Origin of the sequence: Rhizobium phaseoli, assembly GCF_010668805.1 — a bacterium.
Classification (GTDB): Bacteria; Pseudomonadota; Alphaproteobacteria; order Rhizobiales; family Rhizobiaceae; genus Rhizobium; species Rhizobium phaseoli_A.
Genome location: NZ_WUFT01000003.1, coordinates 1 through 114883, shown reverse-complemented (window position 1 = coordinate 114883; position 114883 = coordinate 1). Strand labels below are relative to the sequence as shown.

Sequence of the window (114883 nt, the reverse complement as noted above, 5' to 3'; positions counted from 1 at the left end):
CGCCGGCACCGGTGCGGTCATCGGCGGTGTTGTCACCAACAGCTGGGGTGGTGCCGCGGTCGGCGCTGTCGCCGGCGGTCTGACCGGCGCTCTTATTGGCCATTCGGTCGAACGCCGCGGCTACTGCGTCTATCGCGACCGTTACGGCCGCCGCTACGAGGCCCGTTGCTGATCCGCAAAAGCATATCGGACTCCCAACGGGCGCTTTGGCGCCCGTTTTTCTTTGTTAGCTCCGCCCGCGGGCAAGGCGTTGGCGATCGGTCGCCGAAGTCCAACCCAACTGACGCCCAGGCGCAAGCGGGGATGCGCATACCGGGCATGAAATAAGCAAGAGCGCACCCAACCGGACGCGCTCTTGCTTCAATCCACCGCTGATCCACTCGGAAAGTGACGCATGTCGTAATCGCAAACGACGATGCAGTTTTGCGAGACGGACTTTAGGCGAAGAACTGCCCACCATTGGCCGTCAGCGTCGAACCGGTGATGAAGCCGGCATCGTCGGAGGCGAGGAAGGTAACGCAACGCGCGATCTCTTCCGGCTCACCGAGGCGGCCGACGGGGATCTGCGGGATGATGCGTTCGTTCAGCACCTTTTCCGGCACGGCAAGCACCATCTCCGTTCCGATATAACCCGGGCAGATGGCATTGACGGTGATGTTCTTGGCCGCCCCTTCCTGGGCCAGCGCCTTGGTGAAGCCAAGATCGCCCGCCTTGGCTGCCGAATAGTTCACCTGACCCATCTGGCCTTTCTGGCCGTTGATCGACGAGATGTTGACGATCCGGCCGAAGCTGCGGTCGCGCATGCCGGTCCAGACCTGATGCGTCATGTTGAACAGACCGGTGAGGTTGGTATTGATCACCTCGTGCCATTGCTGCGGCGTCATCTTGTGGAACATCGCGTCACGGGTAATACCCGCATTGTTGACAAGGATTTCGACCGGCCCGATCTCGCTTTCGATCCTGGCAATCCCCTCGCCGCAAGCGAGGTAATCCGAAACATCCCATTTGAACACCGGGACGCCGGTAACGTCGTGGAAGGCTTTGGCCTTCTCGTCGTTGCCGGCATAATTGGCAGCAACTCTGTATCCGGCATTTTTCAACGCCATGGATATGGCCGCGCCGATGCCGCGCGTTCCCCCGGTGACCACAGCCACTCTGCTCATGTTCCGCTCCCTTTTTGTTTTCGCCCCGCCTTGTGGCGAGATTTTCAATCAATGACGGATCGTATGCTATTTAAAGTGCTTCGAAGCACATGGCGACACCCATGCCGCCGCCGATGCAAAGCGTGGCAAGACCCTTCTTGGCGCCGCGGCGCTTCATTTCGAACAACAGCGTATTGAGAACGCGCGCGCCGGAAGCACCGATCGGATGGCCGATGGCGATTGCCCCGCCGTTGACGTTGACGATCGCAGGATCCCATCCGAGATCCTTGGTGACGGCGCAGGCTTGCGCTGCAAAAGCCTCATTGGCCTCGACAAGATCGAGATCGCCGACCGACCAGCCGGCCTTTTCGAGCGCCTTGCGGGAAGCCGGGATCGGGCCGGTGCCCATGATCTGCGGATCGACGCCCGCCGTTGCCCAGGAAACGATGCGGGCGAGCGGCTGGATGCCGCGCCGGACCGCCTCCGCTTCGCTCATCAGCACCGCTGCGGCCGCACCGTCATTGAGGCCGGACGCATTCGCGGCCGTAACGGTGCCCTCCTTGTCGAAGGCCGGGCGCAGCTTGCCCATCGCCTCCAGCGTAGCGCCGTGGCGGATATATTCGTCGGCATCGACCGTAACGTCGCCCTTACGCGTCTGGATGATGTAGGGGATGATCTCGTCGGCAAAGCGGCCGGCCTTCTGCGCCGCCTCAGCCTTGTTCTGCGAGGCGACGGCGAACCGATCCTGCTCGTCGCGCGAAAGCTGCCACTGACGCGCGACATTTTCGGCGGTGATCCCCATGTGGTAGCCATGGAAGGCATCGGTCAGGCCGTCCTTGATCATCGTGTCGATCATCTTCGCGTCGCCCATCTTGACGCCGCCGCGCAAATGCATGGCATGCGGCGCCATCGACATCGATTCCTGGCCGCCGGCAACGATGATCTTGGCGTCGCCGTTGGCGATCTGTTGCATGCCGAGTGCAACGGCGCGCAGACCCGAACCGCAGAGCTGATTGACGCCCCAGGCCGTCGCTTCATTCGGAATGCCGGCCTTCATCGCCGCCTGGCGGGCCGGGTTCTGGCCCTCGCCGGCAGCGAGCACCTGGCCGAGGATCACCTCGTCCACTTCGCCGGCATCGACGCCGGCGCGCGCGAGCGCACCCTTGATGACGGCCGCCCCGAGCTCATGCGCAGGGACCGTTGCGAAAGCGCCGTTGAACGAGCCCACTGCTGTTCGACCTGCGCTGGCGATGACGATGGATGAATTGCTCATGGGGACGCTCCTCGTTTTCGTCTCACTTACATAAGAGGAAACTGGCAAAGCTTGGAGCGCAAGTCAAACGCGAAGACCGGCTGCGGTCATTTTTCGGCAGAGCCTGCGAAAGCCCGATTCATCTGCTCTGTTAAAGGTTTGCCGCATCGCACAAAGAGATTGTCACCGGCCTTCTTTTGCGTTTACAGTCTGAAGTGGAGGAATATCCATAATTCAGACGGGGGTCCAGGAGACTGATATGGCGAAGCATGAGGGTCAGATAGTCATCAAGAAATACGCCAATCGACGGCTATACAATACGGGCACCAGCACCTACGTCACGCTGGAAGACCTGGCGGAGATGGTGAAGAAAGGCGAAGATTTTACCGTCCAGGATGCAAAAAGCGGAGATGACATCACCCACTCGGTGCTGACCCAGATCATCTTCGAACAGGAATCGAAGACCGGCAACACGCTTCTCCCGATCTCCTTCCTGCGCCAGCTCATCACCTATTACGGCGACCAGATGCAGATGGTCGTGCCGAGCTTTCTCGAACATTCGATGCGCGCCTTCGCCGAACAGCAGTCTCAGATGCGCGAGCAGGTGAACCGTGCCTTGGGCGAAACGCCGCTCGGCAAGAACCTGCAGCTGCCGATGCAGATGGTCGAGGACCAGGTTCGCCGCAATACCGAGCTGTTTCAGCAGGCCATGCAGATGTTCTCACCCTTCATGACGCCGCCCGCCAAGGAAAGCCGCAAAGCCGAAGCCAAGGATATCGATGAATTGAAGGAACAGCTCCGCGCCCTTCAGAACAAGCTCGACAATCTATAAGCCGATAGAAACATCCCGCCCGGCGCTCCGGATCGAGACGGCAAAGCCGCCGATCACATCGATCAGAGCGATCGTCATCAAAATGAAGAATACCTGCGTCGCAGCGTCCCGGACGAGTAGAAACTCGACCAGGAAGGCGATGAAAACCAGCATCGACAGCATGTGGTTGATAAGGTTGCCGGGCCCGGTTCTGGTTGCCTTCAGGATTTCGAAGAACAGCACGACAAGCGCTATAACGATAATGAGATCGCCGAGCGCCATGCTCCATATCGCGCCCGAGATCATCGACAGCACGATGATATCATGCTGCAGGGCCGGAATGCCGCCATCGCCCATCAGGCCCAGCATCGCCAGATTGTAGAGAATAAACGGGATAATCATCAGAGGCATGGCGGCGATCATCGGCAATCTCCCAGCGCAATATGCTTTGCGAAAATCAGATTCGATTTTCGCAAAGCATATTGCGTCGATTCAAAGTGCTACAGCGTCCTTTGCGCGCCTGAGAAGATGCACGGCGCTGTAGCGGGCTGGAAGAATACTGCGCCAAACCGCTGCCACACTGCAAGTCATTGCAAATATTATATCGCCGAAAAGCAAAAGGCCGGCTTGAGGCCGGCCTTGCAACTTCGATCAGACAAGCCGGATCGGAAATTATGCGCTTTCCTTCGGCGTCAGAACCTGGCGGCCGCGATACATGCCGGTCTTCAGGTCGATATGGTGCGGGCGGCGCAGTTCGCCGGAGTTCTTGTCTTCGACGTAGGTCGGAGCCTTCAGGGCGTCTGCCGAACGGCGCATACCGCGCTTGGACGGGCTTGTTTTTCTCTTCGGTACAGCCATTTCTCTTACTCCACTTGCGGGCAAAACATTCCCACGGCCACACCGGCGGCCGAAACGGACATGTCGCGATTTCGGAATTTGGCGCGCTTATACATGCAAGGGGTGGCCTTGACCAGTCCCCATGCGTATTTTTTGCGATGCCGATGATTCCATATCAGACTTCGTCTTCCGGCACGATCCAAGTCTCGGCGCGGGCTGCCTCTTCCCATTTGCGCCAGGCCGGATGCGCCTTCATGGTTGCCATATAGGCGAGGGTATCGTCCCCGCTGACGAGGTCATAGATCTCGAACCGGTTGACGACCGGTGCAAACATCGCATCGGCGGCCCCGAATGTGCCGAAGAGAAACGGCCCGCCGGATTGCTGCAACAGATCCCGCCAGATCGTCTCGATGCGGTTGATATCGGCCTCGACCCCGTCCGGCAGTGCGATCCTGGCCTTCGGCCGGCGAATATTCATCGGGCAGGCGCCGCGCAGAGCCCGGAAGCTCGAGAGCATTTCCATCGAAACCGAACGGGCGAGCGCCCGCTGGGCGCGATCCGCGGGCAGAAGCCCGGCGTCCGGATAAAGCTCGGCGGCATATTCGATGATCGCCAGCGATTCCCAGATTTTCAATGCGCCATGCTGCAGAAGCGGCACGCGCCCGGTCGGAGAGACCGCCTTGATATTGGGATTGCCGCCCGCGTCGTCGAAAGGGATCAGCACCTCCTCGAAATCGATGCCCACGCCCGTCAGCGCCATCCAGGGCCGGAACGACCAGGAGGAATAATTCTTGTTGGCGATGTAGAGCGTCGGTCTAGCCATGGGCCTCTCCCGTCAGGCGTCGAAATCGAAAATCAGCAATTCGTTGAAATGGTTCATGTCCTCGAACACACAGAATGCCGGCGGTGCCAGTTCTAAAACAGGGGCCTTGCGGCGGATATCGTCGGCGACCTCATCGAGCATTGCCTGCCAGCGCGGCAAGGCTTCGTCCTCCAACCGTTCGATCGCATAGGCGAAGGTCACGTGGAACTTGTAGTCCTCGTGGGTCGGCTGGCGGTAGCCGAGAAGATCGGCAAACGCGTTGCGCCAGGCGCGCATGACCTTGCAGTCGTTCTCCGTCGCCCCGTCGACGAGCAGGCCCGACGGGCGAGCTTCGACGATCGCGACCTTAAATGGCTCGGCCATCGAGAAACCCTCGAGCCGCGCCGCCATCAGTTCGGTCATGTCGTCGATCGGCGTATCGAGAGGGAGATCGCCCGGCCAGCAATCCTGCCTGCGGCTGGTCTCGATGGTGCCTTCGAACAGCGTCATGTGAAGGCTGGAGATCGACGTGAAGAGGAACTGTGGAGCTTCGGGCATCGCCAGATATCTCTCACGCGCCTCGATCAAAGCCGCCTGCGTCTGCGAACCCTTCTTGAGATGGCAGACGATGGTATTGCCGGCTTCCGGCAGAAAACCGCCGACCTTGCGATAGCGGCTGCCGAGATGCGCAGGTGGGTTCGGATTGTGCGTCTTCGAGTAAGAGAGAAGCTCTTGCGAAAGCGTCGTAATGGTCATGGGCGACTCAGGGGCTCCAGTTGGACTGCGTTCGCCCATATGGCAGAACCAAGAATGTCAGATGACGTTTGGCCCTTCTCCTGCATAATTCATTAAAGCGCGATCGATTCAAGGACAAACTTATGCAGCAATTCAAGGCCTTGCAGCGTCCTTGTACGCGCTTGAAAGGACGCGCGGCGCTGTAACCATAAGTTCCGATCTCACCTATAGATGCACTTGATGTAATCGCCCGAGCCCTGCGCGCGCCTCTCGATCACGCCGGCAAGCCGGCGAAGGCCTCGTCCTGGTTTACCGGCATTGCGGTCGATCGGGTTCGGCAACGAAACGGCAAGCAGCGATGCCTGGCGTCGCGTCAGTTTCGACGCCGGCACCTTGAAATGATGCTGGGCCGCAGCCTCGATGCCGTAAATGCCAGGACCCCATTCGGCGATGTTCAGATAGATTTCCATCAGCCGCCGTTTCGACAGGACGAAATCCGTGGAGACCGCGAGCGGAAGCTCTATCGCCTTGCGCACGAAGGAGCGGCCGTTCCAGAGAAAGAGGTTCTTAGCCGTCTGCATCGGGATGGTGCTGCCGCCGCGCGTCGCCTGACCTTTCAGCGTATCCTCGACCAGCATCCGCATTTCCGCCCAGTCGACGCCGCCGTGAAAGCAATATTGCCCGTCCTCTGACATCATCACCGACTGCACCAGAACCGGGGCGATGTTATCAAGCGACACCCATTGCCTGTCGTAACCGCGCAACAGCACGAGATCGCGCAGCATCAGCGTCGAGACCGGGTGAATAAACGGCAGAAGATAGAAAAAGATCAGCGCGTAGGGAAGGATCAGCACGATCAGCACGGCAAGGACAATGCGCTTCAATAGACGCCGGTCTCCGAACCATTGCCGACGAGCCGGCATGTCGACGCTGTCCTCTCTCTCCGGCGCTATATCCAATGTTCCCCAGCCCGATTTCGCCCCTGTCGTTGTCATAGCGCCTGTACGAAGCTTATGCCAGAGTGCGTGGCAAATCTTGCTGCGCCATCGACAATTCCGTTGCAAGCCCGGGGGCGCTCATGCCAAACAGCGCCCATGGACGCGAACCGGGACACTTTCGAGACGAGGCTGAGGAACAACGCCCGCGAGATCGAGGCGCTGCTCGACGCATTGCTGTCACCGAGCCCTCTGTCCGATGAAATCGTCAGACCTGAGACGCTGCGCGACGCCATGCATTATGCCGTGTTGAACGGTGGCAAGCGACTGCGCCCACTGCTCGTCGTCGAAAGTGCCGCCCTTCTCGGCGGTGACGCCGCGGCGGCGCTTCGCGTCGGCGCCGCACTCGAATGCGTTCACTGCTATTCTCTCGTGCATGACGACCTGCCGGCCATGGACGATGATGATCTCCGCCGCGGCAAACCGACGGTCCACAAAAAATTCGACGAAGCCACCGCGATCCTCGCAGGCGACAGCCTGCTGACCTACGCCTTCGACATCATCGCCACGCCGGAAACAGCCCTTCCCGAAACGAGCAAGGCATCGCTGGTGCTGGCTCTTGCTCGCGCCGCCGGTCTCGGCGGCATGGCCGGTGGCCAGGCGCTCGATCTCGCGGCAGAAAGACAAGCGCCTGACGAGGCCGGCATCATCCGCCTGCAGGCGATGAAAACAGGCGCGCTGATCCGCTTTGCCTGCGAAGCCGGCGCCCTCATCTCGGCCAGCCCGCCGGAAGATCGCCGCCGCCTGCGCGCCTTCGGCGAAAAGATCGGACTTGCCTTCCAACTGGCCGACGACATCCTCGACCTGACCTCGGACACTGCGACCATGGGCAAGGCGACCGGCAAGGATGCAGCCCGCGGCAAGGGAACGCTTGTGGCGCTGCACGGCATCGAATGGGCCGAAGCCCAGCTCCGCCAGCATGTCCGCGATGCCGAGACGCTGCTTGCCCCCTACGGCGCCCGCGCCTCGACCCTTACTGCTGCGGCGCATTTCATCGCCGACCGGAAGAGCTGAATCGTCGGATCACGCCGACAATATTTCCTTGAGCGCCGAAACCAGGCGGGCGCATTCCTCGTCCGTGCCGATGCTGATGCGCAGAAACTCCGAAATGCGCGGCTTGGCGAAATGCCGAACGAGAACACCACGCTCCCGCAGAGCCGCTTGAAGTGCGGCACCCGATCGGCCTTTATGCCTTGCGAAAACGAAATTCGCCTGAGACGGCAGCACTTCGAAATCCAGCGCTTCGAGGTCCCGGACGAGACCGTCCCGGCTGGCAATGAGCTTCTTTCGGCATGTCTCGAACCACGCCTCGTCCTTGATTGCCGCCGTCGCGGCAACCTGCGCCAGGCGATCGAGCGGATAGGAGTTGAAGCTGTCCTTGACGCGCACCAGCGCCTCGATCAGCTCCCGCTGCCCGAGCGCAAAGCCGACGCGCAGACCCGCAAGCGAGCGGGATTTTGACAAGGTCTGAACGACAAGCAGATTGGGATATTTTGAAATGAGCGGGATAGCGCTGTCACCGCCGAAATCGATATAGGCCTCGTCTATCACGACGACCGCATCCGGATGGGCGGCGACAAGCGCCTCTATCTCGGCAAGCGGCAGGCCGATGCCGGTCGGCGCATTCGGATTGGGGATGATGATCGCGCCGCACGGCCTGTCGTAATCCGCAAGCCGGATCTGGAACTTGTCATCGACCGGCACTTCGATCGCTTCGATGTCGTATAGCAGGCTATAAGTCGGGTAGAAGCTGTAGCTCACATCGGGATAGAGAAGTGGCAGCTGATGTTTCAGCAGCGCCTGAAACGCATGGGCGAGGACCTCGTCTGAGCCGTTGCCGACGAAGACTTCATCCGCCGTCAAACCGTGACGGGCAGCGATCGTTTCGCGCAATTCCGTCGCCGCTGGATCGGGATACAGCCGCAGACGATCATCCGCCGCTTGGCCGATCGCTTCCAGCGCCGCTGGCGACGGCCCGTAGGGGTTCTCGTTGGTGTTGAGCTTGATGAGGCCGGGGATACGGGGTTGCTCCCCGGCGACATAGGGCCGAAGCTTGCTGACGATGGGCGACCAGTAGCGGCTCATGCGAATTCGCCGACCTTCATTCCGCCGCCGTCCGCTGGCCGAAACGCTTCTCGATATAGTCGACGACGAGCGCCTCAAAGTCGGCAGCGATATTAGGACCGCGCAGCGTCAGCGCCTTCTTGCCGTCGATGAAGACGGGGGCGGCCGGGGTCTCGCCGGTGCCGGGAAGCGAAATCCCGATATCGGCATGTTTGCTTTCGCCAGGCCCGTTGACGATGCAGCCCATGACGGCGACGTTGAGCGCCTCGACGCCGGGATATTTCTCGCGCCAGATCGGCATGTTCTTGCGGATATCGTTCTGGATGTTCTGGGCGAGTTCCTGGAACACCGTCGACGTCGTGCGTCCGCAGCCGGGACAGGCGGCAACGACAGGGATGAATTGGCGGAAGCCCATGACCTGCAAGATTTCCTGCGCCACCTGAACTTCGCGCGTGCGGTCCCCGTTCGGCTCCGGCGTCAGCGACACGCGGATCGTATCGCCGATGCCGTGCTGCAGCACGAAGCCCATCGCCGCCGACGAGGCGACGATGCCCTTGGTGCCCATGCCGGCTTCGGTCAGGCCGAGATGAAGCGCATGATTGGAGCGTTCGGCAAGCATGGAATTGACGGCGATCAGGTCCTGGACCTGGCTGACCTTGGCCGACAGGATGATGCGGTTGCGCGGCAGGCCGATCTCTTCGGCAAGGGCTGCCGAAAGCAGCGCCGATTGCACGATCGCCTCGCGGGTCACCTGCCGAGCCGAAAGCGGCGAACCGGCTCTAGCATTCTCGTCCATCAGCGCCGTCAAAAGATCCTGATCGAGCGAACCCCAGTTGACGCCGATGCGCACCGGCTTGTCGTGGCGGATCGCCATCTCGATGATCTCGGCGAACTGTTTATCCTTCTTGTCCTTGAAGCCGACATTGCCGGGATTGATGCGGTATTTCGCCAGCGCTGCGGCACAATCAGGATGATCGGCAAGCAGTTTGTGGCCGATATAATGGAAGTCGCCGATCAACGGCACGTCCATGCCAAGCCGCAACAGCCGCTCGCGGATCTTCGGCACGGCGGCCGCACTCTCGTCGCGGTCGACGGTGATGCGCACCAGCTCCGAGCCCGCCCGGTGGAGAGCGGCGACCTGGGCGACGGTCGAATCGATATCGGCCGTGTCAGTGTTCGTCATCGATTGCACGACAACCGGCGCCCCGCCGCCGACGATGACGCCGCCGACATCGACGGCAACGGACGCGCGGCGCGGTTTCGGATCAAAATCGGCAATTGGAGACATTAAGAGTTCCTGCACCCCTGAAAACAGTGCCTTTCAGGTGGATCATGACTGCTTTCTTGTCAACCGCTCCTGATATCACTTTTGTCGGGAGGCGGCTCAGAGCATGGTGCCGAAAACTGTGAGCGGTTTTCTCATGACATCATGCTCTGAATTTTTAAGGTGGAACAGGATTCAGATTTTAGGCCATCCCGACCTAAAATCGTCCTGTTCTAGTGGCCGCCGCCGGAGACTCCGTCGGCATAACGGGCCAGTTTCGAAAACAGCAGGACGACGAGCAGCAGTACCGGCAGCGCCATGAAGACCGCCGCAAAGCCGACATGCTCGGCGACGAAGCCGATCAAGGACGGCGCAACCAGCATGCCGGAATAGCCCATGGTGGTGACGACAGAGATGCCGATGCCCGGCTTGAGGCCGGGAATGTTGCCAGCCGCCGAGAAGGCGATCGGCACCATGTTGGAAATGCCGATGCCGCAAAAGGCAAAGCCCAGAATGGCGATCTCGGCGTTGGGCGCCAGACCTGCAAGCAGCATGCCGACGATGGCAAACACGGTGCAGATCCGCAGCGTCTTGACGCCGCCCAGGCGGTCTCGCACCAGGTCGCCGGCAAAGCGCATGATTGCCATCGTCGCCGAAAAGGCAGCAAAACCAAGACCGGAAAGCGCCACGGATGCATCCATTTCCTGCCGGAGATAGAGCGCGCCCCAGTCCAGTACCGCGCCTTCCGGCACCATGGAGAACAGAGCCATTAAACCGAGCAGCCACGGCAGCGGCACCATCGGCAGCCTTGTCTTTTCCTTCCTGGTGTCGGGATGCGGCGTATCGGCCAGGATCATCGGCCAGGCGATAGCCAGGAAGATAGCCGCCAGCACCGTCGCCAGTTCGGCATGACCGAGAATGCCGAGCTTGGAGATCGCAATACCGCCGAGGCCTGAGCCGATCAGCCCGCCAAGGCTCCAGAAAGCGTGGCAGGACGACATGATGGAGCGGCGCATGGATTTCTCGACCGACACCGCATTGGCGTTCATCGCCACATCCATGGCGCCGATAAAACCGCCGAACAGGAAGAGCGAAATTGCCGCGGTGACGACATTTGGCGCCAGCGTCAATGCCAGCAGCAGCGGCAGCACGCAGACAGCCAGGATCTGAACGACGATGCGCGAGCCGTGTTTGGCAATCTGCGCTCCGGCAATCGGCATCATCACCAGCGAGCCGACGCCGAAGACAAGGATCATCAGCCCGAGCTCGAACTTGGAGAGCACCAGGCGCTCGGCAAAATCCGGGATCTTCGGCGCCCAGCAGCCGACGACGAAGCCGTTCATCAGAAAAAGCAGGGAAACCGCCGCCCTGCTTCTGGTAACGAATCCACTCCGCGCTCCCGGCGGCGCATTCACATGACTGTCCATTTTCGGTCTTCCTCATTGCCGGACGGAACGGCGTCCGATTTCCCTAAACTCTGTGACAACCGCCTAGTTCGTTTTCTCGGCGATAACCGTTCTGCATCCGCGTTCGCGATAACCGGAGAGTATGGCCGGATCAGCATCGTGCTCGACGACCAGGCAGTCACAATGGGCAACCGGCAGAATGCTGTGCGGAGCAGCAGTGCCGAATTTCTCCGAAGTTGCAGCCACCAAGACTTTTCTGCTTCTCGACGCCGCATATCGCTTGAACTCGGCATCCTCGAAACCGAACACGGTGATGCCGGCCTCAAGATCGACGCCGCAGGCACCAAGAATACAGAGATCGGGCGAAATCTGTTCCATATCCCGCAAGGCTTTGGCGCCGAGCGAACCGCCGGTCTGCCGGTCCACCATTCCGCCGATCAGGATGACGTTGACGGCAGGCTTATCGATCAGCGCGGCGGCAATCGCCGGCGCATTCGTCGCAGCCGTCAGTGTCAGTTCGGCCGGCAATGCGTTGGCAATCGCCAGATTGGTGCTGCCGGCATCGAAAAATACAGTCGAACCGGCGGCAATCTGCAGTGCCGCAGCGCGCGCCAGTGCCTGTTTCCGGTCAGCCGCAAAACCCATCCGCTGCGTCAGACTTCCGTGCGCCGGCGAGATCGGCAATGCGCCGCCATAGACCCGCTCGCAGAGCCCTGCGGCGGCCATCTCCCGCAGATCGCGCCGCACCGTATCCTCGGAGACGCCGAATTCGAGCGCAAGTTCCGTCGCCAGCACGCGGCCATTCACCCGCAGCCTGTCGGAAATCACGCCTTGGCGCTCGCGCAATAAAAAATCCTGCATGTTTTTACCGGATCGAACTCATTGGAACCGAAAACGTGCATAAACAATTACGATCATGCGCGCAACATGCATAAACACACGTTTCCTGACGTTCTGAAACAAAGCTCCACGACCAATGCGAAATCCGGACAGCCTGAGTGGCGGATGAGCCGGTTACAGCAGGATTTACGGCTCAGACCGCCGCTTGAGAAAAATATTTGCAGTTGCTGCTTTTATTCGCAGTTTTTTACGCTTCCGGCGCCCTAATTTTCTGCGAACTATCGCTCATCCGATGATAACCTCCCAAGGATGGATAAAACAATGGACTGGTTGAAAACCGTCGCTGCCGCTGCCCTCATTCAAGCCGCTGCCCTCCTGCCTGCCCATGCCGGCGAAAACCTCGCCGCCATCAAATCGGCCGGCGTCTTCAAGATCGGCACCGAAGGCACTTACGCGCCCTTCACCTTTCATGACGAAAGCGGCAAGCTCGTCGGCTTCGACGTCGAAATCGGCGAAGCGATCGCCGCCAAACTCGGCGTCAAGGCCGAGTTCGTCGAGGGCAAGTGGGACGGCCTGATCGCCGGCCTCGACGCCAAGCGCTACGACACCGTCATCAACCAGGTGGGCATCACCGAAGCCCGCAAGCAGAAATACGATTTCTCCGAACCCTATATCGCTTCCAAGGCCGTGCTGATCATCCGCGACGGCGACGACAGCATCAAGACTTTCGCCGATCTGAAGGGCAAGAAATCCGCCCAGTCGCTGACCAGCAATTTCGGCAAGATCGCAACCGAAGCCGGCGCCGAGCTCGTCGGCACCGACGGCTTCGATCAGTCGATCCAGCTCGTGCTGACCAAGCGCGCCGATGCCACGATCAACGACAGCCTCTCCTTTCTCGATTTCAAGAAGCACAAGCCGGACGCGCCGGTGAAGATCGCCGCCGAGCAGGAAAATGCCGATTATTCCGGCATTATCATCCGCAAGAACGAGCCGGAGCTTCTTGCCGAAATCAACAAGGCGCTTGCCGACATCAAGGCTGACGGCACTTACAAGAAGATCGCCGACAAGTATTTCGGCCAGGACGTTTCGAAGTAAGCTCCAGAAAAAGTCCCCTCCCCAACCCCTCCCCACAAGGGGGAGGGGCTAACTCGCAGCATCCGCCTGCAGAAACATCCGCCTCTCTGCGGATGAAACGATAAAGTGAAAAGCGTCGGGAGCGGCATTCAAGCCCCTCCCCCTTGTGGGGAGGGGTTGGGGAGGGGTACACCTCCAACGCACCAACCGACGAGAGGGAGCACCCCTTTGCCGCACTGGCTCCAATTGATGGCGGATTCGCTGCCCTCGCTCCTCTGGGCGGGGCTGATCTTCACCATTCCGCTGACGCTGCTGTCCTTCGTCTTCGGCCTGGCCCTCGGGCTCGCCACCGCAATCGCCCGGCTCTTCGGGCCGGCGCCGCTTTCCGCCATCGCCCGTTTCTATGTCTGGGTCATCCGCGGCACGCCGCTGCTCGTTCAGCTCTTCGTGATCTTCTACGGCCTGCCGAGCCTCGGCATCCTGCTTGACGCCTTTCCGGCCGCCCTCATCGGCTTCACGCTGAACATCGGCGCCTATAGTTCCGAAATCATCCGCGCCGTTATTTCCTCGGTGCCCAAGGGCCAGTGGGAAGCCGCCTATTCGATCGGCATGAGCTGGCGCCAGGCGATGAGCCGCACCATCCTGCCGCAAGCCGCCCGCGTCGCCGTCCCGCCTCTGTCGAACACCTTCATCTCGCTGGTCAAGGACACCTCGCTTGCCGCCGCCATCACCGTGCCGGAACTCTTCCAGGCGGCGCAGCGCATCGTCGCCACCACCTATGAGCCGCTGATCCTCTATATCGAGGCGGCGCTGATCTATCTTGCCCTAAGCTCCGTCCTCTCGCAGCTGCAGGTGCGGCTCGAACGCCGCTTCGCGCGGTATGGCGGCATGCTGGAGGCCAATGCATGATCGAGCTTTCCAACATCGAAAAGCGCTTCGGCGACGCCGTCATCCTCAAGGACATCAGCATCCGCATTCCCGAAGGCAGCGTCACCGCGCTGGTCGGGCCTTCGGGCGGCGGCAAGAGCACGTTGCTGCGCTGTATCAACCTGCTCGAAATTCCGACTGCCGGTTCCATCCGCCTCGGAGAGGAAACGCTGGCCTTTGCGCCGGGCAAACGAACGAGCTGGCAGGCGATCCAGAAGATCCGCCGCCAGACCGGCATGGTCTTCCAGAACTTCCAGCTCTTCCCGCATCAGACCGCGATCGAGAATGTCATGGAAGGCCTGGTGACAGTCCTGAAATGGCCGAGACAAAGAGCGCGCGAGCGGGCGATGGAATTGCTGACCAAGGTCGGCATGACCCACAAGGCCGACGCCTGGCCCTCGACGCTCTCCGGCGGTCAGCAGCAGCGTGTGGCGATCGCTCGCGCCTTGGCGCCGTCGCCGCGCGTGCTTCTCTGTGACGAGCCGACCTCGGCGCTCGATCCGGAACTCTCGGCGGAAGTGGTCGATGTGCTGGGTCAGCTTGCCCGCGAAGGCACGACGATGGTGATGGCAACCCACGATCTCAGGCTTGCCTCGAAGATCGCAAATGACGTCGTCTTTCTGGAAGCCGGAAGCGTGGTGGAAACGGGCAGCGCCAGGGCGATCTTCACAGCGCCGGAGCGCGAACGCACCAAGCGCTTCATCTCGACGATCAACGCGGCGCATACCTACGACATTTGAAGCAATGCCGGGATGCGACCATCCCGGCATTGCTGGAACTTCAATCAGGAGGCCGTGACGACGGCGCGCGCAGCCTTCAGCGCATTGCCCCACCAGGTGATTTGATCAAGCAAATTCTTGGCAGCCTCGTTGAGATGGGCGTAATCGCCAAGGCTCTTGCCCTCCTTGAGAACGGCAAGATATTCGCTGAATGCGATGTGGACGCCTGTTTTGACGGAAGCAGCGCCCATTTCCACGAAGATCAGACGCAGCTGCTCGACCGCACGGGCGCCGCCGACGCCGCCGTAACCGACAAAACCGACCGGCTTCTGGATGAATTCGCCGAGATCGATCGCGTTTTTCAGAACGGCCGTCGGCGCATGATTGTACTCGGCGGCGGTGAAGATGAAGCCGTCGAATTCGCGCAGCTTCTTCTTCCAGCGCTCGGCGACGTCGCTTTCCGCCGTCGTGGCGCGCGCTTCGCCGAAGAAATGCATGGGATAGTCGATAAGATCGAGAACCTCGACGTCCAGATCGGAGCGCTGGCCGACCAGCTCGGCAATCCACTTGGCCGGATGCTCGGCGAAACGGCCAATACGCGTGCTGCCGACAATGACGGCAATCTTCAACTTGCTCATGGAGATGATGTCCTGGTGGGTCTTGGGGGCTGATGGCGGGAATGTAACTCTATGAGAAAGTCTCCTCGCCGGGCAAGGCGAGGAGACTGCCAACTCTTCGAAAAATCAGCTTTTCACAGCCCGATCATACACAATCGGGTGATTGGCCGCAGTCGTTGGGCCGCAGAAAGAAGCCCAAAGCTCAACCGCCATAGACGACGAGCAGGTCCTTGGCGTCGATCTGGTCGCCCGCCCGTACCAGCACCTCGGAGATCGTCCCATCCTTTTCGGCATGCAGCGCCGTTTCCATCTTCATCGCCTCGATGGAGACGAGCACGTCGCCGGCACTGACCGCCTGGCCTGGAGAGACGAAGACACGGCTGATGACGCCCGGCATCGGCGCACCGACATGGACGGCATTGCCCGGTTCCGCCTTGCGGCGGACGGCTGCACCTGTTGCCCCATGGGCCCGGTCGGGCACCTTGATGCGGCGCGGCTGGCCGTTGAGCTCGAAGAAGATGGTGACCATGCCCTGGCTGTCGGTGGCGCTCATCGCCTGGTTGACGATAACGAGCGTCTTGCCGCGTTCGATATCGGCAAACAGTTCCTCGCCATCTCCAAGCCCGTAAAAATAGGCCGGCGTCGGCAGCACCGAAACCGGGCCGTAGGTATCGGAGGCAAGCGCGAAGTCGGTGAACACTTTCGGGTACATCAGATAGGAGGCGAATTCGAAATCGCTGACTTCACGTTCCAGCTTAGTCTCGATGACCTTGCGCTCGGCATCGAGGTCGGCCTCCTTGAGCAAGGAGCCGGGACGCACGGTATAGGGCTTGTCGCCCTTCAGCGCCTTCTTCTGCAGCGCTTCTGGCCAGCCTGACGGCGGCTGCCCGAGATCGCCCTTCAGCATCGACACCACCGATTCCGGAAAGGAGACTTCCTTGTCGGGGCTGACGACATCGGCGACCGTCAGGTCCTGGCTCACCATCATCAGCGCCATGTCCCCTACCACCTTGGAGGACGGCGTCACCTTGACGATATCGCCGAACATCTGGTTGGCATCGGCATAGGCCTGCGCCACCCGATGCCAGCGGGTCTCGAGGCCGAGTGAGCGGGCCTGTTCCTTGAGGTTGGTGAACTGGCCACCCGGCATTTCATGTAGATAAACTTCCGATGCCGGTCCCTTGAGGTCGCTTTCGAAGGCGGCATACTGGTGACGCGCCGCTTCCCAATAGAAGGAGACGCGGCGGATCCACTCCGGATCGAGGCCCGGATCGCGCTCCGTACCGCGCAACGCCTCGACGATCGAGCCGAGACAGGGCTGCGAGGTGTTGCCGGAGAGCGCATCCATCGCTGCATCGACCGCATCGACGCCGGCATCGACCGCGGCAAGCACGGTCGCGGCCGCAATACCCGATGTATCATGCGTGTGGAAATGGATCGGCAGGCTGGTCGCTTCCCGCAGCGCCTTGAACAGAACCTTTGCAGCCGCAGGCTTGAGCAGGCCGGCCATATCCTTGAGCGCGATGATATGCGCGCCGGCTTTTTCCAGCTCGACCGCAAGGTCGGTATAATATTTCAGATCGTATTTCGGACGGGCCGAGTTCAGAATATCGCCGGTATAGCAGATCGCCGCCTCGCAGAGCTTGTTCTCCTCGGCAATGGCATCCATCGACACCCGCATGTTCTCGACCCAGTTCAGGCAGTCGAAGACGCGGAAGAGATCGATGCCGCCCTTGGCCGCCTGGCGGACGAAGTATTTGACGACATTGTCGGGATAGTTGGTGTAGCCGACGCCGTTGGCGCCGCGCAAAAGCATCTGCAGCAGCAGGTTCGGCGCACCCTCGCGGATCAGCGCCAGGCGTTCCCACGGATCCTCCGTCAGAAAGCGCATCGAGACGTCGAAGGTGGCGCCACCCCAGCATTCGAGCGACAAAAGGTTCGGCAGCGCATGCGCATAGGTGCCGGCGATGCGGGCGATGTCATAAGTGCGCATGCGCGTGGCGAGCAATGACTGGTGGCCGTCGCGCATCGTCGTGTCGGTCAGAAGCACGCGCTTTTCATTGCGCATCCACTCGCCGAATTTCTTCGGACCGAGCGTGTCGAGCAGTTGCTTCGTCCCGTCCTTGACCGTGTTGCCGTTGGCGTAGGGAACCACCGGCTGGGCGGCGTTATCAAGCGGCCGCGGCCTGTCCTTGGCCTCGGGATGACCGTTGACGGTGACGTCGGCCAGATAGGTCAAGAGCTTCGTCGCGCGGTCCTGGCGCTTGACCTGCTGGAAGAGCTCCGGCGTCGTGTCGATGAAGCGTGTCGTGTAGCTGTTGTCGCGGAACTTCGGATGGCCGATGATCGCTTCGAGGAAGGTCAGGTTGGTAGCCACGCCGCGAATACGGAACTCGCGCAGCGCCCGGTCCATGCGGGAAATCGCTTCGGACGGGTTCGGCGCCCAGGCCGTGACCTTGACGAGCAGCGGATCGTAATAGCGGGTGATGATGGCGCCGGAATAGGAGGTGCCGCCGTCAAGGCGGATACCGAAACCGGAGGCCGAGCGATAGGCGGTGATGCGGCCGTAATCCGGAATGAAATTGTGCTCCGGATCCTCCGTGGTGATGCGGCACTGCAGCGCATGGCCGTTGAGGCGGATGTCAGCTTGAGCGGGAACGCCCGATTCCGGCGTACCGATCGCAAAACCGTCGAGAATGTGGATCTGCGCCTTGACGATGTCGATGCCGGTGACGACTTCGGTCACCGTATGCTCGACCTGGATACGCGGATTGACCTCGATGAAGTAGAATTTGCCGGTGTCGCTATCCATCAGATATTCGACGGTGCCGGCGCCGATATAATTGGTCGCCGACGCGATCTTCAGCGAGTAGGCGGCAAGTTCCTGGCGCTGCGCTTCCGAAAGGTAGGGCGCCGGCGCGCGCTCGACGACCTTCTGGTTGCGGCGCTGGATCGAGCAGTCACGCTCGAACAGATGCACGACATTGCCGTGTGTATCGCCGAGAACCTGGCTTTCGACGTGGCGGGCGCGTTCGACGAGCTTTTCCAGATAGACCTCGTCCTTGCCGAAGGCCGCCATCGCCTCGCGCTTGGCCTCGGTCACCTCACGGGCGAGATCCTTCGGATCGCGGATGGCGCGCATGCCGCGACCGCCGCCGCCCCAGGAAGCCTTCAGCATCACGGGGTAGCCGATCTCCTCGGCCATCTCAGCCACTTCGGCCATATCCTCCGGCAACGGCCCCGTGGCCGGCACCACAGGCACGCCGACCGAGATCGCCAGGTTGCGCGCCGCGACCTTGTTGCCGAGCTGGCGCATCGTATCGGCCTTCGGGCCGATGAAGAGGATGCCGACCTTGTTGCAGGCATCGACGAATTCGGGACTTTCCGACAACAGGCCATAACCTGGATGAATAGCATCGGCGCCTGAGAGCTTGGCGACGCGGATCACTTCCTCGATCGACAGGTAACTTTCGATCGGGCCCATGTCCTTGGCAAGATGCGGGCCGCGGCCGACCTGATAGCTCTCATCCGCTTTGAAGCGGTGCAGCGCCAGCTTGTCTTCTTCAGCCCAGATCGCCACGGTTTTTATTCCAAGCTCGTTGGCCGCGCGGAACACGCGAATGGCAATTTCGGAGCGATTGGCAACGAGTATCTTGGAAATGGGCAAAACGGTCTCCTCAGACGTTCAGGCGCGGGCATGCTGCACCCGCGAAGGAAATTCTTAACTTCTTGTCACAGGAAGTTCAATTTCTCTTGCGACTGCGAAATGCAATTTCTCGCCATTCCGAATGCCGATGATGCCAGGCCGGATCGGTCTAAATCATAATTATTATCAAAATCAAATAATTAGCGTGAAAACCGCTCATCCTTTCGGCATCACGCTCTAGCTTATCAGGCGGTGACGAAAGGCAAGCGCCACCGCCTGCTGCCGGTTTTTCGCCTTCAGCTTGTTTTGCAAGCCGTTCATATACCAGTCGACGGTGTGGTTTGAGATCTTCAGCATCTTGCTGATTTCCATCGAGGTCATGCCTTCGGCGAGATAATGCAGGATCTCCATTTCGCGTCGCGTCAGTGGCGTGTCGGCCGGCAGCACGGTTTCCAGCGCCTGCGCCTCATCCTTCAGCTCGAGCAATCGCCAGAAGCTCTTGCGCGCTACGGCCTCGAAAAGGGCGATCTCCACCGGCGACAAGTCGATCGGCTTGCCGGCGAGACTGAGGTTGCCGAGAATGCCGTTACGTCCGTGGATCGGAAAGATATAACCGTCCTCCAGTCCGTGACCGAAAGCATCGACCATCATCTGCTCCATCCGACGCTTCTGCGCATCCGTGCGGAACGCTGCCAGGCTTTCCCGCCAGCGGAAAGGCCGCTGCGCATGGGCGAGGTAGCGCACCATCGGATCGATCAGCACATATTTTTTCGCGGTATAGATTTGCGGCCATTGTGGCGGCCAACGGCCGGCAAGCGCCGCAGCCCAGAGTTCGGGATTCTGCTGTTCCGGATTCTGCTGCGCCGGATTCGGCGGCAAATGGCGCCGCAGGCCGTAATATTCGAAGCCGCACTCTTGGATAACCTGCTCCAGCTCGGTAACCACGGCCTGGGGATTCGACGTTTCTTCCAGAATGATAAGCAATTGAATTAACAAATTAATATTCACAAAATGCCCCTTGTCCGGACCTGATGCCCGCATCGAGGCCGTCGGCGGCTTTTCAAATTGGTCGCGAAACGGTCTTCTTCAAAAAATGCAGTCTTGAATTTGATGCTGTGCTACACATTGATTAAAATGCAAGCGCAAATTGTTGCTGGGATATAACCGAGCCGCAAATTCAGCGCCATAGTCATCTCGTCGAATCCCACGATAATGCGATCGGGTTAGTCGTCGCCGCGATGGACCCTGAATACTCCGTTAATCGCCGGTTCAGGTAACCTTTTGTAGCATCGCATCATCCCGTTTTCGCAGATGCACAAGAGGTTCGACGTGACGCTATTCAAGGTCTATGCAAGAGCTCTGCGCTATCTCAGCGCCTACAAGCTGCGCGTATCCCTGGTCGTGGTCGCAAACATCGTTCTGGCGACAATTACCATCGCGGAGCCGATCCTGTTCGGTCGCATTATCGATGCGATTTCGGGCAAGGGTGAGGTCAAGCCCATCCTTTTCATGTGGGCGACTTTCGCCGTTTTCAACACGGTTGCCTTCGTCCTGGTCGCCCGCGAGGCCGACAGGCTGGCCCATGGCCGGCGCGCGACCCTGTTGACGGAAGCCTTCGGCCGGATCATCTCCATGCCGCTTGGCTGGCACCATCAGCGCGGCACCTCAAACGCGCTGCATACATTGCTGCGCGCCTGCGAGACGCTGTTCGGCCTCTGGCTGGAATTCATGCGCAATCACCTGTCGACGGTTATCGCGCTTGCCCTTCTGATACCGACGGCAATGGCGATGGACCTGCGCCTTTCCGCCGTGCTCATGGTGCTCGCCGTCGCCTACTGGCTGATCGGCCGCGTCGTCATGAGCCGCACCAAAGATGGCCAGGCTTCGGTCGAAAACCATTATCACACCGTCTTTTCGCATGTCAGCGACTCGATCAGCAACGTTTCCGTCCTGCACAGCTACAACCGCATCGAGGCTGAAACCAAGGCGCTGAAATCCTTTGCCGACCGCCTGCTCGAAGCCCAGTATCCGGTGCTCGACTGGTGGGCGATCGCCAGCGCGTTGAACCGCATGGCGTCGACCATTGCAATGATGGTAGTCCTGATCATCGGCACCATCCTCGTCCAGGCCGGCCAGCTCCGCGTCGGCGACGTCATCGCCTTCATCGGCTTTGCCAACCTGCTGATTGGCCGCCTCGACCTGATGCGCCAGTTCGCCACGCAGATTTTCGAAGCCCGTTCCAAGCTCGAGGAATTCTATGCGCTCGAAGACTCGGTGCGTGAACGCGAAGAACCGGCCGGCAATGGCGAGATCAAGGACGTCAAGGGTGCGATCGAATTCCGCGACGTCTCCTTCGGCTTCGGCAACAGCTCGCAGGGCCTGCACAATGTCTCCTTCTCGGTGAAGGCAGGCCAGACGGTCGCGATCGTCGGCCCGACAGGTGCCGGCAAGACGACGCTCGTCAACCTGCTGCAGCGCGTTTACGACGCCCAGGGCGGCCAGATCCTTGTCGACGGCACCGACATCACCAAGGTGACCCGCAAGTCGCTGCGTCGTCACATCGCCACCGTCTTCCAGGATGCGGGCCTGCTGAACCGTTCGATCAGCGACAATATCCGCCTCGGCCGTGAAGGCGCCAGCGAAGAGGATATGCGCCGTGCGGCCGAAGCCGCTGCTGCTGCCGACTTCATCGAGACCCGTGAGGATCGCTACGACACGCATGTCGGCGAACGCGGCAACAAGCTCTCCGGCGGCGAGCGTCAGCGCATCGCCATCGCCCGCGCTATCCTCAAGGATGCGCCGATCCTGGTGCTCGACGAGGCGACCTCGGCGCTCGACGTCGAGACCGAAAACCGCGTCAAGGCCGCGATCGACAATCTGCGCCAGAACCGCACCACCTTCATCATCGCCCACCGCCTGTCGACGGTCCGCGAAGCCGATATGGTGCTCTTCCTCGACGACGGTCGCGTGGTCGAACAGGGTAGCTTCGACGAACTCAGCCACAGCAACGGACGCTTCGCCGCCCTGCTGCGCGCTAGCGGCATCCTGACGGACGAAGAGGTCCGCAAGGCTCACGCCACCGAAGCCGCCTGATCGCTTCGGGTTTCAAGACAAAGGCCGGAAGGGTAGCTCCCTTCCGGCCTTTTTGTTGGGCTGGGTTAAGGGGCGCGGCACCGAATACTGCCAATCCAGCCATGGGCGACGTTGACGAATTCCAGCGGCGCAAGCGGTCGCAGGGAAAAAAGAAGACGCGACCCCGGCCACGCTAACATTCGCTGTTATATTGACCTGAAGTGAACTTCAACGAGCCAGGCTGCTCGATGCGTCTGGCAGACCCACTGACACAGAGCCAACTCGAACTTTTGACGGCCGACGCCGTCGCCACGGTTTTCGACCCGTCCTATAAAGCTGTCGTATCATTTGACTTCGAAGGCTGGGTCTAGTCAACAAGGTGACCTTGGAGACGGAGGCTTCCGAAGCCGCTCGAATAGCAACAAGGATGCGGTACTAGGTCCTGGCGGAAAGAGTGCGATCACTTCGGTTCCGTACGCCCGGCAAGTGATCTGCAGATAGGGAGATCCCTGCCGCGAGGATCATTAGTGCCATTCCAATAAATCGCTGAGGGTCGGCAGGTTCGTCGGCGATGATGATGCCGGCGGCGACTGCGATGGCGGGCGAAACGAAAGCGAAGCTTCCCGCCTTGGCAGGACCAATGTCACGGAGCAGCTGTATGTAGATGCTATATCCCAGCAGCGAACCAAAAATGACGAGAAAGAGCCAGCCGGCAATGGCTTGCCACTCCCAGAACGTTCCGAGCATCTCGGCCGACCGCGGCTCGATAGCGAGCGAAACCATCAGCAAAACGCCGCCGCCAATGGTTGTCGTGGCTCCCGAGAGGCGAGTACTGCCGTATTTCGATATTAAAGCTTTGGCCAGAACGGATCCCCATGCCGAGGAAATCGCAGCCCAGGCGATGGCGATCAATCCGATCATTGCCCTGCCCCCGGCAAGATCCCCTAGATCGATGGAGGGCGCAAAGAGAATGCCGAGCCCCGCCGCGCCCAACACCATGGGGAAAGCGCGAAAACCACTCCAGCGTTCTTCACCCAATGCGATGCCGAATCCGAGGAGGGCCAACGGCGTCAGCGACATCTCCAAAACAGCCGCGGTTCCCGAGGGAACAAATTGCATGCCCCAGAACAAAGGCCCGTAACATAGGGCGATCATCAGCAGGCTGACGACGACGAGACGCAGTGCGTCAGCCCTTTCCAGTTTTTCCTGTCGCTTTCCCGCCATGGCCCATCCCAGCAACACGACACCTGCCGTTATGAATCGGGTGGCCGCAAACAACATTGGCGGGACCGTCTGTACGCCAAACTTGACGGCAATCCAGGTTAATCCCCATACGAGGCACAAAACAGCAAACTTGACGAGGTTACGTGTGTTCGACATCAGCTCGGCCTTGAACTGTAACGGTTAAAATCCATCTAAGTCGTTACAATCCCGTTCCTCGGTAGTTGTTCCGCAGCTCATGGCAACCTCGACATCTGAAATGCGCTTAAGTGGCGGCCATCCGGCGCTCGACTTCGTCAATACCGTCGACAGCAGGCGCGGCCGTTGGGGACCCGACCTATTGCGGTCGTTCGACGATCTCGTCGCACTGGCCGAGCGGCTCGACCTCCTCGGTCCAAACGTGGCGTCGCGTTTGCGCAACCAGGCGGCCAGCGAGCCGGAAGAAGCCCAGGAAGCGCTGACGCACGCAAAGAGGTTGCGTGAATCCGTATACCGGCTGTTTGTGTTGGAGGATGTCGGAGGTCCCTACCCACGCGAAGACCTTAGCCTTGTGGAGGACTTCGCGCAGCGCGGTCTGGCGCACCAGGTGTTGGCGGCCGCAGGCATCGGATTCAACTGGGTTTTGCCTGTTGACGATCTTCACCAGCTTGGGCAGCTATTTGCAATCAAGGCGACCGACTTGTTGATTGAGAGAGGCCGGCGGCGAGAGGTGCGCGAATGCAAAGGCGACAACTGCGGATGGCTGTTTTTAGATCGTTCCAGGAGCGGGGGAAGAATGTGGTGTTCGGAAGCGAGCTGCGGCAGCCACAGCCGTGTAAAACGCTTTCGATCCCGGGCAAAGCCAAGATAACGGCAGAAGCTGACGACAGAGGGACACCCGAAGTCGCATTGACGGCGAAGTTGAAGGCAGCTCCGACCCGGCCTGGACGCGATCATTCGTCCACCGAAATCACGAAGTACTGCAGCCGACGGCTCCATTGGACCAATTCCGTTCGCCGTGCCAGCGCCTCAGCCGACCAGCCAACCGCGCATCTGGTCGAAGGAAATCGGTCATGATTTGGCGCTCGACAAAAGGCTGCACGGCTTGTGTGCTGGCGATCGCTTTTACTGCCATGCCGGCGACATTCGTGAACGCAGCCATTCGTATGGAACAGCTTGATAAAAACGTCGTTCTTGCAGACCGGTAAAGTTGCTGATGAGAGAATGGCAGGTTCATGTGAGCGTCGTCGAGACTAGAGATGAAAAAGCCTCCGCACTTCCTGCCGCAGCCGAACAGACGCAAGGTTTCAAGCTGCCGCCGGGTTTAGTAGCAACCAGACTGGCCACCTTGCTACGACATTCGGACCGATCGCTGTGCTATATGGCACTGAGCGACGGCGCGGCTGCCAAAATTGCCGGGGCTGTCAGTGCCCTTTTTCCCGAGATCGAGGTAATTGTTTTGCCACCTTGGGATTGCCTTCCTTATGATCGCGTGCCGGCTTCGCGGCACTGCATGGGCTTGCGCATGGACGCATTACGGATCTGGAGCACGCCTAGCGCTCCGCGACTGTTGCTGACCTCGCTTGACGCAGCGCTTCAACGTATTCCGCCAGCGAAAGTTATTGCGGACAGCCAGCTCAAACTCGTAGTGGGAAAGCCGTTCGATCGCGATGCATTCTTCGACTTCATCCACAGGACGGGCTATGTGGAAGAAGGCGTTGCGGACGATCCCGGCGAGTTGGCGGTTCGCGAAGGCGTGATTGACATCTACCCTGCTGGCGCACCTGGTCCGATGCGGATTGTCCTTTCGGATGACGACCGGGTCGAGGAGTTGAGAGGTTTTGACCGCCTGTCCCAACGAACGGAGAGTTACCTCGAAAGTGTGGTTTTCGGTCCAGCATCCGAAGCCATTCTGACTGAAGGCGTCGGTGAAGACCTTGCTTCGAGGTCGGATACCATGGAGCGCTTTTTGTTACGGCTTTATCAAGACATGCCGACCGTGTTCGATATTCTGGGCGATGCCACCGTGGTTCTCGCTCCGGGTGCGCCCGCCCGGGTCGATCGCTATCTTGAGATCATCCAAGACGCTCGCCAGTCCCGCAAGGATTTCGGCGAGACGGACACGCCCTCCGCTCGTTCACTCTACCTCAACCGCGCCGAATGGGCGCGGCACACCGCCAGCGTATCGACACGCGTACTGGATCTCCAAGAAGGTGGTGACCTGCCAACAGATAGCTCCGACGCCGACCCGCGCAATGCATTGGTCAACTTCGTGCAGGAACGCCTGCGACATGGGCTGACGGTTGTGATTTCTGGGAAAGGCAGGCGCTCCGAGGCGCTTTGTAGGCGTGTGGCAAAGGCAACCGGGATGGCGCCTCTGTCCATCGATACGTGGGAAGCTGTGCGGGAGGCCGAGCCCGGCATCCTTCTCAAATTAGCCTGCGACCTGGAGCAGGGGTTCATCGACCCCGCACAGAATGTAGCCGTGGTCGCCGCAGCCGACGGAACGAGCACGGTTGCCAACTCCAGTCCACTTCTGGCCGAGCCAGAACTTCGGATAGGCGATGTTGTCGTTCACGAAGACCATGGCGTTGCGGTTCTGAAAGATCTGGAAAACATAGCCGTCGAGGACGTGTCTCGCGACGCCGCTCGCCTGGAATATCGCGATGGGGCTTCAGTGCTGGTGCCGATGGAGGAATTCGCAAAGCTGTGGCGCTATGGCTCCGAACCCGAGGCCATCGCGCTCGATCGCCTCCACACCGACGCTTGGCAGAAAAAGCGCGAAAAGATTGCAGCAGACATCCGGTCCACCGCGCGTCATCTCTCGACCATCGCCAAGCAAAGGCAGGCGTTGCAGGCAGAGAAATTCGTTCCGCCGCGTGCCGAATATTCCGCCTTCACGCGGCGTTTTCCCTTTACCGAAACTCCTGATCAGGCCGAAGCCATCAAGGCCGTGCTCTCCGATCTTGCGTCTGGGCACGTGATGAACCGCCTTGTCTGCGGCGATGTCGGCTTCGGCAAGACCGAAATTGCATTGCGCGCCGCAGCAGCAGTAGCGCTGGCCGGCGGCCAGGTGGTCATCATCGCTCCGACCACTGTGCTGGCCCGTCAGCACTTCGCCACTTTCGAACGTCGCTTTGCGGGGACCGGCATTTCGGTCGGCATGTTGTCTCGCCTGCTCAAGCCAAGCGAGGCGAAACAGGTGAAGGCGGCGCTGGCCGAGGGCGAAATTGGCGTCATCGTCGCGACCCAGGCAATCCTTGCGAAGGACGTCCGCTTTGCGCATCTTGGACTGCTGATCGTGGACGAGGAGCACCGCTTCGGACTAAAGGAAAAGCGGGCAATGAACACCCTTGCACCGTCTCTTCACACGCTCGCCATGTCGGCGACACCGATCCCACGGACCTTGCAGTCGGCTATGGTGGGCGTTCAGGAGGTCAGCCTCTTGACCACGCCGCCCTCCAGACGCCGGCCCGTCCGCACCTCGCTTGCGGCATTCGACTACGCGTCCATGCGGACTGGCCTGATGCGCGAATACCGCCGCGGAGGACAGAGTTTCGTCGTGGTGCCGCGCATCGAGGACATAGAAGACGTCGAGACGATACTGCGAAAGATCGTTCCGGAACTTTCCGTCAAGATCGCGCATGGCAGGATGCCGGCGGCGGCCATCGATGAAGCGATTGTCGGCTTTGCGGAAGGCGACGGTGACGTCCTGCTCGCCACCAACATCATCGAAAACGGCCTCGATGTGCCACGCGCCAACACCATGTTTATATGGCGCGCTGAACGGTTCGGGCTGGCGCAGCTCCATCAGTTACGCGGACGTGTTGGGCGCGGAAGAGCACAGGGCATGGCCACTCTTCTGACGGAAGACGGCGCGGAGCTGGCCGAGGAAACGCGTTTGCGACTTTCGACCCTCGTCGAGAACGACCGCCTGGGCGCCGGCCTTGCAATCAGCCTGCGAGATCTCGACCTGCGCGGCGGCGGCGACATCGCTGGCGAGGACCAGGCCGGGCACATGAAGGTTATCGGCATTGGACTATATCAGAAGCTGCTTGCAAGGGCCGTTGCTGAATTACGCAAACAGCCTTCGGCCACCCGGGTACGCGCAATTTTGCACATCGAAGCGGCCGGCACGATACCGGCGAACTATGTGTCGGATCCGGCCGTGAGGCTCAACCTCTACGCCAAACTATTGCGAGCAGCCGAATCGAGCGAGATCGACGACTTGGAAGCGGAGTTCGAAGACCGCTTCGGCGAACCGTCGCAGGACGTGTTGCTTCTGTTGCGCACGACCAAGCTGCAGCTTGCAGCAGTTCGCCTGGGCATCGCCAAACTCGAGGCCGGGCCTAAGGCACTTGCGCTGACAATGACCGCAAACACATCCGCAAAGGTGATGTCAGCGTTTACGAAGAAGGCTGGGGCGGTCCGGCGGGGGGACCGGCTGATATTCGAGACCTCGATCCAAACTGCCCAAGAGCAGCTGGATTTCTTCGAGCGGCTCGTCTCGGCGGCGCGCCAGCCGTGAATCCACCTACGCGAAGAGCGTGCAGCAACGGCTATCCCGTGAGGAGGATCCATGGCGACAATGGGAGAGGATTGGGACTAAAGCACGTCGTGATCTTTCAGATTCGCTCCTTGCGCTTTAAGTCTTTGTTTTTACGCATGTCGTTATCGCAAAACCGCTGCACACTTTTGCGCGACATGCTTTATAGGCTCAGAGTGTCGGCCCTGGGAGCGGCCTGTGCCTTGGCCGCGTGGTCCACGGGCTGTTATTGATCGATGTCGCGCGCAGCACGCAGTGATTGCCATCCTTTAAAGCGCTGATACGTTCCCCTTTCTCAACACCGAAGGAGCCACAATGCAAATCGACCTGACAGGAAAGACGGCCATGATCACCGGATCCACGGAAGGCATCGGCTACGCGATTGCCAGCCAGTTGGCGAGAGCTGGCGCGGACGTCGCCGTAAACGGTCGCTCAGAAGACAAGACCGCGAAGGCAGCCGAACGCTTGAAAGGAGAAGGAGCGAGGGGCAGTGTCATAGCCGCTACAGCCGACCTTGCTACCGCGGAAGGTTGCAACGCGCTGATCGGCAAGGTGCCCCATGCAGACATCCTTATCAACAACGCCGGCATCTTCCAACCCATCGATTTCTTTGATGCTGACGACGAAGTCTGGGACCGCCACTGGCAAGTAAACGTCATGTCTGCCATCAGGCTGTCAAGGGCGTACCTTCCGGGGATGGCGAAGCTGAACTGGGGCCGTGTTATTTTCATCGCATCGGAATCCGGCTTCAACATTCCCGTCGAGATGATCCACTACGGAGTCAGCAAGACGGCTGATATCGCGGTCGCCCGCGGTCTTGCGAAACGGATGGCGGGCACGGGGGTCACCGTAAACTCCGTCCTGCCCGGCCCCACGCTCTCCGAAGGCGTCGAAGCGATGCTGGCAGAAGAGCGCGCGAAGACCGGAAAGCCCATCGAGGAACTTGCTGCGGCCTTCGTCAAGCAGCATCGCAGCAGCTCGATAATTCAGCGCGCGGCGAGCGTCGAGGAAATTGCGAACCTTGTGACCTATCTGGCGTCACCACAAGCGTCTGCTACCACTGGCGCATCCGTTCGCGTCGATGGCGGCGTCATCGACACGCTTTGACCTGAGAGCCATTTTGACAACGTCTACACAGGTGAATTTGCTCGCCTGCGATTGAGGCGCTACCCGACAGGCTTACTGCCCCAGCCAATTGTATTCGGCAATGGACGCCTTGCCGGATTTTTTGTCGTATAGGCAAATCAAATTGACCATCTTCTTCGACCTGCCGCTCTTCTCACGAAGAAGGATCGCAATCTTGCCTGTGGCGTCGTCGAAAATCGCAGGGGCGCTCGCTTCCGGAGAAACCATCCGCGATTGACCAATGCAGGTGCCGTTGGCCTTTGCGAAGAGCGCGTTCCAAGCGGCGTCGCTAGAAGCATTGGCGAGCTGCGTCAGGGATAGAAAGCCCGCTACGGCGGCAAAGGTGAATTTCATCAATTGTCCTCGTGTCCATTTCGAATCGCGCCGATGGCGGCCGCCCGTCATTTGCCGTAAACGAAGGCGGTATCAGGGCAGGTCGGGACAAGAGCGGCAGTCCGATTTTCAATTAGTGATAGTCTGCAAGCCACAGCAACGGCCCTCACTGCCAAGACAAGGCCCAAGACTATTCATTGCATCACATCGAATGTAGCAACAATCGCGTCCGCATTCCCGAGCCCGATTCCAAGGAAATGCGCCTCCTGCACGTCGGGAGGATGATCTCGATGTCGTGTTGCAAGGCGGTGTCGGCTGCGGGTTTTTCGATGGAGCATGGCGGCCGACGAGCCCAGGGGCGTCAGGCGCTTTATGTGCGTGATCCGCTGGGCAAGCTGGTGAACATTCTCGTCCATAAAAATTGAGCCGGCGGCAATCGGCCACCGGCTCCTTCATCTCACAGGCACGTCCGAGACTTATTTCCGGTCGGTCCGACGATAGGCGTTGGCGGTTCCGCTAATACGGATGGGTACCGGTATGGTGGCGGGCTCCGTGACCAGTTTCGCCTTGACCTTGTCCAACTGGCGCTTGCGTTCCAGATAATAGGCATAGGCGAATTGAATTGCGACACCAACGATCACGAAGAGCGGACCGACCAGCGGATCCTTATTGGTAATATAGAGCACGACCTGGCCAATCATGGCGAGGATCGTGCCGGCGACGAAAATGTTCAGCGAATGGCGGCCGAGGATCGCCAGCGGATGGTCCGCAGGACGGCGCAGAATGCGCGAGAGCGCCGGAATGCTGATGACCAGATAGGTCAGTGCCAGCACGTGCAGCAGACGCGGCAGCGACAGAAATGTCTTGTCGAAACCGGTGATGACACTCGGCAGGCCAAGGGCCGCCAGCGAATTGCCGAAGGCCCAGAGCTGACCGGTCACCCAGACAAAGGAGAGCGCGACATAACCGGCAGCGGCCGCAAGCAGCAGCGGATGCCGGGGGATGGTGCCGCCGCGCTTGATATGCAGCATCGAAACGATGCCGATCGAAAACAGGAACTGCCAGGAAAGCGGATTGAGGAACCAGTAGCTCTCGATCAGCATGTTGTGCGGCGCCATCTGGTAGATGCCCGCAAGCAGCCAGACCGTGCCGGAAACGCCGAGCGCCAGCCACGGGCTGCGGGCATTCAAAAGCAGGATGATCGGCACCATCAGCATCAACGCGCCGTACATCGGCAGGATATTGTTATAACCGATCTGGTGGCCGAGCAGCAGCAGCGCCGGAATGCCTTCCTTTAGGTTCATCAGTACCGCCAGGATGTTGATTTCAACAAGCAAACCCGGCCGGTGAAACAGCCAAGCGCCTGAGATAAACAGCGCCAGCGTCATGAAGGTGGTGATCATGTGGGCGAGATAGAGCGTGAAGGCGCGCTTCACTGCCTTGATCGCCATTTTCAGCCGGTTGCCGGGCCGGAACCCCGACCCATAGGCAAGGCCGACGGCAATGCCTGAGATCAGCACGAAGGCCTCGGCAGCATCGGAAAAACCGAAATTCTTCGTCGTCAGATATTCGAAGATCTGTCCGGGGACGTGGTTGATGAAGATCATGATCAGCGCCACGCCGCGCAAGACGTCGAGCCTTGTATCACGCATTGGCGCAGCCGCGGATAGGGAACTGCGCCCAGTGACGATGGCTTGGGTCGGCGTGCTAGCCATGGGTGTCTCCTTGTCATCCGATTTGCAAACGCGACGGCGGCCAAAAGGGTTCCCTTTTGGCCGCCGCGAATCGCCGTATTTTTCAGCGTGGAGAACGCTGTTATCCGAGCGGATATCCCTCTTCGGGATCAGTGACTTCGCAGCCGTTGATAGACAGAGTGTAGCCGCTGTCATTGGACGCTTTTGAGACCGAAATGCGGTATTTGCCGCCGCCCTGCTCCACCTCTGCCGCAAAACCGTCCCATTCCGAAGGGAGTGACGGCCGCACGTAGAGCCGGCCGCCCTTCAGCCGGATGCCGAGGATGCCTTCGACGGCGGCGCGGTAGAGCCACCCGGCGGAGCCGGTATACCAGGTCCAGCCGCCGCGCGACGTATAGGGCTCATGGCCGTAGACGTCGGCAGCCACGACATAGGGTTCGACGCGGTATTGTTCCGCCGAAGCCTTGTCGAGCGCATGGGTGATCGGGTTGAGGAGCTGGAAGCAGCGGAAGGCATCATCGCCCCGCTTCAGCTCCGCCAACGCCATCACCACCCAGGTTGCGGCGTGGGTATATTGTCCGCCGTTTTCGCGCACCCCCGGCGGATAGGCTTTGATATAGCCGGGATCCCTCGCGGAATTGACGAAAGGTGGCGTGAACAGCCGGATGATTCGGGCATCCTCGTCGACCAGCTGGTCGAGCACGGCGTCCATCGCTGTGACGGCGCGGGCCGGATCACCCTCGCCCGACAGCACGCTCCAGGACTGCGCAATCGAATCGATCCGGCATTCCGGGCTTTCCCTGGAGCCGAGCAGCGCACCGTCGTCGAACGTGCCGCGGCGATAGTAGCCGCCATCCCAGGCCGCAGTTTCGAGCGCCTTCTTCAGCTCAATCAGATGTGCCGACCAGCGCTCCGTGCGGGCCGTGTCGCCGCGCTCTTCGGCATAGGGGACAAAGGAGCGCAATGCGCCCGCCAGGAACCAGCCGAGCCAGACGCTGGTGCCGCGTCCGCCGATGCCGACGCGGTTCATCCCGTCGTTCCAGTCGCCGCCAAGGAACAGCGGCAGGCCGTTTGCACCCTTGCGGGCGATGGCGAGATCGAGCGCCAGCGCTGCATGCTCGTAGACACTCGCCTTGTCCTCGGAAATCTCCGGCCTGTAGAAGGAGTCGTGCTGGCCTTCGAGCAGAGCCGGCCCTTCCAGGAAGGCGATCTGCTCGTCGAGCACGCTCTTATCGCCGGTGACGCCGCAATAATGATGGATGGCGTAAGCGAGCCAGACGACGTCGTCCGAGATCAACGTGCGCACGCCCGCACCCGTTCCGGGCAGCCACCAATGCTGCACGTCGCCTTCGCGGAATTGGCGCGAAGCGGCATTGAGGATCTGCCCGCGGGCAAGCGAGGGTTCGTGCAGCACGAAGGCCAGCGTGTCCTGCAGCTGATCGCGGAAGCCGAAGGCGCCGCTTGCCTGGTAGAAGGCGGTGCGGGCCATGATGCGGCAGCCGAGGCTCTGATAGGGCAACCAGGTGTTGACGAGGTTATTCATTCCACGATCTGGCGTCGATATCTGCAGCCTGCCGGTAAAATCCCGCCAGAAGGTTCGGTTCGCCTCGACGGCATCGTCGAACGAGACCTTGCGGATCTCGGCGATGACGCTGCGCGCTTCTTCCTCCGTCGGCGTATCGCCGAGGAAGAAGGTGAAGTCGCGCTCCTCATCGGCGCCGAGCTCGACGTCGATCGCAAACGCTGCGGCCGGATCACCGTCAAGGTCGGCCGTGCTGGAAAGGGCAGCGGCGGAGGTAACGGCCTGCGGCGCCTGGATCGTTCCCGCCTTGCCGACAAATTCGCGCCGGCTTGCCGAGAAGCTCGAAAGCGCCTCGCTGGCCGCGAAGAAGGCCGTGCGGTTGGAATAATCGATGCTGTAGGGATTGGTGGCAAACAGCGCGCCCGTCTCCTCGTCATATTGAGACAGGATGAACGGTGCCGTGCGTGCCGCATTGCTGCCGAGGATCCATTCGACATAACCATAGAGACGCAGCTTGCGGCTGGTCGAACCGGTGTTGCGCAGGCGCAGGCGCTGCAGTTTCACCGGCCTTTCGCGGTCGATCGTCTGCGTCAGCTCGAGCGCGATATCGTTCTGAACGCTGGAAAAGACCGAATAGCCGAGCCCGTGGCGGGTTTCGAAACGGATGTCCGGCCGGCGGGAAAGCGCTGCGAACGGCGTCATGACGGCACCGCTGTCGAGATCGGTCAAATAGAACGCCTCGCCGGAACGGTTGACCACCGCATCGTTCGACCAGGAGGTCAGCTGATAATCGCGCGAATTGGCGCTCCAGGTGAAGCCGGAGCCCTCAGCCGACACGTGGAAGCCGAACCTGTCATTGGAGATGACATTGATCCACGGCTGCGGCGTCGCGTGACCGCCGGGCAGCCGAACGACGTATTCGCGTCCATCGCGGGCAAAACCGCCGATGCCATTCCAGAAGTCGAGATCGCCTTCCTCCTCGATGACGACGGCGGGCACAACGGGCGGCGGCACCGGCGCGATACGCTTGACCGGGGCCTTGTTGCGCTCGGCCCGTTCCATCTCCTGCAGCTCCTCCTTGGAGGGTGCAAACAGCGCCACGGCGCGGTTGATCTGGTCGACCACCTTGCCGTTCTTCGTATGCAGCGTGACGCGGGAAGCCGCAATCAGCGCGTGATAGGTGTTCTCCTCCATCAGATCCTTGCGAACCGCGAAGATATGCTGGCGCAATCCGTCGGCCTGGCCCATGCGGCGCACGTTTTCGCACATGGCGTCGAGCGCGTGCTGCATATCCTGCGCATAGGAAGAGGCGCGTTCGTTCATGATGACGAGATCGGCGGTGACGCCGCGCGAGCGCAGATATTCCTGCGCCAGCAGCGCCTCGCGGGCGATCTCGAGATCCATGTCGTCGTTGATGCGCAGCGTGAAGATCGGGAAATCGCCGGAGATCGCCAACGGCCAAAGCGCCGATTGCGACTGCAGGCCGGCCTCGACGGTCGCCTCGTCCTTGCGCAGCTGCATGTCGGGATAGACGAGGTAGCGTCCGAGATGCTGGAAGGCCGCTGCCTGCTGCGAGGTAACGCCGACATGGCGCATCTGCACCTGCGTGCGCGTCCAGGCCTGGACCAGCTCGTGGTTGAAGGCGTCGGGATGACGATAGCGATTGACCGCCTTGTCGACTTCGTCGCGGTTTGGCGCAGCGATCGTCCAGAAGATCACACTGACTTTCTTGCCGGCCGGCACGCGGACGGTGCGGCGCAGCGACATTACCGCATCGAGCATGAAACCGTCGCTGCCGGAAAGCGTAGCGCCGGGATCGAAGGCGGCCGCATCGGCAAGGCTGCGGCCACGGCCGATGAATTTGCGCCGGTCGGTCTCGAATTCCGTGTGGCGGGTATCGCCGGCATTGTCGACGATCAGATGGGCGATGCTGATGTTCGGTTCGTTCGGATCGCGCTTGTTGCGTTCGGCGCGGATGACGTCGCCGCGCTTGCCGATTTCGGTCTTGACGAACATCCGGGCAAATGCCGGATGCGCATTGTCGGTATCGTCGGAAGTGATCACCGGTTCGAGATAGGAGGTCACTTCGATAAAACGGTCTTCCGTGCCCATATTGAGCAGGGTGACGCGGCGGGCCTCGGCATCATGCTCGGTCGCAATGATGCACTCCACCTCGCTTGTGAGGTCGCCGACCGTCTTGGTGAACTGCGCCTTCTCGTCGGCGAATTCGACCTTGATCTTTTCGCCTTCGACGCCCTTCGGCTCCGAAGTCGTCGACCACCATTCATTCGTGGCGGTATCGCGCAGGAAGATGAAGCTGCCCCAGCGGTCTTCGGTCGGATCGGCTTTCCAGCGGGAAACGGAGAGGCCGTTCCAGCGGGAATAACCAGCGCCGGTCGCCGTCAGCATCAGCGAATAATGGCCGTTCGACAGGAACACCAGTTCGCGGTCACGCGAAGCCGGATCGCTGATCTTCCTGATCTCCGGCCGCAGCAGATCGTCCTGGATGCTGGCCGGCGTGTCGGATTCATGCTTGCCGCTCATCACCGGAATGTCGCGCGGCGCCTTTTCCTGCAGCAGAAGCTCGGCTGCCTCGATGACCGGATCGGCGTGGAAGAGTTCGCGCAGATGGCCATTGAAGGCGACGTTGGCAACGGCGGCGATCGACATGCCGTGATGGTGGGCATAATAATTGTAGACCACAGCGCATTTTTTGCCTTCCGGCACGCGCGTCGGCGTGAAGTCGACGGCATCGTGGAAGCCGAACTTGCCGAGCGCACCGACCTTGCGCAGCCTCTGCAGATTTTCGAGCGCGGCCGGCGGGTCGTACTGGCTGGCGAGCAGCGATGCATAAGGCGCAATGACGGCATTGTGGCCGAGGCCGCGCTTCAGGCCGAGCGTCGGCACGCCGAAATTCGTGTACTGATAATTGAGATTATGGTCGCGGGCATTGAAGGCCGCTTCCGAAATGCCCCACGGAATACCGAGCTTGCGGGCGTAGTTCATCTGTTCGACGACGACCAGATTGTTGGTCTGGTTGAGAATCCCCCCGCCGCGCTCCTGCATGACGAGCGGCGGCATCAGATATTCGAACATCGAGCCGGACCAGGAGACCAGCGCGCCGCGCGATCCCACAGGAACGACCTGGCGGCCGAGGCGATACCAGTGCTCCGTCGGCAGATCGCCCTTGGCGATGCCGAACAGGCTGGTCAGGCGACATTCCGAGGCGAGAAGATCGTAGCAGGCCTGGTCGAGTTCACCGCTTTCGACGCGGTAGCCGATCGACAGCAGGCGCCGCTCGGGCCGGAACAGGAAGCCGAAATCCATCGAGAACGCCAGATCGCGGGCTTTGTCGCGCAGCGCCACCAGGCGCGGCCTCAGCGCATCGACTTTGGAAAGGTCGAAGGTGCTGTCGGAAATATGCGCCTCGCAGACCTTCACAAGGGAAGCCGCCCATTGGGTGACCTCTTCGCTCTGCTTCGACTTGACCTCATGGTCGAGATTGGCGGCGAGCTTTTCGATGTCGCGGGCGAGAACAGCGAGGTTGATGATGCGAATCGAGGCGAATTCATGCTCGCGCTTGACGGCGGCAAGCGCGTTCTGGAAGCCGACGATGCGTTCCTCCAGGCGCCGGCGCAGCGGCCGCACGGTCTTACGGTCATCGGGCAGGTCGGCCAGCACTTCACCGAGAATGCCGGCTGTGTCGCCGACGCCGTCGAGATTGCCCTGCATATGGGCGGACGGCGCCTCGGCCCAGTTGCGGCAGGCCGACGAAATGGCGATCAGATGGCCGGCGAGATTGCCGCTGTCGACCGCCGAGACATAACGCGGCCCAAGCCTCTGCAGCGTATCGGTGTGGTACCAGTTGAACAGATGGCCGCGGAATTTCTCCATTCTGTCGATCGTCGAAATCGTCTGTTCCAGCCGCTCGAGCGTCTCCTCGAAGGAGAACCAGCCGAATTGCCGGCCGGAAACGACCGAGAGCAGATAGACGCCGATATTGGTCGGCGAGGTGCGCGCCGCGACAATGACATGCGGCGTTTCCTGGATATTGTCCGGCGGCAGATAATTCTGCTCGGCCGTGGTGAAGGTCTCGAAATAACGCCAGGTGCGCCGGGCGATCTTGCGTAGTTCGCTCGACACAGAATCGGCGACCTCGAGCCGGTCCTCGGTCTCTGCCGACTGGCTGACATACCAGGCGACGACAGGCGACAGGATCCACAACAGTGCGAAGGGAATGCCGACGACGAAGGCGCTGCCGCCGGGCAGGGCTGCAAACGCAAGCGCCAGCAGCGCCAGCGCCGGTGCGTGCCACATCCCTTTGTAATAGGAAATCAGCGTCCCCTGGCCGCCGGCCTGAACGCTGGCGGCGGTCCGCCACTGCAGCATCAGCTTGCGGCTGACGAAGAGGCGGTAGAGCGAGCGGCCGATCGCATCAGCCATCATCGCGGCCGAATCGGCGATGAAGACGATCCGCAGTGCAACCTGCGCATTGGCGGCGGTGATATCGGACCACACCGTGTAGAGGTGAGCGCGGGCGATGATATCGCTGGTGCGCGGAATGATGCCGTTGATGAGCGACAGCGTCGGCGCGACGAAGAGGCAGAAGATCAGCAGAATCTGCCAGATCAGTGCGCCGAGCGGGTTCATGCAATACCAGCCGAGCACGGAGGCGAAGAACCAGGCGATCGGCGTCAGCGAGCGGCGCAGATTGTCGAACATCTTCCAGCGGCCGAGTGCCGTGACGCCGTATTTCGGATTGAACATATAGGGCAGCAGCTGCCAGTCGCCACGTGCCCAGCGATGCTGACGCGAGGTCTCGACCTCGTAACGGATCGGGAAATCCTCAACCAGTTCGAGATCGGTGACGAGCGCGCAACGCGCCATCGAGCCTTCTAGAAGATCGTGGCTGAGCACGGAGTTCTCGTCGATCCGGCCCTTCAGCGACGCTTCGAAGGCATCGACATGATAAAGACCCTTGCCGGTGAAGGTGCCTTCGCCGGCCAGATCCTGATAGACGTCAGAAACGGTGAAGACGTAAGGGTCGAGGCCGCGGTTGATCGAAAAGACGCGCTGGAAGACCGACGCGTCCTTGCCCGTCGTCAGCGATGGGGTGACACGCGGCTGCAGCACGCCGTAGCCGCTTTCGACACGACCGGTTTTCGGATTGATGACCGGGCGATTGATCGGATGATAGAGCTTGCCGACGAGCTTGGTGACGGCATCGCGCATCAGGCGCGTGTCGGCATCGAGCGTCATCACATATTGCACCTTGGCCGGCACGGTGTTGGCGCCGGGCAGATAGGTCGTGTCGCGGTCGCCGCGCAGCAGCATGTTCAGCTCGTGCAGCTTGCCACGCTTGCGCTCCCAGCCCATCCAGACGCCTTCGGAGGGATTGTAGAGACGGCGGCGATGCAACAGATAGAAACGCGTCTTGCCGTCATAGGCATAACGGGCGGAAAGATTGGCGATCTCGCGCCGGGCATAGTCGAGAACCTCGAGATCGGCGGGCGTTTCCTCGGCCTCGCTGTCCGGCCAATCGCTGAGCAGCGCGAAATAGAGCTCACCGCGCGGATTGGCAAGATAATGAACCTCGAGATTGCGCACATGGTCGTCGACGCTGTCACGGTTCGAGATCAGGCAGGGCACGACGAGCAGGGTGCGCGCGTCCTCCGGAATGCCTTCCTTGAACTCGTATCCGACGAGGCGCGCCGGCGTCACGAAGAAGGACAGCACTGTGTTGAAGAGACCCGTTGCCCCCTCCGACGCCGGCACTGAGAACATGATCAGCAGCAGGGCGATTTCGATCGCCCCCATGCCGGCATTCGCCATGAACCGGCCGACGATCGCCATGGCGATGATCGTCAGCAGCATGACGGGCACGGCAATTGCCAGCCAGTTGAACCGACGCACGGCACGCACGAAATGCTGGATGACCGTCGGGCGATAATTCGAACGCGCCTCCAGCTTCGGCCGCTGCGCGCCGGACAGGAAACCGCCGACATTCGGCTCATGCGGCTGCGGCTCGTCGGAGGCCTTGGCAGCAGCCGTCATGTCGAGCGCCAGCTGGGCGATTTCCATTTCCGTCAGCGGCGAGCGTTTGGCCAGCTTTTCGATCTGTTTGCGATATTTGTTGCGCGAGCCGGAATCGAGAATGCCGTAATCGGAATGCTCCCAGAGCAGCTTGTCGACATGACTGACCTGCTCGACCCAGACCGACCATTCGGCATCGTCGATCTCGCGAAGGCTGCGAATGATGTTGCCCATCGTCACGTTGCCGGAAGAAAGGCGGCTGTGTTCGGCCGTCGTCGTCTCTTCGCTGTTGCGGCCGAGTTCTTCCAGCCGCTCGTCGAGCCAGGTGATGGCGAGACTCGACGTCTGCGAGCCGTCACGAAGGCGATAGAGGAACTGTGTCGAGAAAGTATTGTCCTCGGCAAGCGGTTCCAGCGTCTTCAGGTAGGCGGCCGCCCCGGCCGGATCGCTCAGCCGCACCAATTCGTCAGCCGCCTCGTTGGCGCGGCGGCGCATGCGGCGGCTGGCTTCGACGCGGCTGGAAATGCGGCGAAGATTTTCCACCAGCACGTAGCGCACCAGCGAAGGCAATGCCCAGAGTTCGCCGATCCTCAGCGTCTCGTTGGCCTGAAAACCGTCGACCAGGGCCGTCAGGCTTTCCTGCGAGATCGTGCTGTGGGTATGGGCGACGTAGAGCCAGGCAAGCACGAGGGTGCGCGGCACCTCGACACCGCCGACGACCATGGTCGGCAATTCGCGATAGAAGCGGCGGGGGAAGTCACGCCGCACCTCCTGGATCGCTTCTTCGACGATATAATGATTGTCCAGCAGCCATTCCGCCGCCGGCGTGATCGTCTCGCCGGCTTCGACGTCGGTCGCCGTGGTCCGGTAGACGCGCAGAATTTCCTTCTCGTTTTCCTTGTGGCGCGCGAAGAAATCGAACGGGGCGAAAGCCGGCAGCTGGTCGACGCCGCTACGGGCGACCGCATCGCCCATCGCCTTGATGTCCTCGATGGCAAGATAGGTCGAGCGGATCGAATCGTTATGATCGATCTGCTTCATCTCGGGTTCGCGCGGAAGGCTCGGAGAAAGATTAGAAATAGACATGGTTCGGTTCTGGATCCAAACGAAGTTATGGCTGTTTTGCTCAGCCTTTTGCACTGCTTATCATGACTGCTACATGAACGGAGCCCCATTCTTCAAAGATCGATGAAGCCGGGGTGAACGACACTTGGGCCAAGCGATGCTAACGGGCTGAGCGCTGGCAAAGGACGCGGCCCGACGGGTGGTCGGACCATCGGTACCTCTCCGCGAAAGCCATGTCGAAAATTTGGACACTATCGAGATAATTCAAGTCAAAAAGCACGAGCCACTCTCAGCAAGCTGATCTGGGCGGCAGGCACCAAAATGCCGGCACCAAGTGCCGGCAGCCAGGAGCTCCCCGATTCCGGTCGCACGAACAAGTCGATGCGGCCGTTTTTGATGAATGAAAGAAGGACGGAAGAATGATGATGGGATCGGCTTCGATCAACCAGAGCAAGATGCCCTCTTATGGCAACTTGCCTTTGACATTCGAGCGTCGGGAGAGCGTTGAATGAGACGTTCCGGAATTCAATAAAGGCGAAAACCGCCCGCAGCGCCGGCATCTCCGGCGCCCGTCATTTGCCGATTACCCGACGACCCCGCAAACCATGGCGACGACAAACAGGAATGCCGCGGTGAAGATCGCTCCATGAAGCAGCGTCTGAAGCCTGTGGCGCGTGGTGGGCGCCTTCTTGGCCGGGATGGAACCATACTGGTTCACGTGAGCATGCGAAATACCCAGATCTGCCATATGTCGCCTCCGTTGTTGTTTTCATGCGGCCGGTTGTGCGGCTCGCGTTGATATTCGTATTTTCTCTATCAACTAGGTAGAGATAAATTTCCGTCCAGAGCGAACGGAGAGGAAAATTCAACCAAAGCTTTTAGCAGCCCGTCTTTTTAGCAGAGTACGCGCCATGCCCAGATCAACGAGCGCTCGACGGCGTTCTCGCTCTGCGGCGGATTGGAAGAAGTCTCGATCAGACGGCGGTCCTTTTCCGCGGGAAGGGATACCGAAATCTGTTCCCGGCGATCGACTTTGACGGGAGGATCCAGATAACCCATGGTCATCCCACCGAGAAAGAACATGTCTCAACCTCCATCGATCACGAAAGCTAACAATCGTTAACAGGATCATGACAGAAGCGAGGCAGCTGTCAATAGTCTAGTTGAATGGTCGTCTTTTAGGAAAGTCTTATCCTTAACGTTGCGCCCGACCCTGTCTTTTCAACAGCTTGAAAAGATTGCCTTTCAGGCTTTGACGAACCCCTTGCTCGCGATCATCAAATTCTTCGTGTAGTCCTCCCGAACCGCGCCGCTTGCCAGTTCTTCCGAACTCAAACGTTCGACGACAGCGCCGTTGCGCATCACGGCCAACCTTTCGCACATATGGGTGATGACGCCGAGATCGTGGCTCACCATGACGAACGTCAACTTGCGGTCGCGCCGGATCTGCTCCAAGAGATTCAGCACCTCGGCCTGCACCGAGGCGTCGAGCGCCGAGGTCGGCTCGTCGAGCAACAGGATTGACGGTTCGACGATCAATGCCCGGGCAATCGCCACGCGCTGCCGCTGGCCGCCGGAGAGCTGGTGCGGGTAGCGGAAACGGAAGCCGTTGCCGAGGCCGACCTCGTCGAGCGCGCGGGCGATGCGCGTCTCGCCGTCGTCGATGCCGTGAATCGCCAGCGGCTCGAGCAGGAGCCGGTCGATCGTCTGACGCGGATGCAGCGAACCATACGGGTCCTGGAAGACCATTTGCACGCGCCGATAGAAGGTTTTACTGCGTTTCGAACCCTTCAATGCTTCGCCGTCGATGTTGATCGCGCCGCCGCTGATCGGCGCCAGCCCGGCTACGGCCCTCAGCAAAGTCGATTTTCCCGAGCCGGACTCGCCGACGAGACCAAAGGATTCCCCGCGCTCGACGGTAACGCTGACATCCTTCAGCGCGTGGAATTGATCGTAGACGACACTGAGATTATCGGCCTCAAGAACGCTCATGCGGCCCACTCCGGCCTGCGATCGAGCACCGGCAGCGGATGACGGTTCTGGCCGATCTCGGGCATGCAATTCAGCAATCCTCTCGTATAGGGATGCTGCGCATGTTTGAGATCGGCGGCCGCGAGCTCCTCGACGACCTTTCCGGCATACATGACAATGACCCGGTCGCAGAAGGACGAGACCAGCCTCAGATCGTGGGAAACGAAGATCAGCCCCATGCCGCGCTCCGACACCAGCCTGTCCATGATTCTCAGCACGTCGAGCTGCACCGTCACGTCGAGCGCCGAAGTCGGCTCGTCGGCAATCAGCAATTCAGGCCCGGCAATCAGCATCATGGCAATCATCGCCCGCTGCCCCATGCCGCCTGAAACCTCGTGCGGATGCAGGTCGAAGACACGTTTCGGATCGCGGATCTGCACCGCTTCCAGCATGGCGAGCACGCGCTCGCGCGCCTCCGCCTTGCCGACCCTCTCATGGGTCCGCAGCGTTTCGCAGATCTGCCGCCCGATCGTCATGACCGGATCGAGCGAATATTTCGGATCCTGCAGGATCATGGCGATGCGCTTGCCGCGCAGCCTGCGCCTTTCGCCGGCAGAGGCCTTGATCAGGTCGATGCCGTTGAAATCCAGCCTGTCGGCCGCAACGATAGCGTGTTTCGGCGTCAGCCCCATGATCGCCCGGCCGGTCTGCGATTTTCCGGAACCGGATTCGCCGACAATGCCGAGCCTTTCCTTGCCGAGCGTGAAGGAGACGCCGCGCACGGCCTCGATCACCCCGGTGCGTGTGGGGTAGCTGACCTTGAGCTTATCAACCGTCAGAAGTGTCGTCATTGGCCGCTCTCCTTCGGATCGAGCGCGTCGCGCAGGCCGTCACCAAGCAGATTGAAGCCGAGGCTGACGATGAGGATGGCGATGCCGGGCATCGCCGCGACCCACCATTGATCGAGGATGAAGCGCCGTCCCGAGGCGATCATCGCCCCCCATTCCGGCAGCGGCGGCTGCGCGCCGACGCCGAGAAAACCGAGACCGGCGGCGGTCAGGATGATGCCCGCCATGTCGAGCGTCACCCGCACGATCAGCGAGGAAATGCAGAGCGGCATGACATGGCGCAGGATGATGCGGAACGGCGAGGCGCCCATCAGCTTCACCGCCGAAATATAATCGGACCGCCGGACCGTCAGCGTCTCGGCGCGGGCGATGCGGGCATAAGGCGGCCAGGATGTGATGGCGATGGCGATGATCGCGTTCTGGATGCCGGGACCGAGTGCCGCGACAAAGGCAAGCGCCAGCACCAGCTTCGGAAAGGCAAGGAAAATATCGGTGATGCGCATCAGCGTCGCATCCACCCAGCCGCCGGCATAACCGGAGACCGTGCCGACGATCAGACCAATCGGCGCCGAGATGATCGCGACGAGCACGATGACGAACAGCGTCAATCGCGATCCGTAGATCAGCCGCGAATAGATATCGCGTCCCTGGTCATCGGTGCCGAGCAGGAATTCCCCCGTTCCCGGCGGCAGCAGACGGGCGTTGCGCAGATCGCCGATAACGGGATTGTGCGTGGCGAGCAAATCGGCAAAAGCGGCGATGAAAAGCAGCGCGATGATGATCAGCAGGCCGACGACGGCGAGCCTGTTGGCCGTGAACTGCCGCCAGGTAACGTAGGCGCGGCCGAGGCGCGCCTGCATGCGCGATTGCGGCCGGTCGGAAAGCAGCCATTCGCGGCGGCTCATCGGCTGGGATGGGCTGGCAGGGGCCGTCATCGGTTTCGCGTCCTCGGGTCGAGCGTCCGGTAGAGAAGATCGGACAGAAGGTTGATGCCGATGAAAACAGTGCCGATGACGATCGTCCCGCCGAGCACCGCATTCATGTCAGCGTTCTGCAGCGAATTGGTGATGTAGAGCCCGATGCCCGGCCAGGAAAAGACGGTCTCGGTCAGCACCGATCCTTCGAGCAGGCCGGCATAGGAAAGCGCGATGACGGTGACCAGCGGCACAGCGGCATTGCGCAGCGCATGGCCCCAGATCACCCGCGTTTCCGAAAGCCCCTTGGCGCGCGCGGCAACGATGTATTCCTGGGAGAGCTCGTTCAGCATGAAGCTGCGCGTCATGCGGCTGATATAGGCGAGCGAGAAATAGCCGAGCAGCGATGCAGGCAGGATGATGTGGCGGAAGACATCGTAAAACACATCCCATTGCCCCTGCCAGGCACTGTCCAGCAGATACAGGCCGGTGATCGGCGTGAAGGTGTATTCGAAGACGATGTCGATGCGGCCGGGAAAAGCCACCCAGCGCAGCCGCGCATAGAAGATGACGAGCGAGATCAGCGCCAGCCAGAAGATCGGCACCGAATAGCCGATCAAGCCGACGACGCGCACGACCTGGTCGGCGATGCTGCCGCGACGCACGGCGGCGAGAACGCCGAGCGGCACGCCGACGAAAGCGCCGATGAGCGTTCCGAGTGTCGCGAGCTCGATGGTTGCCGGCAGGACACGGCGGATATCGACCATGACCGGATTGGTCGTCAGCACCGAATTGCCGAAATCGCCGGCCAGTATGCCTTTGATATAGATGAAGAACTGCTGATAGAGCGGCAGGTTGAAGCCCATCTCCTCGCGCACGCGCTCAACGACATGGGTGGGGGCGCGATCGCCGAGAATGGCGAGCACGGGATCGATCGGCACAACGCGGCCGATGAAGAAGGTGACGGCCAGAAGGCCGAAATAGGTGGTGACGGCGGCAAACAGGAACCGCCCCAGCGCCTTTGCGAAGGCACCGGCACGGCCCTTTCGGGGCCGCGCCGCCTGTGTCGTTTCGACGGTGCTCAAGCGACTGATCCTGCCGGACTATTCCTTGGCGATCGGACCGACGAAATTGGTGTCGAAGCTTGGGCCCAGTTTGAAGTCCTTCACGCTTTTGCGGTAACCGGCCACCTCGGTCTGCTGGAAGATGAAGACGAAGGGGCTGTTTTCAAGATATTTCTTCTGGATATCCTGGTAGATGGCGGCGCGCTTGGCGGCGTCGCGTTCCAGAAGTGCTGCCTTTGCTTGCTTGTCGAGTTCCGGCGCTTCCCAGGTGTTGCGCCATGCGAGCGTCTTCACCGTGCCGGCATCGGAATTGTCGGGATTGCCGGTAAAGGTATCGGCATTGGAATTCGGGTCGAAATAGTCCGAACCCCACTGGCCGATATACATGTCATGGGTGCGGGCGCGGTATTTGGTCAGCGTCTGCTTGCCGTCACCCGGGATGATTTCCATCTTCACGCCGGCCTGCGCCAGCGTCTGCTGCATGGATTCGGCAATACCGGTCACCGGCTGGCTGTTGCGTACGTCCATGGTGATCGAGAAACCGTCGGGTAAGCCGGCCTTGGCGAGCAGTTCCTTGGCCTTGGCGACATCGAGCTTGTAGGGATTTTCGTCGAGCGCGCCGAGCTGGCCCTTCGGCAGGAAGGTCTGGTGGATTTCGCCGATACCCTTGATCAAGGTTGCGCCGATCGCATCATAGTCGACCAAGTACTTGAAGGCTTCCTGCACCTCGGGCTTCTTCAGATTCTCGTTCTTGTTGTTCAGGCTGACATAATAGATCGTGCCCTTCGGCGCACTCGTCGTTGCGAGATCGGCATTCTTCGAAACGGCGTCGATGTCGCCAGGCTCGAGGTTGCGGGCGATATCGATGTCGCCGGCTTCCAGCGCCAGCCGCTGGGCAGCGCTTTCCTTCATATAGCGGTAGATGACGCGGTTGAGCTTGGCCTTGTCGCCGTAATAATTGTCGTTGCGCTCCAAAACGACCACTTCATTGGCGCGCCATTCCCGCAGCTTGTAGGCGCCGGAGCCGGCATAGCCGGTCTTCAGCCACTCATTGCCGAAATCATTGTCGTATTTGTGCTCGGCATCTGGTGTTACCGCCTTCACATGCTCCATCACCAGCTTCTTGTCGACGACGGAAGCGACCGTTGCCGTCAGGCAGTTGAGCACGAAGCTCGGCGCATAGGCCTTGTCGACAGTGAAGACGAAGGTGCCGGCATCGGCCGCCTTGGCCTTTTCCGTGACATTGTCGCCGGTCAGGCCGAATTGCGTTAGGATGAAGGCCGGGCTTTTGTCGAGCTTGACGGCGCGCTCGAACGACCAGGCGACGTCTTCGGCGGTGATCGGGTTGCCGGAGGCAAATTTCATCCCCGATTTCAGCTTGAACGTATAGGTCAGACCGTCATCGGAAACATTCCAGCTGTCGGCCAGATCGCCCTTCACCTTCGACGTGTCGTCCATATCGAGACGGACGAGCAGGCTGTAGCTGTTGGTGGTAACTTCGGCGGTCGACAGCTCGAACGCCTCGCCCGGATCCATCGTGATGATGTCATCGATGGCAAAACCCTCGACCAGCGTATCCTTGGGCGTCTCGGCGAAAGCGGAGGGCGCCGCCATCATCAGCAGCGAAAGTGCCGCTCCCGCGGAGAGCAGTCGAAAATTGCGGCCGAGTTTGGTGATCATCATGATTTGTTCCCCTTGTTTTTTGATTGGATAGGAAAGGCTTAGGCGTAGTCCTCCCGCCAAGCCTTTGCCAGAATGCGAAGCCAGTTTTCACGGGCGAGTTTGGTCAGGTCAGTCTCAGCATAACCAACCTCCCTGAGAGCGGCAATCAGCTTCTGATTGCCGGCTGCATCGCCGATTTCCTCAGGAATGGTGGCGCCGTCGAAGTCCGATCCGAGGCCCACGCAGTCGATGCCGATGCGGTTCACCAGATAGTCGATGTGGCGGATCATGTCGGCAAGCGGCGTATCGCCGTCCGAACGCCCATCGGGGCGCAGCATGGCGGTGGCATAGTTGATACCGACGAGCCCGCGGCTTTCGCGGATCGCATCGAGCTGCCTGTCGGTCAGATTGCGCGCGACCGGCGTCAGCGCATGGGCGTTGGAATGGCTGGCGACCAGCGGCTGGTCGGTCGTCTTCGCCACGTCCCAGAACCCCTTCTCGGTGATATGGGCAAGGTCGATCAGGATACCGAGGCGATTGCATTCGCGCACCAGCGCAAAGCCGGCGTCGGTCAAGCCCGGCGCCGTGTCAGGCGACATCGGGAAGGCGAAGGGCACGCCGTAACCGAACACATTGTGCCGGCTCCAGACTGGCCCGAGCGAGCGCAGTCCCGCCGCATAAAACACTTCAAGCGCCGAAAGATCGGCGCCGATCGCCTCGCAGCCTTCCATATGCAGGACGGCGGCGAAAATATCGTCGGCCATGGCGCCGCGGATATCTTTCACCGTCCGGCAGAGCCGCCAGGCACCAGCATGGTCGAGCCGCAGCGCGATGGCCGCCATTTCATTGGCAATGGCGAGGGAAGGCAACGGATCGAGAGGAGCCGCCATCGGCGTGATGTAGCGGCCATCGGCATCCGGATCGGCAAAGACAAGATCGCCCGAGGGAATATAGATGGCGCAGAGACCACCCGAAAGTCCGCCCTTTTTGGCCCGGTGCGCATCGATATGGCCGACGGTCGTGCCGTCTGCGAATTCCGCAATCGGGTCGCTACCGTCTTTTGAATGTGTCCAAAGTCGAAGGAGAACGTCGTTGTGGCCGTCAAATACGAATTGCATCTATCTTCCTGCGCTGCCCGAGCGGGAAGACCAGAATAGAAAAGCTGACGGAATTCGCCACCTCTTTTTTATAAATTCCGTCCTCACGCGCTAAAAACGGAACGGGGGCCGAAGCCCCCGCAAAAACCATCGGATCGCACCATCTGAGATCAATGCTTGCGGCGCTTCTTCTGTCTGTAGACGTCGATGACCACAGCCGTGACGATGATCAGACCCTTGACGATCTCCTGGTAATAGGCGTCGATCCTAAGGAAGGTGAAGCCGGAGGTCATGACACCGAGGATGATGGTGCCGATGACAGTGCCGGTGATGCGCCCGACGCCGCCGGTGAGTGAGGTGCCGCCGATGACGGTGGCGGCGATCGCGTCGAGTTCATAGCCGACGCCCATGCTTGCCTGTGCGGTTTCCGCGCGTGCCGCCGTGACGATACCGGCGAGGCCGGCAAGCAATCCGGCAATCACATAGACCTTGACGAGATGCGCCTCGATATTAATGCCGGAAACGCGCGCCGCCTGCGGGTTGGCGCCGATGGCATAGGTGAACTTGCCATAACGGGTGTAGCGCAGCGCAATGTGGAAGATCAGCGCGACGACCAGGAAAACGACGACCGGCCAGGCCTTGGTTCCGATGAAGTGAAACTGCTCGGTGATGCCGGAAACCGGCTGTCCCTTCGTATACCACTTCGCCACGCCGCGAGCCGAAACGAACATGCCGAGCGTCGCGATGAACGGCGGGATTTTCGTGTAGGCGATGAGCGCGCCGTTCGCCAGACCAGCCGCCGCCCCGATCAGCAGGCCGATCATGATCGGCACGAAAGCCGGCAAGTCGGTCAGCGAGGGAAACACCGCCCGTCCCCAGGTCGACGACTGAGCAAAGCTTGTGGCGATCATCGCCGTCATGCCGACGACCGAGCCCGAGGAAAGATCGATGCCGCCGGTGATGATGACCTGGGTGACGCCGACGGCGATGATGCCGATGACCGAGACCTGCAGGATCATGATCGTCAGGCGCTGCGAGTTCATCAGGAAGCTTTGGCCGATGAAGATCCAGCCGAGCGCTTCATAGATCAGCGCGATGCCGACGAGCACCAGGAAAATGCTGAGCTCGGTCGGTAGGCGCCGCCGCCTTTGCCGGGTCGCGAGCGGAGCTGCGCCCTCTGCTGCCTTGGTACTCATGTCAAACCTCCCTTGGGCGATCGCGGGCGGCGCATCACTGCGCAGCCAACTCCATCACCTTGATCTGCGTTGCTTCATCGCGATTGAGGAACCCGGTGACGCGCCCCTCATGCATGACCATGATGCGGTCGCTCATCCCGAGAACCTCAGGCATCTCGGACGAAATCATGATGACGGCGACGCCGTTTCGCGCCATCTCGGTGACCAGCCGGTGGATTTCCGCCTTGGCGCCGACATCGATGCCGCGCGTCGGCTCGTCGAGAATGAGGATCCGCGGATTGGTGAGCAGCCAGCGCCCGATCAGCACCTTCTGCTGATTGCCGCCCGAAAGATTTTCCACACGCTCGTAAAGATTAGGCGTTTTCACCCGCAGCTTTTTTGCCATGTCTTCGCAGGTCGCCTCGATGGCGCCCTGCTGCACAAAACCGCCCTTGACGTATCTGTCCTGCAGAACGGCGATCTGCATGTTCTCGAGAATATCGAGGATCAACAGACAGCCGGTGTCCTTGCGATCCTCGGTGAGGAACGCCATCTGGTGGCGGATGGCCTCGGTCGGCGAAGAAATCGTCACCGGCTTGCCGTAGAGTTCGATCGAGCCGGAACTTGCGGGGGTCACGCCAAACAGCGTTTCGGCGACATTCGACCGCCCGGAACCGACAAGGCCGGCCACCCCGAGGATCTCGCCCGCCCTCACCTCGAAGGAGACGTTTTTAAAGACGCCGTTGAGGCAAAGATCCTTGACCGAGAGCATGACCTCGCCGATCGGCACCTCTTCTTTCGGAAACATCTGGGTGATCTCGCGCCCGACCATCATCCGGATGATGTCGTCGCGGGTCACCTCGGTCGAGGCGTGGGTGCCGATATATCGGCCGTCACGAAAAACCGAGAACTCGTCGGCGATCTCGAAAAGCTCGTTCATCTTGTGGGTGATGTAGACGATGCCGATACCCTGAGATCTGAGATCGCGGATAATGCGGAAAAGATGCTCGACCTCGCGCTCCGTCAGCGCCGAAGTCGGCTCGTCCATGATCAGCACGTCGGAATTATAGGAAACCGCCTTGGCGATCTCGACCATCTGCCGGTTGGCGACCGACAGGTACCGGACCTCGATATCGGGATCGATGTCGATATTGAGCCGGCTAAACAACTCTTCAGTCATGCGATGCATGACGCCATGATCGACGAAACCGAAGCGGTTCTTCGGTTCGCGGCGGATCCAGATATTTTCGGCAACGGTCATGAACGGCATCAGGTTCAGTTCCTGATGGATCATGGCAATGCCGTTCTCCAGCGCGTCGAGCGGCGATTTCAGCTGGATCTCGACCCCCTTCAGCCGGATATCGCCCTTGTCGGGTACATAGATGCCGGCGAGGATCTTCATCAGCGTCGACTTGCCGGCGCCGTTTTCGCCCATCAGCGCATGCACGGAAGCGCGCTTCAGCCGGAACTGCACGTCGTCGAGCGCGACGACACCTGGAAATTCCTTGCGAACGCCCTCGGCGCTCAGCAGATATTCCGCATTCGGGACTGCGCCGCTCGCACGCACGGCGGCCATGGTTGTCGGGCTGACGGCCATATCATCTCCTCCGGATACGGACAGGCGAAAAGGATGCGGGCAAAGCCCGCATCCCGTTTGGCGTTCGCCTCAGTTCTTGGTGACGAAGTCCTTGACGTTGGCAGGGGTGACGAGCTGGAAGGGAATATAAACCTTCTTCTCGACCTTTTCGCCCTTGGCAATCTTGAGGGCCGCATCGAGCGAGCCCTTGCCCTGGCCGGCCGCGTCCTGGAATACCGTGACGTCGAGATCGCCGGCCTGCATGGCGGCAAGCGCATCCTGCGTGGCGTCGACACCGCCGACGACAACCTTGGTCATATCCTTGCCGGCAGCCTTCAGCGCCTGGATGGCGCCAATCGCCATTTCGTCGTTGTTGGAAATCACGGCGTCGAATTCGATGCCGCTGGAGAGCCAGTTGGCCATCAGGTCGGCGCCCTGGGTGCGATCCCAGTTGGCCGTCTGCTCTTCGACGATTTCCAGACCCTTGCATTCATCGGTCTTGACAACGTCGTGGACATCCTGGGTGCGCATGCGCGCAGCCTGGTTGGAAAGCTCGCCCATGATCACGACGGCCTTGCCCTTGCCGCCGAGAATGCGGCAGACTTCCTTGGTTTCCAGCGTGCCGGATTCCTGCTCGTTGGATGCGACGAAGGCCTGTTTCTCAGGCAGCGTGTCGACGTTGACCGGCTGACGGTTGACGTAAACAAGCGGAATGCCGGCATCGGCGGCGAGCTTGGACATTGCCGTGGTTGCGTCGGTATCGACAGGGTTGACGATGATTGCATCGACCTTGGAGGCGATGAAATTCTGGATCTGGCTCTGCTGCTTGGAAACGTCGTTCTGTGCGTCTTCGACCTGCAGCGTCACGCCGCTCAGCGTCTTGGCATAATCGGTCATGCCGTTGCGCAGAACCGTCAGGAAATTGTCGTCGAATTTCGCCATCGAAACGCCGACGGTTTCCGCGTGGACCGCCGTCGACATGACGAGCGCCATCGCAGTGCCCAGGATAAACTTTTTCATTTCACTTCCTCCACAAAGCGGTGCCCGGCTGCACCCTCCTCACGCCGGAGCTCCAGGCATTGCCTTGAAGCCGAAATTCCCCGCGCCGCTCTCCTGCAGCGCGCCAAAAACGGAACAAACAAACCGTCAAATCCGCTCTTCGGAATATTCATTCCATTTTCTAGGAACAACGTCAAGCCTCTTTAGTGGCGAGCCTGCAGTCCCCCGCATTGTGAAAGACGAAGAGAGCATCCATCTATGGCAGGGTCGAAGACAGGCTCACGGCCGCAGGCGCCTTCGATCTCTCGCCGTGGCCAGATTATTTGAAGATTTTGGAGACAGGACCAATGTCCATTTCGATGTATCGCCTCACCGTTCCGATGTTTCAGCGCGGCCTCGCCAGCCTGAAAACCTACCTCGACAAGGCCGAAGCCTATGCCAAGGAAAAGAATATCGATCCTGCCGTCTTGATCGCCGCCCGTCTCGCGCCCGACATGCTGCCGCTTTCCGGCCAGTATCAACGCGCCAGCGACAGCGCCAAATTCACCCTCGCCCGCCTGACCGCGACCGACGCTCCGAAGTTCGAGGACAATGAAAAGACGTTCGACGAGCTGCGCGAGCGCCTGGCAAAAACCGACGCCTATCTCGCCGGCTTCTCGCAAGACGCGCTGGAAGGCACGGAAAGCCGTGAGATCACCCTGCCGGGCAAGAGCGGCATCGTGCTTCCGGGTAACGAATATGTCACCACTTTCGCCTTGCCGAACTTCTATTTCCACGTCACGACGGCCCACGCCATCCTGCGCAACCAGGGTGCGCCGATCGGCAAGCGCGATTATCTCGGCTAAACAACGAGCCGTTCCACGCAGCAGTTATCAGGGCCGGCGCGTCACCGGCCCTTTTTCCGTCAGCTCGGTATAGGCGAGCGTCTGATCGAGATGCCGTGCCCTCAGCGACAGCAGTCTTTCGGCATACTCGAGCCGGATTGCCGCATAGGCCGGATCCCCCGCAACATTGTCGAGTTCCATCGGATCGTCGCTGAGATTGAAAAGCAACGGCGGCAAGCCGGCAAAATGCACATATTTGAACCGCGCATCGCGGATCACTGCCAGATTGCATTGATTGGATTTTAGCCCGAAATGCCGCTCCGCCTCGCCCGCGGCGATATCGCGGAAATCGAATTCCCAGAATGCCGCGTCCCGCCAGCTCTCTCCCCTCCCGCCATCGACAAACGGCATCAGCGACCGGCCGTCGAGCCCGTTCTTTGCCTCGATGCCGAGCCTTTGGCAAAGGGTTGGAAAAATATCCGCGGCACTGGTGAAACGGTCGACGACCCCGCCGGCAGCGCCGCTTGCCGGATCGCGAATGACAAGCGGAATATGGTAGCTGCCGTCGAAGAAGCCGCCCTTCCCGAGCGTCCAGTGATCGCCGGCCATCTCGGCGTGGTCCGAGGTAAAAACAATAAGCGTATTGTCCCAGGCGCCGGCATCCTTCAGGGCCTGCCAGAGCCGGCCGAGCTGCGCATCGACCTCTGCTATCATGCCGTAATAGATCGCCCGGATCGCGGCGAAATCCTCGCCGCTCCAGCCGCTGAGCGGCCCCGTTGCGCCGTGGACGAAGGCGCCCTTGCCGGTGCGCGGCATGGCAAAAGCGAGATAGGGATGGCTTGCCTCTTCCGCTTGGGCGTTTGCCGCACGCGCAAAATCCGGCCCCTCGCGGGGTTTGAACATCCGGTTGAACGGCTCCGGCACGGAAAACGGCGGATGCGGACGCAAGAACGAGACATGCGCAAACCACGGCCTGTCTTGTTCGCCCATCCAGCGAATGAACTCGCCGGCCAGAAACGCCGTCTGGGTCTCGTCGCTGGAATAGGCCGGCGCCGCATCGGAAATGTCGCCGGCTCGCGCGCCGACGGGAATATGGATGTCGCGGCTGACGGCGTCCTGATGCCCACGCGACCTCAGCCAGGAGAGCCACTGCCTTTCATGCTCCGGCAGCAGCTGGCGTGAGGTAAAGCCCGGCAACACGCCTTCATAACTCGTCAGATGCGGATCGCTTGCATCCATCCCGCGCGGATCGGGCGCCGTGTCCGTATAGCCGAACAGCGTCGGGTCGTATCCCGCCCGCCGGGCGGCCAGCGCCAGATTGTCGAAGCGGGCATCGAGCGGCGAACCATTGCGGCAGACGCGATGGTTCATCTGGTAAAGGCCGGTATAGAGTGTCGCCCGCGCCGGCGAACAGGGTGCGGCCCCGGCATAGTGCCGCCGGAAGAGCGTTCCCTGGCGCGCCAGCGCATCGACATTGGGTGTTTTCACGCAAGGGTGACCGACTGAAGACAGGCAATCGCCGCGCCACTGGTCCGCGGTGATCAGCAGGATGTTCGGCCGGCGACCCTTCTCAATTCTGGGATCAATGCTGGTTGGTTTTTGCATGCCAGTTCCAGGCGGAGCGGATGATCTCGGACAGATCATATTGCGGCACCCAGCCGAGCACGTCGCGGGCCTTGTCGTTATTGGCAACCAGCGTATGCGAATCGCCTTCGCGCCGGCCGATATACTCGACCGGGAAAGGCCTGTTCGACACGTCCTCGATCGCGCCGAGCAATTCCCTGACCGTCGTACCCGTGCCGGTGCCGAGGTTGAGTGCGACGGAATCTCCGCCCTTCAGCAGATATTCGACGGCCCGCACATGCGCATCGGCGAGGTCCAGCACGTGGATATAGTCGCGCACGCAAGTACCGTCGCGCGTCTCGTAATCGCTGCCGAACACCTTGAAGCCCTGGCGGCGGCCAAGTGCGGCGTCGATCGCCAGCGGTATCGCATGCGTCTCCGGCTGGTGCCACTCGCCGATCCGGCCTTCGAAATCGGCACCGGCCGCATTGAAATAACGCAGCACCACCGAGCGCAGGCTTCTGTACTGGTCGTAATCGGCAAGCGCCTGTTCGACGATATATTTCGTCCGCCCATAGGGATTGATCGGCACCTGCCGATGGGTCTCGTCGAGCGGCACGCTCTGCGGCAGACCGTAGGTGGCGCAGGTGGAGGAAAAGACGAAGGCATTGACGCCGGCCGCCTGCGCCGCCGAAAGCAGCGTCAAGGTGCCGATCACATTGTTCTCGTAGAAAGAAACCGGATCCTTCACCGATTCGCCGACCTCGATCAGCGCCGCGAAATGCAGGATCGCCGCCGGCTTGTGTTTGGCCAGCACCTCATCCAGCCGGGCACGATCGCGAATATCGCCTTCCTCGGCAGGCCCCCATTTGACGAACTCGCGATGGCCGTTCGAAAAATTATCGAAGACGACAGGCTTATAGCCCTTGTTCGCCAGATCGAGGCACGTATGCGAACCGATATAGCCGGCGCCGCCGACGACAAGAACCGTTTCACCTGCCATGCACCACCCTTATTATTAGCGAAGATGAAAGAAACCTAGACGAGATACACGTCAATAAAAAGAAAGAATTGCGATAAGCGTGAACGAACAATACGTCAAATGCCGAAGCCGGCGCGACCGGTGCGATTTGCGCCGGACCGGGGGCATTCAGAATTATTCGCGTGATTTGCATAACCGCCCGATCTAAGGGGCTTGCACCATCCGGCGACGATCAACGGTCCGCGGCAGTCAGGCAGGGAGAGTGCGAATGAGGAAGGCATTGATCGTTTGGGGCGGCTGGCAGGGCCATGAGCCGGAGCAATGCGCTCATATCGTCGCCGACCTGCTGCGCGAGGACGATTTTGCCGTAGAAGTCACCGGCGATCTCGGCATATTAGGGTCTCCGACGCTGGCCAAGCTCGATCTGCTGGTGCCGATCATCACCGGCGAAACGCTGGAAAAACCCCACGCGACCGCCTTGGTCGAGGCGGTGCGCGGCGGGCTCGGGCTTGCCGGTCATCACGGCGCGCTCGCCACATCCTTCAAGGAAAGCGCTCCCTTCCGCTATGTCTCCGGCGTCACCTGGGTCGCCCATCCCGGCAATATCATCGACTTCCGCGTTGCCGTCACCCGCCAGGACGATCCGGTCATGGAGGGCATTCCCGATTTCGACTACCGGTCGGAGCAATATTATCTGCATTATGACCCCACGGTCGAAATCCTGGCGACCACCACCTTCACCGGCGCCTACGATCCTGCCGCCCGCAATGTCGTGATGCCCGTCGTCTTCAAACGCCATTTCGGCGCCGGCCGCATCTTCTATTCCGCGCTCGGCCATGTCGCCGCCGAATTCGACCATCGCTATATGCCGCTCATCCTGCGTCGCGGGCTCAGCTGGGCCGCCCGCCAGTAGATTTGGGAAGGGCCGCGCCTCACGGATGGTGATGGGCGATATCGACCAGGTCCACGCTTCGATTGTGGCCGATCCCTATCCGGGAACGTTTTCGATATTCCCCAACGCCGGCTTCATTAATGGCGGCTTCATTGAAGTGGCAAGACGTCTGCCGGCAAGACCGATCATTCGCCTGGAATGCCGCTGAATATTTCGATCGGGGTAATTGTTGTGCGGGCTAACGAACCGCTTTCAGCAGCCGATCATTCTCTGCGGCCGGATCCGCCTCGTCATAGACCCGCATCAGCCGCCCGGCCGCCTTCAGCTTCTCGATCAGATCGTTTCCATCCGGCGAGGCCTTGGTCAGCTCCAGCTGCTCGAACTCCCTCAACGCCTGCGCCCAATGGCTTTCCCCGCGCCCATCCGGCCTGCCTTCTGCTTCCCACAATGAATAAGCGCGCTGGCTGACCCAGGCGTCTCTATTATGACTCATAACCAACCCCAGCGGAAAATTTGGAAGCAATATTCGACAGCCAACAAGGTGCCAAAACCGGCTTTAGGAGTCGTTACGAGGCAGCGTTAGTTTTTAGATAATACCAAGGTACCAAGGGATTATCCCCTTGCACACACTCCCAGACCTTGGCCTCGCATCGCCTCCGGGATACGGTCATCGCAGAAACGACAGCGATGACCGATGGCAGCCAAGACAACACTCAATGCGAAGAATCTCGAATCCCTCGGCACGCAGCGCCTTGCCGAACTGCTGATCGAAATCAGCACAGGCAGCGCCGCCCACAAACGACGGCTTCGAATTGAACTTGCCGGCAATCACGGCAGCGTCGAGATCGCGCGGGAGGTGCGAAAGCGGCTTGCCAGCATTGCCCGCGCCCGCACCTTCATCAACTGGCACAAAGTGAAGGCACTGAAGAGCGATCTGGAAACCCAGCGCAAGACGATCATGGAGACCGTTGCCGAGGATAATCCCGAGGAGGCCTTCGAGCTGATCTGGCAGCTCCTAGCCCTGGCGGATTCGATTTTTGAGAGGTCGAACGCCGGCAGCGAGTCGCTCATCCAAAGCTTTCAGCAGGCTTGCGAGGATGCCGGCGTCATCGCGGCATCCGCAAAGATCGAGATCGATGTCCTGGCCGAAAAGGTGTTCAGAGCCGTGCAGGACGATGCCTACGGCCTATACGAAAACCTGATTGCAGCTATGACGCCAGCCCTCGGTCATGCTGGTCTCGATCGCTTGAAAAACCTTCTTGTCCAATGGTCCGAGGAGCCGGAAGACAAGCCGGCGGAGGACAAGCGCGCGGTGCTCGGCTGGGGTAGCGGAGGCCCCATTTACGAGGATGAGATCTACGTCACGAGCCGGGAATTGACGGTGCGCATTGCCTTGCAGGAAATTGCCGATGCGCAGGGCGATGTTGATGCCTACATCGCCCTGCAACCCGCGGAAACGCGCAAGGTGCCGACTGTAGCGGCCGAAATAGCCGATCGTTTGCTCAAGGCCGGGCGGGCGGAAGAAGCGTTTGACGCGTTGGGTGAGGTCGATACGAGAAGCCGGGGCGACCTGCCGCTCGAATGGCAGCTTGCTCACGTCGCGACGCTTGAGGCCCTGGGGCGCGCAGGCGAGGCGCAGGCCTATCGATGGGCGTGTTTCGAGCAGTCACTGCATCACCAGCACCTCAAGGCTTTCCTAAAGCGGCTGCCGGATTTCGACGACATCGAGGCCGAAGAGAAGGCATTCGCCCATGCCCAGGCTTTCCCTGATATCCATCGGGCACTGGCATTTTTTCTGAATTGGCCGGCACCTGTCGAGGCAGCGAAACTTGTGATCAGCCGCAAGGCGGAACTGGACGGCGATCTCTATGAGCTGATGCCGCCGGCTGCCGAAGCTCTGGCGGAGAAACATCCGCTCGCGGCAACCTTCGTCTTGCGCTCCATGATCGATTTCACCCTCGATAGCGGCCGGTCCAGCCGCTACAAATATGCAGCGAGGCACCTTGCTGACTGCGCATCCTTTGCCCCTCATATCGATGACTTCGGCAACGCCAAATCCCATGACGCCTATGTCGCGGACCTGAAGCATCGGCACGGCAAGAAGCATGGCTTCTGGAGCCTGCTGACCTAAGTCGCCCGAGATAGCTTATCTTTCAGAGAGGATATTCATGACAGACGCCCAATGGCACGCCGACCCGCTCACGTGGGGAACCGGACCGCGTAGCTTCGAAATCTTTCTGGAGCCGACCTGCCCCTATTCAGTCAGAGCCTTCAACAAGCTCGACGCTCTTCTCGATCAAGCAGGCAGAGACAAGCTCACCGTAAAAATCCGCCTGCAGTCACAGCCCTGGCACATGTATTCCGGCGTCCTCGTCCGCTGCATCATCGCGGCCTCGACGCTGGAAGGCGGCAAGGAGACAGCCAGGACGGTGATGACCGCCATCGCCGCCCATCGCGAGGAATTCGAGTTCGATCATCACGCCGGCGGCGCGAACATGGACGTGACGCCGAACCAGATCATCGAACGCCTGGAAGGCCATAGCGGTGTCAAGCTGAAGGATGCCTTCGCAATTCCAAATCTCGACCGGGAGATCAAATGGCACTGCAAATACGCCCGGCAAAACGGCATCCATGTCTCGCCGACCTTCATGATCGATGGGCTGGTACAGGCGGATATGGGCAGCGGCGATGAGGTTGCGGCTTGGGTGAAGAAGGTGCTGGGTCACTGACGCCGGCTATGCCGACGTCCTGAAATCGCAAACGCTGACGCCTCGGAAACTTATGGCGGAGAGGGTGGGATTTGAACCCACGATACCCTTGCAGGTATGCCGCATTTCGAGTGCGGTGCATTCGACCACTCTGCCACCTCTCCGCGGTCTGGTCGGCGCTTGTTCGGCGCGGGCGTTCTCATAACGGGCCTATGACAGGTTGGCAAGCCGAAAAGTCGAAGCATTCCATCCTTTTGCCTTGACACTTTTTTGTCGCTCGCGTATCTCGGCTGCGCACTAGGTTCGGAGCAATCCATGCCTTAGCCGTCCCGCGCTCGCGTGGGGCTTCACCGGCAGGACGAATTCGAGGATTAGCCTCTGAAATCCCTGCTTAACTTCGACTGATAAAAAGACGGCCGCCCTGCTGAAGCAGCGGGGAGAGCTGGAACGAACATGAAAGGATAAAAAATGTTCGCAGTCATCAAGACCGGCGGTAAACAGTACCGTGTGGCAGCCAACGACGTGCTGACCATCGAAAAGCTGGAAGCCACCGCTGGCGAATCCATTGAATTCACCGAAGTGCTCGTGATCGGCGAAGGCGCCGACGCTGCGATCGGTGCGCCCTTCGTAACCGGCGCCTCTGTCAAGGCAGAAGTCGTCGAACAGAACCGCGGCAAGAAGGTCATCGCCTTCAAGAAGCGCCGTCGTCAGAATTCGAAGCGTTCGCGCGGCCATCGTCAGCATCACACGGTCGTCCGTATCACGGACATCGTGGCTGCCAAGTAAGATCAACGGGACAGGGTTTAAAGGAGAACTCCAATGGCACACAAAAAAGCTGGCGGTTCATCGCGCAACGGTCGCGATTCTCAGTCCAAGCGCCTTGGCGTGAAGAAGTTCGGCGGCGAAGCCGTCATCGCAGGCAACATCATCGTGCGTCAGCGCGGCACTGAGTGGCATCCGGGTTCCAACGTCGGCCTCGGCAAGGATCACACGATATTTGCGCTTACCGCCGGCAATGTGAACTACCGAACGAAGGCCAACGGTCGCGTCTACGTGTCTGTCATGCCGAAAGCGGAAGCAGCGGAATAAGCCGGCAGCGCTCAAAAACAGCCGGCGTCTCATCGACCCGGCTGTCCGTATCAGGTTCAGTCTAGAAAACAGGGGAGATGGGGCGCCATCTCCCCTTTTTCTTTGTCCAAACAGGAGGACTGAACATGCAAGGCGAATTGTTAAGGGTAGACCAATCACGGTCGCCCCGGGAAGGCCAGGTGTCTTCCGAAGAACGGCTGAGGCCGGAGCGGTTAAGGACCGATTGCCCTGTCTTGTTATCGGAAAGGCTCGTCATGCGCGCGCCCCACGAAGAAGACATCGACGCCCTTGCCCATCTCGCCAACAACGCCAAAGTCGCCACCATGGTATCGCGTATGCCGCACCCTTATACCGCCGATGATGCTGCTGACTTCGTGCGTCGCACGAAAAATGGCGAAATTGGCAAGTGCGTCTATGCGATCACCAAAGCCGAAAACGGCGCCTTTGTCGGCTGCTGCGGCGTCGAGCCGCATGCCGACGGCAGAACCGTCGAGATCGGCTACTGGCTGGGCGAGCCCTATTGGAACAAGGGCTATACCACCGAGGCCTGCCATGCCCTGGTCGATATGGTGTTCAGGACCCGCCAGGACGTCGATCAGATCGACGCCCGTTGCCGGGTGATGAACGTCGCCTCGCGCCGCGTCATCCAGAAGTGCGGCTTCCAGTTCCAGGGATCGGGGCTCGCCGCCTCGCTGGCGCTCGGCAGCAATGTGCCTGTGGAATGGTACAGACTCGACCGCAAGACCTGGATGTCGCTCAGAAGCTGGGGGAACATCGCATGAGCACGACCGCGCTGCAAAGGCCGGAGTTGAAGCCGATGATGCCAGGCCCCGCGCCTGTCATCTCGACCGCCCGGCTGACGCTCCGCCCGCACAGGCTGAGCGATGCGCCATCGATTGCGGAATCGCTGTCCGATTTCGCCGTCACGCGCATGCTGTCCCGCGTCCCCGCGCCGTTCGACCGGCAGGATGCGCTGGACTGGCTGGTCCCGGTCACGTCAGGCGCCCTGCCGGACTGGCCGCTGGCGATCACCGGCAAGGACGATGTCCATATCGGTAACGTCGCCATCGAGCTACGGCACGGCCGCTGGCACCTCGGCTATTGGCTGAACCGCTACTACTGGCGGCGCGGCTATATGAGCGAGGCGGTGGCTGGAATTATCGAGCGCTTTTCGCGCCGCATGCCGGAGACGCCGATCCATTCCGGCGTCTTCGCCGACAACCCGGCCTCGCTGCGATTGCAGGAGAAGCTCGGTTTCCGCATGACCGGCTGCGGCGAAATCTATTGTTTCGCCCGCAACACCATGGTCTCGCACATCGAAACCGTGCTGCAGCCGGGCATGCTGCAGCCGCGCAAGGTGGCTTGATCAAAAAGGAGATGCCGCCGCCCACGGCGGCGTCTCCGTCAATCGCCGATCTCGACCCGTAGCGGGAAATGATCGGAGCCGACGGATTGCCTATCGATCCGGGCGGATTTCAACCGGCCCTCAAGGCCGCAACTGACGAAGCAATAATCGAGATGCATGCGTTCGCCGTGATCCTCGGGATTCATCCAGCTGTAGCTCTCCGGGCCATAGGCCTTGAGCGCCCCAAAGGCGTCGACCGGCGTGCCGATCCTGGCGATACGGCCATAATATCCGCCGCCGGCACCGACAAACGCGCAATATTCCGGCGATTCCGGCTCCATGTTGAAATCGCCCATGATGACGTAATCCTCCGGCAGCGGCGGCTCCGGCAGATCGAATTCGCCGCCCCCGGTCAGCGATCCACCCTCCTGAACGAAAGCGTTGATGCGCCCGTTCAAGAATTGAAGCTGGGCGATGCGCTCGTCGGCAGAGACGTGGTCGAGATGCACGGAATAGACGCGGATCGCCCTGCCAGGTGCCGCGATCAGCGCCTCGGTTGCGCCACGCTGCAGGTTGATCTTGCCGATCGTCCGGCTGCGCGGCAGAAGCAGCGTTCGGGTCGAAAGGATCGGCCAGCGCGACAGCACCATGTTGCCGAACTGAAATCGTGTGCCCGGCACCGGTCGAGGCCGGCCTTCATCAGCCTCGACATGCATGTCGCAGGCCGGTCCATACACCCAGAAATGGTCGGGAAACAAAGCTGCAATGTCGGCCACCATGTCGGCAAAACCGTTGCGCGAGAAGCCGCGGGTCACCTCCTGCAGCGCAATCACATCGGCGCCCTCAAGGCTCCGGGCAATGCGCGCGAGATCGTATCTGCCGTCGAGACCGAAGCCGTACTGTATGTTATAGCTCGCAAAATTCACGATAATCTTTGACCTCCGTCGGAACCGCCTATATCGAATGGGCCAAGACGGGCCGTCCAACTGCCACCGGATACTGGAAGTAAAATGAAATTTCTCGACGAAGCAAAGGTCTATATCAAGTCCGGAGACGGCGGCGGGGGCAGTGTTTCCTTCCGGCGCGAGAAATTTATCGAGTTCGGCGGCCCCGATGGCGGCGATGGCGGACGTGGTGGCGATGTCTGGGTCGAGACCGTCAACGGCCTCAACACGCTGATCGATTTCCGTTTTCAGCAGCATTTCAAGGCGACGATCGGCACCCATGGCATGGGCAGAAACCGCACCGGCGCCAACGGCAGCGACGTGACGCTCAAGGTTCCCGTGGGAACCCAGATCTTCGAGGAAGACCGGGAAACGCTGATCTGCGATCTCACCGTCGAAGGCCAGCGTTATTGCCTGGCCCATGGCGGCAATGGCGGCTTCGGCAACGCTCATTTCAAGACCTCGACCAATCAGGCGCCGGATTGGGCCAATCCCGGCCTGCCCGGCGAGGAAAAGACCCTCTGGCTGCGGCTGAAGCTGATTGCCGATGCCGGCCTCGTCGGCATGCCCAATGCCGGCAAGTCGACCTTCCTGGCATCGGTCACCCGCGCCCGGCCGAAGATCGCCAACTACCCGTTCACCACACTGCATCCCAATCTCGGCGTCGCCACCATCGACGAACGGGAATTCATCCTTGCCGACATTCCCGGCCTGATCGAAGGCGCCCATGAAGGCGTCGGCATCGGCGACCGTTTCCTCGGCCATGTCGAGCGCACCCGCGTGCTGCTGCACCTCGTCTCCGCCCAGGAAGAAAAGGTCGGCAAGGCGTATAAGACGGTGAAGCACGAGCTCGAAGCCTATGGCAACGAGCTGGCTGATAAGGCTGAGATCGTGGCGCTGTCGCAGATCGACGTGCTCGACGAAGCCGAACTGAAGAAGAAGACCAAGGAATTGGCCAAGGCTTGCGGCAAGACGCCGTTCCAGATTTCGGCCATCACCGGCAAGGGCATGACCGAGGTGCTGCGCGCGCTGCGCGACATCATCGTCGAGGAAAATGCCGAGGAAAAGCCGGCCAAGGTGCCGAAGCTGCGCCATCGCGATATTGTTGTCGCCGATGAGGCTGAGGACGTTGGCGAGGATGGAGCCGATGACCAGCCGTAAGCCGCTTGGCCGCTATCGCCGCGTCGTCATCAAAATCGGCTCGGCCCTGCTGGTCGACCGCAAGGCCGGGCTGAAGAAGGCCTGGCTCGACGCCATGTGCGCCGATATCTCAGGCCTGAAGGCCAGAGGTATCGATGTGCTCGTCGTCTCATCAGGTGCAATCGCGCTCGGCCGCTCGGTGCTCGACCTTCCCTCGGGTGCGCTGAAACTGGAGGAAAGCCAGGCCGCCGCCGCCGTCGGCCAGATCGCATTGGCGCGCGCATGGTCGGAGAGCCTGTCGCACGGCGAGATCGTCGCCGGCCAGATTCTGCTGACACTTGGCGACACCGAGGAACGCCGCCGCTATCTCAATGCGCGCGCCACCATCAATCAGCTTCTGAAAATCGGCGCCGTGCCGATCATCAACGAAAACGACACGGTCGCCACCAGCGAAATCCGCTATGGCGACAATGATCGCCTGGCTGCCCGCGTGGCGACGATGACCGGCGCCGACCTGCTCATCCTTCTTTCCGATATTGACGGCCTCTACACCGCACCGCCGCATCTCGACCCGAACGCCACCTTCCTGGAGACGATTTCCGAAATCACCCCGGAGATCGAGGCGATGGCCGGCGGTGCGGCCTCCGAGCTTTCGCGTGGCGGCATGCGCACCAAGATCGATGCCGGCAAGATAGCCACGGCATCGGGCTGCGCCATGATCATCGCCTCTGGCAAGACCGATAGCCCGCTGTCGGCGATCGAAAGCGGCGCGCGTTCCTCCTGGTTCGCCCCCTCCGGCACACCGGTGACCGCCCGCAAGACCTGGATCGCCGGACAACTGCAGCCGGCCGGCGAATTGCATGTCGATGACGGCGCCGTCACCGCGCTCGGGGCCGGCAAGAGCCTGCTTCCCGCCGGCGTGCGCAGCGTTACCGGCCTATTCAGCCGCGGCGATACGGTGGCGATCATCGGCCCCGCCGGCCGCGAGATCGCCCGCGGCCTGGTCAGCTACGATGCCGAGGACGCCCGCCGGATTGCCGGCCGCAAGTCGGCGGAGATCGAAGCTATTCTCGGTTATCCCGGCCGCGCCGCCATGGTCCATCGGGACGACATGGTAATGACCGCACAGGTCGGTTCGAAATCGGAAAGGCAGAAGAAGGACGCGAGCTATGCTTGATACCGTTGCGCCAAGCCCTGACATCGACGTGCTGATGAATGACATCGGCCGCAAGGCCAAGGCTGCCGCACGACCGCTGAGCTTTGCGTCCACCGAGATCAAGAACAGGGCGTTGAATGCCATGGCCGACGCGATCCTGGCGAACAAGGCTCAGATCCTGGCCGAGAACGCCAAGGATTTGCAGGATATCGAAGGCACCGAGACGCTTGCCTCCTTCGTCGACCGGCTGACGCTGAACGACAAACGCGTCGCCGAGATGGCCGAGGGGCTCCGCGCCATCGCCGCCCTTGCCGACCCGGTCGGGGAAGTCATCGCCGCCTGGGACCGGCCGAACGGGTTGAAGATCGAGCGCGTCCGCACGCCGCTCGGCGTCATCGGCGTCATCTTCGAAAGCCGGCCGAACGTCACGGCGGATGCCGGCGCCCTCTGCCTCAAGGCGGGCAATTCCGTCATCCTGCGCTGCGGCTCGGATTCGCGCCGTTCATCGCAGGCGATCCATGCCTGCCTTGTCGAAGGCTTGAAGGCGGCAGGACTTCCAGAGCATGCTATCCAACTCGTCCCGGTCACCGATCGCGCCGCCGTCGGCGCCATGCTGCGCGGTTTGGACGGGGCGATCGACGTCATCGTGCCGCGCGGCGGCAAGAGCCTCGTCGCCCGCGTGCAGAACGAGGCCCGGGTGCCGGTTTTTGCCCATCTCGAAGGCCTCTGCCATATCTATGTCGATGGCTCGGCCGATATCGAGATGGCGAAGAAGATCGTCGTCAATGCCAAGATGCGCCGCACCGGTATCTGCGGCGCGGCCGAAACCCTGCTCGTCGATGGCGCTGCGATCGGCACGCATCTGACGCCGCTGCTAGAGGTTCTCACCGATGCCGGCTGCGAGGTCCGCGCATCGCCGACGGTGCTGAAGGTCGCCCCCGGCCTGAAGCCCGCAAACGAGGAGGACTGGTCGACCGAATATCTCGACGCGATCATTTCGGTTGCCGTCGTCGACGGCATATCGGGCGCGATCGCCCATATCCAAAAATATTCCTCGAACCATACCGAAGCTGTCATCGCCGAGGACCCCGACGTCGTCGCGCGGTTCTTCACCGAGGTCGATTCGGCGATCCTGCTGCACAATGCCTCGACGCAGTTTGCCGATGGCGGCGAGTTCGGCATGGGTGCGGAGATCGGCATTGCCACCGGCAAGATGCATGCCCGCGGCCCCGTCGGTGTCGAACAGCTCACCTCGTTCAAATACCGGGTGCACGGCGCCGGACAGACGCGGCCCTGACGTGACGGCGGAGAGTTTGGACCGGCATTATCTCCGCATGCCGCACAGCGAGCGCGGCATGGTCGTCGGTCTGTTCGGCGGTTCGTTCAATCCGCCGCACCAGGGCCACGCGCTGGTCGCCGAGATCGCCATCAAGCGGCTCGGCCTCGACCAGCTCTGGTGGATGGTCACCCCCGGAAATCCGCTGAAGAGCCGCAACCAGCTGGCGCCGCTGGCCGAGCGCATTGCCGAAAGCGAGCGTGTCGCCGCCGATCCGCGCGTCAAGGTCACCGCCTTCGAACAGACGCTCGGCGTCAGCTACACCGCCAATACGCTCGCCCGCGTCAAGGCCCGCAATCCGCATGTGCATTTCATCTGGATCATGGGCGCCGACGGCCTGCAGACCTTCCACAAATGGCAGAAGTGGCAGGAAATCGTCCGCACCTTCCCGATCGCCGTGATCGACCGGCCGGGCGCGACGCTCTCCTACCTCTCCTCGAAGATGACGCGGACCTTCGATTTCGCCCGAGTTGACGAGGACGACGCGCGCATTCTCTGGAAGAAGCCGGCGCCGGCCTGGACCTTCATCCACGGGCCGCGCTCCGGCCTGAGCTCGACGGCAATCCGCAACGGCTCGCTGCCGGGCAGCTCCGAATAGACCAAATTCTTAGAGAAAGCCCAGAAACGAGAAAGCCCGACGGGGGAGGATCCGTCGGGCTTATAAACTCGATCGACAACTGGGAGGAGGAGTGTTGTCGACCCTATCGAGCGGCTATGGGAGGAGGAGTTCGCCGCTTCGATGCTCATGTTTTATCATATTCCGCACGAAGGTGAATATCGATTGGTGCATTGCAGCAATGCACCAATTGCAATTCTGTCCGAACATGTCGCTTCGGCGTTGCCGTTTTTATCGGCAGAATTAATGGCGCAGGCTCTGCCTCCAGAGAATTCCTGAGGTTTGCAAAGTGCCGGCTGGATATTGCTGCTCTATAGGTCTCATTTGCTTGAAGCCATGCGCCTATCGAATGCTGGAAGCACGGGGCTCTCTGCGGACAGCGGTCGGTACGTTATATTTTTCTAGATACATCCCTAGCTAAGGCGCGCCACCCGTTATATTCGTCACAATATTTCGAACACTGGGGATTCAATCATGCAGAACCGCCGCCAATGGATGAAACTGGCAACCGCCGCGATATCAGCCCTGTGGCTCGGCGCCGCAGCGCTTCCGGCACCCGCCGCCGCAGCCGAAAAGCTTACCGTCTTTGCGGCGGCGAGCCTCAAGGATGCGCTCGATGCCGCCAATGCCGCCTGGGCCAAGGAAAGCGGCAAGGAAGCCGTCGCCTCCTATGCTGCCAGTGGGGCACTCGCCAAGCAGATCGAAAACGCGGCACCGGCCGATATCTTCATTTCGGCCGACCTTGCCTGGATGGATTACCTCGCCAAGAAAAACCTCATCAAGGCCGATAGCCGCTCGAACCTGCTTGGTAATCGCATCGTGCTCGTTGCCGAAAAGGACAAGGCAAAACCGGTCGAAATCAAGCAGGGCTTCGATCTTGCCGGGCTTCTCGGCGACGGCAAGCTGGCCATGGGTGAACTGAAATCGGTTCCGGCCGGCAAATACGGCATGGCCGCGCTCGACAAACTCGGCGTCTGGAAATCTGTGGAAAGCAAGGTCGCCGGCGCCGAAAGCGTCCGTGCCGCACTCGCCCTCGTCTCCCGCGGCGAAGCGCCTTACGGCATCGTCTACCAGACCGACGCCGCAGCCGATAAGGGTGTCGCCGTCGTCGGCACCTTCCCGGCCGATTCCCATCCGCCGATCATCTATCCGATCGCCATTCTTGCCGAGAGCAAGAACCCGGACGCCGCAGCCTATCTCGACTTCCTGAAATCCGACAAGGCAGCCGCCTTCTTCACGGCACAGGGTTTTACCATTCTGAAATGATGGGTTGAATTGATTGCGGAATCGATGGTGACGGCTTAGCGTGAAGGCTCACTTAGGTTCAGACTGCTGACAAAGTCGGCCAACCCCTCTTTCGTCATGTTCGGGCTTGTCCCGAGCATCTGTCTCGGTCGATAGGGCAGCAGATCCTCGGCACAAGGCCGAGGATGACGTCGGGGAAGGAGAGAGACTTGTCGTCAAACTGAGGCTCGCCCCGGCGTGCCTTCGATCTTGGAGACAACTGCATTTGGACATCTTCGGCCTGAGCAACGAGGAATGGACGGCGATCCTGCTCAGCCTGCGCGTCTCCTTTGTCGCCATGCTGGCGAGCCTGCCCTTCGGCATTCTCGTCGCCTTGCTGCTTGCCCGCGGCCGCTTCTGGGGCAAGTCGGTGCTGAACGGCATCGTTCACCTGCCGCTGATCCTGCCGCCCGTCGTCACCGGTTTCCTGCTCCTCATCCTGTTCGGTCGCCGTGGACCGGTCGGCAGCCTGCTCGACCAGTATTTCGGCATCGCCTTGTCCTTCCGCTGGACGGGTGCGGCGCTCGCCTGCGCCGTCATGGCCTTTCCGCTGATGGTGCGCAGCATCCGCCTGTCGATCGAGGCGGTCGACCGCAAGCTGGAAGAGGCGGCCGGCACACTCGGCGCCGGTCCCGCCTGGGTGTTTTTGACGATCACCCTGCCGCTGACCCTGCCCGGCATCATCGCCGGCATGATCCTTTCCTTCGCCAAGGCGATGGGTGAATTTGGCGCGACGATCACTTTCGTTTCCAACATACCGGGCGAAACCCAGACGCTGTCGGCCGCAATCTACACCTTCACCCAGGTGCCGGGCGGCGATGCCGGCGCACTGCGCCTGACGCTCGTCGCCATCGTCATTTCCATGGCCGCGCTGCTCGCCTCCGAATACCTCGCGCGTCTCGCCGGCCAAAGGATCAACCCGGAATGACGCTGATCGTCGAAGCAAAACAGAAGCTCGGCGGCTTTTTGCTCGACGCCGCCTTCACCTCCGAGCGTGGCGTCACCGCGCTGTTCGGCCGCTCCGGCTCCGGCAAGACCTCTTTGATCCGCATCATCGCCGGCCTCGCCCGCCCGGACGAAGGCCGCGTCGTCCTCGACGGCAAGCCCCTGACCGAAATCGCATCCGGCATCTTCGTCCCGAAACACCGCCGCCGCTTCGGCTATGTCTTCCAGGAGGCCCGGCTTTTCCCGCATCTCAGCGTCCGCGCCAATCTTTCCTACGGCCGCTGGTTCACGGCGAAAACCGCACGCGGGGAAAGCTTCGATCGCGTCGTCGACCTGCTCGGCATCGAGCCGCTGCTGGAGCGCAGCCCCGCAAAACTTTCCGGCGGCGAGAAGCAGCGCGTCGCCATCGGCCGCGCGCTGCTCTCCGCGCCCCGCCTGCTTCTCATGGACGAGCCGCTCGCCGCCCTCGACGACGCGCGCAAGGCCGAGATCCTGCCCTATCTGGAGCGATTGCGCGACGAGACGGAAATCCCGATCGTCTATGTCAGCCATTCAATCTCAGAGGTGGCGCGGCTGGCAAACCAGGTCGTCGTCCTCAGCGACGGCAAGGTGGAAACGACGGGCCCCGCCATCGACATATTGAGCCGTCCCTCTGCGATGGCCGATCGGAAAGAGGCGGGCGCGCTGCTCGAAGGAACCGTCGAAAGCTTCGATCCGCGTCATCGCCTGTCGACCGTCGCCCTGAAATCTGGCCAACTGCACATTCCCGGTGCGGCTCTTACGCCGGGCAGACCGGTGCGCATCCGCATTCCGTCCCGCGACGTCATGCTGGCCACCGCCAGACCCGAGGGCTTCAGCGCGCTGAACATCCTCGAAGGCAGGATCGCGGCGATATCGTCGGATGACGACGGAACGGTGGAAATCCGGCTTGATTGCGGCGGCGATATCGTTCTTTCCCGCATCACGACACTCTCCTGCGAGCGTCTCGATCTCCAACCGGGAAGGGTCGTCTTCGCCGTCATCAAGACAGTTGCCCTGGAGGCCTGATCAGCCGCGCTCGCCCTGCTGCAGGTTGCGCTTGGCCTCGAGCCAGGCGAGATCGTCGGCAAGGTTCGTGCGCATCGTCTCTTCCATCCGCCGGAAACGCTCGAGCAATTCCTCGCCGAACGGCGTCAGCGCCGCGCCACCGCCCTTCTGCCCGCCGCGCTGCGGCTCCACCACCTGCTCGCAGAACATCCGGTTCATCTCGCTGACCAGCAGCCATGCCCGCCGATAGGACATGTCCATCGCCCGCCCCGCCGCCGAGATCGATCCGGTCTGGCGGATATGCTCCAGCAGCTCCATCTTCCCATGGCCAAGCCGATCCTCATCCGGGAAGCTGATTCGCAGGACGGGCACGAGGGTTTTTGCGGCTGGATCGGTCATCGAATCGTAAAATCGTGAAATTTGCCGCACTTTACGCCGCGGTACGGAAACTGTACACCGGCCGCACAAGCAGCCCGCGCGGCAATATTCTTCAATTCGGACGCCAGATCGGATTTTCGACCGTTCTGTATCTTAGCGTGTCTTGAAACATTAGTGGTTTGATGCCTATCTTAACCATGGTCCGGTCTCGATCGGATCTCGTGTTGTGCATGGTTTGTCATTCCAGGAAAGGGAAAGCACTGACAACAGTACACGCCAAGGGAAAAACGTTCGCCGTTATCCCGAAGAGTGCGGAACGTGGCGCCGATGCCGCCGCCCGCGCCCTAGAAACCGTCCTCGCCAGCCTCGAGGACTCCAAAGCTGAAGATATCGTCACCATCGACATTGCCGGAAAATCGGCGCTGGGAGACTACATGATCGTCGTCTCCGGCCGCTCGAGCAGGCATGTCATGGCGATCTCGGATCATCTGCTCACCGACCTTAAGGACGACGGCCTCGGTACGGCCCGTGTCGAAGGCCAGGAAGGCGGCGATTGGGTCCTGATCGACACCGGTGACATTATCGTGCACGTGTTCCGTCCCGAAATCCGCGAGTTCTACAACATCGAAAAGATGTGGGCGGCTCCGGATATGGATGAAGAAACACGGCACTGACAGGCCGGCCGGCATTCAATCCGGCGCCTGAACGTGGCATTGGCTGGCCGGACGATATGAAAACCGGCCGGCGGCGCTTTGTGCGCAGGATGTGCCGCATCAGCGGGAGCGGATGAATGCGAATTGGTCTTTTTACGGTGGGACGGCTGAAATCCGGCCCCGAAAAGGATCTTGCGGCCCGTTATTTCGACCGTTTCGCCAAGGCCGGCCCTGCCGTCGGCCTCGAACTGTCCCGCATTGCCGAAGTTGCCGAAAGCCGTGCTTCCAACGGCGAAACCCGCAAGCGCGAGGAAGCGGCGCAGCTCGTGAAATCGCTTGCCGATGGCAGCATCCTCATCCTTCTCGATGAGCGCGGCAAGGCGCTTGACAGCGAAGCCTTCGCAAACCTGCTCGGCTCCTATCGCGACCAGGGCAAACGCGAGCTGACCATCGCCATCGGCGGCGCCGACGGCCTCGATCCATCCCTCTACGACCGCGCCGACGCCACGCTTTGCCTCGGCAAGATGACCTGGCCGCATCAACTCGTGCGAACGTTGATCGCCGAACAGCTTTATCGCGCCGTGACCATCCTGTCCGGCCACCCCTATCACCGCGTCTGATTCCCCGCCGCTCGGCAATTCGCATTGTCACGCAGCCGTGTTCTGTCGGCCGGCTGTTATGCTTCAAACTTTCTGGCAAAGCTTGCCAAATCAGCTTAGTCTGCGCGCGATTTGAGAAAGTGCCCCAACACGTATGACGAGAGAAGCAACCAGGCGATACCGCATGATCTTGCCGGCTATCGCGGCCGGGGTCGGTGTGGCGGTGATTGCCGTATCGGCAAATCCCTTCATCGTCCTGGCGCAAGATGCCGCCCCCGAAGCAGCACGATCGGCACCGCGGCCGGCAGCCGAGCCGCCGCCCGATCCGGCCGCCGAACTGGCCGCCAGACGGGATCAGACCCGTACCGAACTCGAAACCCTGTCGAAAACGATCAGCCTCTCCTCGGACAAGGTGAGCGCGCTTAAGCAGAGCATCGCCGATCTGGAAAAGAGCACGCAAAGCATCCGCCAGGCACTGATCGAGTCCGCTGCCCGCCGCAAGGCGCTCGACAAGCAGATCCTCGCAAGCGAGAAAAAGCTTGCCGATCTCGGCGTCAAGGAGGATGGCATCCGCCGCTCGCTGCACGAGCGCCGCGCCCTTTTGGCCGAGGTGTTGGCAGCGCTGCAGCGTATGGGCCGCAACCCGCCGCCCGCTTTGCTCGTCACCCCCGATGACGCGCTCGCCTCGGTGCGCAGCGCCATCCTGCTCGGCGCCGTCGTGCCCGGCATCCGCAAGGAGACCGACAAGCTTGCCGGAGACCTTGCAAGCCTCGCCGCATTGCAGACCGCAAGTGCCGCCGAGAAGGCCGGCCTGACCGCGACGATGACGAACGGTATCGAGGAAGAGCGGCGCATGGACTTGCTGCTTGCCGAAAACGACAAGCTCAGCCGCAGCAATGCCGCCGAACTCACCGCCGAGAGAAAACGCTCCGAGGAGCTGGCGGGCAAGGCTACCAGCCTGGAAGGCCTTGTCGCCTCGATGGAATCCGAGATCGCTTCGGTGCGCGACGCTGCCGCCGCTGCCCGCCAGGCGGAGGAGAACCGCAAGCTGATGACGGACGAGCAGCGCGCCCAGGCCAAGGCCTTGGCCGACAGCGGTGTGCCCGATAAAAACCGCATTGCGCCCGCATATCCCTTCGGAGAATTGAAGGCGAAATTGGAGGTGCCCGTCGCGGGCGATATCCTGCGCCAGTTCGGCGATGCCGACGGCACCGGGCACGAGGCCATGGGAATGACGGTCGCCACCAATCCGGAGACGGTGGTGACGGCGCCTGCGGATGGGTTGGTGGTTTTCGCCGGCGCTTTCCGCAGTTACGGCCAGATGATCATCCTCGACACCGGCGATGGATACCACTTGGTTCTCTCGGGAATGGATACAATCAATACCCGTCAGGGAAAGTTCGTTTTCTCCGGCGAGCCGCTCGCCGTGATGGGTGCGAAAAGAGTGGCAAGCGCAACTGCATTGGCGCTGGCAACAGACCGGCCAACGCTTTACATTGAATTTCGAAAGGACGGTAAACCGGTCGATTCCCGACCATGGTGGACCGCCAAAGACACTGGAAAGGCACGCAATGATTCGTAGGGCTTCTCTTGTTCTGGTCGGCGCATTGATGGGTGCGACCGCAATGAGCGTCATTTACTCGGCGGGTGTGCCGGCAGAAGCGGCCGGATCCTCGACGTACAAGGAACTCTCGGTGTTTGGCGATGTCTTCGAGCGAGTGCGCGCCCAATACGTGACGCCGCCGGCCGAAGACAAGCTGATCGAGAACGCCATCAACGGCATGCTCTCCTCGCTGGATCCGCATTCGAGCTATATGAATGCCAAGGACGCCGAAGACATGCGCACCCAGACCAAGGGTGAGTTCGGAGGCCTCGGCATCGAAGTCACGATGGAAGACGACCTCGTCAAGGTCATCACCCCGATCGACGATACGCCTGCTGCCAAGGCCGGCGTTCTCGCCGGTGACTATATCTCCGAGATCGATGGCCAATCCGTGCGCGGCCTGAAGCTGGAAGACGCCGTCGAAAAGATGCGCGGCGCCGTCAACACACCGATCAAGCTGACGCTGATCCGCAAGGGCGCCGACAAGCCGATCGAGCTGACGATTGTGCGTGACGTCGTCGCCGTCCAGGCCGTCAAGTCGCGTGTCGAGGACGATGTCGGTTATCTCCGCATCATCTCGTTTACCGAGAAGACCTATCCTGACATGGAAAAGGCGATCAAGAAGATCAAGGATACCGTTCCGGCCGACAAGCTGAAGGGTTATGTCCTCGACCTGCGCCTCAACCCGGGCGGCCTGCTCGACCAGGCGATCAACGTCTCCGATGCCCTGCTGGAGCGTGGCGAAGTCGTGTCGACGCGCGGCCGCAATCCCGATGAAACCCGCCGCTTCAATGCCGGTCCGGGCGACCTGACGGATGGCAAGCCGGTTATCGTGCTGATCAACGGCGGTTCGGCTTCCGCATCGGAAATCGTCGCCGGCGCTCTTCAGGATCTGCGCCGCGCCACCGTTCTCGGCACGCGCTCTTTCGGCAAGGGTTCGGTCCAGACGATCATCCCTCTCGGCGAAAACGGCGCGCTGCGCCTGACCACGGCGCTCTATTACACGCCGTCGGGCCGCTCGATCCAGGGCACCGGCATCACCCCCGACATCAAGGTCGAGGAGCCGCTGCCGCAGGAACTGCAGGGCAAGATGGTCACCGAAGGCGAGTCCAGCCTGCGCGGCCATATCAAGGGCCAGAGCGAGACCGACGAAGGTTCGGGCTCGGTTGCCTATGTGCCGCCGGATCCGAAGGACGACGTGCAGTTGAACTACGCGCTCGATCTGCTGCGCGGCAAGAAGACCGATCCGGCCTTCCCGCCAAACCCTGATAAGGCCGTCGTCGCCAAGTAATGATCATCTCAAGGCCGGGCACCTCGCCCGGCCTTGGCCCTTTGTGCTGTTTCCCGATTTTGGAGCGGGTGAAAAATTGGGAACGGACCTGCATGCGCCTTTGGGCGGCAATCGCAAAACCGGCAGCCGGCGCCCGGGTGTTCTGCGCCTGGGCCGTATCGCCGCCAGTCTCTGTCTTTTCGCGATAGGCGGCTTTTCCCTCTATACGGCGTTTCGCGGCGAAGGGCTCGAACGCACCAAACCGCCGGCGGCCGAACAGGCCGCAACGCCGCCCTCCAATAGCCCTCAGCCACCGACGACGGCCGCCACAAAGACGCCAGACGGCATGCCCCGCGCCGAACCGCGCTCAGGCGCCACTGTCGAACAGATGGTCACCGGCGACGGCTCCGTCGTCACCAAATTCAGCCCCCGCCCGCGCGATGGCAGCGGGCCGGTGCTGGTGGATGCCATGCAGATCGGCCAGGATCCGCGCATGGCGGCCCAGCCGAATGAAGCACTGCTCGAAGAAACCCCGTTTGGCAGGCTTCCGATCACCGGCCCTGATGGCCGGCGCCCGATGGATCAATATGCCCGTCCTTCGTCCGGCGCGCGCGGTGTCCGCATCGCCATCGTCGTCAGCGGTCTCGGGCTCAGCCAGACCGGGACGCAGCGCGCCATCGCTGAATTGCCTGAAGAAATCACCTTCGCCTTTGCCGCGAGCGGCAACAGCCTGCAGCGCTGGATGCAGGAAGCCCGCCGCGGCGGCCACGAGATTCTTCTGCAAGTACCGCTCGAGCCGTTTGATTACCCGACGAATGATCCCGGCCCGGAAACGCTGCTGACCACCAAACCGGCCGCCCGCAATATCGAGAACCTGCACAAGGCGATGGGCGAGATCACCAATTATACCGGGGTGATGAATTATCTCGGCGGCCGTTTCCTGTCCGATTCCACCGCCATGGAACCTGTCATGCGCGATATCGGTAAGCGCGGCCTGCTGTTCCTCGACGACGGCACGTCGGCGCAGTCGAAGACGGCGGCGGTCGCCAAGGGAACCGAACTGCCCTATGCCTTCGCCGACCTGCAGCTCGATGGCCAGCTCGACATCAACGCCGTCCTGAAGAAGCTTGACGAGCTTGAGCGCATTGCCCGCAAGAACGGCCAGGCAATCGGCGTCGCCTCGGCTTTCGATGAGAGCGTTGACGCCATCGCCAAATGGAGCGAGGAGGCTGCGATGCGCGGCATCGAGATCGTCGGCGTCGCCGCCCTTTCCACCGATCCCCGCAACCCCTGAAAACAAGCCCCGAGAAAATTCTTGAACGGAGAAGAAGATGAGCCAGGCGACCGTGAAAGCCGAGGATCTGCCCTATCGCCCCTGCGTCGGCGTGATGATCCTGAACCGCGCTGGCCTTGTCTGGGCCGGGCGACGCATTCCCGACGGCAATTCGGAGTATGACGGCTCGCCGCAGCTCTGGCAGATGCCTCAGGGGGGCATCGATAAGGGCGAGGATCCATTGGACGCCGCCTATCGCGAACTCTACGAGGAGACCGGCATCAAGACGGTGACCTTGCTTGCCGAAGCGAGAGACTGGATCAACTATGATCTGCCGCCGGCACTGATCGGTATCGGGCTGAGGGGAAAATTCCGCGGCCAGACGCAGCGCTGGTTCGCCTTCCGCTTCGACGGCGACGACAGCGAGATCGCCATCAACCCACCGCCTGGCGGCCACGAGCCGGAATTCGATTCCTGGGAATGGAAGCCGATGCAGGAACTGCCGGGACTGATCGTTTCCTTCAAGCGCAGCGTCTACGACCAGGTGGTGGTCGAATTCCAACATCTGGCGGCCCTGCAATCGGAAGACTGATCGATACGGGAGGGTCGCACTGGTGGCGCACCTGACACTGTCAGGTGCGCAATACCGGCCACCCAGGCAGCCGGTATTCGTTCGAACGCTATTCGGCTTCGTTGGCGGAGTCAGCGTTGAGCTGGCCGTATTTGCTCTCGCCGATTTTCCCGAGCAGATCGAGCTGCGTTTCGAGGAAGTCGATATGACCTTCCTCATCCATCAACAGCTCTTCGAAGAGCTTCATCGAAACGTAATCGCCGGCCTCGTGACAGATATCGCGTGATTTCTTGTAGGCCGCGCGGGCGTCATATTCGCCGGCAAGATCGGCTTCCAGCACTTCCTTGACGTTCTGGCCGATGCGCAGAGGGGCAAGGGTCTGCAGGTTGGGATGGCCTTCAAGAAAAATGATGCGCGCAACAAGCCGGTCGGCATGGTGCATCTCTTCGATGGATTCGGCACGCTCCTTCTTGGCGAGCTTGGTGTAGCCCCAGTCCTCAAGCAGACGATAATGAACCCAATATTGATTGACCGCCCCGAGCTCGAGGAACAACGCCTCGTTAAGCCGCTCGATGACCTTTTTGTCGCCTTTCAATGTCCGCTCTCCTGTTTTCCTCGTGGAATTGTTTCAAGCGGGACATGAAATCAAATATCTCGGCCTCCGTCGAGTGGCGACGGGCGTGATATTCCTCGGTTGTCTGCACAATGATGTCGACGACGTTTGGAAAGCAGCCGCAGCAGCGGCCGCGTTTTTCCATGGCGTGATAGACTTTGGCCGGCACGATAAGCTGCCAACAGTCTTCGTCGAGAAGGTTGGTGATAACCTCCCGGATTTCCTTGTCGGTTATATAATTGCAGCTACAGACAAGCACGTCTTCATTCCAAACATGACACTGACTATCGTGTTTTCTGCTAAAGAAGATGGTGACTGTCAAGAAAAAATTCGAGCCCCACCTCAGAGAACAGCAATGTCCGGATGAGGCCCTGGGATTGCCGCCCGAGATTATGCAGCGGTTCCAGGGGGATGAACCCAGGAGGAATGACGGTGGGTCGCACGGATCCAGATCGTTGCGTCGCATTTTAGTGGAAGTTGCGTCCGCGCGGCATCACCTCAGCGGTTTCCGTTGCGCCGGAATCGCTTGTGGCAACCATCCGTTTTGGCAACTCCGCTCTCTCCTGCGCGAGCTTTTTCTGCCGCTGATCGACACCCGGTCTCAGCACCTCGTCTGCCCGCTCGCAGACGCCGAAACGCCGGGCCTCGCGTTGCAGGATACCGAGCGCCGGCGTCATGTCCTCGATATGCTCGACGACGGTATGGATCACCCCGCTCTGGCTTTGCAGCCTGCCGCGGATTTTCACCAGCCGGGCGCCCATCACGACCGAACGGTATGTGTCGAATATCTTGTTCCAGACGATCGCATTGGCCACCCCGGTTTCGTCCTCAAGCGTCATGAAGATCACCCCTTTGGCCGAACCCGGCCGCTGACGCACCAGCACGAGGCCCGCGATCGTCACCCTATGCCCGTTTGCGACCTTTAAAAGATCGACATTGCGCGTCACGCCAGCATGCCGCAATTCCTCGCGCAGGAAGGAGACCGGATGCGCCTTCAGCGACAGCGAGAGATAACGATAATCCTCGATGACCTGCTCGCCCGGCAGCATTTCCGGCAGCTTCGTTACCGGCTCGATCTGGAGGTCGAGATGACGGGCCTGCTCGAAAAGCGGCAGCTCCTCGGCTGCGCTTTTCACATCCAGCGCCCGCACCGCCCAGAGCGCGTCGCGTCGTGATAGTTTGAGGGATTGGAATGCATCCGCATCCGCCAGTCGTTCGATGACGGATTTCTGCAGGCCGGACCGCAGCCAGAGATCCCGAACGGAACCGTAGCCGTTGCCTCGATTGTTGACGAGCAGCTCCATCTCTTTATCCGAAACGCCCTTGATCTGCCGAAAGCCGAGCCGCACCGCGTGCCGGGCCTTGATGATCCCGCGCATCTCATGATGGCGGAAATCGACGGCATCCGGATCGAAAGCGGCCTCTTCCAGATCGCAGTCCCAGTCGGATTCGTTGATATCGACCGGCAGGATTTTGACCCCGTGCTCGCGTGCATCCCGCACCAGCTGCGCCGGCGCATAAAACCCCATGGGCTGGGAATTCAGCATCGCCGCGCAGAAGACGTCGGGATAATAAGCCTTGAGCCATGAGGAGGCATAGACGAGCAGCGCAAAGGAGGCGGCATGGCTTTCAGGGAAACCATATTCACCGAAACCTTTGATCTGGTTGAAACACTGCTGTGCAAATTCCGGAGCATAACCCTTTGAGGTCATTCCCTCGAGGAACCGCTTCTCGAAATTACCGATCGTACCGGTTCGCTTGAATGTCGCCATCGCTCTGCGAAGCTTGTCGGCTTCCGCAGGTTTGAAGCCTGCAGCGGTGATGGCGATCTGCATCGCCTGTTCCTGGAACAGCGGCACGCCGAGGGTTCTTTCCAGAACCGCTTCCAGCTCCTTGCTCGGATATTCGAGCGGGATATTCTTGGCCCGCTGCTCCCGACGCTTCAGATAGGGATGCACCATATCGCCCTGGATCGGTCCCGGCCGGACGATCGCCACCTCGATGACGAGGTCGTAGAATAGCTTCGGCTTCAGGCGCGGCAGCATGCTCATCTGCGCCCGGCTCTCGATCTGGAAGACGCCGAGCGTATCGGCCCGGCCCATCATCTCGTAAACCGGCCTGCCTTCGTCCCCATGCTCCCGGTTGCCGAGATCTGCGAGCGTCTTCTTCACGTCGTAATGCAGTGCAAGCAGCGAAAAACCCTTCCGCAGGCAAGTCAGCATGCCGAGCGCCAGCACATCCACCTTGAGGATCTTGACGTTGTCGAGATCGTCCTTGTCCCATTCAATCATGTAGCGATCGGGCATCGCCGTTTTCATGATCGGCACCACCTCGTCGAGCCGGTCCCGGGTAATGACGAAACCGCCGACATGCTGGGTGAGGTGGCGGGGGAAGCCGAGAAGCTCGGAGGCATACTTCAGCACGTTCCTGGTGACCGGATCCTTGATATCGAGACCGGCCGCCTTTGCATCCCTCTCGGAAAGATTATCCTCCGACCAGCCCCAGACGAGGCTGCTGATCGCCGACTGGACATCCTCAGACAAGCCGAAGGCCTTGGCGACCTCGCGGCCGGCCGAACGGGTGCGGTAGGTGGTCACTCCCGCCGTCAGCCCGGCATGTTCTCTCTTGTAGGTTCTGTAGATGAACTGGATCACCTCTTCGCGTCGATCATGCTCGAAATCGACATCGATATCCGGCGGTTCGTCACGATCCATCGAAATGAAGCGGTCGAAGAGCAGCGTGCTCTTCTGAGGATCGACTTCCGTAATTTCGAGGCAATAGCAGATGACCGAATTTGCCGCCGATCCGCGCCCCTGGCACAAGACTTTGAGGTCATAACGGGCGTGCTGGATGATCCTGTGAACCGTCAGGAAGTAGGAGGCATAGTTCTTATCGCCGATGAGTTTTAGCTCATAATCGATCTGCGTCGCCACCTTGGGCGGAACACCTTCGGGATAGCGCTTTGCGGCTCCCGCCCTCGTCAGCCTCTCGAGCGTCTGTTGCGGCGTTTCGCCGGGATCGTTTTCAGGCGGATAATTATGCTCCAACTCCTTCAGCGAAAAGGTCAGCTTGCCGAAGAAGGCTTGGCTATTTTCGATCGCACCAGGATAGTCCCGGAAGATCCGGACCATTTCACGTGAATCCTTGAGGTAGCGCTCGGCATTCGGCGCCAGAAGAAATCCGGCTTGCGCTATCTGGACATGCTCCCGGATTGCGATCACCACATCCGAAAGCGGCCGGCGTTCAGGATGATGATATAGCGGCTGGTTGGTCGCAATCAGCGGCACGCGATTGCGTTCCGCAAGCATGGCAAGCACCGCAAAGACCTGCCTGTCACGGCCGTCATAGGCTGGCGCCAGCGCCATGAAAAAATCCTTGCGGAACCGTTTGCGAAACCGTTCCAGATAATCTTCCAGCGCCGACTGGCCCTCCTGATGATCGACAAGGGTGCGATCGGGAACAAGTGCAAGCATCATCTCGTCCCCCCATTCCATCAGCTCCGCTTCCGTCAGGATGCAGCTCCCCTTGACCGCTTCTTCCTTCAGATTGCCGGCGCTGAGAAGACGGCAGAGATTTGCCCAGCCGCGCCGGTTGCGTGGATAGGCGAGGATATCCGGCGTGCTATCGGAAAAAACGAGACGGGCGCCCGGCTGAACCCGGATGGGATCGAGAATCGTTTCTTTTTTCCCTTGCTTCTCCGCTTCGGCCATAATCGCATCGCTGTTCCTGTATCTCTCCTCGAGCTGCGCCGCCTGCGCATGCGCCCTGACCACCCCGGCAACCGAATTCCGATCCGCAATCCCGAGCCCGCCGAGCCGGAGATGAGCGGCCTGCACGACCATTTCTTCCGGACTGGAGGCGCCTTCGAGAAACGAAAAATTCGTTCTCACGCCGATCTCGAAAAATGCGGACCCGCTTTTCATGCAAACACACCGTGCATGAACCAGCGGGGATCGAGTTCCCGGCCGTAGAAACCGCGACGGAAGATCCAGAAGCGATGTCCCGTCTCGTCCTCGATGCGGAAATAATCACGCGCCTCCGCGTCATCCCCGTCGATCCACCACTCCATGGCAATCCGCTCCGGCCCTTCGCTTCTTGCCACCTGATGCTGCATGCGCCGCCAGCGGAAAACCTGCGGCGGGCCATCGGGCACTTCGGCAAGCATGATCTCGACCGGCTCCGGTGTGGCGAAGAGCCGTAACGGGCGCTCTTGGCGGAAAGGAAGTTGAACTTCCTGCGCCTGCGCCGCCTTCCGCCTGGGAAGGCTATCCATCACAGGAACGGTAATGACGGCGCGTTCCGGCACATGGCTCTCGCGGAGCTGGAAACTTTGCAGGCAATCCGCGCCAAGCCGGGCCGAGACCCGATCGACGAAGGCCGAAAGCGAGATTTCTCCCTGTCGGTCGCCCTCGAAATCGGCCTGTGCCTCGTTGAAGGGATCATGTCGCAACACATTCAACCGCAGGATTTCGAAACCATAGCCGGCATCGAGATCGTCATAAACCGCCTGCAATCGCTCGGAAAACAGCCCGGCAATGAACTTTGGTTCGCGAAGCGGCTGCGAAGCGCCGACGGAGATACGAAAGACCCTGCCGTCGACCCGGAACAGCACCAGTTCGAACACCCGCCCGCCGGCGCCTCGCGCCTCCAGCGACGGCTGCAGCGACACGGCGACCTGCCTGGTGACGGCAAGGATCTGTTCTTCCGTCCCGATCGGCTCGATCAGGCGGCTTTCGGCCGAGAGGCTGGCAACCGGACGCCGGGGCGAGACCGGCTCCTCTTCACGTCCCAGCGCCTGATCGAGACGCAGAAGCAGCCCCGGGCCGAACCGGCGGGTCAGCGGCGCGCGCGGTGCATCGATGACGTCGCCGACATATTTCAGACCGAGCTTCTTCAGGGCATCGACGGTCTGTGCTTCCAGCCGCAAGGCCGCAACCGGCAAGGGCAGCAGCACATGCTCCGTCTCCTCGTCCTCGATCACGCCGCCTTGCCCGAAGCGCGACGCGGCCCAGGAAAGGCCTGACGACGACGAGATCGCCCCGCGCGCATCGAACCCCATATGAAAAAGCCGCGACAGCACATCCTTGAGAAGCGCCTTTTCTCCGCCGAAGAGATGGGCGCAGCCGCTAATGTCGAGAAACAGCCCGTCCTTGCCGTCGAACGCCACCAGCGGCGTATAGCGGTCGCACCAGTCGGCAATGGCCTCCAGCAACCGGCGGTCGGCCGCCGGATCCTCTTCCGCGACCTCGAGCATCGGGTACATGGCGCGCGCTTCGGCAACACCTTGCTCCTTTTTCAGGCCCAGCCTCTCGGCCAACTCGTCCAGGGCCGTCAGCCGCATGGCATTGTTGAGCTTGCCGGAACAGACGATAGGCGGCGTATCAGGACGCCCTTTCGAACGCCAGGAGAGTCCCCACCGCCTGCGAGCGATGCGGTCCGTTGGCAGATGCGGGAAACTGAGCGCCAGAATGCGCTGACTGTTCGCCTGGAGGACGAACGAGGTTTGGTTCGGCGACAGGGAGAAATTCGCGTTCATGGGGGTTCCACTCCAGAAAAAAGGAGAGCGGGGCCGGATTGCGGCTCTTCTCCAGCGTGAGACGGAAAATCGGATTGCCGACGCTGCCGGAAAGCTTCGATCCATCCGGCAATGGCCGCAGACCGGACGGGGCCGGTTCGACATGCAGACGGAAGGCCGCGCTGCTTGCCTCCTCCGCTCCGGCCTGGCGCACAATAAAGAGCGGACGGCGGGCAGCACGCGCCCGAAGACTGAGCCTGCGGCTTTCCGTCAGGCCGAAATGGGCGGGATTGCCGCGCACTTCGAAGATGACGGCTGAGAAAGCAGCGCTTTCCACCGCCGCCTCCACCAGCCAGAGCGCCTCCTCCAGCTTGCGCGGCGCCGCATGGAGAAACCGCTCCGGGCTCAGCCCGAAATCCAGAAGCCCGGGGGCATAGGGACGACCGGCCTCCAGCGTGCCGACAGCATCGCCGATCCAAAGGAACGGCGAAAGCCTGCCGGCATCCGCTTCTTGGCTCTGCAGCCGCGCGGCGACAGCCATTGCCAGCCCGCTGGCCGCACCTGCATCGCGAGACAGAACCGAGCGGAATTCGGTGATTGCATCGAGCGGCAGGCCGCCTTCCAGCGCCTCATCAAGACATTCCACCCCAAACGTTAGCGGCGGCAGAACGCGTCTCCGGGGCGTCTTGCCGCTTTCCGCCAGGGCTTCCCGCTCGGCCGCCGCAAGCGCCGGCGCCGGCTTCCCCTCCAGTCTGGCGATGGTTTCGCGGAGCGCAAAAAGCCGCTCGCGCGCCAGGGCGTGCTGCGCCATGGCGTTCTCCAATCCGTCTTGTTCCTGTTATGTTCTTATAGATCCCAGAGAGCTAATGAAGAGTCAACGGCCATTTTATATGAATTTATTCCTGCCTTTGATTCCGCACTCGAAAATCGGCGAGAAAGGTTCTATATGGCCCGCAAAGGAAGGATTATTCATGGCCCGCATAGACCAGAGCGATGATTGGCGGGACCGCCATGCGCCGACGATCAGCGCCTTCGAGTCGCTGGCCATGGAGGCCTACAGCCATCTGCCGGAAGAATTCCGCCAGCTGACCACCAACCTGACGATCGAGATCGAAGATTTCCCCGATGACGACGTGTTCGAGGACATGGCGCTGGAAACCCCTTTCGATCTGCTTGGTCTGTTCGAGGGCAGGGGCATTTCCGAACGTTTCACAGTGGAAACCGGCGAGATGCCCAACCGCATCCGCCTCTACCGGCGCCCCATTCTCGATTACTGGGCTGAGAATGACGAGACGCTCGGCGACATCATCACCCACGTCCTGATCCACGAAATCGGCCACCATTTCGGTCTGAGCGACGATGATATGGAGCGGATCGAGGAAAGCGCCGAGGAAGCCGCCGATCGCTAGCGCATCGGCCCGAAAATCGGAATTTTCGGATAGCACGATGCGTAGATTCAAACTGTTACAGCGTCCTTTCCGCGTCTGATAAGACGCGCGGCGCTGTAATGCATGTCGCCCGGAAGTGTGCAGCGGTTCCGGGATAACGACACGCATAAAACAAAGAGCTGAAACACCGCGCGTCCGGCAGGACACGTTATTGCTCGGAGAGCTTTATCTCCGGATGATAATCCTTGCCTTCGACAGTCTTGACGACGGCCTGGCCGCACTGCATCGCGCCGGTCGCGGCATTGAAGGCATAGGTCGGCGAGCCCTCCAGCGACCAGCCCTTGTTGAGGGCGGCGGTGACCTTGTGGCAGAAGGAAGCATCGTCGGGACCGGTCAGGAAGCGGTAGAGTTTCATCAGGCGGGCTTTCTTGCAGAAATCAGGCGAGCTTTATGAACCAGAGCTTCGGCTTGGACAAGATGCAGCCGCTCGATCATCCGCCCACCGGAATTGATGACGTTCAAACCAGCGGAAGCGGGGTCGGCAAAGGCCGATATGATCGCCTCCGCTTCCGCAATCGCCGCCGGATCCGGGCCGAAATGGCGGTTGGCAGGCTCGATCTGGATGGGGTGGATCAGCATCTTGCCGGCAAAGCCCATGGCCCGGCCCTGCAGGCATTCGGCATCGAACCCCTGTTCGTCCCTGAAATCGTTGAAGACGCTGTCGATCGCATCGAGCCCGTAAGCGCTGACCGCCAGGACGACCTGCATCAGCCACGGCACGAGATAAGTCCGCCCCGGCTGCGCCGGCACGCCTGTTTCCTTGCGCAAGTCGTTGAGCCCGACGACGAGGCAATCGAGCCGCGAGCCCATCGTGCGCCCGGCTTCCGCAATCGCCGCTGCATTCAGGATGCCGCGCGGCGTCTCGATCATCGCCCAGATGCGCAGATCGTCCGGCGCATCCGCTTCGAAGAGAAGGTCGCTGATATCAGTGATATCCTTCGGTTCGTCGACCTTCGGCAGCAGCACGGCATCGGGACCAAGCACCGTTACCAGCTCCATGTCGGCCGGGCCGAAATCCGATGCCAGGCTGTTGATGCGGATGATCCGCTCCTTGTTTTCGAGCGGCCGATCCGAAAAGAAGCGCCGCAGGTTTTCCCGCGCTTGCCCCTTCTTTTCCGGCGCCACGGAATCTTCGAGATCGAAGATCACCGCATCGCAATCGAGCGCATGGGTCTTTTCGAGGGCACGCAGATTGATGGCGGGAACGCTCAGCACCGAACGGCGCAGGCGGGCGGAGCGGGTCGCGGGGTTTCGGCTCATGGCCGAATTAGTGCCAAGCTTTGAAGGCCGAAGCAAGCAGCCCGCCCCGGAACGACCCGCAGAACAACAAAAAGCCATGCTTGCCTTGCAGAGAGGAAAGAGAAGGACCACATTCCTTTTCGAAGAAAGGTCTCAAACCCATGCAGAACATTCGCTCCATCTTCTTCATGCTCGCCGGCGCCACCGTTTTCGTGGCCATGCTGCTTTTCACCTTCTCGGTGACGCTTGCCGTCGGCGGCATCCTGACCGTGCTTATGGTCGGACGCGCGCTTTCGATGAAGATGAAGCCCGCCCCGGTCCGCGCCAAGGCAAATAACGGTAAGCCGGAGATGCGCATCTGGAACGACGGCCGCGGCACGATCATCGATCTCTAAGCAGCTCACGCTAAAAAAACCGACCGACACTGTCGCATCATGTTTCTATCATACGTCTTTGAAGCAGCCGGGCATTCTGCCGGCGTTTCAAAACGAATGGAGGACGAGCATGGATGCGACGACGGAAAACAATCCGGTCAAGATGCCGCCGGTCAAGAACGGCCTGCTTCCCTATCTGACGGTCGGTGGCGCGATCAAAGCCGCGGAATTCTACAAAAAAGCCTTCGGCGCCGAAGAAGCCTATATCGTGCCGGTCGACGAAAGCGGCCGGACGATGCATGTGCATCTCTACATCAACGGCAGTTCCCTCATGCTGTCGGATGCCTATCCCGAATACGGCCATCCCTTCAAAGGCCATGAAGGCTTTGCCATCCAGCTGGTTATCGACGATATCGATTTCTGGTGGGAGCGCGCGGTCGCCGCCGGTGCCGAGGTCGTCATGCCCATCGAACTGATGTTCTGGGGCGACCGCTACGGCCAGCTTCGCGACCCGTTCGGCGTCCTCTGGGGCCTGAACGCGCCGACCAAGTAACGGCACATACGCAGAGGGCCGGCCCCGCGAACGTCGCGTGGCCGCTATTTAAAAGCATGTCGCGCAAAAGTGTGCAGCGGTTTTGCCAGGCAAAGCGCTAAGCGCTTTTGCCGCAAACGACATGCGGGAAGCAAAGACCTAAAGCGTGACAAGCGATCTGAAAGATCGTGACACGCTTTAGAAAGATTCTCCTTCATTTCGGCGGAAAACTGGACTAGATGCAAAATCAGGAAGTAGATTTGCTGAAATGGAGCATGGGTCATGGATAAATTCGTGAAGCTCACGGGCGTTGCAGCGCCCTTGCCGGTCGTCAACGTCGACACCGACATGATCATCCCGAAGGATTATCTGAAGACGATCAAGCGCACCGGCCTCGGCACCGGCCTTTTCGCCGAAGCCCGTTACAACGAGGACGGCTCCGAAAACCCCGATTTCGTGCTGAACAAGCCGGCCTACCGCGATGCCAAGATCCTGGTCGCCGGCGACAATTTCGGCTGCGGCTCCTCGCGCGAGCACGCGCCCTGGGCTCTGCTCGATTTCGGCATCCGCTGCGTCATCTCGACCAGCTTCGCCGACATTTTCTACAACAACTGCTTCAAGAACGGCATCCTGCCGATCATGGTCAGCCAGGAAAATCTCGACAAGCTGATGGACGACGCCTCGCGCGGCTCCAATGCCATCCTGTCCATCGACCTTGAGAACCTGGAGATCACCGGCCCCGATGGTGGCTTGATCAAGTTCGATCTCGACGAATTCAAGCGCCACTGCCTGCTGAACGGCCTCGACGATATCGGCCTGACCCTGGAAAAGGGCAGGGCGATCGACAGCTTCGAAAAGAAGAACGCCGCTTCGCACCCTTGGGCGGCCTGAGTGCTCTCCAAAAATTATCGATCAAGCCGGGCATCGCCCGGCTTTTTCTTTGATCTCAGATCAGAGAAACTTCTCTTTCCAGAGCCTCAGCTTTTCGAGCGACACGCCGATGCCGCCGCAGACTTCGATGAGCGGATTGTTAAAGCGGGCAAGCAGCCCGGCATGCACATCGGCAACGGCAAGTGCCGCACCGCAGGCCGGCTCGACCAGAATGCGCTGCGCATCGGCAAATTTCAGGCAGGCGGCGACGGCATCGGCGTCGCTAACGACAACGCTTTCGATCGGATGCCGCTTCGGCAGATCGAAGACATGCTGCGCCACCTGCCGCGCGCCGAGCGAAGTGGCAATCGAGGTTATGGCGGCAAGAGTGATACGCTCATTCGCTTCGAGGCTGGCGTTTAGCGAGGCCGCCCCTTCGGTTTCGACGGCGATCACCGGCACATCGGAAAGCCCGTTGCGCTTCAACCCCTCGACAATGCCGGCAAGCAGCCCACCACCGCCGACGCTGGTGACGACACAATCGAATTTCGCACCCTTCGCCACCACCTCGTCGATCAGCGTCGCATGGCCATCCCACAGAAGCGGATGGTCGAAGGGGTGTACATAGGTTGCCTTGCTGCTGTGGGCGAGTTGGACCGCATGGGCATTGGTTTCGTCGAAAACCGAACCATGAACGAGCACTTTCGCGCCGGTTGCGGCAATCGTCTGCCTGATATCGGCGGCCGTCGTCTCCGGCACGACGATGGTAACCGGCACACCGAGCGCCCGGCCGGCATAGGCGGCGGCAATGCCGGCATTGCCGCCGGACGCACAGAAGATCTCGTGCGCACCATTTTCCACCTCATACTGGCAAAGCCTGCCGACGCCGCGCAGCTTGAAGCTGCCGGAAGGCTGCAGCGCATCGAGCTTCAGCCAGAGCGGTTTGCCGCTGGCGCTGTAGCCAGGTGCTGTCTGAACCAAGGGCGTATCGAGATGGAGAGGTGCTAAGGGCATAAGAACCATCCGGGGACAGAAAGGTGGGCTGACCGGTTCTAATCCTTTTGCGGGCACAGGAGCAACCGTCGCAGCTCAAAGCGAACCGTACCGATTCATCGCTTCTCTCGCTTGAAATGCCCATTTCCGGGGTCTAAGAAACCGCAACTTGTTTTTCCCAGGAGGGTTTCATGACTGTGCGCAATCTTTTCCTGCTGCCGGGTGACGGCATCGGTCCCGAGGCCATGGGCGAGGTCCGCAAGATCATCGCCTATATGAACGAGGCGATGAATGGCGGTTTCGTCACCGACGAAGGCCTTGTCGGCGGCTCTGCCTATGATGCCCACGGCGCGGCGATCTCGGAAGCCGACATGCTAAAGGCGCTTGCCGCCGATGCTGTTCTCTTCGGTGCCGTCGGCGGCCCGAAATGGGATAGCGTACCTTACGAAGTGCGCCCGGAAGCCGGCCTGTTACGACTGCGCAAGGATCTACAGCTGTTTGCGAACCTGCGCCCCGCCATCTGCTATCCGGCCCTTGCCGCAGCCTCGTCGCTGAAGCCGGAACTGGTCGAAGGCCTCGACATTCTGATCATCCGCGAGCTGACGGGCGGCGTCTATTTCGGCGAGCCGAAGGAGATCATCGATCTCGGCAACGGCCAGAAGCGCGGCATCGACACGCAGGTCTACGACACCTACGAGATCGAGCGCATCGCCGGCGTCGCCTTCGAAATGGCCCGCACCCGGCAGAACCGCGTCTGCTCGATGGAAAAACGCAACGTCATGAAGTCGGGCGTGCTCTGGAACCAAGTGGTGACCGAGACGCACAAGGCGAAATATTCCGACGTCCAGCTCGAACACATGCTGGCCGATGCCGGCGGCATGCAGCTGGTGCGCCAGCCCAAGCAGTTCGACGTCATCGTCACCGACAATCTCTTCGGCGACATGCTCTCCGACGTCGCCGCCATGTTGACCGGCTCGCTCGGCATGCTGCCGTCGGCCTCGCTGGGTGCGCCTGACGGCAAGACCGGCAAGCGCAAGGCCCTCTACGAGCCGGTGCACGGCTCGGCCCCCGACATTGCCGGCAAGGGCATCGCCAATCCGATCGCCATGATCGCCTCCTTCGCCATGTGCCTTCGTTACTCCTTCAATCTGGTGAAGGAAGCCGACGACCTGGAAAAGGCGATCGCCAACGTGCTCGACAAGGGCATCCGCACCGGCGACATCATGGCCGATGGCGCAAGACAGGTCGGCACCGTCGAGATGGGCGATGCGATTCTCGCCGAGTTCAAGACGCTTTCTGCCTGATATTTCACGTGAAACAGTTCCGGCCCTTCGCATCCCGGATGCGAAGGGCTTTTTAATCCAGGGCCGAGGGCATCGCAACCGCTCGGTCGAATTCTCCGAAACGGACTATTCTCGGCCACAATCTCGTGTATTTTTGCGCCGGATTTCAGCGAGCGCTAAACCCAAACCGGAAGCGATTTTCGCAATGGATGATGCGCCAACTCAAAGTTCGACAGGGTCCTTTGCATGTCTGAAGAGACGCGCGGCGCTGTAGGGCAAAATTCGAACGGACGACGGAATGCGGGCATTTTGGGCTTCCCTGGACAGGCGCTGGCGCCGGAGCGGCGTCGGCATGCCGCCTTTGCGTTGGCAGGCCTGCCTCTTCATCACACTCAATGCCGTGATCCTCTCCATGCTGCTCTTCGATGCGCCGATCGGCGGCAGCGAAGTGCCCGCGCCAGTGAAGCATCTCGGCGAGTTGATGACCGGTTTCGGCGATTCCGCCTGGCTGATCTATACCAGCATCCTGCTGTTCTTTCAGGGCCGGGCCGGATACAAGCTTGTGAAGACGGCGCGCTCCAAGGCGCAGGCGCTTTATGTCAGCTGGATCGGCGCCTATCTCTTTGCCACAGTCGTCTTCTCCGGGCTTCTCGCCAATCTGCTGAAGCGGGCGATCGGCAGGGCGCGTCCCGATCATTTTCACGACTACGGCATATTTTCCTTCACGCCTTTTTCAGGCCATGCCGCTTTCGAAAGTTTCCCGTCCGGCCATTCCACCACGGTCGGCGCCTTCTTCGCCGCCTTTGCCCTGCTGTTTCCGCGCTACCGCATTGTCTTCATCGCCGGCGCGATCTGGCTCGGCATGACGCGTGTCATGGTCGGCGCCCATTATCCGAGCGACGTCATCGCCGGCCTTGCCTTCGGCGGCTGGTTCTCGCTGCTGACGGCGATCATCTTTGCCCGCTGCGGCCTGCTCTTCAAGCTGGGGCCGGATGGCTGGCCGATTGCCAAACACTTCTTCCCTGACATCAAAAAGCCCGGCGCCTTGTGAGCGCCGGGCCGCTTTTCTCAAGCGCCTCAATCCCCGCTCAATCCATGGCGTGAATATCCCTGTTCTTCGTTTCCGGCAGGAAGAGCAGGCCGATCACCAGCGTGATCGACGCAAAGACGATCGGATACCAGAGACCGTAATAGATATCGCCCGCAGCCGCGCTCATCGCGAAGGCCGTCGCCGGCAGCAAGCCGCCGAACCAGCCGTTGCCGATGTGATAGGGCAGCGACATGCCGGTATAACGGATGCGGGTCGGGAACAGCTCGACCAGCAGAGCGGCGATCGGTCCGTAGACCATCGTCACATAGAGGACGAGCACGAACAATATGGCGATCGTACCGGTCCAATTGACCCGGGCAGGGTCGGCGGTCATGGCGAAGCTGCCGCCATTGGCGACATTGTAGACCGCCATGTCGGTGACGCCATTGGCCTCATCCGCCGTCAGCAGCTTGGTCTCAACCAGCTTCGCCGCCGGTACGGTTTCCTTCTCGCCGGCACGCACGGTATCGGCATTGAGCGACAGTTCCGGATTCGCCGCGATAAAGGCATCGAGCTTGGCATCCGGCACCTTGACGGCGCCGCGCTTCAGCGGATAGCCGGCATCATGGAGCGCGATGTTGACGCCCTTCTCGAAGGCGGCGGTCATGCCCTTGGCCTTGTCGCCGGCGGTGACGACGTCGAAGCTCGCAATCGTCCCGTTGCCAACCTTCACCGTTGCCGGCTGACCGGCGGGGCCAGGAACGACGTCATAAGGCACCGAGTTTTTCGTCAGGAATGCCGTCGCCACGTCGCAGGAATTGGTGAACTTCGACGTGCCGGTCGGATTGAACTGGAATTTGCAATCCGTCGGATCGGCCGTAACCGTTGCCCGGATCGAGGCCTGTGCTTCGGCAAGCGCCGGGTTCGCCGTCCAGGTCATCGCCTTGAACAGCGGATTATAGGTCACCGCCGCGATGAGAAGGCCTGCCATGATGATCGGCTTGCGGCCGATCCTGTCGGAGAGGCCGCCGAAGATGACGAAGAACGGCGTGGCGAGGATGAGCGCCACGGCGACCATGATATTGGCCGACTGCAGGTCCACCTTCAGCACGTTCTGCAGGAAGAACAGTGCGTAGAACTGACCGCCGTACCAGACGACCGCCTGGCCCATGGTGGCGCCGAGAAGCGCGATGAGCGCGATCTTGGCATTCTTCCATGTTCCGAAGGCTTCGGTCAGCGGTGCCTTGGAGCCCTTGCCTTCCGCCTTCATCTTCTGGAAGGCCGGCGATTCGTTCATCCTCAAGCGGATCCAGACCGAAACGCCGAGCAGAACGACCGAGACCAGGAACGGAATGCGCCAGCCCCAGGCGGCGAATTGAACCGCGCCCATCAGATATTGCACCAGGACGATGACGATCAGCGACAGGAACAGGCCGAGCGTCGCCGTCGTCTGGATCCATGAGGTGAAGTAACCGCGGCGCCCGTTCGGCGCATGTTCGGCGACATAGGTGGCAGCGCCGCCATATTCACCGCCAAGCGCCAGACCCTGGAGCAGGCGCAGCCCGATCAGGATGATCGGCGCCGCAATGCCGATGGTGGCAGCCCCCGGCAGGATGCCGACCAGGAAAGTCGACAGACCCATGATCATGATCGTCACCAGGAAGGTGTATTTGCGGCCGACGAGATCGCCGAGACGGCCGAACACCAGCGCACCGAAGGGACGCACCAGGAAGCCGGCGGCAAAGGCGAGCAGCGTGAAGATGTTGCGCGTCGCCTCGGGATATTGGGTGAAATAGGTCGCGCCGATATAGGTGGCGAGTGAACCGTAGAGATAGAAATCATACCATTCGAAAACGGTGCCGAGCGAAGAAGCGAAGATGACCTTCTTCTCCTCCCTCGTCATCGGACCGGCCTTCGCGCCGTCGATGCTTGCGACATTTGCCATTGTCTGTCCTCCACAGAGTGATGAAAACGCGCGCGACCTGCTCTCCTCAAAGCAGACCCCTGGCCGCGACACGCCTGACGAGAGTGTGCCAGAAACGACAGATCAAAAAGAGAGAGGCTTTGGGATTATGACTTTAGTCTAACGCTGGCGAGCTTTTTCAGCCAGCGGAGCGATCTTCCAGCCCGGGTTACGCCCTCAGCGCTTGGGCGGGCGATTGCCGGTAGGCAAGCACGGCCGGCAGCGCGGCAAGAAGTGTGGCAAAGGCGAGCAGCACCGCCGCAAGCCCGGCGTCGTCACGGACGAAGCCGACCGGCATGGTGATCCCGCTCGTTTGCGAGACCATGGCGGATAAGGTCAGCGCCGCGGCATAACCGAACACGAATCCGAGCCCGATGCCGAATGCCACCAGGAAGAAGAATTCCAGCCAGACGATGCCGAAAATCGCGCCGCGCGGAGCGCCGAAAGCCCTCAGCGCGCCGATCTGGCGGCGGCGCTGGCCGATATGGATGACCGTGACCAGCACCAGCGAGGCTGCGACGAGCGCTTGCGCGCCGGCGGCAACCGCGACGAGGATCTGCTTGGCGTCGCCGAGCGTGGCGTAAAGATTGGTCAGCACCTCGCCGGGGAAGACGGCGACGGTATTGCCGCTGCGATAGTCCTGCCGCAGCTTGTAAGCATCGGCGATCGTCTTCGGTTTTACCAGGATGGCGGGAAGGCCCGGAGCATCCGCAGCCCATTTCTCGTCAAGTACGGCATCCGGGTCGATCTCGCCGTGATGCTCATGCTGATCGTGATCGGCGCCGGCATGCTCATGACCGTGTCCGGCCGACCCGGCGCTTTCATGTTCGCCCGCCCCCAGGCCATGGATATGCCAGACGGCCTGGATCGGAACCAGAATGGCGCGATCCCAGGCGGTGCCCGTCGGCCGCAAGCGGCCGGCGATATGATAGACGAGTTCGGTATGGGTCTCGCCGCCCTCTTCCGCAGAACCGTGCATCGGCTTGATCTCAGCCCCGAGCGACAGCTTGACGGCGGAGCCGATCACCGCCTCCCCCTCGCGCGCGAAAACCTTGCCCTCGGCAAAGCCGCCGGACAGCTTGTCCGCCAGCGTCACCGTCGTCCCGACGATCGGATAGCCGGAGAAGGAATCGCCGAAGCCGATCGGGGCTGCCCAGTCGACGCGCGGATCGGCGGCGAGCCTGGCCAGCACGTCGCCCGGCATCAGTGGCAAAGGCGAGGGCTGCAGGAAGACGGAGGACAGCACCAGCTGCGTCTCGCTGCCGCCGGCGCCGATGACGAGGTCGAACTTGTCGGCGGCGCGCGCGCTGCCGAGACGTAGCGCCCGCTCCTGCAGCACGACGCAAACGCCGAGCGCCGTCGCCAGCGCCACCAGCAGCACGACCACCAGCGATCCCGCCCAGAGGCGGCGAAGATCGGCAAGGATGAAGCGGATCATGCAGCTTCTCCCGCCGTTGCAACGGAATCGTCCCTGATCCGGCCGGAGCCGAAGGTGATGCGCCGGTCGAGGCGGCTGGCCAGGCGCAGATCATGAGAAATGACGATCAGCGTGCTGCCTTCGGCCGCGGCAAGATCGAGGATGAGGTCGCCGACGGTCTCGCCGCTTTCGGCATCGAGGCTCGCCGTCGGCTCGTCGGCGATGATGACGCCGGGCTTGCGCAGCAGCGCCCGGGCAATCGCCACGCGCTGCATCTCGCCGCGCGACATGGTTTCGATCTTCTGGCCCGGGCGGGCAAGGTCGACCGTGCTCAAAAGCGCATGCGCCCGCTCGATGACGGCGGCGGTGGCGGCCCTAGCTAGCCGCGCCGGCAAAAGCACGTTTTCCAGCGCCGACAGGCCGGGGAAAAGATGAAACTCCTGCATGACCAGGCCGATATTGGCGGCGCGGAACCGGTCACGCCGGCTCTCGGAAAAACTGGCGATATCCTCGCCGTTCCAGCGGATGCGGCCCTGGCGTGTTCTCTCCAGTCCGGCAACGATATTGACGAAGGTGCTCTTGCCGGAACCGGACGCGCCTGTAATGGCGACCCTGCTGCCGGCATCGATCGACAGATGGCCGATCGCCAGCGCCGGCGAGGACAGGCCCGGGAAGGTGACATCAAGGTTTTCGATATCAAGAGCGAGCATATCGGATCAGACGGAAAAATATTCGGCCTGGCGGATGCGCAACAGGCTGACGAAGCCGGTTTCCGGATCCGTCCAGGAGCCGTATTCCAGCGTGCCGCGCACTTCGATCGTCTGGCGCGGCTGCACGAAGGTCTGCTTCTCCAAGAGGTAGACGACGACGATATTGTCCGGCCAGTCCGCATCCGAGGAGCAGAAGGGGCAGAGCGACATCGGCACTTCGGTCAGCACGAAGAACTGCGCCTCAGCCTTCAGCGGCGGCGCCATAAAACCTTTGATGCTGATTTCCTGGCCGGCAAGGCGCTTCACCTTGTCGGAAAATTCGAGGCCGAGCACGCCGAACTTGCCGTAGAGTTCGTCGAAGGAGAGCGAGGGTTCGGCAGCGCGAACGACGGAAGCGGTAAAGGGAAGCGCAACAGCGGCGCCGATCAACCGGCGGCGGCTGAGATGCAGCGAAGAAAATATATCCATGGCGACCTCCGGGAAACAAATCCCGGCCGCTGACGGCCGGGACCATGATCGATGAAAGCGGCAAGGCCGGCAAACGGCCCTGCAACATCGGCCAGAGCATGATGCCGAAAAGTGTGAGCGGTTTTCGGACGACATCATGCTCTATTTCTTTGATTTAGATGCGGATTCAGATTTTAGGCCGATCCGGCCTAAAATCATCCGCATCTAGAGATCAGTTCGTCTGCTTGGCGCCGAGAGCGAAGGTATCGGCAAGCACACGATAGACGTCGCTCTGTTCCATGTAGCCATGGAACTCTTCCGAACCCGGGCCAGCCGACTGCAGGACGACGTCGTCGACGGCATGGACGCCGCTCTCGCTGCTCTTCGGAAGATTGCCCTGAACCAAGACCGCGCCGGGAACATCCTTGTACTGCTCGTTGGCGACGTATTCCTTCTTTTCGTTCTGGACAGCCGGAACGAACGGACCGTCGAGCTTCGGACGGAAGGTCTCGTAGTGGTCGGGGCCGTTATTGGCACTCAGGAACAGGCGGCGGCTGACGTCGATCTTATCGGGGTAACCGTCGCCGTTTTCGTCCTTGTAGTTCGGGAAACCAGCCTCGGCATAGGTCCCGACCTTTTCGCGCATTTCCGTGCCGGGCTTCTCGTCATCGACGGTGCCGATGATCGATACACCATGCGTATGATCGCCGGTGACGACGATCAGCGTGTCCGGGTGGGCCTTCTGAAATTCGCGGGCGACGCCGATCGCCTGGTCGAATTCGATGGTTTCGACGACGGCGCGATCCCAATCGAGCGGATGCGACATCTTGTCGATCGAGGAACCCTCGACCATCAGGAAGAAACCATCAGGATTCTTGGACAGGCGGTCGAGCGCAACCTTGGTCATGGCGACGAGACCCGGCTGGTTCGGGAACTTGTCGACGGTGCCCTTCTTCAGGAACTCGCGGTCGAGCGTGACGTCCATATTGCCGGTGTGGAAGAGACCGAGGAGATTGCCTTCGGTCGATGCATTGGCGGCGAGTTCGTTTTTATCGGTCGCAAGCTTGTAGCCGGCATCCTGGAACAGCTTGATGTAGTCCTGATTGTCCTTGCGCTTGGAACCGGCGACCTCTTTGCCGAGGAAATAGGCCGAGCCGCCGCCGAGCAGAACTTCCGGCTTGACGTCGAGCAGCATGCCGACGACGTCGGCCTTGTCGTTGCGGTTGCGGGTATGGGAAACAACAGCAGCCGGCGTGGCGTCTTCGACTTCGGCGGTTGCGACGATGCCGATCGACTTCTTGGTCATGCGGCGAACGGCTTCCGCGAAGGTTTCGACGCGCGGGTCATCCAGCGATGCCGGCGTACGGTCTGCGTAAACGCCGATTGCGTTGACGGCCGTCTTATGGCCCGTCATGTAGGCCGACATGGTGTTGGCGGAGTCTGTGGCAACGGCATTCGTCGCAGAAGTACCGATAAAGGCCATACGATCGAGATCGTCCATGTTCAGGCGGCCATTCGCCTTACCTTCGGTCATGCCCTTCGACATGATGCGGGCGGCGGTGCGATGCGCGACGGAAAGACCGTCACCGAGCAGGAAGATGATGTTCTTGGCCTTCGGCTGACCAGCGGTTTCGTAAACGTTCCAGGTCACGGATTTCGTTTCGTCGCCGGCAGCGACCTCAACCTTGTAGGCGCCCGGAGCGGAAATCTTCAGGCCGCGCAGCAGGAGGGCGGAACCGAGAGCCTTGTCATCCTTGCCCTTTTCCAGCTCGACGAACTGCGCCTCGCCCCCGAGGACAGTCTTGTAATCCTGGCCGTTGACCGTGATCTTCACGTCTTCGCGCTTGACCTGCTTATTGAGTTCGACCTTGAAATCGAATGGCGAACCGGCAAGAATCGTCGCCCGATCGAGCGGATAAAGCGTCGTCGCCTGAGCGGCGCCGGCAAGGATAGTGGTGGCCGCAAAGGCGGCAAAAAGCGTACGCATGGAAAACCCCCGTTTTCGTTGCAGACAGTAACAACCGGGCCGGGATATCTCCCGAGGATGACAGCGGCATGACAAAACGTCGCACCATTGCGGCTGCCGTTTTCGCCGTCGGCTCTGAGCGCAAAAACCTTGACTCCTGTGGAAAACCTTCTAAGAGCAACTACGGAAAAGGAATCTCCATGGTTCGCGACGAACACGCCATTGCCGACCGCAATGACCGGGCACAGGGTGCCGGGGTGGATATTGCCGTTCCGGTTTCTGCCAAAACCAAGGCCAAAACGACGACGAAAACCGTCTGACGTCTCTGGCCTGCCGCTCTCTCCCCGGCTCGGCTGGGGACAGGAAGACGCGATCCGTCGCGCCTTTCCCCCTCACCGGAAAAGAGGAGAGAAGAGAAAGAGAGCTTGAGAAATGGGTTTCAAAGTAGCAGTTGCGGGAGCGACCGGAAACGTCGGCCGGGAGATTCTCAACATCCTCTCCGAGCGGGGCTTCCCCGCCGATGAGGTCGTGGCGCTTGCCTCCTCGCGTTCGCAGGGTACCGAAGTTTCCTACGGTGACCGGACGCTGAAGGTCTCCAATATGGAGAATTACGATTTCTCTGACACCGACATCTGCCTGATGTCGGCCGGCGGCGAGGTCTCCAAGAAGTTTTCGCCGAAGATCGGCCAGCAGGGCTGCGTCGTCATCGACAATTCCTCGGCCTGGCGTTACGACGCCGACGTGCCGCTGATCGTGCCGGAAGTGAACCCGGATGCCATCAGCCTGTTCACCAAGCGCAACATCATCGCCAATCCGAATTGCTCGACCGCCCAGTTGGTGGTGGCGCTGAAGCCGCTGCATGACTTCGCCAAGATCAAGCGTGTCGTCATCTCGACCTACCAGTCGGTCTCCGGCGCCGGCAAGGACGGCATGGACGAACTCTTCAATCAGACGCGCGCCGTTTTTGTCGCCGATCCGATCGAGAACAAGAAGTTCACCAAGCGTATCGCCTTCAACGTCATTCCGCACATCGACAGCTTCATGGAAGACGGCTACACCAAGGAAGAGTGGAAGGTGCTGGCCGAGACCAAGAAGATGCTCGACCCGAAGATCAAGGTGACCTGCACGGCGGTACGCGTGCCGGTTTTCATCGGTCATTCGGAATCGGTCAATATCGAATTCGAAAACGAGATCACCGCCGACCAGGCTCGTGACATCCTGCGCGATGCGCCGGGCTGCCTCGTCATCGACAAGCGCGAGGACGGCGGCTACATCACGCCTTATGAATCCGCCGGCGAGGACGCGACTTACATCTCGCGCATCCGCGAAGATGCGACGGTCGAAAACGGCCTCAACATCTGGGTGGTCTCCGACAATCTGCGCAAGGGTGCGGCATTGAACGCCATCCAGATCGCTGAGCTGCTCGTCAATCGTGGCCTTGTCAAACCGCGCAAGCAGGCCGCCTGATACCATTTGTAAACCATAATATGCTAAAGCCCTGCTGATGACGGCAGGGCTTTTTGCCGAACCGTAAGCGCCCTTATCCATAAGCGCTTACTCAAAGGTAATCGTGACAAGATCGCCTTCGGCTGGCATTCTGCCTGGCGTCAAGCCAAGCTATGCCGCCCGAAACCGATAGCGGTTTTGGGACAAGGGCATGACATAACGAATTTAAGGCGCGTCACATGGGTCTGATCGGCCGCGGCGCGCTTCAGCAGACCGGAGCGGGGTTTCTCATGCGCATGACAACATTCCTTCTGGCCGCATCTATGGCAGCCGGCGTCCTCCACGCTCTGCCGGCAGCGGCCCAGGGCGCCCAATGCGGCAATAATAGCAGCGGGTTCAGTGCATGGGTCGCCGACTTCAAGCAGGAAGCGGCGGCAAACGGCGTCAGCCGCTCGGTCCTCGACCGCGCCTTCGCCAACGTCAATTACAACAAACCGACGATCGCCGCCGACCGCGGCCAGAAGAGCTTCAAACTCTCCTTCGACGCGTTCATGCAGAAGCGCGGCGGTGCCGCCGTTATCTCCCGCGGCCGCAGCATGAAGGTCGCCAACCAGGCGCTTTTTGCCTCGATCGAGCGTCGTTACGGCGTTCCGGCCGGCCCGCTGATCGCGATCTGGGGCATGGAGACAGGTTTTGGCAGCTATATGGGCAACCAGCATACGCTGTCGGCTGTTTCGACCCTTGCCTATGACTGCCGTCGTTCGGAATATTTCACCGACCAGCTCTACGCCGCGCTCCAGCTCGTCTCCGAGGGTTATCTGAGCACGCAGGCCAAGGGTGCTGCGCATGGTGAAATTGGCCAGACACAGTTTCTGCCGCGCAATGTCGTGCGATTTGGCGCCGATGGCGACGGCGACGGCCGCGTCGACATGGTCGGTTCCCGCGCCGATGCCCTGGCCTCGACTGCGAATTTCCTCAAAGGCCATGGTTGGCGCGCCGGCGCCGGCTATCAGCCCGGAGAGCCGAATTTCGTCGCCATCCAGGGCTGGAACGCCGCCGGCGTCTACCAGCAGGCGATCGCCTATATCGGCCAGCAGATCGACGGCAAATAGTGCATGTCGCCCGGAAGTGTGAAGCGGTTCCGGGACAACGACATGCGCAAAACAAAAGGCTTTAAGCCTTCATCGACAACGAAACCCGAAAACGCCGCTGCGACATGCGGCGTTTTTCATGTTCGGGCATCAAAACCGCCGCCCGCCTTCTTGCGTCGCTCCTCCTGCGTCGGCGTCTGCACGATCGGTCCCGAAACGACGCAGTTGCGGCCGGAGGCCTTGGCAGCGTAGAGCGCCAGGTCAGCGCGTTTGACCAGATCCTCGAAGTTCCGGTTGGCGGCTTCGTTTGCCCGGCCGGCGCATCCGAAACTCGCCGTCACCTTGAGAATATCGCCGCTCTCCAAAGATATTTCCGCCGCCTCGATCGCCAGCCGCACGCGCTCGGCAATGATTGCAGCATCGTCAGGCGTCGAATCCGGCAGAAGCGCCAAAAACTCCTCACCGCCATGGCGCACCAGCAGATCGAAGGAGCGAAAATTTTGCCGCGCGACGCCCGCGACCTGCCGAAGCACGGCATCGCCGGCATCATGGCCGTTGATATCGTTGACCTTCTTGAAATGATCAAGGTCGAAGAGCACGACGGAGATCCAGCGCGATCCGTGTTCGGCCTGCGTCAGAAGGGCCGATGCGGCGACCTCGAATCCGCGCCTGTTGTACAGGCCAGTTAGAAGATCGGTCTGGGCAGCGTTGCGCAACTCGCTGACCAGTGTCTCGCGATCCCGCGTCAGCCGGTCGATCAGGCGCAGGCCCCTTGCCGCCAGCACCATCACCAATGTGGCGAGAAGCAACAGGCCGGCACACAGCCCCAGGATCAGCGTCAGATGTATATGCGCCCGCGTCGACAAGTTTTCGCCGGTCTCGTGAATATCTTTTGCGGCCTCGACCATTTTCTGCTGCAGGAAGATCATGCGTTCGCTCTGCGCAGTGGCCCAGACGTCGCGCACTTCGCGCGTCGGCTGCGATCCGGCAAGGATGGAATCGGTGATCGCATTCGCTTTCACCTGGTCGCGGCGACCGAGATAGGCGATGATGTCGCGCACGATCGGTGCCGTGGAATGAAAGACCATGTGGTCCATGCCCTCACCGAGCATAACCTTGCCCTGGACGAACAGCTCGACAGGAAACCGCGCGGAAACGCGGTGATCGAGGTAGCGGGTACCGACCCCGGTAATCAGTCTTTCGCCGTAATAGGTCAGCAGGATACCCATCAGCTGGTTGGATTTCTCCAGCAGCACCGGATCGCTGATCAGCGGTGAAAGCGCATCGACGACGGCAAGCTGCTTGAGAGCTGCATACCAGTAGATAGAACCGGGGTCGCTGCCGGCATAAAGACCCTGGTCGACGGCGTTGCGGGCGGCGACGATACGGCTATAGGCAAGGCTGAGAATCGATAATTCGCCGGCCAGCCCTTGGTCGAGCGCGTCGCGGGAGGGCAGTGTGGCATAGAAGGCCAGGCGCTCGCGATCGAGCGTCACCCGGCTTTGCTGCATGTCGGCGGCAGTCGCGCTGTCGGGACGTGCGAGGTAGAGGCGGGTGGCGCCAATTTCACTCAGGATCTCAGTGGCGGCGATCGACCCGCCGCGGGCGAGCACGTCGGCGAACTGCCTGTCTTTTTCGAGATCCCTGTATTGTCTGAGCGAAGACCTTATGACGACGACGCCTTCAATGAGCATGAAGACGAAGGGCAGCATGATGGCGGCCAGGATAACCCTTTTGATGGTTTCGAACTTCATCGCCAATCGCCACGGTGATCAAAACGTCGGTCGTGCGCGACCAATTGACGCCAATCTTAGCAGCAATTCTTAATAAACTGATAAAGCGGCAGATCCCTGGATTTCTGGCCCTAGATTTCTGGGCGAATGAAATCACGTGTCTCAGCATCCATCACCCAGAGTTCGCCGGTCGAAATATCGAACCACGCGCCATGGAGATGCATTTTTCCTGCTTCCTCGAGCGCCTTGATGTCGGGAAAGCTTCTGAGATTGTCGATCGAATTGCGGATCGAGACACGCTCCAGCGCCGTCTGCCGCTCGGCCGCCGTCATCACATCATTGCTCTGGATCTGCTCGGCGGCGGGCTTGACCAGCGACATCCAGCGGCCGATGAAATCGCCGGGCGACAGCGGCTCGGCATTCGGATCAAGGGCTGCGCGGATGCCGCCGCAGCGGCCGTGACCCATCACGACGATATCCGAGACCTTCAGCGCCTGCACGGCAAATTCGAGCGCGGCCGACGTCGAATGGAAGTGACCGTCCGGCTCGTAAGGCGGCACCATGTTGGCAACGTTGCGAATGACGAAGAGCTCGCCCGGGCCGGCATCGAAGATCAGCTCCGGTGCCGCGCGTGAATCCGAACAGGCAATGACCAGCGTATGGGGACTCTGACCGTTTTCGGCAAGCTGACGATACCTGTCGCGGGCGTCGGCATAACGTCCGTTCATAAAGTTGCGATAGCCGTCCAGAAGAGGATTTGGAAAACGCTGCATGCTTCTGGATTAGCGCGCGCGGAAGACAAGATCAACTGCTGCACTGCAAAATGAACGTATTGACCGATGCGTCATTTTTTCCGCCTTTGCGCCGGGTGCATGAGCCGCCGCATCTGCACCATGGCCATCGGCGTCGAAAGGCTGGACGCGTCGCTTGCCAGCATCAATTCGTTGCTGCCGCGTTTGACAGCGCGGGCAAGCACCTCGAAGACGCTGGAGGTGGCAAGCTGCAGCGCTTTTTCGTCCTCAAGGCCGGAAAGCAGGCGTGACAGGAAGACGGCGGCAAGCAGGTCGCCGAGCCCATTCGGCGGATTTTCGACGACGCGGTGCTCGGCAAGAAGCGCGTGACGGCCGGAAAGATAGAGATTGCCGGTACCGCCCGCCATCATCGGCACGGCCGAGGTGACCAGCATGCGCGCTGGTCCGAGCGCCAGCGCCGCCTCCATGATCGCGCTGTTGTCTTCAAGCGCTGCCCCCGAAAGCCATGCAAGTTCGTAACGGTTCGGCGTCGCCAGCGAGGCGAGCGGGATGAGATGGTCGCGAATAGCCTCGGCTGTCGCTTCCGGCACGTAGAGGCCGCCGAGATCGCCCATGACGGGATCGCAGACATAGAGCAGCTCCGGATTATCCTGCCGGAGCGCGGCGATCAGCCGGGCGACGGAGCGCGCCTGGGCGGCATTGCCGAAATAGCCCGAAAGCACCGCCCTGACTTCGCCGATCCAAGGCGCGCGGATCAGATCGTCGATCGCCGCATCGAAATCGGCTTCCGCAAATGTCAGCCGCGTCGAACGGCCGTGGCCGGGATGCCAAGGAAGCACGATGGTCGGCAGCGCCCAGACAGGATGACCGAGCGTCTCCAATGCAAAGACCGCCGCCCGGTTACCGACCGAACCGCGCACCACATGACTGGAGATGACAATGACTGCGCCCGCTGCATTTTCCGACATGATACCGAGGTCCGAATGATGATCGCGTTTTGATGATCTTTTTGACGGCGCGCTGTCAACCATTCTTCACGTGAGCATGGAAATGTATGCGAACCGAAAAACTGAAAAGAGCCTTTCTCATTCCTCTCGGCCACGAAAGCGGAAAAATCCCTCACCATTTCCCACTTTGAGGGTCAAAAAAGCATCAAAACAATCGTTCGGGCCTCCATTTTAGAGATTTTTTCGAAGAATCTTCTGTTAGCTTGCAGAAAATCAGTCCATTGCGGGAGGCGATCCATGGCTGCCAGAAACAATCCGAAACGGGAAAAGCAGATCGAAAGCGCACGCAAGATCGCCAAGGCGACCGGCGAGGCGCATCTCGATCCGGAAATTCTCTTCGGACGGGCCAGCAATGACGATCTCGAACTCTATACGCCGGAGATGCTGGCGCTCTCCGCCGTACATTCGGCAAAGGAACTTGCCGCCTGGAACGGCAAGACGCCTCGTGTCAGCATCGACACCATTGCCGATGTGACGCCTGACGGCATTGCGGTTTCGGTGCTATCGGTCACCGACCGGAACATGCCTTTCCTGTTTGAATCGGTGATGGGTGAAGTGACCAGCACCTATCGCGACCTGTTTATGGCCGTGCATCCCATCCTCGTCATGGAGAAGGGCAAGGCGCCTGCGATCTATTCCGCCGATCATCCGAGCGACCCGGCCAACCGCGTCAGTCATATTCAGCTCCATATTGCGCCGCTCAACTCCGCCCAGGCCGCAGATCTCGTCAAACGCGTCGAAACCGTGCTCGAGCAGGTCCGCCTGTCGGTGTCCGACTGGAAGCCGATGCTTTCCAAGATCGACGGGGTGATCGCCGAACTCTCAGCCAATAACACCACCCGGAAGAAGGCTGATCGCGATGAGGCCATCGCCTTCCTGACATGGCTGCGCGATGAGAATTTCACGTTCCTCGGGATGCGTGAATACGTCTACTCCGGCAAGGGTTCCGATGCCAGGGTCGAACGCGACAAGGGTGCTGGCCTCGGCATGCTCTCCAACCCAGATGTCCTGGTGTTGCGCACCGGCAAGGACGCCGTGACGACGACGCCTGAGATCCTGGCCTTCCTCGACGGCCCCGATTTCCTGATCGTCACCAAGGCCAATGTGAAATCGATCGTCCATCGCCGGGCCTATATGGATTATGTCGGCGTCAAACGTTTCGACGCTGCCGGCAACGTCACCGGTGAACTGCGCATCGTCGGGCTCTTCACGTCGACGGCCTATACGTCGCTCGCCTCCGAAATCCCGCTGCTGCGTTCCAAGATCGAGAAGGTGAAGGAGCATTTCGGTTTCGACCCGATGAGCCATTCCGGCCGCATGCTCGACAACACGCTGGAATCCTATCCGCGCGACGACCTTTTCCAGATCGACACCACGCTGCTTGCAAATTTTGCCGAACAGATCAACGACTTGGCCGATCGTCCGCGCGTGCGAGTCCTGCCGCGCATCGACCATTTCGACCGCTTCGTTTCGGTAATCATCTACGTGCCGCGCGAAGAATACGACTCGATCGTCCGCGAGCGGATCGGCACCTATCTGAAGACTGTCTATGACGGCCGTGTCTCCGCCTATTACCCGGCTTTTCCGGAAGGCGGCGTGGCGCGCGTGCATTTCATCATCGGCCGCTCCGGCGGCAAGACGCCGCGTATTCCGCAGGCAAAGCTCGAGCAGGTGATCCGCGAAATCACCGCCCGTTGGGACGACCGTTTCGAGGCGCTGGCCGGGGCGAAGGCGCCGAAGATATCGGTTGATCAGGCCTTCCAGGATTCCTTCACTCCGGAGGAAACCGTGGCCGACCTCGCCGATATCGGCGCCTGCGCCGCCGGCGAGCCGCTTCGCATCCAGTTCTACCATCGTCCGGAAGAACGGGGCCGCATCCTCTCGCTGAAGATCTTCCACGCCGGTGGCCAGCTGGCGCTGTCGCGCCGCGTACCGCTTCTGGAAAATCTCGGCTTCAATGTCGTCAGCGAACGCACCTTCGACATTGGAGTGCCGGCCGCCGATGGAGAAACGAAATTCGTCGTGCTGCACGATATGGAGCTCGAGGCCCGCAATGGCGGCGACATCGACCTGCAGCGTTACGGCGCCGCCCTCGAAGAAGCCTTCGTCACCGCCTTCGCCGGCACGATCGACAATGACAGCTTCAATCGGCTGATCCTTTCAGCCGGGCTTTCAGCGCGCGAGACGAACGTGCTGCGCGCCTATGCACGTTATCTCCGCCAGGCCGGCATCGCCTATTCGCAGGATTACATCGCAACCACGCTCGACAAATATCCTTCTGTCGCCGCCGCCATCTTCCGGCTGTTCCACGACACGCTCGATACCAGGCTTTCCGAGAAGGCCCGCGTCAAGAAGCTTGCCGACCTGCACCAGGCGATCGAGGCCGAGCTTGCCGACGTGCCGAGCCTCGACGACGACCGTATCCTGCGCCGTTACGTCAATATCGTCGACGCGACGCTTCGCACCAATTATTTTCAGAAGAATCCGGACGGCTCCCCAAAGGCGATGCTGGCCTTCAAGCTTGATCCGCACTTGGTCGACGGCCTGCCGCAGCCGAAACCCTTCCGCGAAATGTTCGTCTATGGCGTCGAAGTCGAAGGCGTGCACCTGCGCTTCGGCAAGGTGGCGCGCGGTGGCCTGCGCTGGTCGGATCGTGCCGAGGATTATCGCACCGAGGTGCTCGGCCTCGTCAAAGCCCAGCAGGTGAAGAACGCGGTCATCGTGCCGGTCGGCGCCAAGGGCGGCTTCTATCCGAAGAAGCTCCCCATCGGCGGCAGCCGCGACGAGATCTTCAATGCCGGCCGCGAGGCTTACAAAACCTATATCCGCACGCTGCTGTCGATCACCGACAATATATCCGGCGCCGAGATCGTGCCGCCGAAGGATACCGTCCGGCTCGATGGCGACGATCCCTATTTCGTCGTCGCCGCCGACAAGGGCACCGCAACCTTCTCCGATACCGCCAATGCGCTGGCCCAGGAAGCCGGCTTCTGGCTGGACGATGCCTTCGCCTCCGGAGGCTCGGCCGGTTACGACCACAAGAAGATGGGCATCACTGCCCGCGGCGCCTGGGAAACCGTCAAGCGCCATTTCCGCGAAATGGACATCGACATCCAGACGACGCCCTTCACCGTTGCCGGCGTCGGCGACATGTCCGGCGACGTCTTCGGCAACGGCATGCTGCTCTCTCCGAAGATCCGACTGATATCCGCCTTCGATCACCGCGACATCGTCATCGATCCCGATCCCGATATGGAAAAGACGCTGGCCGAACGCCAGCGCCTCTTCGACCTGCCGCGGTCGAGCTGGCAGGATTTCGACAAAAGCGTGCTCTCCAAAGGTGCGATGATCATCTCTCGCGCGACGAAATCGGTTACGCTGACCCCGGAAGCGGTTGCCGCGATCGGTCTCGACAAGGCCGTGGCGACGCCCTTCGAAATCATCACGGCGATCTTGAAGAGCCCGGTCGACCTACTCTGGTTCGGCGGCATCGGCACCTATGTGAAAGCGGCGCCCGAAACCGACGCCGAAGTTGGCGACCGCGCCAACGACCCGATCCGCGTCACGGCGGCCGAAGTGCGCGCCAGGGTGATCGGCGAGGGCGCAAACCTCGGTGTCACCCAGAAGGGCCGCATCGCCTATGGTCTCAAGGGCGGGCGCTGCAACTCCGACGCCATCGACAACTCGGCCGGCGTCAACACCTCTGACGTGGAGGTCAACATCAAGATCGCGCTGGCAGCCGCCATGCATGACGGGCGCCTGACGCGGGCAAAACGCGACCAGCTGCTGCCCTCGATGACCAGCGAAGTGGCGGCCCTGGTGTTGCGCAACAACTATCTGCAGTCGCTGGCGATCTCGCTGACGGAACGCAAGGGCACGGCAAACGGTCTCGAACTCGGCCGTTTCATGAGCGTGCTCGAGGCCGCCGGCCAACTGAACCGCAAGGTCGAGACTTTGCCGGACGAGCAGAGCCTTGCTGAACGTTATGCCGCCGGCAAGCCGCTAACGCGGCCGGAAATCGGCGTGCTGGTGTCCTACGCCAAGATTGTGCTCTTCGATGCGCTGGCCGCCAGCGATCTGCCAGACGATCCCTATTTTATCGCGACGCTTTTGAATTATTTCCCCGTCGAGATGCAGAAGTCGAATGCCGGCGATATCGCCGGCCACCGGCTGAAGCGCGAAATTGTCGCGACCGTGCTTGCCAACGAGGCGATCAACCGCGGCGGGCCGAGCTTCACCGTCGCCATGATGGACGCGACGGCGGCCTCGGCGCCGGAAGTGGTTCGTGCGGCGATCGTTGCTCGCGACGGTTTCGACCTGAACAGGCTCTGGGCCGAAACGGATGCGCTCGACGGCCGGATATCGGGCGAGATGCAGAACCGCATTTACGAGGAAATCAGCCATAGCTTCACCGTCTTGACGCGCCTGCTTTTGAAGACCGGCATGACCAAGGCCGATATGGCACAGGTGATTAGCCGGCTCCAGGCTGCGCTGAAGAAGCTTAAGCCTGCCTTTGCCGAACAATCGGCCGGTGATGCCGCCGCGCGCCAGGCGGAGTATAGCCAGGCGGGCGTGCCCGAAAAACTCGCAGCCGAGATCGCCAACCTCCAAAGTTTTGCGCTGGTGCCGGAGATCATGCAGATTGCCGAGCGCACCGGCGAGACCTTGGTGCGGGCCGCCGAAAACTACTTCGCAGTGTCGCAGACTTTCCGCATTGCCCGGCTGCTGGCCGCGGGCGGGAAGATCCTCACCTCCGACCATTACGAAAACCTGGCGCTTGCCCGCAGCATCGACCAGATTGCCAGCGCAAGACGCGACATCGTCATCTCGGCGCTGTCGGATCACGGCAAGGAGAAGCTTCCGGTCCAGGCCTGGCATGCACAGGATCGTATCCGCATCAATCGCATCGTCGAAGAGCTTTCGAGCCTCAGCGACAGCGGCGATCCCAACCTTGCCCGTATTACCGTTGCTGCAGGTATCCTGACCGATCTTGCGCGCGACCGGGTGAGGTGAGACAGTCCGCTGAAAAAGGAGCGGATGTTGAATCGCATTGACTGGACAGGAACGCAGCCCCCGAAGGCCACGGAGAAGGGCATCTGGGGGTGGATGTTCTTCGATTGGGCAGCCCAGCCCTTCTTTACCGTGGTCACTACCTTCATCTTCGGACCCTATTTCGTTTCCCGCCTGACCGACGACCCCGTTTCCGCGCAGACGACGTGGAGCAACATGGCGACGATCTCATCGGTGATCATCGCCCTGCTCTCGCCCATTCTCGGCTCGATCGCCGACCAATCAGGCGCACGCAAACCCTGGATCGGCTTCTTTGCGATCATCAAGATCGCCAGCCTTTTCTGCCTGTGGTTCGCAGCCCCCGGCTCACCTGTTGTTTATCCCGCGATTTTCATGATCCTCGCCTCGATCTCGGCCGAGTTTTCGATCGTCTTCAACGATTCGATGATGCCGCGCCTGGTCGCCAAGCACGAGGTCGGCAAGCTCTCCAACACCGCCTGGGGGCTCGGTTATCTCGGCGGCATCATCGTGCTCATCGCCGTCGTGACGCTTTTGGCGGCGAGCCCCGAGACCGGCAAAACCATCCTGGGCCTCGATCCGCTATTCGGTCTCGATCCTCGGACCGGCGAGGATGCGCGTATCACCGGGCCGATCTCGGCCGTCTGGTATCTGATCTTCATCCTGCCGATGTTTTTCTTCACGCCGGATGTCGGCAGGGGTCTTCCCTTCGGCACCGCCGTCCGCTCGGGACTGCGAGAGCTGAGAAACACGCTTGGTGAACTGAAGGAACGCCGCGGCATCCTGACATTCCTCATCGCCCGGATGATCTATCAGGACGGCGTCAACGGGCTGCTGATCCTTGGCGGCATCTTTGCCGCCGGCATGTTCGGCTGGGCAACGATCGAGATCGGCATCTACGGCATCATCCTCAACGTTGTCGCGATCTTCGGCTGCCTGATTGCCGGCCGCATCGACAAGAGTGTCGGGTCGAAGGTGACCGTCGTCATCAGCCTCACCATGCTGCTCCTCGCCACCGTCGGCATCATTTCGACAGGGCCGGGTTACACCCTGTTCGGGCTGATGCCGCTGCCGACGGCGGATTCCGGCGGCCTCTTCGGCACCGCGGCGGAGAAGGCCTATATCCTCTATGGTCTGCTGATCGGCTTTGCCTTCGGGCCGGTACAGGCCTCGTCGCGCTCCTATCTCGCCCGCAGTGTCAGCCCGGAGGAAGCCGGCCGCTACTTCGGCATCTATGCACTTTCGGGGCGCGCCACGAGTTTCATGGCGACACTGCTCTTCTCGCTGGTGACCTATATGAGTGGATCACCGCGGCTTGGAATGGCAACGTTGATCCTGTTTCTCGCAGGCGGCCTGGTGCTGCTTGTCCGCACGCCCTATCCGGCCGATCGCGCGTAGAAAACGTTACGCGCGCCGGACCTGACGAAGCATGGCGCAGTCCTCATTCAGTGCCGGAAATGGCGCATACCGGTAAAGACCATCGCAATGCCATGTTCGTTGGCGGCATCGATGACTTCCTGGTCGCGCATCGAGCCGCCCGGCTGGATAACCGCCGTCGCCCCTGCAGCGATCATCGACAGAAGACCGTCGGCAAACGGCAGGAAGGCTTCGGAGGCGACTGCCGAACCATGCGTCATCGGCACGGCAAGGCCGAGCGCCTTGGCCGCCTCTTCGGCTTTCAGCGCGGCGATGCGGGCGGAATCGACACGGCTCATCTGGCCTGCGCCGATACCGGCCGTCTGGCCGTCCTTGGCATAGACCACCGCGTTCGACTTGACGTGTTTGCCCACCTTGAAGGCGAACTTCATATCATCAAGCTCCTGCGCCGTCGGCGCCCGCCTGGTGACGACTTTAAGCTCCAGATCCTCGACCATGCAGTTGTCGCGGCTCTGGACCAGCAGGCCGCCGGAAACGGTCTTTGCCGTCAGGCCCGCCGCGCGCGGATCGGGCAAGCCGCCGGCTGACAGCAGCCGCAGGTTCGGCTTGCGGGCGATGATCGCCTTCGCGTCCTCGGTCACATCAGGCGCAATGATCACTTCGGTGAAGAGCTTGACGATCTCTTCGGCCGTTTCGGCATCAAGCGTCCGATTGAGCGCGATGATGCCGCCGAAGGCGGAAACGCTATCGCAGGCGAGCGCCCGCCGATAGGCTTCGACCAGACTTGATCCGGTGGCGACGCCGCAGGGATTGGCATGCTTGATGATGGCGCAAGCCGCCTTCTCAGGCAGGAACTCGGCGACCAGCTCATAGGCGGCATCGGTATCGTTGATATTGTTGTAGGAAAGCTGCTTGCCCTGAAGGAGGGCAGTCGTCGAAACACCCGGACGCTTTTCGCCGGTGACGTAGAAGGCCGCCTTCTGGTGCGGATTTTCGCCGTAACGCATCTCTTCCTTCAGCGCACCGCCGATAACGCGGTGGCGCGGCGTGTCGATCGACAGCGCTTCTGCGAACCAGTTGGAAATCATAGCGTCATAGGCTGCGGTGCGGGCATAGGCCTTGGCGGCCATGCGCTGGCGGAAGGCATAGCCGGTCTTGCCCTCATCTGCGGAAAGCTGCTCTGTAAACTCGGCATAATCCGCCGGATCGGTCAGGATCGTCACATAGGCATGGTTCTTGGCCGATGCCCGGATCATCGCCGGCCCGCCGATATCGATATTCTCGACGGTTGTCGGATAATCACCGCCGGCGGCGCGCACTTCTTCAAAGGGGTAAAGGTTGATGACGGCGAGGTCGATGGCCTCGATGCCATGCTGTTTCATCGCCTCCTGGTGTTCGCTATCGTCGCGGATCGCCAGCAGGCCGCCATGCACCGTCGGATGCAGCGTCTTGACCCGGCCGTCCATGATCTCGGGAAAGCCGGTAATTTCGGAAACATCGGTAACGGCAAGGCCAGCGGCGGCGATCGCCTTGTAGGTGCCGCCGGTCGAGAGCAGTCGCACGCCGCTGGCAGACAGTGCCTGGGCGAGTTCGACGATCCCGGTCTTGTCGAAGACGGAGAGGAGGGCGGTCTTGATTTCGACCTTGTCGGGGGCGGGGATCTTCTTGGAAATGACGGCCATGAAACCTTCTCCGTTCGGGCTTCGAGAGACATCCGATTGGTTTAGAGCAGGATTCGGATTTCAGGCCGGTTGCGGCCTAAGATCATCCTGTTCCAGGACGCTCGCATTGTGAGGCCGCGTTAGCACAGCTTCGTCGCCGCGCAAACAGGTGCTATCCCTTGCGGGACAAAAACCAACGGATTTCCGTCTTCTCGGCAAGATCGAAGTCGATTTCGATCTGGTCCGAACCGCAAATGCCGGAGCTGTCGGCAAAGAAGATGTCCTCGGCGATCAGCACTTCATTGCCGGGTGCGGAAAACAGCCAGCTTTCACCGTCCGGCGCCGTCAGCAGCACGGACTCGCCGTCACCCTGATGCAGGACGATTGACGGATGGATATGAAAACGGGCGACAGCCTTCAGCGGCTCGTCATGCTCATATCCTTCCCGGACAACGAGCCGGTCGCGGCCGGTAACAATCGAGCCTGCGGCATTGAGTGTCAGCTCACGCTCGTGCAACAAGCCGAACGCTCTGAGATAACCGTCATGGCTAAGCTTGATGCCGTCGCGCCCATCCTCCGTTTCGGCACGCTCGACGGTGACTGTTCTCACCGGTTCGGTGATCGCGTGATTGAGGAACGGCGAGGGCGAAAAACGGCTGGACGAGGTGTCGTTGACGATGACCGTCGAATGCGCCGCCGTCGTGCGCGCCATCTGGACATAACGGTGCCCGTTAAATTTCGGCGAACCGGAATTGACGATGAAGCGGTGGCGGCCGGACGACATTTCGAAGGAGAGGCTGCCGGCATGTACGGTCCGCAACGCGCCTCCCGAAGGCGGCGTGCCGGCATCGGCAATGATCACTGTCTTTCCCCCGGAAAGCCGCTGATAGCGGGAATGCGGCAACGCCTTGAACGGCTGGCCGGCGGTCTCGTCATAGCGCAATACGGAGATCAGCTCGTTTGCCAGGGTTGAGGTCGCCCCGTTGAACAGCGCCAGATCTCCGTCCTGATGGCGAAAGAACCGCAATGCCGGGTATATGCGGTCGATGCCGGAAATCAGCTTCTGCGGCAGATCGTGGCCGAGATTGACATAGGTTTGCCTGAGCGGCAGCAGATCGAGCAGCAATTCCAGGCCGACGCGGGGATTGCGCGAGATATGGCCGCCATCCGGCAGAATCTGGCTATCGAATTCGCGATCGAGCGCTTGCGCCGCCTTTCTGAGCGTGGATGCCCGGGCAGGCATGGCAACCGAAGCCATGGCGAGCGCGATACGCAGCCGAAACAGCTCCAGGCCGCCAAGCGTATACGGCGCCATGCGGTGCAGGAACCTGACCTGGAACGCCAGCGACTTCATGAAGCGGCGATAAAAACCGCGGTCGGCATTCTGCAACACCACCGGCGAATGCGACAGCCAGGCGATGACGCGCTGGGCGGTGACGTCGGTCTCCCATGCAATCCCCTCCATGCGGCCGGCATGGATGGAGAGCCAGCTGTCGACGATCGCACGGGCGGCAGCCGAGCTGCGCTCCGTCTTGTTCGCCCGCATGTGCCGCAACCAGCCGAAGCTGTGAAGGCGGATGGCGAAGGGGCGAGAGGGCAGGGTGAAGGTGAAGGGTGACTTTCCACTCGTTTCCAACATCCGCCCGGCCAGGAGAAACCGTCCGTTGAGGATTTCGTCGGCCACATGCGAATCGATGCTGCGGAGATCGGTCGGCGCGACGATGAGACGCTCGGGCGCGTTGATCGAATGGCGGAGGAGCTTCAGGCGCAGCAACGCGACGCGGCGCAAGGCGCGCCGCCAAGCCTCCCGAACATACATGCTCGCAAAACGCCGACCGGACTGCATATTCTATTGTCTTTTGACCCTCGTGGTTAAGAATAGGTGAAAAGTGGCCGATTTCATCGTCCGCAATGAATTAATTCGTGACAAGGTTAGAATATACGCAAATTCATGCGTTCTTAGCTGGTATTGCTGCGGTTTTTGGATAGGACCTGCCTGACACCGGGCACCAAGCCCGCAATCAGGCCACGCGCCGCAGCATGGCGGCATAAAAGCCGTCGAGGCCGGAGGCAATGCCATCGGACATTGTCAGCATGGTCGGAAGCGTGCGGAATTCACCGAGCGGCGTGATCGCCGCTTCAAGGCCCGGCCAGCGGCCGGGATCGATCGGAACACGCTCGACCGCACCGGTGTCGGAAAGAACACGGGCAACGACGTCCTCACCCTCGACAGGATCGAGCGAACAATTCGAAAAAACCAGCGTGCCGCCCGGCTTCAGTAGGGTCAACGCATGGCGCAGCAGCCGTTCCTGCAGCGCCGCCAGCCTGGCGATATCCTCGGCTCCCTTGGTCCACAGTACGTCGGGGTGCCGGCGTGTCGTGCCGGTGGACGAGCAGGGGGCATCGAGCAGGATTGCATCGAAACGCTCCGCCGGCTCGAACGTCGTCAGATCTGCTGCAATCGTCTCCGCCTTCAAACCGAGTCGGTCGAGGTTCGTCCGCAGCCGTCTCAGCCGGCTTTCCGACTGGTCGAGTGCGGTGACTGCGCCACCGGCAAGAATGAGCTGCGCCGTCTTGCCCCCTGGCGCGGCACAGAGATCGGCGGTCCGTTTGCCCGAGAGATCGCCAAAAAGCTTAGCCGGGATGCTTGCCGCCGCATCCTGCACCCACCATGCGCCCTCGTCGAAGCCTTGCAGCGAAGGAATGCCGCCAGCGAAGGCGGCAAGCCGCACGCTGCCGGTGGGAAGGACAGCGCCGTTCAGCCGTTTTGCCCAGCCTTCGGGGTCGGACTTGACGGTCAGATCAATCGCCGCCGGCTGTAGCTGAGATTCCGAAATCGCCAGCGCCGCGTCCCGGCCATAGGCTTTTTCCAGCCTGGTGATGAACCAGGCGGGCATCGGCGCGACCTGGCCGACCTCGTCGAGCACCTCATCCTTCTCGCGCCCGAGCCGGCGGAGAATGGCATTGACCAGCTTGGCGAAACGCCGGTTGCGCGGATCCTGATTGGCCAGCTCGACGGCAAGATCGACGGCCGAATGATCCGGCACGTCGAGATAGAGGATCTGCGCCGCCCCGATTGCCAGCACATGGTGCAGCGCCCTCGCCCCTTCCGGCAGCGGCGATTCCAGCAGCGCTGCAATCGCGGCATCGATGCGCGGCAGATGGCGCAGCGTCGTGTTCAGGATGGCGCGGACAAGCGCCCGGTCGTTTTCGCCGAGCGCCCGGTAGGCCGGGTTGCCGTGTTCATGGTCGAGAGCGCCGTCGAGCGGCAGTTTGCGATCGACCACGGCAGCAAGAATTTTTGCCGCCGCAGCCCGCGCCTGCAGGCCGGGTTTTTCAGGCAGAGATCGTTCGGTGGCGGGCTTATGCTTGCGGAATGGTTTCTTCGTGCCGTCTGAATTCAAGACCATGGACCTTTTGGCGGTTGCGAACCACCGCGACCAAGACCCGTATCCGGAACAGAGCGCGATTTGCGCGACGGATTAGCAGCCCTCACCGGCGGCGTCGAGACGTTCATGCCGCCCTGCGCCATGTCCTGCAGCGCAGCGATGCGGTTTTCCGTATTCGGATGGGTGGAAAACAGATTGTCCATGCGCTCGCCGGAGAGCGGATTGATGATGAACATATGCGCCGTCGCCGGGTTGCGCTCGGCATCCGCGTTCGGCACATGGGCGGCGCCGCGGGCAATCTTGCCGAGCGCCGAGGCCAGCCAGAGCGGGTTGCCGCAGATTTCGGCGCCACGGCGGTCGGCCGAATATTCGCGCGTCCGGCTGATCGCCATCTGCACCAGCATGGCGGCAAGCGGCGCCACGATCATAGCAAGGAGAACACCGACGAAACCAAGGGGATTGTTGTTGTTTTCACGGTTGCCGCCGAAGAAGAAGGCAAAATTGCCAAGCATCGAGATCGCCCCGGCAAGCGTTGCCGTGATCGTCATCGTCAGCGTGTCGCGGTTCTGAATGTGGGCCAGCTCATGCGCCATCACGGCCGCGACCTCCTCCGGAGACAAAGCGCTGAGCAGTCCGGTGGAAGCGGCGACGGCTGCGTTGTCGGGGTTGCGGCCGGTGGCGAAGGCATTCGGCTGCGGGCTGTCGTAGAGATAGACCTTCGGCATCGGCAGGCCGGCATTGCCGGCGAGATCCCGCACGATCGCAAAGAATTCCGGCGCGTTGCGCTCATCGACTTGTTGGGCGCGATAGGCAGAAAGCACCATGCGGTCGGAATTCCAATAGGAGAAGAAATTCATCCCGGCAGCAATGACGAAGGCGATCATCATGCCGGCCCGACCGCCGATCAGGAAGCCGACAAGCATGAAAAGCGCCGTCATGAAGGCAAGCAACATGGCAGTGCGGACGAGGTTCATTGCGGATCTCCATCTCCGATTTCGCCGTCACAAGCTTTCAATCCCGGCACCGGCGCATTATGATTTGGTTATTCATCAGCCATTTTCAATATTTTCCGGCAGGAGATGCCATGCAGGACGCCGATAACGACAATAGCGAAACGCCGGCGGCCGAGGCATCGCAGCCGCGCAAGCTGCTGTCCCCGGCTGCCAAACGTGCGCTTGCCGAAGCCGAGGAGCGGCGAAGGAATCAGAAGCCGCTGGAGCTGCCGCCGGAGACCGGCGGCCGCGGCGGAGCCGAGCCGGCCCGCTTCGGCGATTACGAGATCAATGGCCGGGCGATCGATTTCTGATTCGGCGCCGGGAGCCAGAGCGCCGCTCAAAAACAACGGCATTTCCCGCGCGGAAAAATAAGACCGCTCCAACAAAGGAGCGGCTTCAGGCTGCTGACAAACCCCTGCAAAACCCCCGACGTCATCCTCGGCCTTGTGCCGAGGATCTACCCATGTCCAATTAAGTATCTGAAAATAAATGCGTTCCTGTCAAACAATTGCAGTGGTCATATGCTCGGCACAAGGCCGAGCATGACGGAGGAGACTTTGTCAACAAACTGAGGCCGCTCCAACAGAGGGAGCAGCCTTGTTGCTTAAGCAGTTGCCTTGTTCTGCCGGTTGGCGATCAGATCGTCGACGACGGCAGGGTCCGCGAGCGTCGAGGTATCGCCGAGAGCACCGAAATCGTCCTCGGCGATCTTGCGCAGGATACGGCGCATGATCTTGCCGGAGCGGGTCTTCGGCAGGCCGGGCGCAAACTGAATCTTGT

At 61.0% G+C, this 114883-nt stretch carries 100 protein-coding genes, 1 tRNA gene and 1 pseudogene (1 of these 102 cut by a window edge); 47 read left to right on the top strand and 55 right to left on the bottom strand.

Going from position 1 to position 114883, the window contains the following annotated elements; translation table 11 throughout:
• Positions 1–172, top strand: partial view of a YMGG-like glycine zipper-containing protein gene (locus tag GR197_RS05650; RefSeq protein ID WP_018071981.1) — the 3' portion only. It extends 83 nt beyond the left edge of the window; only the last 172 of its 255 coding nucleotides appear in the window; the start codon falls outside the window, past its left edge; it ends in the stop codon at positions 170–172.
• 265 nt (positions 173–437) lie between these two features.
• Here GR197_RS05650 and GR197_RS05645 read toward each other — a convergent pair whose 3' ends face one another.
• Together GR197_RS05645 and GR197_RS05640 are read right to left on the bottom strand one after the other, a co-directional pair.
• On the bottom strand, positions 438–1163 hold the full coding sequence (locus tag GR197_RS05645) for a beta-ketoacyl-ACP reductase (protein WP_164007429.1): 726 nt from the start codon (positions 1161–1163) through the stop codon (positions 438–440).
• A gap of 70 nt (positions 1164–1233) precedes the next feature.
• Positions 1234–2415, bottom strand: coding sequence for an acetyl-CoA C-acetyltransferase (locus GR197_RS05640; RefSeq protein ID WP_164007427.1), 1182 nt, complete (start codon positions 2413–2415; stop codon positions 1234–1236).
• A gap of 238 nt (positions 2416–2653) precedes the next feature.
• On the opposite strand from GR197_RS05640, the gene phaR reads away from it, so the two are divergent.
• The gene (gene phaR, locus GR197_RS05635) at positions 2654–3226 is read left to right on the top strand and encodes a polyhydroxyalkanoate synthesis repressor PhaR (RefSeq protein ID WP_007632334.1); all 573 of its coding nucleotides are present in this window, start codon (positions 2654–2656) and stop codon (positions 3224–3226) included.
• Here phaR and GR197_RS05630 read toward each other — a convergent pair.
• The 5 genes from GR197_RS05630 to mtgA all read right to left on the bottom strand — a co-directional run bounded on the left by GR197_RS05630 (position 3221) and on the right by mtgA (position 6538).
• Positions 3221–3628: a hypothetical protein gene (locus GR197_RS05630; protein ID WP_164007425.1), complete on the bottom strand. Its 408-nt coding sequence runs from the start codon at positions 3626–3628 to the stop codon at positions 3221–3223. The two genes, phaR and GR197_RS05630, sit on opposite strands and share 6 nt — an antisense overlap.
• A gap of 249 nt (positions 3629–3877) precedes the next feature.
• On the bottom strand, positions 3878–4063 hold the full coding sequence (gene rpmF / locus GR197_RS05625) for a 50S ribosomal protein L32 (protein ID WP_003543812.1): 186 nt from the start codon (positions 4061–4063) through the stop codon (positions 3878–3880).
• Between the two features lie 154 nt (positions 4064–4217).
• Positions 4218–4865 (bottom strand): glutathione S-transferase family protein, encoded by a 648-nt coding sequence (locus tag GR197_RS05620; protein ID WP_164007423.1) that lies wholly within the window; start codon positions 4863–4865, stop codon positions 4218–4220.
• 12 nt (positions 4866–4877) lie between these two features.
• Positions 4878–5600, bottom strand: a complete 723-nt coding sequence (locus tag GR197_RS05615) for a DUF1868 domain-containing protein (RefSeq protein WP_164007421.1) — start codon at positions 5598–5600, stop codon at positions 4878–4880.
• A 200-nt stretch (positions 5601–5800) separates the two neighbouring features.
• Complete coding sequence (gene mtgA, locus GR197_RS05610; RefSeq protein WP_164007971.1) at positions 5801–6538, bottom strand: monofunctional biosynthetic peptidoglycan transglycosylase; 738 nt, start codon at positions 6536–6538, stop codon at positions 5801–5803.
• A 135-nt stretch (positions 6539–6673) separates the two neighbouring features.
• Here mtgA and GR197_RS05605 point away from each other — a divergent pair, with 135 nt between their 5' ends.
• Positions 6674–7588, top strand: a complete 915-nt coding sequence (locus GR197_RS05605; RefSeq protein WP_164007419.1) for a polyprenyl synthetase family protein — start codon at positions 6674–6676, stop codon at positions 7586–7588.
• Positions 7589–7597: 9 nt separating this feature from the next.
• Here the strand turns inward: GR197_RS05605 and hisC are convergent, their stop codons facing one another.
• The 4 genes from hisC to GR197_RS05585 all read right to left on the bottom strand — a co-directional run bounded on the left by hisC (position 7598) and on the right by GR197_RS05585 (position 12169).
• Entirely contained in the window at positions 7598–8659 is a 1062-nt protein-coding gene (gene hisC, locus GR197_RS05600) for a histidinol-phosphate transaminase (RefSeq protein WP_164007417.1), read from the bottom strand.
• Positions 8660–8675: 16 nt separating this feature from the next.
• Complete coding sequence (ispG, locus tag GR197_RS05595) at positions 8676–9926, bottom strand: flavodoxin-dependent (E)-4-hydroxy-3-methylbut-2-enyl-diphosphate synthase (protein WP_164007415.1); 1251 nt, start codon at positions 9924–9926, stop codon at positions 8676–8678.
• A gap of 209 nt (positions 9927–10135) precedes the next feature.
• The gene (locus GR197_RS05590) at positions 10136–11329 is read right to left on the bottom strand and encodes an MFS transporter (protein ID WP_164007413.1); all 1194 of its coding nucleotides are present in this window, start codon (positions 11327–11329) and stop codon (positions 10136–10138) included.
• 63 nt (positions 11330–11392) lie between these two features.
• Complete coding sequence (locus GR197_RS05585) at positions 11393–12169, bottom strand: DeoR/GlpR family DNA-binding transcription regulator (protein WP_164007411.1); 777 nt, start codon at positions 12167–12169, stop codon at positions 11393–11395.
• A gap of 300 nt (positions 12170–12469) precedes the next feature.
• Here GR197_RS05585 and GR197_RS05580 point away from each other — a divergent pair, with 300 nt between their 5' ends.
• From GR197_RS05580 to GR197_RS05570, 3 genes are all read left to right on the top strand, one after another.
• The gene (locus tag GR197_RS05580) at positions 12470–13243 is read left to right on the top strand and encodes an amino acid ABC transporter substrate-binding protein (RefSeq protein WP_164007409.1); all 774 of its coding nucleotides are present in this window, start codon (positions 12470–12472) and stop codon (positions 13241–13243) included.
• A gap of 207 nt (positions 13244–13450) precedes the next feature.
• Complete coding sequence (locus GR197_RS05575) at positions 13451–14131, top strand: amino acid ABC transporter permease (protein WP_164007407.1); 681 nt, start codon at positions 13451–13453, stop codon at positions 14129–14131.
• Positions 14128–14889 carry an amino acid ABC transporter ATP-binding protein gene (locus GR197_RS05570; protein ID WP_164007405.1) on the top strand — a complete coding sequence of 254 codons (762 nt, stop codon included), beginning with the start codon at positions 14128–14130 and terminating at the stop codon, positions 14887–14889. The genes GR197_RS05575 and GR197_RS05570 overlap by 4 nt, the downstream gene beginning before the upstream one ends.
• A gap of 44 nt (positions 14890–14933) precedes the next feature.
• On the opposite strand, the gene GR197_RS05565 is transcribed toward GR197_RS05570, so the two are convergent.
• The 3 genes from GR197_RS05565 to GR197_RS05555 all read right to left on the bottom strand — a co-directional run bounded on the left by GR197_RS05565 (position 14934) and on the right by GR197_RS05555 (position 20139).
• On the bottom strand, positions 14934–15506 hold the full coding sequence (locus GR197_RS05565; protein WP_164007403.1) for an NADPH-dependent FMN reductase: 573 nt from the start codon (positions 15504–15506) through the stop codon (positions 14934–14936).
• Between the two features lie 181 nt (positions 15507–15687).
• Positions 15688–19152, bottom strand: a complete 3465-nt coding sequence (pyc, locus tag GR197_RS05560; protein ID WP_164007401.1) for a pyruvate carboxylase — start codon at positions 19150–19152, stop codon at positions 15688–15690.
• 216 nt (positions 19153–19368) lie between these two features.
• Positions 19369–20139: an autoinducer binding domain-containing protein gene (locus GR197_RS05555; RefSeq protein WP_164007399.1), complete on the bottom strand. Its 771-nt coding sequence runs from the start codon at positions 20137–20139 to the stop codon at positions 19369–19371.
• Positions 20140–20460: 321 nt separating this feature from the next.
• Between GR197_RS05555 and GR197_RS05550 the strand changes: the two genes are divergently transcribed.
• On the top strand, positions 20461–22224 hold the full coding sequence (locus GR197_RS05550) for a glucan ABC transporter ATP-binding protein/ permease (RefSeq protein ID WP_164007397.1): 1764 nt from the start codon (positions 20461–20463) through the stop codon (positions 22222–22224).
• 414 nt (positions 22225–22638) lie between these two features.
• On the opposite strand, the gene GR197_RS05545 is transcribed toward GR197_RS05550, so the two are convergent.
• Complete coding sequence (locus tag GR197_RS05545; RefSeq protein WP_164007395.1) at positions 22639–23583, bottom strand: DMT family transporter; 945 nt, start codon at positions 23581–23583, stop codon at positions 22639–22641.
• 79 nt (positions 23584–23662) lie between these two features.
• Between GR197_RS05545 and GR197_RS05540 the strand changes: the two genes are divergently transcribed.
• The 4 genes from GR197_RS05540 (at position 23663) to GR197_RS05530 (ending at position 29056) form a co-directional block, all read left to right on the top strand.
• Positions 23663–24274 (top strand): CGNR zinc finger domain-containing protein, encoded by a 612-nt coding sequence (locus GR197_RS05540; protein ID WP_164007392.1) that lies wholly within the window; start codon positions 23663–23665, stop codon positions 24272–24274.
• A gap of 202 nt (positions 24275–24476) precedes the next feature.
• Complete coding sequence (locus GR197_RS32610) at positions 24477–24611, top strand: hypothetical protein (RefSeq protein WP_281409510.1); 135 nt, start codon at positions 24477–24479, stop codon at positions 24609–24611.
• A gap of 29 nt (positions 24612–24640) precedes the next feature.
• Positions 24641–27931, top strand: a complete 3291-nt coding sequence (locus GR197_RS05535; protein ID WP_348643244.1) for a DEAD/DEAH box helicase — start codon at positions 24641–24643, stop codon at positions 27929–27931.
• Positions 27932–28264: 333 nt separating this feature from the next.
• Positions 28265–29056: an SDR family NAD(P)-dependent oxidoreductase gene (locus tag GR197_RS05530; protein ID WP_164007391.1), complete on the top strand. Its 792-nt coding sequence runs from the start codon at positions 28265–28267 to the stop codon at positions 29054–29056.
• A 72-nt stretch (positions 29057–29128) separates the two neighbouring features.
• Here the strand turns inward: GR197_RS05530 and GR197_RS05525 are convergent, their stop codons facing one another.
• Positions 29129–29428, bottom strand: coding sequence for a hypothetical protein (locus GR197_RS05525; protein ID WP_164007389.1), 300 nt, complete (start codon positions 29426–29428; stop codon positions 29129–29131).
• 284 nt (positions 29429–29712) lie between these two features.
• On the opposite strand from GR197_RS05525, the pseudogene GR197_RS32850 reads away from it, so the two are divergent.
• Positions 29713–29832, top strand: a pseudogene (locus GR197_RS32850) (glyoxalase); the annotation flags it as partial.
• A 51-nt stretch (positions 29833–29883) separates the two neighbouring features.
• Here GR197_RS32850 and GR197_RS05515 read toward each other — a convergent pair.
• The 13 genes from GR197_RS05515 to GR197_RS05460 form a co-directional block, all read right to left on the bottom strand.
• Positions 29884–31122: an OpgC family protein gene (locus GR197_RS05515; RefSeq protein WP_164007385.1), complete on the bottom strand. Its 1239-nt coding sequence runs from the start codon at positions 31120–31122 to the stop codon at positions 29884–29886.
• 100 nt (positions 31123–31222) lie between these two features.
• Entirely contained in the window at positions 31223–39742 is an 8520-nt protein-coding gene (locus GR197_RS05510; RefSeq protein WP_164007383.1) for a GH36-type glycosyl hydrolase domain-containing protein, read from the bottom strand.
• Positions 39743–40304: 562 nt separating this feature from the next.
• Entirely contained in the window at positions 40305–40469 is a 165-nt protein-coding gene (locus GR197_RS31900; RefSeq protein ID WP_204330077.1) for a hypothetical protein, read from the bottom strand.
• A 146-nt stretch (positions 40470–40615) separates the two neighbouring features.
• Positions 40616–40804: a hypothetical protein gene (locus GR197_RS05505; RefSeq protein ID WP_164007381.1), complete on the bottom strand. Its 189-nt coding sequence runs from the start codon at positions 40802–40804 to the stop codon at positions 40616–40618.
• A 162-nt stretch (positions 40805–40966) separates the two neighbouring features.
• Positions 40967–41713, bottom strand: coding sequence for an ABC transporter ATP-binding protein (locus GR197_RS05500; RefSeq protein ID WP_164007380.1), 747 nt, complete (start codon positions 41711–41713; stop codon positions 40967–40969).
• A complete protein-coding gene (locus tag GR197_RS05495; RefSeq protein ID WP_164007378.1) occupies positions 41710–42543 on the bottom strand; it encodes an ABC transporter ATP-binding protein in 834 nt (277 codons plus the stop codon). The genes GR197_RS05500 and GR197_RS05495 overlap by 4 nt, the downstream gene beginning before the upstream one ends.
• Positions 42540–43475: an ABC transporter permease gene (locus tag GR197_RS05490; protein ID WP_164007376.1), complete on the bottom strand. Its 936-nt coding sequence runs from the start codon at positions 43473–43475 to the stop codon at positions 42540–42542. The genes GR197_RS05495 and GR197_RS05490 overlap by 4 nt, the downstream gene beginning before the upstream one ends.
• The gene (locus tag GR197_RS05485) at positions 43472–44539 is read right to left on the bottom strand and encodes an ABC transporter permease (RefSeq protein ID WP_164007373.1); all 1068 of its coding nucleotides are present in this window, start codon (positions 44537–44539) and stop codon (positions 43472–43474) included. The genes GR197_RS05490 and GR197_RS05485 overlap by 4 nt, the downstream gene beginning before the upstream one ends.
• 18 nt (positions 44540–44557) lie before the next feature.
• On the bottom strand, positions 44558–46201 hold the full coding sequence (locus tag GR197_RS05480; RefSeq protein WP_164007371.1) for an ABC transporter substrate-binding protein: 1644 nt from the start codon (positions 46199–46201) through the stop codon (positions 44558–44560).
• A 38-nt stretch (positions 46202–46239) separates the two neighbouring features.
• On the bottom strand, positions 46240–47298 hold the full coding sequence (locus GR197_RS05475) for a dipeptidase (protein ID WP_164007368.1): 1059 nt from the start codon (positions 47296–47298) through the stop codon (positions 46240–46242).
• A 149-nt stretch (positions 47299–47447) separates the two neighbouring features.
• Complete coding sequence (locus GR197_RS05470; RefSeq protein WP_164007366.1) at positions 47448–48473, bottom strand: ABC transporter permease; 1026 nt, start codon at positions 48471–48473, stop codon at positions 47448–47450.
• A 34-nt stretch (positions 48474–48507) separates the two neighbouring features.
• Positions 48508–50049: a sugar ABC transporter ATP-binding protein gene (locus GR197_RS05465; protein ID WP_164007364.1), complete on the bottom strand. Its 1542-nt coding sequence runs from the start codon at positions 50047–50049 to the stop codon at positions 48508–48510.
• Positions 50050–50118: 69 nt separating this feature from the next.
• Positions 50119–51048, bottom strand: a complete 930-nt coding sequence (locus tag GR197_RS05460; RefSeq protein WP_164007362.1) for a sugar ABC transporter substrate-binding protein — start codon at positions 51046–51048, stop codon at positions 50119–50121.
• Between the two features lie 326 nt (positions 51049–51374).
• On the opposite strand from GR197_RS05460, the gene GR197_RS05455 reads away from it, so the two are divergent.
• A complete protein-coding gene (locus GR197_RS05455; RefSeq protein WP_164007360.1) occupies positions 51375–51872 on the top strand; it encodes a DUF1993 domain-containing protein in 498 nt (165 codons plus the stop codon).
• A gap of 27 nt (positions 51873–51899) precedes the next feature.
• Here GR197_RS05455 and GR197_RS05450 read toward each other — a convergent pair whose 3' ends face one another.
• Positions 51900–53456 (bottom strand): alkaline phosphatase family protein, encoded by a 1557-nt coding sequence (locus GR197_RS05450; protein WP_164007358.1) that lies wholly within the window; start codon positions 53454–53456, stop codon positions 51900–51902.
• Entirely contained in the window at positions 53434–54417 is a 984-nt protein-coding gene (gene galE, locus GR197_RS05445) for a UDP-glucose 4-epimerase GalE (protein ID WP_164007356.1), read from the bottom strand. The genes GR197_RS05450 and galE overlap by 23 nt, the downstream gene beginning before the upstream one ends.
• Positions 54418–54664: 247 nt before the next feature.
• Here galE and GR197_RS05440 point away from each other — a divergent pair, with 247 nt between their 5' ends.
• Positions 54665–55309 (top strand): ThuA domain-containing protein, encoded by a 645-nt coding sequence (locus GR197_RS05440; RefSeq protein ID WP_164007354.1) that lies wholly within the window; start codon positions 54665–54667, stop codon positions 55307–55309.
• Between the two features lie 31 nt (positions 55310–55340).
• Complete coding sequence (locus GR197_RS05435; protein ID WP_164007259.1) at positions 55341–55496, top strand: hypothetical protein; 156 nt, start codon at positions 55341–55343, stop codon at positions 55494–55496.
• 30 nt (positions 55497–55526) lie between these two features.
• On the opposite strand, the gene GR197_RS05430 is transcribed toward GR197_RS05435, so the two are convergent.
• Positions 55527–55781: a DUF2934 domain-containing protein gene (locus GR197_RS05430; protein WP_164007352.1), complete on the bottom strand. Its 255-nt coding sequence runs from the start codon at positions 55779–55781 to the stop codon at positions 55527–55529.
• A 201-nt stretch (positions 55782–55982) separates the two neighbouring features.
• Between GR197_RS05430 and GR197_RS05425 the strand changes: the two genes are divergently transcribed.
• Together GR197_RS05425 and GR197_RS05420 are read left to right on the top strand one after the other, a co-directional pair.
• Positions 55983–57419 (top strand): DUF6880 family protein, encoded by a 1437-nt coding sequence (locus GR197_RS05425; protein ID WP_164007350.1) that lies wholly within the window; start codon positions 55983–55985, stop codon positions 57417–57419.
• Between the two features lie 37 nt (positions 57420–57456).
• On the top strand, positions 57457–58017 hold the full coding sequence (locus tag GR197_RS05420; protein WP_164007348.1) for a DsbA family protein: 561 nt from the start codon (positions 57457–57459) through the stop codon (positions 58015–58017).
• A gap of 53 nt (positions 58018–58070) precedes the next feature.
• On the opposite strand, the gene GR197_RS05415 is transcribed toward GR197_RS05420, so the two are convergent.
• Positions 58071–58160, bottom strand: a tRNA-Ser gene (locus GR197_RS05415).
• Positions 58161–58464: 304 nt separating this feature from the next.
• Here GR197_RS05415 and rplU point away from each other — a divergent pair.
• The 4 genes from rplU to GR197_RS05395 all read left to right on the top strand — a co-directional run bounded on the left by rplU (position 58465) and on the right by GR197_RS05395 (position 60451).
• Complete coding sequence (rplU, locus tag GR197_RS05410; protein ID WP_164007346.1) at positions 58465–58782, top strand: 50S ribosomal protein L21; 318 nt, start codon at positions 58465–58467, stop codon at positions 58780–58782.
• A gap of 33 nt (positions 58783–58815) precedes the next feature.
• Positions 58816–59085 (top strand): 50S ribosomal protein L27, encoded by a 270-nt coding sequence (gene rpmA / locus GR197_RS05405; protein ID WP_003543909.1) that lies wholly within the window; start codon positions 58816–58818, stop codon positions 59083–59085.
• Between the two features lie 125 nt (positions 59086–59210).
• The gene (locus tag GR197_RS05400; RefSeq protein WP_164007343.1) at positions 59211–59867 is read left to right on the top strand and encodes a GNAT family N-acetyltransferase; all 657 of its coding nucleotides are present in this window, start codon (positions 59211–59213) and stop codon (positions 59865–59867) included.
• Positions 59864–60451, top strand: a complete 588-nt coding sequence (locus tag GR197_RS05395; protein ID WP_164007341.1) for a GNAT family N-acetyltransferase — start codon at positions 59864–59866, stop codon at positions 60449–60451. Before GR197_RS05400 ends, GR197_RS05395 begins: the two co-directional genes overlap by 4 nt.
• A 38-nt stretch (positions 60452–60489) precedes the next feature.
• On the opposite strand, the gene GR197_RS05390 is transcribed toward GR197_RS05395, so the two are convergent.
• Entirely contained in the window at positions 60490–61356 is an 867-nt protein-coding gene (locus tag GR197_RS05390; RefSeq protein ID WP_164007339.1) for an endonuclease/exonuclease/phosphatase family protein, read from the bottom strand.
• A gap of 84 nt (positions 61357–61440) precedes the next feature.
• Here GR197_RS05390 and obgE point away from each other — a divergent pair, with 84 nt between their 5' ends.
• From obgE to modC, 8 genes are all read left to right on the top strand, one after another.
• Positions 61441–62535: a GTPase ObgE gene (obgE, locus tag GR197_RS05385; protein WP_164007337.1), complete on the top strand. Its 1095-nt coding sequence runs from the start codon at positions 61441–61443 to the stop codon at positions 62533–62535.
• On the top strand, positions 62522–63691 hold the full coding sequence (proB, locus tag GR197_RS05380) for a glutamate 5-kinase (protein ID WP_164007335.1): 1170 nt from the start codon (positions 62522–62524) through the stop codon (positions 63689–63691). Before obgE ends, proB begins: the two co-directional genes overlap by 14 nt.
• The gene (locus GR197_RS05375) at positions 63684–64967 is read left to right on the top strand and encodes a glutamate-5-semialdehyde dehydrogenase (RefSeq protein WP_164007334.1); all 1284 of its coding nucleotides are present in this window, start codon (positions 63684–63686) and stop codon (positions 64965–64967) included. The genes proB and GR197_RS05375 overlap by 8 nt, the downstream gene beginning before the upstream one ends.
• A 37-nt stretch (positions 64968–65004) precedes the next feature.
• The gene (locus GR197_RS05370) at positions 65005–65604 is read left to right on the top strand and encodes a nicotinate-nucleotide adenylyltransferase (protein ID WP_246724494.1); all 600 of its coding nucleotides are present in this window, start codon (positions 65005–65007) and stop codon (positions 65602–65604) included.
• A 141-nt stretch (positions 65605–65745) separates the two neighbouring features.
• Complete coding sequence (locus GR197_RS05365; RefSeq protein ID WP_164007330.1) at positions 65746–65901, top strand: hypothetical protein; 156 nt, start codon at positions 65746–65748, stop codon at positions 65899–65901.
• Positions 65902–66096: 195 nt separating this feature from the next.
• On the top strand, positions 66097–66888 hold the full coding sequence (gene modA / locus GR197_RS05360; protein WP_164007328.1) for a molybdate ABC transporter substrate-binding protein: 792 nt from the start codon (positions 66097–66099) through the stop codon (positions 66886–66888).
• 244 nt (positions 66889–67132) lie between these two features.
• A complete protein-coding gene (modB, locus tag GR197_RS05355) occupies positions 67133–67834 on the top strand; it encodes a molybdate ABC transporter permease subunit (protein ID WP_164007326.1) in 702 nt (233 codons plus the stop codon).
• Positions 67831–68898, top strand: a complete 1068-nt coding sequence (modC, locus tag GR197_RS05350) for a molybdenum ABC transporter ATP-binding protein (protein ID WP_164007324.1) — start codon at positions 67831–67833, stop codon at positions 68896–68898. Before modB ends, modC begins: the two co-directional genes overlap by 4 nt.
• Here the strand turns inward: modC and GR197_RS05345 are convergent, their stop codons facing one another.
• Positions 68899–69276, bottom strand: coding sequence for a winged helix-turn-helix domain-containing protein (locus tag GR197_RS05345; RefSeq protein ID WP_164007322.1), 378 nt, complete (start codon positions 69274–69276; stop codon positions 68899–68901).
• Between the two features lie 209 nt (positions 69277–69485).
• On the opposite strand from GR197_RS05345, the gene rsfS reads away from it, so the two are divergent.
• The 6 genes from rsfS to GR197_RS05315 all read left to right on the top strand — a co-directional run bounded on the left by rsfS (position 69486) and on the right by GR197_RS05315 (position 75245).
• Positions 69486–69929 (top strand): ribosome silencing factor, encoded by a 444-nt coding sequence (rsfS, locus tag GR197_RS05340; protein WP_007632221.1) that lies wholly within the window; start codon positions 69486–69488, stop codon positions 69927–69929.
• 116 nt (positions 69930–70045) lie between these two features.
• Positions 70046–70528, top strand: coding sequence for a 23S rRNA (pseudouridine(1915)-N(3))-methyltransferase RlmH (rlmH, locus tag GR197_RS05335; protein ID WP_164007321.1), 483 nt, complete (start codon positions 70046–70048; stop codon positions 70526–70528).
• Positions 70529–70691: 163 nt separating this feature from the next.
• Positions 70692–72089 carry a murein hydrolase activator EnvC family protein gene (locus GR197_RS05330; RefSeq protein WP_164007319.1) on the top strand — a complete coding sequence of 466 codons (1398 nt, stop codon included), beginning with the start codon at positions 70692–70694 and terminating at the stop codon, positions 72087–72089.
• Entirely contained in the window at positions 72079–73401 is a 1323-nt protein-coding gene (locus GR197_RS05325) for a S41 family peptidase (protein WP_164007317.1), read from the top strand. The genes GR197_RS05330 and GR197_RS05325 overlap by 11 nt, the downstream gene beginning before the upstream one ends.
• Positions 73402–73477: 76 nt before the next feature.
• On the top strand, positions 73478–74674 hold the full coding sequence (locus GR197_RS05320) for a divergent polysaccharide deacetylase family protein (protein WP_164007314.1): 1197 nt from the start codon (positions 73478–73480) through the stop codon (positions 74672–74674).
• Positions 74675–74711: 37 nt separating this feature from the next.
• On the top strand, positions 74712–75245 hold the full coding sequence (locus tag GR197_RS05315; protein WP_164007312.1) for an RNA pyrophosphohydrolase: 534 nt from the start codon (positions 74712–74714) through the stop codon (positions 75243–75245).
• An 88-nt stretch (positions 75246–75333) separates the two neighbouring features.
• On the opposite strand, the gene bfr is transcribed toward GR197_RS05315, so the two are convergent.
• The 5 genes from bfr to GR197_RS32260 all read right to left on the bottom strand — a co-directional run bounded on the left by bfr (position 75334) and on the right by GR197_RS32260 (position 82163).
• Complete coding sequence (bfr, locus tag GR197_RS05310) at positions 75334–75819, bottom strand: bacterioferritin (RefSeq protein ID WP_003589587.1); 486 nt, start codon at positions 75817–75819, stop codon at positions 75334–75336.
• Entirely contained in the window at positions 75785–76183 is a 399-nt protein-coding gene (locus tag GR197_RS32265) for a (2Fe-2S)-binding protein (protein WP_246724506.1), read from the bottom strand. Before GR197_RS32265 ends, bfr begins: the two co-directional genes overlap by 35 nt.
• Positions 76184–76304: 121 nt before the next feature.
• On the bottom strand, positions 76305–79760 hold the full coding sequence (locus tag GR197_RS05300; protein ID WP_164007309.1) for an error-prone DNA polymerase: 3456 nt from the start codon (positions 79758–79760) through the stop codon (positions 76305–76307).
• Positions 79757–81208, bottom strand: coding sequence for a Y-family DNA polymerase (locus GR197_RS05295; RefSeq protein WP_348643246.1), 1452 nt, complete (start codon positions 81206–81208; stop codon positions 79757–79759). The genes GR197_RS05300 and GR197_RS05295 overlap by 4 nt, the downstream gene beginning before the upstream one ends.
• Before the next feature lie 10 nt (positions 81209–81218).
• Positions 81219–82163, bottom strand: coding sequence for an ImuA family protein (locus GR197_RS32260; protein WP_246724493.1), 945 nt, complete (start codon positions 82161–82163; stop codon positions 81219–81221).
• A 160-nt stretch (positions 82164–82323) separates the two neighbouring features.
• Here GR197_RS32260 and GR197_RS05290 point away from each other — a divergent pair, with 160 nt between their 5' ends.
• Positions 82324–82761, top strand: a complete 438-nt coding sequence (locus tag GR197_RS05290; protein ID WP_164007305.1) for a metallopeptidase family protein — start codon at positions 82324–82326, stop codon at positions 82759–82761.
• A 187-nt stretch (positions 82762–82948) separates the two neighbouring features.
• Here the strand turns inward: GR197_RS05290 and GR197_RS05285 are convergent, their stop codons facing one another.
• Positions 82949–83155: a DUF1737 domain-containing protein gene (locus tag GR197_RS05285; protein ID WP_003589581.1), complete on the bottom strand. Its 207-nt coding sequence runs from the start codon at positions 83153–83155 to the stop codon at positions 82949–82951.
• Positions 83155–84060 (bottom strand): HpcH/HpaI aldolase/citrate lyase family protein, encoded by a 906-nt coding sequence (locus GR197_RS05280; RefSeq protein ID WP_164007303.1) that lies wholly within the window; start codon positions 84058–84060, stop codon positions 83155–83157. The genes GR197_RS05285 and GR197_RS05280 overlap by 1 nt, the downstream gene beginning before the upstream one ends.
• Positions 84061–84200: 140 nt before the next feature.
• Between GR197_RS05280 and GR197_RS05275 the strand changes: the two genes are divergently transcribed.
• From GR197_RS05275 to leuD, 3 genes are all read left to right on the top strand, one after another.
• Positions 84201–84434, top strand: a complete 234-nt coding sequence (locus GR197_RS05275) for a hypothetical protein (protein WP_164007301.1) — start codon at positions 84201–84203, stop codon at positions 84432–84434.
• A 109-nt stretch (positions 84435–84543) separates the two neighbouring features.
• On the top strand, positions 84544–84966 hold the full coding sequence (locus tag GR197_RS05270; RefSeq protein WP_164007299.1) for a VOC family protein: 423 nt from the start codon (positions 84544–84546) through the stop codon (positions 84964–84966).
• A gap of 261 nt (positions 84967–85227) precedes the next feature.
• A complete protein-coding gene (gene leuD, locus GR197_RS05265; RefSeq protein WP_164007297.1) occupies positions 85228–85836 on the top strand; it encodes a 3-isopropylmalate dehydratase small subunit in 609 nt (202 codons plus the stop codon).
• A 60-nt stretch (positions 85837–85896) separates the two neighbouring features.
• Here leuD and GR197_RS05260 read toward each other — a convergent pair whose 3' ends face one another.
• Entirely contained in the window at positions 85897–86829 is a 933-nt protein-coding gene (locus GR197_RS05260; RefSeq protein WP_164007295.1) for a pyridoxal-phosphate dependent enzyme, read from the bottom strand.
• Positions 86830–86999: 170 nt separating this feature from the next.
• Between GR197_RS05260 and leuB the strand changes: the two genes are divergently transcribed.
• Both leuB and lpxE read left to right on the top strand, forming a co-directional pair.
• Complete coding sequence (gene leuB / locus GR197_RS05255; RefSeq protein ID WP_164007294.1) at positions 87000–88112, top strand: 3-isopropylmalate dehydrogenase; 1113 nt, start codon at positions 87000–87002, stop codon at positions 88110–88112.
• 277 nt (positions 88113–88389) lie between these two features.
• Positions 88390–89142, top strand: coding sequence for a phosphatase PAP2 family protein (lpxE, locus tag GR197_RS05250; RefSeq protein ID WP_204330075.1), 753 nt, complete (start codon positions 88390–88392; stop codon positions 89140–89142).
• A 37-nt stretch (positions 89143–89179) separates the two neighbouring features.
• Here the strand turns inward: lpxE and GR197_RS05245 are convergent, their stop codons facing one another.
• From GR197_RS05245 to GR197_RS05225, 5 genes are all read right to left on the bottom strand, one after another.
• Positions 89180–91066 (bottom strand): MFS transporter, encoded by a 1887-nt coding sequence (locus tag GR197_RS05245; protein WP_164007289.1) that lies wholly within the window; start codon positions 91064–91066, stop codon positions 89180–89182.
• A gap of 187 nt (positions 91067–91253) precedes the next feature.
• A complete protein-coding gene (locus GR197_RS05240) occupies positions 91254–92522 on the bottom strand; it encodes an FtsX-like permease family protein (RefSeq protein ID WP_164007286.1) in 1269 nt (422 codons plus the stop codon).
• Positions 92519–93211, bottom strand: a complete 693-nt coding sequence (locus GR197_RS05235) for an ABC transporter ATP-binding protein (RefSeq protein ID WP_164007284.1) — start codon at positions 93209–93211, stop codon at positions 92519–92521. Before GR197_RS05235 ends, GR197_RS05240 begins: the two co-directional genes overlap by 4 nt.
• Before the next feature lie 6 nt (positions 93212–93217).
• Positions 93218–93679 carry a hypothetical protein gene (locus GR197_RS05230; protein WP_164007282.1) on the bottom strand — a complete coding sequence of 154 codons (462 nt, stop codon included), beginning with the start codon at positions 93677–93679 and terminating at the stop codon, positions 93218–93220.
• 211 nt (positions 93680–93890) lie between these two features.
• Positions 93891–95645 carry an alkaline phosphatase gene (locus GR197_RS05225; RefSeq protein WP_164007280.1) on the bottom strand — a complete coding sequence of 585 codons (1755 nt, stop codon included), beginning with the start codon at positions 95643–95645 and terminating at the stop codon, positions 93891–93893.
• 68 nt (positions 95646–95713) lie between these two features.
• Here GR197_RS05225 and GR197_RS05220 point away from each other — a divergent pair, with 68 nt between their 5' ends.
• From GR197_RS05220 to GR197_RS05210, 3 genes are all read left to right on the top strand, one after another.
• Complete coding sequence (locus GR197_RS05220) at positions 95714–95944, top strand: hypothetical protein (protein WP_164007278.1); 231 nt, start codon at positions 95714–95716, stop codon at positions 95942–95944.
• A 112-nt stretch (positions 95945–96056) separates the two neighbouring features.
• A complete protein-coding gene (locus GR197_RS05215; protein ID WP_007632170.1) occupies positions 96057–97091 on the top strand; it encodes an aspartate-semialdehyde dehydrogenase in 1035 nt (344 codons plus the stop codon).
• A gap of 269 nt (positions 97092–97360) precedes the next feature.
• The gene (locus tag GR197_RS05210; protein WP_164007966.1) at positions 97361–98182 is read left to right on the top strand and encodes a lytic murein transglycosylase; all 822 of its coding nucleotides are present in this window, start codon (positions 97361–97363) and stop codon (positions 98180–98182) included.
• Positions 98183–98298: 116 nt separating this feature from the next.
• On the opposite strand, the gene GR197_RS05205 is transcribed toward GR197_RS05210, so the two are convergent.
• The 3 genes from GR197_RS05205 to pdxY form a co-directional block, all read right to left on the bottom strand.
• A complete protein-coding gene (locus GR197_RS05205) occupies positions 98299–99915 on the bottom strand; it encodes a GGDEF domain-containing protein (protein WP_164007276.1) in 1617 nt (538 codons plus the stop codon).
• Positions 99916–100025: 110 nt separating this feature from the next.
• The gene (locus tag GR197_RS05200) at positions 100026–100667 is read right to left on the bottom strand and encodes a carbonic anhydrase (RefSeq protein WP_007632166.1); all 642 of its coding nucleotides are present in this window, start codon (positions 100665–100667) and stop codon (positions 100026–100028) included.
• Positions 100668–100738: 71 nt separating this feature from the next.
• Positions 100739–101614 (bottom strand): pyridoxal kinase PdxY, encoded by an 876-nt coding sequence (gene pdxY, locus GR197_RS05195; RefSeq protein ID WP_164007274.1) that lies wholly within the window; start codon positions 101612–101614, stop codon positions 100739–100741.
• A gap of 276 nt (positions 101615–101890) precedes the next feature.
• On the opposite strand from pdxY, the gene GR197_RS05190 reads away from it, so the two are divergent.
• Together GR197_RS05190 and GR197_RS05185 are read left to right on the top strand one after the other, a co-directional pair.
• The gene (locus GR197_RS05190; protein WP_164007272.1) at positions 101891–106666 is read left to right on the top strand and encodes an NAD-glutamate dehydrogenase; all 4776 of its coding nucleotides are present in this window, start codon (positions 101891–101893) and stop codon (positions 106664–106666) included.
• A 24-nt stretch (positions 106667–106690) separates the two neighbouring features.
• On the top strand, positions 106691–108079 hold the full coding sequence (locus tag GR197_RS05185; RefSeq protein WP_164007270.1) for an MFS transporter: 1389 nt from the start codon (positions 106691–106693) through the stop codon (positions 108077–108079).
• A 47-nt stretch (positions 108080–108126) separates the two neighbouring features.
• On the opposite strand, the gene purH is transcribed toward GR197_RS05185, so the two are convergent.
• The 4 genes from purH to htpX form a co-directional block, all read right to left on the bottom strand.
• Complete coding sequence (gene purH, locus GR197_RS05180) at positions 108127–109740, bottom strand: bifunctional phosphoribosylaminoimidazolecarboxamide formyltransferase/IMP cyclohydrolase (RefSeq protein ID WP_164007268.1); 1614 nt, start codon at positions 109738–109740, stop codon at positions 108127–108129.
• Positions 109741–109891: 151 nt separating this feature from the next.
• Positions 109892–111565 carry a heparinase II/III family protein gene (locus GR197_RS05175; protein ID WP_164007266.1) on the bottom strand — a complete coding sequence of 558 codons (1674 nt, stop codon included), beginning with the start codon at positions 111563–111565 and terminating at the stop codon, positions 109892–109894.
• Positions 111566–111740: 175 nt separating this feature from the next.
• Positions 111741–113129, bottom strand: coding sequence for an RsmB/NOP family class I SAM-dependent RNA methyltransferase (locus tag GR197_RS05170; RefSeq protein ID WP_164007264.1), 1389 nt, complete (start codon positions 113127–113129; stop codon positions 111741–111743).
• A complete protein-coding gene (htpX, locus tag GR197_RS05165; protein WP_164007262.1) occupies positions 113120–114082 on the bottom strand; it encodes a zinc metalloprotease HtpX in 963 nt (320 codons plus the stop codon). Before htpX ends, GR197_RS05170 begins: the two co-directional genes overlap by 10 nt.
• Positions 114083–114192: 110 nt before the next feature.
• Between htpX and GR197_RS05160 the strand changes: the two genes are divergently transcribed.
• The gene (locus GR197_RS05160) at positions 114193–114414 is read left to right on the top strand and encodes a DUF1674 domain-containing protein (RefSeq protein WP_164007260.1); all 222 of its coding nucleotides are present in this window, start codon (positions 114193–114195) and stop codon (positions 114412–114414) included.
• The last annotated feature ends 469 nt before the right edge of the window (positions 114415–114883 follow it).

Bases quoted from the DNA above. Each gene is read 5' to 3' on its own strand.
- GR197_RS05645 (WP_164007429.1), bottom strand. From the start codon at position 1,163: ATGAGCAGAGTGGCTGTGGTCACCGGGGGAACGCGCGGCATCGGCGCG.
- GR197_RS05640 (WP_164007427.1), bottom strand. From the start codon at position 2,415: ATGAGCAATTCATCCATCGTCATCGCCAGCGCAGGTCGAACAGCAGTG.
- phaR (WP_007632334.1), top strand. From the start codon at position 2,654: ATGGCGAAGCATGAGGGTCAGATAGTCATCAAGAAATACGCCAATCGA.
- GR197_RS05630 (WP_164007425.1), bottom strand. From the start codon at position 3,628: ATGATCGCCGCCATGCCTCTGATGATTATCCCGTTTATTCTCTACAAT.
- rpmF (WP_003543812.1), bottom strand. From the start codon at position 4,063: ATGGCTGTACCGAAGAGAAAAACAAGCCCGTCCAAGCGCGGTATGCGC.
- GR197_RS05620 (WP_164007423.1), bottom strand. From the start codon at position 4,865: ATGGCTAGACCGACGCTCTACATCGCCAACAAGAATTATTCCTCCTGG.
- GR197_RS05615 (WP_164007421.1), bottom strand. From the start codon at position 5,600: ATGACCATTACGACGCTTTCGCAAGAGCTTCTCTCTTACTCGAAGACG.
- GR197_RS05605 (WP_164007419.1), top strand. From the start codon at position 6,674: ATGGACGCGAACCGGGACACTTTCGAGACGAGGCTGAGGAACAACGCC.
- hisC (WP_164007417.1), bottom strand. From the start codon at position 8,659: ATGAGCCGCTACTGGTCGCCCATCGTCAGCAAGCTTCGGCCCTATGTC.
- ispG (WP_164007415.1), bottom strand. From the start codon at position 9,926: ATGTCTCCAATTGCCGATTTTGATCCGAAACCGCGCCGCGCGTCCGTT.
- GR197_RS05590 (WP_164007413.1), bottom strand. From the start codon at position 11,329: ATGGACAGTCATGTGAATGCGCCGCCGGGAGCGCGGAGTGGATTCGTT.
- GR197_RS05585 (WP_164007411.1), bottom strand. From the start codon at position 12,169: ATGCAGGATTTTTTATTGCGCGAGCGCCAAGGCGTGATTTCCGACAGG.
- GR197_RS05580 (WP_164007409.1), top strand. From the start codon at position 12,470: ATGGACTGGTTGAAAACCGTCGCTGCCGCTGCCCTCATTCAAGCCGCT.
- GR197_RS05570 (WP_164007405.1), top strand. From the start codon at position 14,128: ATGATCGAGCTTTCCAACATCGAAAAGCGCTTCGGCGACGCCGTCATC.
- GR197_RS05565 (WP_164007403.1), bottom strand. From the start codon at position 15,506: ATGAGCAAGTTGAAGATTGCCGTCATTGTCGGCAGCACGCGTATTGGC.
- GR197_RS05545 (WP_164007395.1), bottom strand. From the start codon at position 23,583: ATGTCGAACACACGTAACCTCGTCAAGTTTGCTGTTTTGTGCCTCGTA.
- GR197_RS05540 (WP_164007392.1), top strand. From the start codon at position 23,663: ATGGCAACCTCGACATCTGAAATGCGCTTAAGTGGCGGCCATCCGGCG.
- GR197_RS32610 (WP_281409510.1), top strand. From the start codon at position 24,477: ATGATTTGGCGCTCGACAAAAGGCTGCACGGCTTGTGTGCTGGCGATC.
- GR197_RS05530 (WP_164007391.1), top strand. From the start codon at position 28,265: ATGCAAATCGACCTGACAGGAAAGACGGCCATGATCACCGGATCCACG.
- GR197_RS05525 (WP_164007389.1), bottom strand. From the start codon at position 29,428: ATGAAATTCACCTTTGCCGCCGTAGCGGGCTTTCTATCCCTGACGCAG.
- GR197_RS05515 (WP_164007385.1), bottom strand. From the start codon at position 31,122: ATGGCTAGCACGCCGACCCAAGCCATCGTCACTGGGCGCAGTTCCCTA.
- GR197_RS05510 (WP_164007383.1), bottom strand. From the start codon at position 39,742: ATGTCTATTTCTAATCTTTCTCCGAGCCTTCCGCGCGAACCCGAGATG.
- GR197_RS31900 (WP_204330077.1), bottom strand. From the start codon at position 40,469: ATGGCAGATCTGGGTATTTCGCATGCTCACGTGAACCAGTATGGTTCC.
- GR197_RS05505 (WP_164007381.1), bottom strand. From the start codon at position 40,804: ATGTTCTTTCTCGGTGGGATGACCATGGGTTATCTGGATCCTCCCGTC.
- GR197_RS05500 (WP_164007380.1), bottom strand. From the start codon at position 41,713: ATGAGCGTTCTTGAGGCCGATAATCTCAGTGTCGTCTACGATCAATTC.
- GR197_RS05495 (WP_164007378.1), bottom strand. From the start codon at position 42,543: ATGACGACACTTCTGACGGTTGATAAGCTCAAGGTCAGCTACCCCACA.
- GR197_RS05490 (WP_164007376.1), bottom strand. From the start codon at position 43,475: ATGACGGCCCCTGCCAGCCCATCCCAGCCGATGAGCCGCCGCGAATGG.
- GR197_RS05480 (WP_164007371.1), bottom strand. From the start codon at position 46,201: ATGATGATCACCAAACTCGGCCGCAATTTTCGACTGCTCTCCGCGGGA.
- GR197_RS05475 (WP_164007368.1), bottom strand. From the start codon at position 47,298: ATGCAATTCGTATTTGACGGCCACAACGACGTTCTCCTTCGACTTTGG.
- GR197_RS05470 (WP_164007366.1), bottom strand. From the start codon at position 48,473: ATGAGTACCAAGGCAGCAGAGGGCGCAGCTCCGCTCGCGACCCGGCAA.
- GR197_RS05465 (WP_164007364.1), bottom strand. From the start codon at position 50,049: ATGGCCGTCAGCCCGACAACCATGGCCGCCGTGCGTGCGAGCGGCGCA.
- GR197_RS05460 (WP_164007362.1), bottom strand. From the start codon at position 51,048: ATGAAAAAGTTTATCCTGGGCACTGCGATGGCGCTCGTCATGTCGACG.
- GR197_RS05455 (WP_164007360.1), top strand. From the start codon at position 51,375: ATGTCCATTTCGATGTATCGCCTCACCGTTCCGATGTTTCAGCGCGGC.
- GR197_RS05450 (WP_164007358.1), bottom strand. From the start codon at position 53,456: ATGCAAAAACCAACCAGCATTGATCCCAGAATTGAGAAGGGTCGCCGG.
- galE (WP_164007356.1), bottom strand. From the start codon at position 54,417: ATGGCAGGTGAAACGGTTCTTGTCGTCGGCGGCGCCGGCTATATCGGT.
- GR197_RS05440 (WP_164007354.1), top strand. From the start codon at position 54,665: ATGAGGAAGGCATTGATCGTTTGGGGCGGCTGGCAGGGCCATGAGCCG.
- GR197_RS05435 (WP_164007259.1), top strand. From the start codon at position 55,341: ATGGGCGATATCGACCAGGTCCACGCTTCGATTGTGGCCGATCCCTAT.
- GR197_RS05430 (WP_164007352.1), bottom strand. From the start codon at position 55,781: ATGAGTCATAATAGAGACGCCTGGGTCAGCCAGCGCGCTTATTCATTG.
- GR197_RS05425 (WP_164007350.1), top strand. From the start codon at position 55,983: ATGGCAGCCAAGACAACACTCAATGCGAAGAATCTCGAATCCCTCGGC.
- GR197_RS05420 (WP_164007348.1), top strand. From the start codon at position 57,457: ATGACAGACGCCCAATGGCACGCCGACCCGCTCACGTGGGGAACCGGA.
- rplU (WP_164007346.1), top strand. From the start codon at position 58,465: ATGTTCGCAGTCATCAAGACCGGCGGTAAACAGTACCGTGTGGCAGCC.
- rpmA (WP_003543909.1), top strand. From the start codon at position 58,816: ATGGCACACAAAAAAGCTGGCGGTTCATCGCGCAACGGTCGCGATTCT.
- GR197_RS05400 (WP_164007343.1), top strand. From the start codon at position 59,211: ATGCAAGGCGAATTGTTAAGGGTAGACCAATCACGGTCGCCCCGGGAA.
- GR197_RS05395 (WP_164007341.1), top strand. From the start codon at position 59,864: ATGAGCACGACCGCGCTGCAAAGGCCGGAGTTGAAGCCGATGATGCCA.
- obgE (WP_164007337.1), top strand. From the start codon at position 61,441: ATGAAATTTCTCGACGAAGCAAAGGTCTATATCAAGTCCGGAGACGGC.
- proB (WP_164007335.1), top strand. From the start codon at position 62,522: ATGACCAGCCGTAAGCCGCTTGGCCGCTATCGCCGCGTCGTCATCAAA.
- GR197_RS05375 (WP_164007334.1), top strand. From the start codon at position 63,684: ATGCTTGATACCGTTGCGCCAAGCCCTGACATCGACGTGCTGATGAAT.
- GR197_RS05370 (WP_246724494.1), top strand. From the start codon at position 65,005: ATGCCGCACAGCGAGCGCGGCATGGTCGTCGGTCTGTTCGGCGGTTCG.
- GR197_RS05365 (WP_164007330.1), top strand. From the start codon at position 65,746: ATGCTCATGTTTTATCATATTCCGCACGAAGGTGAATATCGATTGGTG.
- modA (WP_164007328.1), top strand. From the start codon at position 66,097: ATGCAGAACCGCCGCCAATGGATGAAACTGGCAACCGCCGCGATATCA.
- modC (WP_164007324.1), top strand. From the start codon at position 67,831: ATGACGCTGATCGTCGAAGCAAAACAGAAGCTCGGCGGCTTTTTGCTC.
- GR197_RS05345 (WP_164007322.1), bottom strand. From the start codon at position 69,276: ATGACCGATCCAGCCGCAAAAACCCTCGTGCCCGTCCTGCGAATCAGC.
- rsfS (WP_007632221.1), top strand. From the start codon at position 69,486: ATGGTTTGTCATTCCAGGAAAGGGAAAGCACTGACAACAGTACACGCC.
- rlmH (WP_164007321.1), top strand. From the start codon at position 70,046: ATGCGAATTGGTCTTTTTACGGTGGGACGGCTGAAATCCGGCCCCGAA.
- GR197_RS05330 (WP_164007319.1), top strand. From the start codon at position 70,692: ATGATCTTGCCGGCTATCGCGGCCGGGGTCGGTGTGGCGGTGATTGCC.
- GR197_RS05325 (WP_164007317.1), top strand. From the start codon at position 72,079: ATGATTCGTAGGGCTTCTCTTGTTCTGGTCGGCGCATTGATGGGTGCG.
- GR197_RS05315 (WP_164007312.1), top strand. From the start codon at position 74,712: ATGAGCCAGGCGACCGTGAAAGCCGAGGATCTGCCCTATCGCCCCTGC.
- GR197_RS05300 (WP_164007309.1), bottom strand. From the start codon at position 79,760: ATGAAAAGCGGGTCCGCATTTTTCGAGATCGGCGTGAGAACGAATTTT.
- GR197_RS32260 (WP_246724493.1), bottom strand. From the start codon at position 82,163: ATGGCGCAGCACGCCCTGGCGCGCGAGCGGCTTTTTGCGCTCCGCGAA.
- GR197_RS05290 (WP_164007305.1), top strand. From the start codon at position 82,324: ATGGCCCGCATAGACCAGAGCGATGATTGGCGGGACCGCCATGCGCCG.
- GR197_RS05285 (WP_003589581.1), bottom strand. From the start codon at position 83,155: ATGAAACTCTACCGCTTCCTGACCGGTCCCGACGATGCTTCCTTCTGC.
- GR197_RS05280 (WP_164007303.1), bottom strand. From the start codon at position 84,060: ATGAGCCGAAACCCCGCGACCCGCTCCGCCCGCCTGCGCCGTTCGGTG.
- GR197_RS05275 (WP_164007301.1), top strand. From the start codon at position 84,201: ATGCAGAACATTCGCTCCATCTTCTTCATGCTCGCCGGCGCCACCGTT.
- GR197_RS05270 (WP_164007299.1), top strand. From the start codon at position 84,544: ATGGATGCGACGACGGAAAACAATCCGGTCAAGATGCCGCCGGTCAAG.
- leuD (WP_164007297.1), top strand. From the start codon at position 85,228: ATGGATAAATTCGTGAAGCTCACGGGCGTTGCAGCGCCCTTGCCGGTC.
- GR197_RS05260 (WP_164007295.1), bottom strand. From the start codon at position 86,829: ATGCCCTTAGCACCTCTCCATCTCGATACGCCCTTGGTTCAGACAGCA.
- leuB (WP_164007294.1), top strand. From the start codon at position 87,000: ATGACTGTGCGCAATCTTTTCCTGCTGCCGGGTGACGGCATCGGTCCC.
- lpxE (WP_204330075.1), top strand. From the start codon at position 88,390: ATGCGGGCATTTTGGGCTTCCCTGGACAGGCGCTGGCGCCGGAGCGGC.
- GR197_RS05245 (WP_164007289.1), bottom strand. From the start codon at position 91,066: ATGGCAAATGTCGCAAGCATCGACGGCGCGAAGGCCGGTCCGATGACG.
- GR197_RS05240 (WP_164007286.1), bottom strand. From the start codon at position 92,522: ATGATCCGCTTCATCCTTGCCGATCTTCGCCGCCTCTGGGCGGGATCG.
- GR197_RS05235 (WP_164007284.1), bottom strand. From the start codon at position 93,211: ATGCTCGCTCTTGATATCGAAAACCTTGATGTCACCTTCCCGGGCCTG.
- GR197_RS05230 (WP_164007282.1), bottom strand. From the start codon at position 93,679: ATGGATATATTTTCTTCGCTGCATCTCAGCCGCCGCCGGTTGATCGGC.
- GR197_RS05225 (WP_164007280.1), bottom strand. From the start codon at position 95,645: ATGCGTACGCTTTTTGCCGCCTTTGCGGCCACCACTATCCTTGCCGGC.
- GR197_RS05220 (WP_164007278.1), top strand. From the start codon at position 95,714: ATGACAAAACGTCGCACCATTGCGGCTGCCGTTTTCGCCGTCGGCTCT.
- GR197_RS05215 (WP_007632170.1), top strand. From the start codon at position 96,057: ATGGGTTTCAAAGTAGCAGTTGCGGGAGCGACCGGAAACGTCGGCCGG.
- GR197_RS05210 (WP_164007966.1), top strand. From the start codon at position 97,361: ATGCGCATGACAACATTCCTTCTGGCCGCATCTATGGCAGCCGGCGTC.
- GR197_RS05205 (WP_164007276.1), bottom strand. From the start codon at position 99,915: ATGAAGTTCGAAACCATCAAAAGGGTTATCCTGGCCGCCATCATGCTG.
- GR197_RS05200 (WP_007632166.1), bottom strand. From the start codon at position 100,667: ATGCAGCGTTTTCCAAATCCTCTTCTGGACGGCTATCGCAACTTTATG.
- pdxY (WP_164007274.1), bottom strand. From the start codon at position 101,614: ATGTCGGAAAATGCAGCGGGCGCAGTCATTGTCATCTCCAGTCATGTG.
- GR197_RS05190 (WP_164007272.1), top strand. From the start codon at position 101,891: ATGGCTGCCAGAAACAATCCGAAACGGGAAAAGCAGATCGAAAGCGCA.
- GR197_RS05185 (WP_164007270.1), top strand. From the start codon at position 106,691: ATGTTGAATCGCATTGACTGGACAGGAACGCAGCCCCCGAAGGCCACG.
- purH (WP_164007268.1), bottom strand. From the start codon at position 109,740: ATGGCCGTCATTTCCAAGAAGATCCCCGCCCCCGACAAGGTCGAAATC.
- GR197_RS05175 (WP_164007266.1), bottom strand. From the start codon at position 111,565: ATGCAGTCCGGTCGGCGTTTTGCGAGCATGTATGTTCGGGAGGCTTGG.
- GR197_RS05170 (WP_164007264.1), bottom strand. From the start codon at position 113,129: ATGGTCTTGAATTCAGACGGCACGAAGAAACCATTCCGCAAGCATAAG.
- htpX (WP_164007262.1), bottom strand. From the start codon at position 114,082: ATGAACCTCGTCCGCACTGCCATGTTGCTTGCCTTCATGACGGCGCTT.
- GR197_RS05160 (WP_164007260.1), top strand. From the start codon at position 114,193: ATGCAGGACGCCGATAACGACAATAGCGAAACGCCGGCGGCCGAGGCA.